This is a genomic window from Bradyrhizobium genosp. P (genome assembly GCF_049949265.1).
Lineage (GTDB): Bacteria > Pseudomonadota > Alphaproteobacteria > Rhizobiales > Xanthobacteraceae > Bradyrhizobium.
Map to the genome: position 1 here is coordinate 5,930,351 of NZ_CP188195.1, position 114,214 is coordinate 6,044,564.

110 protein-coding genes and 4 pseudogenes (2 of these 114 cut by a window edge) are annotated in these 114,214 nt (G+C 60.4%); 42 read left to right on the forward strand and 72 right to left on the reverse strand.

Features of this window, described 5'->3' with window-relative positions; all coding sequences use genetic code 11:
• The 6 genes and pseudogenes from ilvC to ACP2YO_RS28795 all read right to left on the reverse strand — a co-directional run.
• On the reverse strand, window positions 1-898 hold the 5' portion of the coding sequence (gene ilvC / locus ACP2YO_RS28770) for a ketol-acid reductoisomerase (RefSeq protein WP_426443336.1). Its footprint begins 122 nt before the window's first position; the window shows 898 of its 1,020 coding nt (coding positions 1-898); the start codon lies at window positions 896-898; its stop codon lies off the left edge, out of view.
• Window positions 899-1,085: 187 nt separating this feature from the next.
• On the reverse strand, window positions 1,086-1,961 hold the full coding sequence (locus ACP2YO_RS28775; RefSeq protein ID WP_426434520.1) for a class II aldolase/adducin family protein: 876 nt from the start codon (window positions 1,959-1,961) through the stop codon (window positions 1,086-1,088).
• A 279-nt stretch (window positions 1,962-2,240) separates the two neighbouring features.
• Window positions 2,241-2,718: pseudogene (locus ACP2YO_RS28780) on the reverse strand (efflux RND transporter permease subunit); the annotation flags it as partial.
• A gap of 153 nt (window positions 2,719-2,871) precedes the next feature.
• The gene (locus ACP2YO_RS28785) at window positions 2,872-3,000 is read right to left on the reverse strand and encodes a BBE domain-containing protein (protein WP_426443337.1); all 129 of its coding nucleotides are present in this window, start codon (window positions 2,998-3,000) and stop codon (window positions 2,872-2,874) included.
• A 60-nt stretch (window positions 3,001-3,060) separates the two neighbouring features.
• A complete protein-coding gene (locus tag ACP2YO_RS28790; RefSeq protein WP_426434521.1) occupies window positions 3,061-4,248 on the reverse strand; it encodes an FAD-binding oxidoreductase in 1,188 nt (395 codons plus the stop codon).
• 280 nt (window positions 4,249-4,528) lie between these two features.
• Complete coding sequence (locus ACP2YO_RS28795; protein WP_426443338.1) at window positions 4,529-5,416, reverse strand: LysR family transcriptional regulator; 888 nt, start codon at window positions 5,414-5,416, stop codon at window positions 4,529-4,531.
• Window positions 5,417-5,523: 107 nt separating this feature from the next.
• Here ACP2YO_RS28795 and ACP2YO_RS28800 point away from each other — a divergent pair, with 107 nt between their 5' ends.
• The 4 genes from ACP2YO_RS28800 to ACP2YO_RS28815 all read left to right on the forward strand — a co-directional run bounded on the left by ACP2YO_RS28800 (window position 5,524) and on the right by ACP2YO_RS28815 (window position 10,058).
• Window positions 5,524-6,201 (forward strand): GntR family transcriptional regulator, encoded by a 678-nt coding sequence (locus ACP2YO_RS28800; protein WP_426434522.1) that lies wholly within the window; start codon window positions 5,524-5,526, stop codon window positions 6,199-6,201.
• 315 nt (window positions 6,202-6,516) lie between these two features.
• Entirely contained in the window at window positions 6,517-7,995 is a 1,479-nt protein-coding gene (locus ACP2YO_RS28805; RefSeq protein WP_426434523.1) for a Rieske 2Fe-2S domain-containing protein, read from the forward strand.
• Between the two features lie 86 nt (window positions 7,996-8,081).
• Window positions 8,082-9,092 (forward strand): PDR/VanB family oxidoreductase, encoded by a 1,011-nt coding sequence (locus tag ACP2YO_RS28810; RefSeq protein ID WP_426434524.1) that lies wholly within the window; start codon window positions 8,082-8,084, stop codon window positions 9,090-9,092.
• 90 nt (window positions 9,093-9,182) lie between these two features.
• The gene (locus ACP2YO_RS28815; protein WP_426434525.1) at window positions 9,183-10,058 is read left to right on the forward strand and encodes a LysR family transcriptional regulator; all 876 of its coding nucleotides are present in this window, start codon (window positions 9,183-9,185) and stop codon (window positions 10,056-10,058) included.
• Between the two features lie 73 nt (window positions 10,059-10,131).
• Here ACP2YO_RS28815 and ACP2YO_RS28820 read toward each other — a convergent pair whose 3' ends face one another.
• From ACP2YO_RS28820 to ACP2YO_RS28835, 4 genes are all read right to left on the reverse strand, one after another.
• A complete protein-coding gene (locus ACP2YO_RS28820) occupies window positions 10,132-10,563 on the reverse strand; it encodes an HlyD family efflux transporter periplasmic adaptor subunit (RefSeq protein ID WP_426434526.1) in 432 nt (143 codons plus the stop codon).
• 33 nt (window positions 10,564-10,596) lie between these two features.
• Window positions 10,597-10,884, reverse strand: coding sequence for a biotin/lipoyl-binding protein (locus ACP2YO_RS28825; RefSeq protein ID WP_426434527.1), 288 nt, complete (start codon window positions 10,882-10,884; stop codon window positions 10,597-10,599).
• A 248-nt stretch (window positions 10,885-11,132) separates the two neighbouring features.
• Window positions 11,133-11,336, reverse strand: coding sequence for a DUF1656 domain-containing protein (locus ACP2YO_RS28830; RefSeq protein ID WP_426434528.1), 204 nt, complete (start codon window positions 11,334-11,336; stop codon window positions 11,133-11,135).
• Window positions 11,337-11,354: 18 nt separating this feature from the next.
• Window positions 11,355-13,448, reverse strand: coding sequence for an FUSC family protein (locus ACP2YO_RS28835; RefSeq protein ID WP_426434529.1), 2,094 nt, complete (start codon window positions 13,446-13,448; stop codon window positions 11,355-11,357).
• Between the two features lie 323 nt (window positions 13,449-13,771).
• Here ACP2YO_RS28835 and ACP2YO_RS28840 point away from each other — a divergent pair, with 323 nt between their 5' ends.
• The 5 genes from ACP2YO_RS28840 (at window position 13,772) to ACP2YO_RS28860 (ending at window position 18,838) form a co-directional block, all read left to right on the forward strand.
• Window positions 13,772-14,236 (forward strand): cupin domain-containing protein, encoded by a 465-nt coding sequence (locus tag ACP2YO_RS28840; RefSeq protein ID WP_426434530.1) that lies wholly within the window; start codon window positions 13,772-13,774, stop codon window positions 14,234-14,236.
• A 497-nt stretch (window positions 14,237-14,733) separates the two neighbouring features.
• Window positions 14,734-16,041, forward strand: coding sequence for a glycosyltransferase (locus tag ACP2YO_RS28845; RefSeq protein ID WP_426434531.1), 1,308 nt, complete (start codon window positions 14,734-14,736; stop codon window positions 16,039-16,041).
• Window positions 16,042-16,120: 79 nt separating this feature from the next.
• Entirely contained in the window at window positions 16,121-17,341 is a 1,221-nt protein-coding gene (locus ACP2YO_RS28850; RefSeq protein WP_426434532.1) for a multidrug effflux MFS transporter, read from the forward strand.
• 16 nt (window positions 17,342-17,357) lie between these two features.
• Window positions 17,358-18,221 (forward strand): alpha/beta fold hydrolase, encoded by an 864-nt coding sequence (locus ACP2YO_RS28855; protein ID WP_426434533.1) that lies wholly within the window; start codon window positions 17,358-17,360, stop codon window positions 18,219-18,221.
• The gene (locus ACP2YO_RS28860) at window positions 18,218-18,838 is read left to right on the forward strand and encodes a glutathione S-transferase N-terminal domain-containing protein (RefSeq protein ID WP_426434534.1); all 621 of its coding nucleotides are present in this window, start codon (window positions 18,218-18,220) and stop codon (window positions 18,836-18,838) included. The genes ACP2YO_RS28855 and ACP2YO_RS28860 overlap by 4 nt, the downstream gene beginning before the upstream one ends.
• Before the next feature lie 398 nt (window positions 18,839-19,236).
• On the opposite strand, the gene ACP2YO_RS28865 is transcribed toward ACP2YO_RS28860, so the two are convergent.
• From ACP2YO_RS28865 to ACP2YO_RS28900, 8 genes are all read right to left on the reverse strand, one after another.
• Entirely contained in the window at window positions 19,237-20,343 is a 1,107-nt protein-coding gene (locus ACP2YO_RS28865; protein ID WP_426434535.1) for a serine hydrolase domain-containing protein, read from the reverse strand.
• A gap of 425 nt (window positions 20,344-20,768) precedes the next feature.
• Window positions 20,769-21,548, reverse strand: a complete 780-nt coding sequence (locus ACP2YO_RS28870; protein ID WP_426434536.1) for an L-threonylcarbamoyladenylate synthase — start codon at window positions 21,546-21,548, stop codon at window positions 20,769-20,771.
• A 206-nt stretch (window positions 21,549-21,754) separates the two neighbouring features.
• The gene (locus tag ACP2YO_RS28875) at window positions 21,755-22,033 is read right to left on the reverse strand and encodes a hypothetical protein (protein WP_426434537.1); all 279 of its coding nucleotides are present in this window, start codon (window positions 22,031-22,033) and stop codon (window positions 21,755-21,757) included.
• Window positions 22,034-22,439: 406 nt separating this feature from the next.
• The gene (locus ACP2YO_RS28880; protein WP_426434538.1) at window positions 22,440-24,041 is read right to left on the reverse strand and encodes a GMC family oxidoreductase; all 1,602 of its coding nucleotides are present in this window, start codon (window positions 24,039-24,041) and stop codon (window positions 22,440-22,442) included.
• 488 nt (window positions 24,042-24,529) lie between these two features.
• Window positions 24,530-25,633: a helix-turn-helix domain-containing protein gene (locus tag ACP2YO_RS28885; RefSeq protein WP_426434539.1), complete on the reverse strand. Its 1,104-nt coding sequence runs from the start codon at window positions 25,631-25,633 to the stop codon at window positions 24,530-24,532.
• 369 nt (window positions 25,634-26,002) lie between these two features.
• A complete protein-coding gene (locus tag ACP2YO_RS28890; RefSeq protein ID WP_426434540.1) occupies window positions 26,003-26,368 on the reverse strand; it encodes a sigma factor-like helix-turn-helix DNA-binding protein in 366 nt (121 codons plus the stop codon).
• Between the two features lie 62 nt (window positions 26,369-26,430).
• Window positions 26,431-26,910, reverse strand: a complete 480-nt coding sequence (locus ACP2YO_RS28895) for a sigma-70 family RNA polymerase sigma factor (RefSeq protein WP_426443339.1) — start codon at window positions 26,908-26,910, stop codon at window positions 26,431-26,433.
• A gap of 627 nt (window positions 26,911-27,537) precedes the next feature.
• On the reverse strand, window positions 27,538-27,783 hold the full coding sequence (locus ACP2YO_RS28900) for a hypothetical protein (RefSeq protein WP_426434541.1): 246 nt from the start codon (window positions 27,781-27,783) through the stop codon (window positions 27,538-27,540).
• 595 nt (window positions 27,784-28,378) lie between these two features.
• Here ACP2YO_RS28900 and ACP2YO_RS28905 point away from each other — a divergent pair.
• The 3 genes from ACP2YO_RS28905 (at window position 28,379) to ACP2YO_RS28915 (ending at window position 30,523) form a co-directional block, all read left to right on the forward strand.
• Complete coding sequence (locus ACP2YO_RS28905; RefSeq protein WP_426434542.1) at window positions 28,379-29,074, forward strand: hypothetical protein; 696 nt, start codon at window positions 28,379-28,381, stop codon at window positions 29,072-29,074.
• Window positions 29,075-29,281: 207 nt separating this feature from the next.
• Window positions 29,282-30,007, forward strand: coding sequence for a response regulator (locus ACP2YO_RS28910; protein WP_426434543.1), 726 nt, complete (start codon window positions 29,282-29,284; stop codon window positions 30,005-30,007).
• A 216-nt stretch (window positions 30,008-30,223) separates the two neighbouring features.
• Entirely contained in the window at window positions 30,224-30,523 is a 300-nt protein-coding gene (locus ACP2YO_RS28915; protein WP_426434544.1) for a hypothetical protein, read from the forward strand.
• A 656-nt stretch (window positions 30,524-31,179) separates the two neighbouring features.
• On the opposite strand, the gene ACP2YO_RS28920 is transcribed toward ACP2YO_RS28915, so the two are convergent.
• The 6 genes from ACP2YO_RS28920 to ACP2YO_RS28945 all read right to left on the reverse strand — a co-directional run bounded on the left by ACP2YO_RS28920 (window position 31,180) and on the right by ACP2YO_RS28945 (window position 33,628).
• The gene (locus ACP2YO_RS28920; protein ID WP_426434545.1) at window positions 31,180-31,377 is read right to left on the reverse strand and encodes a rubredoxin; all 198 of its coding nucleotides are present in this window, start codon (window positions 31,375-31,377) and stop codon (window positions 31,180-31,182) included.
• A gap of 66 nt (window positions 31,378-31,443) precedes the next feature.
• Complete coding sequence (locus ACP2YO_RS28925) at window positions 31,444-31,716, reverse strand: cytochrome P450 (RefSeq protein WP_426434546.1); 273 nt, start codon at window positions 31,714-31,716, stop codon at window positions 31,444-31,446.
• Window positions 31,716-32,111 (reverse strand): FAD binding domain-containing protein, encoded by a 396-nt coding sequence (locus ACP2YO_RS28930; protein ID WP_426434547.1) that lies wholly within the window; start codon window positions 32,109-32,111, stop codon window positions 31,716-31,718. Before ACP2YO_RS28930 ends, ACP2YO_RS28925 begins: the two co-directional genes overlap by 1 nt.
• Window positions 32,108-32,779: an IclR family transcriptional regulator gene (locus ACP2YO_RS28935; RefSeq protein WP_426434548.1), complete on the reverse strand. Its 672-nt coding sequence runs from the start codon at window positions 32,777-32,779 to the stop codon at window positions 32,108-32,110. The genes ACP2YO_RS28930 and ACP2YO_RS28935 overlap by 4 nt, the downstream gene beginning before the upstream one ends.
• A 110-nt stretch (window positions 32,780-32,889) precedes the next feature.
• A complete protein-coding gene (locus ACP2YO_RS28940) occupies window positions 32,890-33,084 on the reverse strand; it encodes a thiolase C-terminal domain-containing protein (protein ID WP_426434549.1) in 195 nt (64 codons plus the stop codon).
• Between the two features lie 235 nt (window positions 33,085-33,319).
• On the reverse strand, window positions 33,320-33,628 hold the full coding sequence (locus tag ACP2YO_RS28945) for a hypothetical protein (RefSeq protein WP_426434550.1): 309 nt from the start codon (window positions 33,626-33,628) through the stop codon (window positions 33,320-33,322).
• 54 nt (window positions 33,629-33,682) lie between these two features.
• Here ACP2YO_RS28945 and ACP2YO_RS28950 point away from each other — a divergent pair, with 54 nt between their 5' ends.
• Complete coding sequence (locus ACP2YO_RS28950; RefSeq protein WP_426434551.1) at window positions 33,683-34,792, forward strand: efflux RND transporter periplasmic adaptor subunit; 1,110 nt, start codon at window positions 33,683-33,685, stop codon at window positions 34,790-34,792.
• A gap of 4 nt (window positions 34,793-34,796) precedes the next feature.
• Window positions 34,797-37,976, forward strand: coding sequence for an efflux RND transporter permease subunit (locus ACP2YO_RS28955; protein WP_426434552.1), 3,180 nt, complete (start codon window positions 34,797-34,799; stop codon window positions 37,974-37,976).
• Window positions 37,977-38,201: 225 nt separating this feature from the next.
• On the opposite strand, the gene ACP2YO_RS28960 is transcribed toward ACP2YO_RS28955, so the two are convergent.
• The gene (locus ACP2YO_RS28960; RefSeq protein WP_426434553.1) at window positions 38,202-38,615 is read right to left on the reverse strand and encodes a hypothetical protein; all 414 of its coding nucleotides are present in this window, start codon (window positions 38,613-38,615) and stop codon (window positions 38,202-38,204) included.
• 157 nt (window positions 38,616-38,772) lie between these two features.
• On the opposite strand from ACP2YO_RS28960, the gene ACP2YO_RS28965 reads away from it, so the two are divergent.
• Window positions 38,773-39,228, forward strand: coding sequence for a hypothetical protein (locus ACP2YO_RS28965; protein WP_426434554.1), 456 nt, complete (start codon window positions 38,773-38,775; stop codon window positions 39,226-39,228).
• Window positions 39,229-39,399: 171 nt separating this feature from the next.
• On the opposite strand, the gene ACP2YO_RS28970 is transcribed toward ACP2YO_RS28965, so the two are convergent.
• From ACP2YO_RS28970 to ACP2YO_RS28985, 4 genes are all read right to left on the reverse strand, one after another.
• Entirely contained in the window at window positions 39,400-39,837 is a 438-nt protein-coding gene (locus tag ACP2YO_RS28970; RefSeq protein WP_426434555.1) for a hypothetical protein, read from the reverse strand.
• 21 nt (window positions 39,838-39,858) lie between these two features.
• The gene (locus ACP2YO_RS28975; protein WP_426434556.1) at window positions 39,859-40,314 is read right to left on the reverse strand and encodes a hypothetical protein; all 456 of its coding nucleotides are present in this window, start codon (window positions 40,312-40,314) and stop codon (window positions 39,859-39,861) included.
• A gap of 10 nt (window positions 40,315-40,324) precedes the next feature.
• On the reverse strand, window positions 40,325-43,069 hold the full coding sequence (locus ACP2YO_RS28980; protein WP_426434557.1) for a decarboxylase: 2,745 nt from the start codon (window positions 43,067-43,069) through the stop codon (window positions 40,325-40,327).
• Window positions 43,070-43,152: 83 nt separating this feature from the next.
• Entirely contained in the window at window positions 43,153-43,914 is a 762-nt protein-coding gene (locus ACP2YO_RS28985) for a YoaK family protein (RefSeq protein ID WP_426434558.1), read from the reverse strand.
• Window positions 43,915-43,990: 76 nt separating this feature from the next.
• Here ACP2YO_RS28985 and ACP2YO_RS28990 point away from each other — a divergent pair, with 76 nt between their 5' ends.
• Window positions 43,991-44,872, forward strand: coding sequence for an alpha/beta hydrolase family protein (locus tag ACP2YO_RS28990; RefSeq protein ID WP_426434559.1), 882 nt, complete (start codon window positions 43,991-43,993; stop codon window positions 44,870-44,872).
• A 147-nt stretch (window positions 44,873-45,019) separates the two neighbouring features.
• Complete coding sequence (locus ACP2YO_RS28995) at window positions 45,020-45,493, forward strand: invasion associated locus B family protein (RefSeq protein WP_426434560.1); 474 nt, start codon at window positions 45,020-45,022, stop codon at window positions 45,491-45,493.
• 9 nt (window positions 45,494-45,502) lie between these two features.
• Here ACP2YO_RS28995 and ACP2YO_RS29000 read toward each other — a convergent pair whose 3' ends face one another.
• The 3 genes from ACP2YO_RS29000 to ACP2YO_RS29010 form a co-directional block, all read right to left on the reverse strand.
• Window positions 45,503-45,877 carry a response regulator transcription factor gene (locus tag ACP2YO_RS29000; protein WP_426434561.1) on the reverse strand — a complete coding sequence of 125 codons (375 nt, stop codon included), beginning with the start codon at window positions 45,875-45,877 and terminating at the stop codon, window positions 45,503-45,505.
• Between the two features lie 173 nt (window positions 45,878-46,050).
• Window positions 46,051-46,689, reverse strand: coding sequence for a response regulator transcription factor (locus tag ACP2YO_RS29005; RefSeq protein ID WP_426434562.1), 639 nt, complete (start codon window positions 46,687-46,689; stop codon window positions 46,051-46,053).
• 19 nt (window positions 46,690-46,708) lie between these two features.
• Window positions 46,709-48,550: a sensor histidine kinase gene (locus tag ACP2YO_RS29010; RefSeq protein ID WP_426434563.1), complete on the reverse strand. Its 1,842-nt coding sequence runs from the start codon at window positions 48,548-48,550 to the stop codon at window positions 46,709-46,711.
• Between the two features lie 260 nt (window positions 48,551-48,810).
• Between ACP2YO_RS29010 and ACP2YO_RS29015 the strand changes: the two genes are divergently transcribed.
• Window positions 48,811-49,482 carry a helix-turn-helix domain-containing protein gene (locus tag ACP2YO_RS29015; RefSeq protein WP_426434564.1) on the forward strand — a complete coding sequence of 224 codons (672 nt, stop codon included), beginning with the start codon at window positions 48,811-48,813 and terminating at the stop codon, window positions 49,480-49,482.
• On the opposite strand, the gene ACP2YO_RS29020 is transcribed toward ACP2YO_RS29015, so the two are convergent.
• From ACP2YO_RS29020 to aspT, 4 genes are all read right to left on the reverse strand, one after another.
• Complete coding sequence (locus tag ACP2YO_RS29020) at window positions 49,479-49,907, reverse strand: potassium channel family protein (RefSeq protein ID WP_426434565.1); 429 nt, start codon at window positions 49,905-49,907, stop codon at window positions 49,479-49,481. The genes ACP2YO_RS29015 and ACP2YO_RS29020 overlap by 4 nt on opposite strands.
• On the reverse strand, window positions 49,904-51,046 hold the full coding sequence (locus tag ACP2YO_RS29025) for an AI-2E family transporter (protein WP_426434566.1): 1,143 nt from the start codon (window positions 51,044-51,046) through the stop codon (window positions 49,904-49,906). The genes ACP2YO_RS29020 and ACP2YO_RS29025 overlap by 4 nt, the downstream gene beginning before the upstream one ends.
• A gap of 89 nt (window positions 51,047-51,135) precedes the next feature.
• Window positions 51,136-51,441: a hypothetical protein gene (locus ACP2YO_RS29030; protein ID WP_426434567.1), complete on the reverse strand. Its 306-nt coding sequence runs from the start codon at window positions 51,439-51,441 to the stop codon at window positions 51,136-51,138.
• A 33-nt stretch (window positions 51,442-51,474) separates the two neighbouring features.
• On the reverse strand, window positions 51,475-53,166 hold the full coding sequence (gene aspT / locus ACP2YO_RS29035; RefSeq protein ID WP_426434568.1) for an aspartate-alanine antiporter: 1,692 nt from the start codon (window positions 53,164-53,166) through the stop codon (window positions 51,475-51,477).
• Window positions 53,167-53,471: 305 nt separating this feature from the next.
• Here aspT and aspD point away from each other — a divergent pair, with 305 nt between their 5' ends.
• Window positions 53,472-55,103, forward strand: a complete 1,632-nt coding sequence (aspD, locus tag ACP2YO_RS29040) for an aspartate 4-decarboxylase (protein WP_426434569.1) — start codon at window positions 53,472-53,474, stop codon at window positions 55,101-55,103.
• A 516-nt stretch (window positions 55,104-55,619) separates the two neighbouring features.
• Here aspD and ACP2YO_RS29045 read toward each other — a convergent pair.
• Together ACP2YO_RS29045 and ACP2YO_RS29050 are read right to left on the reverse strand one after the other, a co-directional pair.
• Window positions 55,620-55,904, reverse strand: coding sequence for an acyl-CoA dehydrogenase family protein (locus ACP2YO_RS29045; RefSeq protein WP_426434570.1), 285 nt, complete (start codon window positions 55,902-55,904; stop codon window positions 55,620-55,622).
• A 91-nt stretch (window positions 55,905-55,995) separates the two neighbouring features.
• A complete protein-coding gene (locus ACP2YO_RS29050) occupies window positions 55,996-56,217 on the reverse strand; it encodes a thiolase C-terminal domain-containing protein (protein ID WP_426434571.1) in 222 nt (73 codons plus the stop codon).
• A gap of 375 nt (window positions 56,218-56,592) precedes the next feature.
• Here ACP2YO_RS29050 and ACP2YO_RS29055 point away from each other — a divergent pair.
• A pseudogene (locus tag ACP2YO_RS29055) lies at window positions 56,593-57,033 on the forward strand (transposase); the annotation flags it as partial.
• 75 nt (window positions 57,034-57,108) lie between these two features.
• On the opposite strand, the gene ltrA reads toward ACP2YO_RS29055, so the two are convergent.
• Window positions 57,109-58,362, reverse strand: a complete 1,254-nt coding sequence (gene ltrA / locus ACP2YO_RS29060) for a group II intron reverse transcriptase/maturase (RefSeq protein WP_426434572.1) — start codon at window positions 58,360-58,362, stop codon at window positions 57,109-57,111.
• A 558-nt stretch (window positions 58,363-58,920) separates the two neighbouring features.
• Between ltrA and ACP2YO_RS29065 the strand changes: the two are divergent.
• Window positions 58,921-59,829, forward strand: a pseudogene (locus ACP2YO_RS29065) (IS5 family transposase); the annotation flags it as partial.
• Between the two features lie 122 nt (window positions 59,830-59,951).
• On the opposite strand, the gene ACP2YO_RS29070 reads toward ACP2YO_RS29065, so the two are convergent.
• The 12 genes from ACP2YO_RS29070 to ACP2YO_RS29125 all read right to left on the reverse strand — a co-directional run bounded on the left by ACP2YO_RS29070 (window position 59,952) and on the right by ACP2YO_RS29125 (window position 71,774).
• Window positions 59,952-60,164: a hypothetical protein gene (locus ACP2YO_RS29070; protein ID WP_426434573.1), complete on the reverse strand. Its 213-nt coding sequence runs from the start codon at window positions 60,162-60,164 to the stop codon at window positions 59,952-59,954.
• Window positions 60,165-60,413: 249 nt separating this feature from the next.
• Window positions 60,414-61,055 (reverse strand): TorD/DmsD family molecular chaperone, encoded by a 642-nt coding sequence (locus ACP2YO_RS29075; protein ID WP_426434574.1) that lies wholly within the window; start codon window positions 61,053-61,055, stop codon window positions 60,414-60,416.
• Window positions 61,056-61,089: 34 nt separating this feature from the next.
• Window positions 61,090-61,728 carry a DUF3306 domain-containing protein gene (locus ACP2YO_RS29080; RefSeq protein WP_426434575.1) on the reverse strand — a complete coding sequence of 213 codons (639 nt, stop codon included), beginning with the start codon at window positions 61,726-61,728 and terminating at the stop codon, window positions 61,090-61,092.
• Window positions 61,725-62,228 carry a DUF3305 domain-containing protein gene (locus ACP2YO_RS29085; RefSeq protein ID WP_426434576.1) on the reverse strand — a complete coding sequence of 168 codons (504 nt, stop codon included), beginning with the start codon at window positions 62,226-62,228 and terminating at the stop codon, window positions 61,725-61,727. The genes ACP2YO_RS29080 and ACP2YO_RS29085 overlap by 4 nt, the downstream gene beginning before the upstream one ends.
• On the reverse strand, window positions 62,225-63,229 hold the full coding sequence (locus tag ACP2YO_RS29090; RefSeq protein WP_426434577.1) for a DUF6352 family protein: 1,005 nt from the start codon (window positions 63,227-63,229) through the stop codon (window positions 62,225-62,227). Before ACP2YO_RS29090 ends, ACP2YO_RS29085 begins: the two co-directional genes overlap by 4 nt.
• On the reverse strand, window positions 63,226-63,762 hold the full coding sequence (locus ACP2YO_RS29095) for a DUF6505 family protein (RefSeq protein WP_426434578.1): 537 nt from the start codon (window positions 63,760-63,762) through the stop codon (window positions 63,226-63,228). The genes ACP2YO_RS29090 and ACP2YO_RS29095 overlap by 4 nt, the downstream gene beginning before the upstream one ends.
• Window positions 63,759-65,552: a 4Fe-4S binding protein gene (locus ACP2YO_RS29100; protein WP_426434579.1), complete on the reverse strand. Its 1,794-nt coding sequence runs from the start codon at window positions 65,550-65,552 to the stop codon at window positions 63,759-63,761. The genes ACP2YO_RS29095 and ACP2YO_RS29100 overlap by 4 nt, the downstream gene beginning before the upstream one ends.
• Window positions 65,553-65,650: 98 nt before the next feature.
• Entirely contained in the window at window positions 65,651-66,877 is a 1,227-nt protein-coding gene (locus ACP2YO_RS29105) for an oxalate decarboxylase family bicupin (protein ID WP_426434580.1), read from the reverse strand.
• 45 nt (window positions 66,878-66,922) lie between these two features.
• Entirely contained in the window at window positions 66,923-67,936 is a 1,014-nt protein-coding gene (locus tag ACP2YO_RS29110) for a formate dehydrogenase subunit gamma (RefSeq protein WP_426443340.1), read from the reverse strand.
• A gap of 47 nt (window positions 67,937-67,983) precedes the next feature.
• A complete protein-coding gene (gene fdh3B, locus ACP2YO_RS29115) occupies window positions 67,984-68,586 on the reverse strand; it encodes a formate dehydrogenase FDH3 subunit beta (protein ID WP_426434581.1) in 603 nt (200 codons plus the stop codon).
• 12 nt (window positions 68,587-68,598) lie between these two features.
• A complete protein-coding gene (locus ACP2YO_RS29120) occupies window positions 68,599-71,496 on the reverse strand; it encodes a formate dehydrogenase subunit alpha (protein WP_426443341.1) in 2,898 nt (965 codons plus the stop codon).
• Window positions 71,497-71,564: 68 nt separating this feature from the next.
• Window positions 71,565-71,774, reverse strand: coding sequence for a formate dehydrogenase (locus tag ACP2YO_RS29125; protein WP_426434582.1), 210 nt, complete (start codon window positions 71,772-71,774; stop codon window positions 71,565-71,567).
• A 385-nt stretch (window positions 71,775-72,159) separates the two neighbouring features.
• Here ACP2YO_RS29125 and ACP2YO_RS29130 point away from each other — a divergent pair, with 385 nt between their 5' ends.
• Genes ACP2YO_RS29130 through ACP2YO_RS29140 form a run of 3 tightly spaced genes read left to right on the forward strand, consistent with a single transcriptional unit; the run spans window position 72,160 to window position 73,228 of the window.
• Window positions 72,160-72,531: a chromate transporter gene (locus ACP2YO_RS29130; protein WP_426434583.1), complete on the forward strand. Its 372-nt coding sequence runs from the start codon at window positions 72,160-72,162 to the stop codon at window positions 72,529-72,531.
• The gene (locus ACP2YO_RS29135; protein WP_426434584.1) at window positions 72,528-72,698 is read left to right on the forward strand and encodes a hypothetical protein; all 171 of its coding nucleotides are present in this window, start codon (window positions 72,528-72,530) and stop codon (window positions 72,696-72,698) included. The genes ACP2YO_RS29130 and ACP2YO_RS29135 overlap by 4 nt, the downstream gene beginning before the upstream one ends.
• Window positions 72,695-73,228: a chromate transporter gene (locus ACP2YO_RS29140; RefSeq protein ID WP_426434585.1), complete on the forward strand. Its 534-nt coding sequence runs from the start codon at window positions 72,695-72,697 to the stop codon at window positions 73,226-73,228. Before ACP2YO_RS29135 ends, ACP2YO_RS29140 begins: the two co-directional genes overlap by 4 nt.
• A 73-nt stretch (window positions 73,229-73,301) precedes the next feature.
• Here ACP2YO_RS29140 and fdhF read toward each other — a convergent pair whose 3' ends face one another.
• From fdhF to mobB, 5 genes are all read right to left on the reverse strand, one after another.
• Window positions 73,302-76,067: a formate dehydrogenase subunit alpha gene (gene fdhF / locus ACP2YO_RS29145; RefSeq protein ID WP_426434586.1), complete on the reverse strand. Its 2,766-nt coding sequence runs from the start codon at window positions 76,065-76,067 to the stop codon at window positions 73,302-73,304.
• On the reverse strand, window positions 76,064-77,773 hold the full coding sequence (locus tag ACP2YO_RS29150) for an NADH-ubiquinone oxidoreductase-F iron-sulfur binding region domain-containing protein (protein ID WP_426434587.1): 1,710 nt from the start codon (window positions 77,771-77,773) through the stop codon (window positions 76,064-76,066). Before ACP2YO_RS29150 ends, fdhF begins: the two co-directional genes overlap by 4 nt.
• A gap of 109 nt (window positions 77,774-77,882) precedes the next feature.
• Window positions 77,883-78,131 carry a sulfurtransferase TusA family protein gene (locus tag ACP2YO_RS29155; protein ID WP_426434588.1) on the reverse strand — a complete coding sequence of 83 codons (249 nt, stop codon included), beginning with the start codon at window positions 78,129-78,131 and terminating at the stop codon, window positions 77,883-77,885.
• Window positions 78,132-78,182: 51 nt separating this feature from the next.
• Window positions 78,183-79,439, reverse strand: coding sequence for a gephyrin-like molybdotransferase Glp (glp, locus tag ACP2YO_RS29160; protein WP_426434589.1), 1,257 nt, complete (start codon window positions 79,437-79,439; stop codon window positions 78,183-78,185).
• A gap of 6 nt (window positions 79,440-79,445) precedes the next feature.
• Window positions 79,446-79,973: a molybdopterin-guanine dinucleotide biosynthesis protein B gene (gene mobB / locus ACP2YO_RS29165; protein WP_426434590.1), complete on the reverse strand. Its 528-nt coding sequence runs from the start codon at window positions 79,971-79,973 to the stop codon at window positions 79,446-79,448.
• Window positions 79,974-80,066: 93 nt separating this feature from the next.
• Between mobB and fdhD the strand changes: the two genes are divergently transcribed.
• The 4 genes from fdhD to ACP2YO_RS29185 all read left to right on the forward strand — a co-directional run bounded on the left by fdhD (window position 80,067) and on the right by ACP2YO_RS29185 (window position 85,079).
• On the forward strand, window positions 80,067-80,957 hold the full coding sequence (gene fdhD / locus ACP2YO_RS29170; RefSeq protein ID WP_426434591.1) for a formate dehydrogenase accessory sulfurtransferase FdhD: 891 nt from the start codon (window positions 80,067-80,069) through the stop codon (window positions 80,955-80,957).
• A 61-nt stretch (window positions 80,958-81,018) separates the two neighbouring features.
• Entirely contained in the window at window positions 81,019-81,585 is a 567-nt protein-coding gene (gene mobA / locus ACP2YO_RS29175; RefSeq protein WP_426434592.1) for a molybdenum cofactor guanylyltransferase MobA, read from the forward strand.
• A 387-nt stretch (window positions 81,586-81,972) separates the two neighbouring features.
• A complete protein-coding gene (locus tag ACP2YO_RS29180; protein ID WP_426434593.1) occupies window positions 81,973-82,173 on the forward strand; it encodes a hypothetical protein in 201 nt (66 codons plus the stop codon).
• Window positions 82,174-82,634: 461 nt separating this feature from the next.
• Window positions 82,635-85,079: an autotransporter domain-containing protein gene (locus ACP2YO_RS29185; RefSeq protein WP_426434594.1), complete on the forward strand. Its 2,445-nt coding sequence runs from the start codon at window positions 82,635-82,637 to the stop codon at window positions 85,077-85,079.
• A gap of 108 nt (window positions 85,080-85,187) precedes the next feature.
• On the opposite strand, the gene ACP2YO_RS29190 is transcribed toward ACP2YO_RS29185, so the two are convergent.
• From ACP2YO_RS29190 to ACP2YO_RS29205, 4 genes are all read right to left on the reverse strand, one after another.
• A complete protein-coding gene (locus tag ACP2YO_RS29190; protein WP_426434595.1) occupies window positions 85,188-85,529 on the reverse strand; it encodes a DUF6884 domain-containing protein in 342 nt (113 codons plus the stop codon).
• Between the two features lie 75 nt (window positions 85,530-85,604).
• Complete coding sequence (locus ACP2YO_RS29195; protein ID WP_426434596.1) at window positions 85,605-85,748, reverse strand: hypothetical protein; 144 nt, start codon at window positions 85,746-85,748, stop codon at window positions 85,605-85,607.
• Between the two features lie 462 nt (window positions 85,749-86,210).
• A complete protein-coding gene (locus ACP2YO_RS29200; protein ID WP_426434597.1) occupies window positions 86,211-86,885 on the reverse strand; it encodes a TetR/AcrR family transcriptional regulator in 675 nt (224 codons plus the stop codon).
• Window positions 86,886-86,927: 42 nt separating this feature from the next.
• Complete coding sequence (locus ACP2YO_RS29205; protein ID WP_426434598.1) at window positions 86,928-87,206, reverse strand: DUF1330 domain-containing protein; 279 nt, start codon at window positions 87,204-87,206, stop codon at window positions 86,928-86,930.
• A gap of 355 nt (window positions 87,207-87,561) precedes the next feature.
• Here ACP2YO_RS29205 and ACP2YO_RS29210 point away from each other — a divergent pair, with 355 nt between their 5' ends.
• A complete protein-coding gene (locus ACP2YO_RS29210) occupies window positions 87,562-87,930 on the forward strand; it encodes a nuclear transport factor 2 family protein (RefSeq protein WP_426434599.1) in 369 nt (122 codons plus the stop codon).
• A gap of 222 nt (window positions 87,931-88,152) precedes the next feature.
• Here the strand turns inward: ACP2YO_RS29210 and ACP2YO_RS29215 are convergent, their stop codons facing one another.
• Window positions 88,153-88,407, reverse strand: a complete 255-nt coding sequence (locus tag ACP2YO_RS29215) for a LysR substrate-binding domain-containing protein (RefSeq protein WP_426434600.1) — start codon at window positions 88,405-88,407, stop codon at window positions 88,153-88,155.
• A 121-nt stretch (window positions 88,408-88,528) separates the two neighbouring features.
• On the opposite strand from ACP2YO_RS29215, the gene ACP2YO_RS29220 reads away from it, so the two are divergent.
• The 3 genes from ACP2YO_RS29220 to ACP2YO_RS29230 all read left to right on the forward strand — a co-directional run bounded on the left by ACP2YO_RS29220 (window position 88,529) and on the right by ACP2YO_RS29230 (window position 91,609).
• On the forward strand, window positions 88,529-89,512 hold the full coding sequence (locus ACP2YO_RS29220) for a polysaccharide deacetylase family protein (protein ID WP_426434601.1): 984 nt from the start codon (window positions 88,529-88,531) through the stop codon (window positions 89,510-89,512).
• A gap of 17 nt (window positions 89,513-89,529) precedes the next feature.
• Window positions 89,530-90,741 carry an amidohydrolase family protein gene (locus ACP2YO_RS29225; protein ID WP_426434602.1) on the forward strand — a complete coding sequence of 404 codons (1,212 nt, stop codon included), beginning with the start codon at window positions 89,530-89,532 and terminating at the stop codon, window positions 90,739-90,741.
• A gap of 151 nt (window positions 90,742-90,892) precedes the next feature.
• A complete protein-coding gene (locus ACP2YO_RS29230; protein WP_426434603.1) occupies window positions 90,893-91,609 on the forward strand; it encodes a TetR family transcriptional regulator in 717 nt (238 codons plus the stop codon).
• 56 nt (window positions 91,610-91,665) lie between these two features.
• On the opposite strand, the gene ACP2YO_RS29235 is transcribed toward ACP2YO_RS29230, so the two are convergent.
• From ACP2YO_RS29235 to ACP2YO_RS29250, 4 genes are all read right to left on the reverse strand, one after another.
• Entirely contained in the window at window positions 91,666-93,258 is a 1,593-nt protein-coding gene (locus ACP2YO_RS29235) for a gamma-glutamyltransferase family protein (RefSeq protein ID WP_426434604.1), read from the reverse strand.
• A 68-nt stretch (window positions 93,259-93,326) separates the two neighbouring features.
• Complete coding sequence (gene upp, locus ACP2YO_RS29240; protein ID WP_426434605.1) at window positions 93,327-93,956, reverse strand: uracil phosphoribosyltransferase; 630 nt, start codon at window positions 93,954-93,956, stop codon at window positions 93,327-93,329.
• Between the two features lie 14 nt (window positions 93,957-93,970).
• Window positions 93,971-95,215 (reverse strand): URC4/urg3 family protein, encoded by a 1,245-nt coding sequence (locus ACP2YO_RS29245; protein ID WP_426434606.1) that lies wholly within the window; start codon window positions 95,213-95,215, stop codon window positions 93,971-93,973.
• Window positions 95,216-95,223: 8 nt separating this feature from the next.
• The gene (locus ACP2YO_RS29250) at window positions 95,224-96,471 is read right to left on the reverse strand and encodes a GTP cyclohydrolase II (RefSeq protein ID WP_426434607.1); all 1,248 of its coding nucleotides are present in this window, start codon (window positions 96,469-96,471) and stop codon (window positions 95,224-95,226) included.
• 257 nt (window positions 96,472-96,728) lie between these two features.
• Between ACP2YO_RS29250 and upp (ACP2YO_RS29255) the strand changes: the two genes are divergently transcribed.
• The 6 genes from upp (ACP2YO_RS29255) (at window position 96,729) to ACP2YO_RS29280 (ending at window position 102,732) form a co-directional block, all read left to right on the forward strand.
• Complete coding sequence (upp, locus tag ACP2YO_RS29255) at window positions 96,729-97,364, forward strand: uracil phosphoribosyltransferase (RefSeq protein WP_426434608.1); 636 nt, start codon at window positions 96,729-96,731, stop codon at window positions 97,362-97,364.
• A gap of 415 nt (window positions 97,365-97,779) precedes the next feature.
• A complete protein-coding gene (locus ACP2YO_RS29260; protein WP_426443342.1) occupies window positions 97,780-98,814 on the forward strand; it encodes an ABC transporter ATP-binding protein in 1,035 nt (344 codons plus the stop codon).
• 18 nt (window positions 98,815-98,832) lie between these two features.
• Complete coding sequence (locus ACP2YO_RS29265) at window positions 98,833-100,125, forward strand: ABC transporter substrate-binding protein (RefSeq protein WP_426434609.1); 1,293 nt, start codon at window positions 98,833-98,835, stop codon at window positions 100,123-100,125.
• A gap of 100 nt (window positions 100,126-100,225) precedes the next feature.
• Window positions 100,226-101,107: an ABC transporter permease gene (locus tag ACP2YO_RS29270; RefSeq protein WP_426434610.1), complete on the forward strand. Its 882-nt coding sequence runs from the start codon at window positions 100,226-100,228 to the stop codon at window positions 101,105-101,107.
• Between the two features lies 1 nt (window position 101,108).
• On the forward strand, window positions 101,109-101,987 hold the full coding sequence (locus ACP2YO_RS29275) for an ABC transporter permease (RefSeq protein WP_426434611.1): 879 nt from the start codon (window positions 101,109-101,111) through the stop codon (window positions 101,985-101,987).
• Between the two features lie 10 nt (window positions 101,988-101,997).
• Complete coding sequence (locus tag ACP2YO_RS29280; protein WP_426434612.1) at window positions 101,998-102,732, forward strand: aspartate/glutamate racemase family protein; 735 nt, start codon at window positions 101,998-102,000, stop codon at window positions 102,730-102,732.
• A gap of 163 nt (window positions 102,733-102,895) precedes the next feature.
• Here ACP2YO_RS29280 and ACP2YO_RS29285 read toward each other — a convergent pair whose 3' ends face one another.
• Window positions 102,896-104,842 carry an FAD-binding monooxygenase gene (locus tag ACP2YO_RS29285; protein ID WP_426434613.1) on the reverse strand — a complete coding sequence of 649 codons (1,947 nt, stop codon included), beginning with the start codon at window positions 104,840-104,842 and terminating at the stop codon, window positions 102,896-102,898.
• Between the two features lie 109 nt (window positions 104,843-104,951).
• Window positions 104,952-105,578: a TetR/AcrR family transcriptional regulator gene (locus ACP2YO_RS29290; RefSeq protein ID WP_426434614.1), complete on the reverse strand. Its 627-nt coding sequence runs from the start codon at window positions 105,576-105,578 to the stop codon at window positions 104,952-104,954.
• Between the two features lie 145 nt (window positions 105,579-105,723).
• Here ACP2YO_RS29290 and ACP2YO_RS29295 point away from each other — a divergent pair, with 145 nt between their 5' ends.
• Entirely contained in the window at window positions 105,724-106,812 is a 1,089-nt protein-coding gene (locus ACP2YO_RS29295; protein ID WP_426434615.1) for an aldo/keto reductase, read from the forward strand.
• 74 nt (window positions 106,813-106,886) lie between these two features.
• Here the strand turns inward: ACP2YO_RS29295 and ACP2YO_RS29300 are convergent, their stop codons facing one another.
• Window positions 106,887-107,996 carry an S-(hydroxymethyl)glutathione dehydrogenase/class III alcohol dehydrogenase gene (locus ACP2YO_RS29300; RefSeq protein ID WP_426434616.1) on the reverse strand — a complete coding sequence of 370 codons (1,110 nt, stop codon included), beginning with the start codon at window positions 107,994-107,996 and terminating at the stop codon, window positions 106,887-106,889.
• 266 nt (window positions 107,997-108,262) lie between these two features.
• On the opposite strand from ACP2YO_RS29300, the pseudogene ACP2YO_RS29305 reads away from it, so the two are divergent.
• From ACP2YO_RS29305 to ACP2YO_RS29315, 3 genes and pseudogenes are all read left to right on the forward strand, one after another.
• Window positions 108,263-108,517: pseudogene (locus ACP2YO_RS29305) on the forward strand (response regulator transcription factor); the annotation flags it as partial.
• 30 nt (window positions 108,518-108,547) lie between these two features.
• Window positions 108,548-109,387 (forward strand): S-formylglutathione hydrolase, encoded by an 840-nt coding sequence (fghA, locus tag ACP2YO_RS29310; RefSeq protein ID WP_426434617.1) that lies wholly within the window; start codon window positions 108,548-108,550, stop codon window positions 109,385-109,387.
• A gap of 186 nt (window positions 109,388-109,573) precedes the next feature.
• On the forward strand, window positions 109,574-109,867 hold the full coding sequence (locus ACP2YO_RS29315) for a copper-binding protein (protein WP_426434618.1): 294 nt from the start codon (window positions 109,574-109,576) through the stop codon (window positions 109,865-109,867).
• Between the two features lie 649 nt (window positions 109,868-110,516).
• Here ACP2YO_RS29315 and ACP2YO_RS29320 read toward each other — a convergent pair.
• The 4 genes from ACP2YO_RS29320 to ACP2YO_RS29335 form a co-directional block, all read right to left on the reverse strand.
• Complete coding sequence (locus ACP2YO_RS29320; protein WP_426434619.1) at window positions 110,517-111,713, reverse strand: M24 family metallopeptidase; 1,197 nt, start codon at window positions 111,711-111,713, stop codon at window positions 110,517-110,519.
• 92 nt (window positions 111,714-111,805) lie between these two features.
• Window positions 111,806-113,245, reverse strand: a complete 1,440-nt coding sequence (locus tag ACP2YO_RS29325; RefSeq protein ID WP_426434620.1) for an MFS transporter — start codon at window positions 113,243-113,245, stop codon at window positions 111,806-111,808.
• A gap of 15 nt (window positions 113,246-113,260) precedes the next feature.
• Window positions 113,261-114,055, reverse strand: a complete 795-nt coding sequence (locus ACP2YO_RS29330; RefSeq protein ID WP_426434621.1) for an alpha/beta fold hydrolase — start codon at window positions 114,053-114,055, stop codon at window positions 113,261-113,263.
• Between the two features lie 2 nt (window positions 114,056-114,057).
• Window positions 114,058-114,214, reverse strand: partial view of an FAD-dependent monooxygenase gene (locus tag ACP2YO_RS29335; protein WP_426434622.1) — the 3' portion only. 1,466 nt of this gene lie beyond the right edge of the window; the window shows 157 of its 1,623 coding nt (coding positions 1,467-1,623); the start codon falls outside the window, past its right edge; the stop codon is at window positions 114,058-114,060.

The following is a 114,214-nucleotide window of genomic DNA, read 5'->3' on the forward strand; positions in this document are numbered from 1 at the left end:
TCTGGTGGACCCCGTTTTCGAGCATCCAGTCGTGCGCAAATTTTCCCAATTGGATGTCATGCAGGATGCGCCTCATCTCCGCCCTGGTTTCGTCGGTGATGATTCGCGGACCGGCGACGTATTCGCCATATTCGGCGGTATTGCTGATCGAATAGTTCATGTTCGAAATGCCGCCTTCGTATAGCAGGTCCACTATGAGTTTCATTTCGTGGAGGCACTCGAAGTAGGCCAATTCCGGCGCATAACCATGCTCGACCAAGATATCGAAGCCGCTCTTGATCAGTTCGATCAGGCCACCGCAGAGCACGGCTTGCTCGCCGAAAAGGTCGGTCTCGCACTCCTCTTTGAAGGTCGTCTCGATGATGCCGGCGCGACCGCCGCCGATCGCACAAGTATAGGACAACGCAATATCGAGCGTATTGCCCGAATAGTCCTGCGCCACCGCGACCAGGCAGGGAGTGCCGCCACCGCGTTGAAACTCGCTGCGCACCGTATGACCTGGGGCCTTTGGTGCCGACATGAACACATCGATATCGGCGCGAGGCTCCAGCAGGTTAAAATGAATGTTCAGGCCATGAGCGAATGCTAACGCAGCGCCCGGCTTCATGGTGTCGTGCAGCTTCTCTCGATAGATATCGCCCTGAAGTTCGTCTGGCGTCAGAAGCATCACGATATCAGCGGCCATCGCCGCCTCGGCGACATCCTTAACCTCCAGGCCCGCGGCCTTGGCTTTAGCGACGCCTGCCGAGCCCGGCCGGAGGCCGACCACCACCTTATTGACCCCGCTATCGCGCAGGTTAAGGGCATGGGCATGTCCCTGGCTGCCGAAGCCGATGATCGCGACGGTCTTCGTCTTCACCAAATTGACGTCGGCGTCGGCATCATAGTAAATCCGCATACTGCTCTCCCGGTATTGACTGCCCTCGGGCTGCGTGGATCGACAGGCTGCAACGCCGAGAATCTCACGTCGGCTGCCGAAGCTCGCATCTGACAGGGCCGTTGGTGGATGGATTAGAAGCGCCTTAGAGTGGGGCCGATTGGCGCTGACCAAAACGAGCTCCAATCGGCCTCGCTGCTATATTCGATCAGGCGAACATCTCGGGCTGGCGCTTAGCGATGTGATCGTACAGCGGCTGAAAGTGCAGCCACCCGATAAACGAACCACCTACGTGTTCGCGACTGTAGCGTGCGCGGTCGGGGGCGACGAAGGTCGGCTTGACGCCCGTGGCTTCCACAGCGAGTTGCGCCTTGCAGCATTGCTCCAGCGCGATAAACCACCAGGCGGCATCGTCGATGCTATGCGGGCTGGACGTCAGCAAGCCGTGATTTTGGTGCAGCACGGCGCGGTGGTTTCCCATCGCCTCCGCAATGCCGACGCCGGATTTCTCTTCGACGGCGACCGCACCGGCACTCTTGCCGATCACGACCTGATCCTCGAAAAAGGCGCAGGCATCCTGCGAGATCGGATCGATCGGTCGCCCGGTCGAGCAGAATGCTGCGCCGTAGAGGGTGTGGGCGTGGCACATCGCCATCACCCGAGGATTGTGCTCATGCACGGCAGCATGGAGGACAAAGCCGGCGCGGTTGATGGCATATTTGCCTTGCTGGATTGTGCCAGCGTGATCGGCGAGGATAAGGCTGGACACGGTCACGTCGGCGAAATGGACGCACATCGGATTGGTCCAATAGAGATTCGGATATTCTGGATCGCGCACCGTGAGGTGGCCGGCAAAGCCGTAGTCATAACCATATTTGGCGAAGACCCGGCAGGCGGCGACCAGGTGGGCCTTGCGATATGCACGCTCCTCGCCGACATTCTTGAAGTTTGGAACTTCCGGAAAGATCAATCCTTCCTGTTCCGGCTGATAAATTGAAATCCGGCCTTTGGAGAGGGCGATCTGCTCGCTGCGACCATCTGCGGCGGCAGTAGATGGCTTTTGTGGGGTTTTGGTATCAAGCATGGCATGGCTCCTTCATGTCTCCCACAAAGACTTAGCTGCTCTACGCGCTCCGTTCAGGATGCGTGATGCAATAACACTCATGCGATGGTGTAATTAATCCACGTTCCACGGCGGACCGCGAAAGCATCGGCCCGACAATCGACAAAGACGCGTAGGCGCGCACTCAATCATCGCTCCGGGAGACAGACGACGTGGATGGCAGTGCCGTCGCGCTCTTCAAACTCTCGGAGCAACTGCACCAATTGATCTTCCGAATTGCCGGTAGACGCATCCAACGCGTCAAGAAGGCTTGCCAGCTGACAAAAATCGGCGATGCGGACACCGGCGCAAGCTCAAGAGCAGTTGAGGCTCAGGCACGCGCAGGAGAACCCCGGTTCTCGATCCTCGGCATGGACACCGATTTCGGAGAGCCCTCCCCTGTACTCCTTCCACGAGCTTGCGAATGAAGGTGTAGAAGGCGGGTGTGAAAATGCGGCGGAAGCCGGTCACGCCCATCATCCCGAACAGGACGGCTGTCCCCAGTGATTGCCGGATTTCTGCACCGGCTGCGGTCGCGGCCCCAAGCGCGGCGACGCCCAGGATGAACGCGAGTGAGGTCATCAGGACCGGGCGCAGCTGCGTCGCGGCTTCGCCGGCGGTCACGCCCTCCTCTTCCTTCTGGCGCGCAAACTTCGACGATCAGGATCGCATTCTTGGCAGCAAGGCCAACGAGCACAACGAAGCCGATCTGCGTCAGGATGTCGATCGGCATGCCCCGCGAGCGCCTCGGCAGCGCGGGCGGTTTCAAAATGATGGTCGAGGACCGTGCCGGGCTCAGACGAATGCGTTGGTGTCCCAGCTTGCGGTTGCCTGCTGTGCACGCCCGCTCGATTGTTCGAATAGCGCCTCGCTATCAGCCTTTGCGGACGCATCAGCCTTCGGGCAACGGAATGGCGGAGGCGAACACGCCGTCCGGATCGAAATGACGCTTCAAGGATCTCAGCCGAGCGCCGTTGCTGCCGTACGCGTTCTCGACTTGTTCTCGATCATGTGGCGTCAGGAAATTCGCGTAGCCGCCGGGTAGCGCAAATGGGGCGAGGCCCTCCCAGAGGTCCTGCGCCTATTGCCGGTGCGCCGCGCTGTTGCTCCCATCGGGCTTCCAGCGGGCGATGATCTCGACCATGAAATGTTGCTGGCGCAAGCCGAAAGCGATCGCCCCGGCAGGAATGCGCGTGGCCGCGCCGTGGAAGTGGTGCCAGTTGACCATCGAGTAGGGCGACGTCTTGCGACCGACCGCCGTGATGATCGCATCGACGGCACCGGGCGTGAGCGCGGGCAGCGAGCGCGTCCGGACCTCACAGTGGCGGCCATCCGCCTCCTCCAGCGACGCGTCAAACGGAGCGAGCATTTCAGCGTAGGTCATCGGCCCGAACTGTGCCGACTGCGGGTTGCCGAACGCCTGCAAGTGATCCATCGCGCGCTCCCCTTGAAGTTTGTCGCCGTTCCACAGCGGCAGCAACGTGATCGCGGGCTGGCCATCCGGGCCGGATGCCATATTCACGAGAACACCGAGTTCGTCAGGCATGGTCGCCGCAAACGCCGCGTAGCGGCGCAGCACTGGCTCGGCCTGGCTCCATGGATACACGATCGATCCCGCGAGCATATGGCGCGTCTCATGCAACTGCACCCGCAAGGAGGTGACGACTCCGAAGTTGCCGCCGCCGCCCCGTATTGCCCAGAACAACTCGGGCTCGTCCTTGGGACCGGTCGCGACGCGTCGCCCATCCGCAAGAACCACCTCGGCACCAAGCAGGTTGTCCGCTGCCAGACCGTAAAGACCATTAAGAGGGCCATAGCCGCCGCCCAGGGTCAGGCCGCTCATGCCGACCGCACCGCAGTTGCCCAGCGCCGCAACCAGACCGTGTGCAGCAGCGGCGGCGGCGACGTCCTTGGCCTTTGCCCCACCGGAGACGGTTGCGACTCGTGAGTGCGGGTCCACGATGACCTGCCTCATGCTGCTGAGATCAATGACCAGTCCATCGGGGCGTAAGGCGCGTCCGGCCATGTCATGTCCACCGCCGCGTACCGATAGGGGTAACCCGTGTTGACGTGCACTCCGCACCGCCCCCTGCACGTCCGCGGACGTCTCACACACTGCAATTAACGCTGGCTGGTTCTCCACTGCTCCGTTGAATATCTTCCGGGTGGAAGCGTAGTCATCGTCGCCGCGTGACACGACTCTTCCCTGCATCGTGGCGCGCAGTTCACGCATCGCTGTCGAGGCAGTCCGGACACTCTCAATTGTCATTTGCTTACACCTTTTCGTCAGTGATGCGGAGTACTGTAGCCAACGTTTCAGCTCCGAAGCTCGCAGGCGCACTCACCTGCGGAATGCCTGCGGCGACTTGTTTGACCGCGGCAGCAGAGGGCGATCTTCTCGCTGCGGCCATCATCGGCGGCAGTGGACGGTTTTTGCGGGGTTTTGGTATCAAGCATGACATGCTCCTTCATCTCTCCCACAAAGACTTAGCTGCTCTAGGCCCTCCGTTCAGGATGCGTGATGCAATAACACTCATGCGATGGTGTAATTAATCCATTTTCCAGGGCGGACCGCGAAAGGCATCGGCCAGGTAGTCGACGAACACGCGTACGCGTGCACTCAATCGTCGCTCCGGGAGATAAACGGCGTGGATGGCGGTGCCGTCGTGTTCTTCAAACTCTTTGAGCAACTGCACCAATTGTCCCCTGCGAATTGCCGGCAGGGCAAGATGCTCGGCCATTCGCATCACGCCCACGCCTCGAAAGCACATTTCAGCCAGCGAAAGGCCGTTACTGCTCCGAAAATTGCCTGTCGCAACATGCTCGCGTCGTTCACCTTCGATGCAAAACGGCCAGCGATTGAGGTGCTCCTGCGCGCCATGCCATTCGAGACAGTTATGATTTTTGAGCGCCTCGGGCGCCGGCGGTTTGCCATGATGCTTGAGATAGGATGGCGCAGCGACGATGACGCGCCGAAGGTCGCACAGCTTGCGCGCTTTCAACTGCGAATCGCGTAGCCGTCCCATCCGCACGGCGATGTCGAAATTGTCGTCGATGAGACTGACGATCGCATCACTCAGTGAAAGATGGACTTTTACGCCGGCGTAGGTGGCCAGGAACGTCGGCAGCAACGGCAGCAATTGGTCGGTACCGAAAGCGAGCGGTGCGCTGACCCTTAGATCTCCGGCCGGCATCGTCTGGCCAGCAAAGGTCGCTTCTGCATCGTCTAGCGCGGCAAGGATCTCCCGGCAGGTCGCCAGATAGCGTTCTCCTTCGGTGGTGAGGCGATGCCGCCGAGTCGTGCGATGGATGAGTTTAGCGCCAAGCCTGCGCTCCAACTGCGCAATCGTGCGGCTGACAAACGGTTGCGAGCTTTCGAGAGCATACGAAGCCGCGGTAAAGCCCTCGTGCTCTACAACGGCGCGAAAGACCTGCATTTCCAGCAATCGCTTATCCCTCATCGCAAGCTCCAATCTGGAATACCGAATACACCGTGTTTATTTAGATGGCGTCCTGTACCATGCGAGCGAATGGGAGAATTACCTTGAACAACACGATCGCCGATCCGCCTCTCCTCACCGATACGGTATACCAACGCCTCATCGAGGAGATCGTGGACGGCAAGCTGGCGCCCGGCCAGCGCATTAGGCAGGCGGCACTTGCAGAGCGGCTTGGGGTTTCCCGGGCACCCATTAGTCATGCCCTTCAGCTTCTCAAACAGCGCGAACTCGTGCGTGAATCCGGAAAGATGGGCGTCGAGGTCGCCCCAATCAGTTCGGACAGAGTACGGGACCTCTATCAGATACGGGCGCGGTTGGATGGTTTGGCGGCGCGACTGACTGCTGCCCGCGTGAAGGTTGGCGAGTTGCGACCAACGGATATCGAACGCCTTCGACGCGTGTTCAATTCCGGCGCCGTGGCGGCCGCAAATACGCCGATGTCGCAACAAGTGCGGGCCGATGTCGCCTTTCATAAGGAAATCTACGAGATTTGCGGCAACCCTTCGATCGCGACGACAATGTCTCCGCTCTGGTCGCACATTGCTCGCGCGATGGTCTTGGTGCTCGAAGCCGGAGCGGAACGGCAACGCGCCTGGGCTGAGCATCGCGCCATCATGGATGCCATTCTCAATGGCCGACCGGAGGAAGCCGAGGAGCGGGCGTTCCTGCACGCGGCCGACGCCGGCGTGTTCACCGAGAACCGCCTGCGCGGAACGCGTTAGGCTCATCCTACCGGTCATCTCGGTCATCCAAGTGGTCACGGCTTGCCACTCGCCCGGTCGCACCGGCGACTTTTCAGCCTTATCAATTTATTTTGAATACCAAAACATTCGAACTATACCATATTTATACATATTTATCAATGAGATGGTCGTGAAACCAAGCACCCATTTCAATCCGTAAGTAAATTTGGTATTCCAAATTAAGCACCGAGATGAGGCTCGTGTGAAACGACTAAGGGAGAATGGACGATGAATGTCGCAACAAAGGCACCGGAAAGGGATGCAGCTACTAAAGCCGGCGCCGGCAAGCCGCACATGCAGCCCTATGGCGGCTACTACGCCAATCGCGTTCCCCAGCATGATCCAGAACTCACCGAGACCGGCCCGGGCACCCCGATGGGTGAATATCTGCGCGGATTCTGGCACCCGATCTGCATGTCGGCCGAACTCACCGACACGCCGCACCACCTCAAGATCCTTGGCGAAGAGCTGGTTACGTTCCGCGACAAAAGCGGCCGCGTCGGCGTCCTTCACGCGCACTGCGTCCATCGCGGCGCGAGCCTGGAGTATGGCCGCATCGAGGAGCGGGGCATCCGCTGCTGCTACCACGGCATGGTATTCGACGTGGATGGCAGTTGCCTGCACGTGCCCTATCCCAAAGGTGAGGAGAAGGAGGCGGAGAGGTTCGCCTGCTCGATCCGCCAAGGCGCCTACAAGGCATTCGAACGCAACGGTCTCGTCTTCGCATACATGGGACCGCCGGAACGGGAGCCCCCATTCCCCGAGTGGGAGGGCAACTTCACCGTCTCCGAGACCGACGAACTCGTGCCCTATAGCAATTGGCAGCACTGCAATTGGCTGCAGGTGCAGGACAACGCAGCGGACAACTATCATCCGACTGCGCTGCACAACGGCACCTATGTCGTCGACGGTCATTATCAGGGCACGACCTTCAACGAAGTCGGCGCCGCTTCCATGGAAGTTGGGCCGGACATGCAGTTCATTCCGGTGCATGACGGGCGCGGTCTTGCCTGCGCTGGAGCGCGCCGCGTGGACAAAGACCGGCTATTCATCCGCGTCCAGCACCAGGCGCTGCCTAACCTTTCCCTCCATGCCTACACATCGGAGGACGGTTCGGCCCGGAAGCTGTTCAGCCGCTTTCACATCATCCGCTGGACGGTTCCGGTCGACGACGAAAACAGCAAAATGATCGGCTGGCGTGTGATGGGACCGGGCATCGACACCCGCGGCGTCGGTGACAAGTCATTGGTTGGCTACGAGACGATCGACTTCCTGGAGGGCCAGGTGGCCACGCGGCGCCCCGAACGCTTCGGCAAATACAAGCTCGAGGATTTCCCACCGATCCCGTCGAGCCATCGCGAACGCGCGAACTACAAGGAGTGTCAGTACGCCCCCGGCGACTATGAAGCCATCATCAGCCAGCGCCCGATCGCTGTCCATGCGCTTGAGAACCCGACCAAGTTCGATGCGGGTCTCTATGCTTTCCGAAAAATGCTGCGCGATGCGCTGCGCGGAACCAATCCAGCTGCCTCACCCGACAGTACTGCCCAATGGCTCCATGCCGTCGGCGGCACGCCGAAAAGCTATTGCTGCGGCAATGTGTTTGAGGTGCCGGAGGCTGAGGACATCAAGCAAGAGGTCGCCAACCGCCGACGTATTGCCCGCGGCATCGTCGCGTTGCTCACCGAGAGCGACAAACTGTCCAACGAAGCGCGTCGCGCCTTTGTCCTCGAAGGCATGGATGAACTCGAACGCACGTTGGGGAAAAAATGAGCCGAAGCACCCGTCCGTGTGGTGAGCGTGTTTTCGGGCGCGCTGCACGGCCGGGCTCGCTTCGGTCACCAGCCGGAGGACCAGTCATGAATAGCTCCATTCTTAATCCCCAGGCGGTTTCAGAGCCGGATACACTGCAACTCCGGGTGCGACAAATCCGTTTCGAGGCGCCCGGAGTAAACTCCTATGAGTTAGTCGACCCGGACGGTCGGCTACTTCCCGAAGTGGGTGCTGGTACCCACGTCGACGTCCACTTGCCCGACCGCATGGTACGGCAGTATTCGCTGAGTAACGACCCGGCCGAACGCCATCACTACATCGTCGCGGTGCTGAAGGACGAAACCGGGCGCGGCGGATCCAAGGCGCTGCACGAGGCCGTTCATGTCCCGGATGTGATACGGATCGGCCTTCCACGAAACAACTTCCGCCTGGACGAGACGGCGTCCGAGTACATCCTGCTAGCGGGCGGGATTGGCATCACGCCTCTGAAGGCCATGTGCCATCGTCTCGAAGCGATCGGCGCAAACTTTGTGCTTCATTACTGTACCAAGAGTGCCGAATACACGGCGTTCAGGGACGAGCTGATGCGGCTCGGTCAACATCGATCCGTACGCTTGCATCACGACGGCGGCAACCCGGCCAATGGCCTCAATATCGAGGCATTGCTTGCGAAGCCCAAGGAAGGTACGCAAATCTACTATTGCGGGCCTCCCGGCTTTATGAAGGCATGCGCGCGAGCAACCCAGCATTGGCCGAGCCACAGCGTACATTGTGAGCACTTTGGGTCGCCGATCGTGCAACGCTCTCTCGACGCAAGCGGCAAAGGCGTTGACGCCGATGAATTCGACGTCGAGATAGCCAGCACCGGCAAGCGCATTCACGTCGCGGCCGAACAAAGCATTGTCGAGGCGCTCGTCGAAGCAGGAATTCAGGTCGAAACATCCTGCGTCTCCGGGCTTTGCGGGGCTTGTAAGGTTCGCTATCTGGCCGGCCAGCCCGACCATCGCGACTTCATTCTCAGTGACGATGAGAAAGATAGCTATCTCACGACCTGCGTTTCGCGTTGTCGAATGGGGCCCCTTGTTCTCGATCTTTGAGCAGGCCCCTGCCGTCGTCGGTCAGCAATATGCGCATTCCGTCGTGCTGCTTCGGCCAGCGACAAATTCGCACGGTTAGATGAGCTTTCCATGATCGATACCAGACGGATCAAGGCATTCGTTGTCCTTGCGGAGACTTTGCATTTCGGCCGGGCAGCGGCTCGACTGCATGTTACTCAGCCTCCGCTCAGCCGCCTGATTGCAGCCCTGGAATCGGAGCTTGGTGTGAATCTGCTCGAGCGCCGACCGCGCCGTGTCAGCTTGACGCGCGCTGGCGAACGCTTCCATGCCGACGGCAAGGCAATCCTTGCTTCCATAGATCAAGCTTGCAAGAACGCAACCGCTGCGGGCCGCGCGGGACCTGGAGAGCTTTTCGTCGGCTTCACGAGTTGCGCTGCCTTCAACGTGATCCCGGCGTATGTGCGAAGCTACGCATCGGCGTTTCCCGGCGTCAGTCTGAAGATCCGGGAAATGCTCGCGGACGAACTCATGAGCAATCTCGTGGAAGGGAAAATCGATGCAGGGATCATGTTTCCACCCGACCAAGAGATCAAAATGGAGATGCGCACGGTCTACACCGAGCCGCTCTGTGTTGCGATGGCCACGAAGCACCGGCTGGCGGGAACCTCCCGCGTTCACATTACCGATCTCATGGAGGAACGCCTGGTCATTCCGTCGCGCGGCGGAGGGCCGAACTTGCATGACAACATCGTTGGGGCCTGCCGCGCCGGAGGGTTCGAGCCGCACGCCCTGTTCGAAACCAACCTGCTCCAGACCATCTTGAATCTAGTCGCCGAAAACGTCGGGGTGGCGCTGGTGCCGCGCTCCATGAGCAAGGCCCGGCTCCGTGGAGTTTGTTATCGGCCGCTGGTCAAGGCGCCGACCGTCAGTCAGCTTCTTCTTTGGAACGGTGGCAATCGAAACCCCTGCCTTCAGGACCTATTACGGCTGCCGCAGCCGATCTGAGCGAGCAGATCGGACGAGACTTGGCTCGGTCGGTCGGCCTCCCCTTTCGCAGATTTCGGCGCAATCAGCCGGGTCACCGCTTTTCGGCGCGTCGGCTATGCGCGACCGCTACGCGATCCGGATTTCCCACATGAACGGTCACCGTCAATCCAACGACCAGGGTGAAGGCAGGCAGCACCTCATCGATAGAGATCCGCACCGGCACGCGTTGGGCGAGACGAATCCATGTATAGACGGGATTGACGGAGGCGAGGCCGGCCTCGCCTGATTGAGCGTTGGCGACTTCTATACCGCGCGAGATCCCCTCGACGTGACCTTGCAGTAGACCGCTGTGTCCCATCAGCGACATTTGCACAGGATCTCCCAAATGAATGCCCTCAAGCTGGGTCTCCTCGAAATATCCTTCGACCCAGAAGCTATCGGTGTACACGACCGTGAGAACTCGTCGGCCAGCGGTGGCGTAGTCGCCGATTTGCGCCGTCAAATTGGTAACATAACCGTTCACTGGTGAGACGATCCGGGTCCGCTTCAAGTTGACTTACGCTTGTTTGAGATGCGCTAACTCTTGCTGGTACGCCGCTTCAGCCACGTTCGCTTGAGCCACAAAGCTCTGCTGCTCCTCGACCGACGCTGAGAGGGTCGTCAACTTCAGACGACGTGCGGCTTGTGCTTGCCGATTATCGGCGTCTGCTCTGGCTTGTGCGACCGCGGCCTCTGCGTTGCTGACTGCGATCTCGTAGTCGGTAGAATCAATCTCCAGCAGCAAGTCGCCCTTGTGAACGTATTGATCCGCACGCACCGCCAGACGCACGATCTGGCCCGACACTTCGGGAACCTCCGTTATGACGTAGGCGCGAACCGTGGCGTCACGCGTCTACGGCCCAACCATGTAAGCGTACCACATTTTCCAGGCCATCAGGCAGGCCAGTAAAAGGATGAATCCGGTGACGATCGCGGGGGCGCGATTCTTCCGACGTATTGCCTTGGCTCTCGCAGTCGATGCATCAGCGAGGACGCCGACATCCTTGCGGACACGGAACTCCAGCTCGCCACCGAAGGATCCGTCCAATTGGGTCATCGACCTACCGAGCCGATCACGATGAGGGATAGTATGATCACGTAGACGGCGCTGTTAAAGAGCGGTGGGTGCCAAACATGCCGGGTAACGTTGAAGCGGTCGGCTGCGCGCAGAAGCAGCAGCGTGATTAGCGCCGAGGCGATAGCCATCGGGACAAAGGGCGTGACATAGACACCAAAGATGTTCAGATCCGTGATCATGGGTTCACGCGACGCCTCCTAGTGCCATTGCAATTTCTTTGTGGTATCGAGAAATCCAACGCGACGCGAAAGCGCGTCGACGATCAAGGTGGCGGCCGCTCGGCTGCGCATGGCGACCAATGGCGCACCCTGGATCTGCTGCGTACTGAAGTCGGACAGCGAGGCGCTGACCGCAGGCTGGTCGGCCGCAGCCAGGCTTGCGAAGGCCTGATCGAGCGCCGTGCGCCCGGAAAGCCTGAGGCGAGAGTTACGCAGATAGATCAAAGCTTCGCCGATCGATAGCGCCAGTTCGAGTTGCGCCAGTTGCTCGGGCGCGGCTTCCTCAGGCATCGCCTGAAGTCGCCAGCATACTCGGCTCACCCATTCCGATCGGCTCGGCCATCGAACGGCCACTGCCATTGCGCATAGATCCCTTGCGGTGAGCGCGACCAGGCGGCGCGCTCGCCACGTCGGTGAAATTGGCGGAAACAACCGCATGGCGGTTGCGGCCGCTATCGTGCCCGCGATGACTGCGAACGCCGAATTTAGAAATTGACCGAGATCATTGTAGTTTGGCTGGTTCGACGGCAACAGGATCGCAAGAAAGTTGATGATCAAACCGGCAGTCAGAGCTTTCTGCCACGGTCCGGCGGCAAGCGCACCCAAGGGCACGAGAACGCAGGTCAGCGTGAGCGAAAGGTCCGTGAAGCCTTCCTGTGCCGGCAAGATTGCGAAATTCACAAAGACGGCGAGCGCGGCGGCAAGGATCGTGCCGGTCGAATAGCCGATGGCACTACGATAAGCCAGATCCGCGTCTGGAGAAAACACGGTCACCGACACGGCCGCGAAAGTCACCACCGCCTGGCCGCCGGACCACCCCGTCTGCACCCAAAACACCTCGGTCGCGAGGATAATCACTACGGCCCGCAATCCGTTAACTGCGGCTGGCAGAAGGTCCGGCGCGAAGAACCAATTGTGGCCACCGCCCACGTCGGGCATTTCCTTACCCGGAGCGACGACAAGCACGAGGCTGTTCGCCACCCGCTGCAGGTCGAGCAAGGCCTCGGCCACGCTGTCCACGAGTAATCGGGTCGCCACGTCATCAACCGGAACCGTCAGAACCCGTCGCGCCGCTTCACCGCAGGCTTCCCGCACGCGCTCCGCGCCGTCGATCCAACTGACGGCGGTCGCATCCAGGACCATGCCACGCAAGCTCGCCGAGTCGCGTCGACCCAAATCGTCCCACGCCTTGTTGAAATGATTCGCGATCCCTTGCCACGCAGATAATGCGGAGAACAGGCTTTCCATACCGGCCTGAAGGATTTCAGAGCGGTGACGAAGCTGGGGCTCTTCGGCCTTTGCCTCTTCGATCACTGCCTGCAATGCGACCACGCTACGTATCAGGCTCCGGCGCCGGGAGAGCAACGCGACGGTGTCCGGGCCGATCGCGAGGGTATCGGCCAGTCCGGCCGCTGTCTGCTGCGCTACGCGAGCCAAATTCTCCGCCAGCTGTCTTCTTCCGTCACCGACGCTGGTGAGCATGACGACCACCGCAACGGCGACTACTCCGATGCAAATCTCGGACATCCGGGTGGCCGCAACGATGAAGGTCTCCCCGGGTGCGTCAATGACGTCGGCGAAGATAACAGCGGCAGTGAAGCCAGCCAGCGCCGCTCCGTAGCTTGCGAAGTGACGCAAGATGGTCGCGAAGAATCCGCAAACACCGATCCATAACGCCAAACCGACGAGCAGACCGAGCCGGTTCTGCGGAAAGGCCGAGGTCAACAACAGGATCGCGATTGCTCCGAAGATGGTTCCAACGGCGCGGACACGAGCCTTGCGAAGTGAGGAGCCGAGACTTGGCTGGCAGACCACGGCAGCGGTAATGCCCGCCCAGAACCCACTGTCAAGTTCGAGGCGATAGGGCACGAAAAGCGCCAGGACCACGGAGGCTGAGAGACGCAGGCCGTAGAGGACGAAGGGCGACGCCGTCGTCAACCTGCCGCCGGCCAATTTTACAAAAGCTTTGAGCTTTGAACTTCTCCCCGACAACATTGGTTTGCTCACTTCCTGATCAGTAACACCATCCGAAATGAACGTCGCGATGACGGAATTGTCGTGCCTGGCGCTCACGCATGCGAACAAGATAGATAGGGCGGCCGGCACGTCCAATACTTAGTGACACTCTGAGCAATACCTTCATTGCATCGATGCCGCCGAAGCGCGTCGACAAGAACGATTCCTTGACGAAGCAAGACCTTCCATTGAACGGAGCCCAACTGTGAGCCCATCGATCAGGCAGTAACCCGGGTTGGTCCGGTCACGCAGCCCCACCGTTTCAGCTGTAACGTAATATCGTACAGGCGAAGTCATCATGTAACGCACTCCTCCTATCCATCGTATCCGGTCGTTGACCGGAGAATGACCTCACACGACCGCGATAGGAGGATACGATAATGACCGGTCTCACACCCGAGATGACGACTGACAATGCAAAGCCGACTTGCCGTCTCGTTCGTGCGGGTGAGGAATTTGTCGGCAAGCAGGGACATTTGTGCGCGCCAGGCATCTCTGCCCAATCGGCTGGCGCAGAGAGAATTCATTTGCAGCTTGTGAGACTCCCACCCGGGAATCGTTCAAAGGCGCATAAGCACGATGACCACGAAACAGCCATCTATATCCTGAGCGGCGAATCCGGTTGCTGGTATGGCGATGAACTCCAATACCATCTCATCGCCCGCGCCGGCGACTTTCTCTACATTCCCGCCAACATGCCTCATCTGCCTTACAATCTGAGCGATACGGAGAGTTGCGTGGCCGTCATCGCACGCACGGATCCCAACGAACAGGAGAGTGTTGTTTTGCTGCCGGAACTCGAAAACCGGCCGGATTGGCTCGCACCGCCGTCCCGGCTCGAATAACCCACGCCGGTCAATTCGAACTCGCTTCGACGTTATCTGTCGAATTGCACAGCGACTGCCTTCGCCACACTTGCACCGAAGAACGGTGAATGATCCTTCTACTTCGGCTTGACGCCGGCGGCTAGTTGATGGGCCGACGGGCCGCAGTTCCGTTCAATCGATTAATTGAGGACAGGCTCCAGCTAGTCCACCGAAATCGCAACATTCTCGTCTCTCGCTCCACCTGACAGCACATGATCGGCAAGTGCGCCTTGCGGATCATTCCGCCTTCTCGCCGGCTCCGCCCGTCGGCGCTGACAGACGCGCACGTATCGCGTTCACATTCTCGCGCGCCCTTACAGGTGTAACCATCCGGCTCATCTCCGAAACGCTGCGGTAGCCGAGCTGCCCGAGATTTACCGCCTCGGGCCGCGCGACGGCATGCGCGTTCGAGCGGCCGCCACGCAACACCGCGCTACGCCGGTCAAACCCGCCTGGCAATCACGGAGACTATGATCGTGTCACACAATTTTCTGCTCGTATCCTGGGGTAGTTCCGGCAATCTCAATCCCTTGCTGACCGCAGGCCGCCAATTACGGCAGCGCGGACATCGCGTCAGGATCATGGCAGACCCGGCCATGCGAGACGAAGTCGCCGCGGCCGAGTTCGACTTCGTGACCTGGCGCCGCGCGCCGACCGGACCTGACGCAGACCCCACCAACTTCCACGACGTGGGCGACTGGTTTCGTCGCGCCGTGTCGGATCCCGCGGCCGATTATGCGGCCGACCTCAGGGATGAGATCGGCAACGCCGCAACCGATGCCGTGCTCTCGATCGATGTCCTGTTCGGCGCGGTGCTCGGCGCGGAGGCCGCAGGCGCTCCTCTCGCGATGCTCTCGCCGCATGTCAGCCTTCGGCCGCTTGCCGGAGTGCCGCCCGCCTCGAGCGGCCTGCCGGCACCGAAGACGCCGCAAGAGCGGGCCGAAATCGCGGCGGCCAGCCAACAGATCATGGAGTTCTTCAATAGCTTCCTGCCGAGTTTGAATGATGCCTGCGCGCGGTTAGGCGTGCCGGCCCTTTCCCATACGATGGACCTGTTCGATCGGCCCGCGCGGGTGTTGCTGGCGATGAGCCGGGCGTTCGACTTCGAGGCCGATTCGCTGCCCGCCAATCTCCGCTATGTCGGTCCGCTGCTCGACGAGCCGGGCTGGTCCGAACCGTGGCGCGCGCCATGGTCCACCAAGCGGCCACGTGTGCTGATTGCCGGCAGCACCGGTGCGCAGGGCCAGGGCGAGCTGATTCAGAAGATCATCCACGCAATGGGCCAGATCGAGGTCGAAGCCGTCGCGACCGCCGGTCCCAACCTGGACGTCAACACCCTTCAGGCTCCGGACAATGTGCACCTGCTGCGCAGCGCGCCCCACGACACCGTCATGCAAGAAGTATCACTCGTGATCAGCCAGGGCGGCCACGGCACCGTTAACCGCGCGCTCGTCAACGGCATGCCGCTGCTGATTTTGCCAATGGGCCGCGACCAGGGCGACAATGCCGCACGTGTCGAATCCAACGGCGCCGGCCTGCGATTGCCGCCGACCGCGTCCGAAACGGAGATCGCTTCAGCCGCGGCACGGTTGGTTCTTGAGCCGGATTTCGGTCTCGCTGCGCGACGGCTCGGTGAGGCGATCAAGGCCGATATCGACGGCGCCGGGCTCGTCCATGAGATGGAAGCGATCGTAGCCGAGCATCGGAGCGCGCACGCACGGCCGGACCCGGCGTTGCGGGCGAATTCGGTCAGCCGCGGCAGAAGGCAACAACGAGCGATTTAACGCGTACCGCACAGCATCGCGGCGACGCCGCGATGCTGGCGACGGTCTTCCCCCTCAACCCAGAAGCGGTGATCCACCGATGCGCATCGCACCTAACTCCGTTGCCTTCAGCTGGCTGCTCGGCCTTCTGTCCGCGCTACCGACCTTTGGCATCGACATGATCCTGCCGACCTTGCCGGCCACCGCCGCAGCCCTTGGTGCGCAGGCCTCGGAGGTCGGGCTGGCGATGAGCGTCTATCTGCTGGGGCTCGGCGCAGCGCTCGTCGTGTATGGACCGGTCTCCGACCGGATTGGACGCCGGCCCATCATCATGTTCGGAGCCGCGCTGCTCACGCTGGCCAGCGTGGGCTGCATGCTGGCGCGCTCGTTGCCAGTCCTGCTGATTTTCCGCACCCTTCAAGGCGTCGGCGCCTCAGGACCGGGCATGGGCGCGCTGACGATCGTCCGCGACCTGTTCGAGGGCGAAGAGGCGCGCGCCAGGATGTCTTATGTGGTGTTTGCCATCAACATCGTCCCGATGGTTGCGCCGAGTGTCGGGGCGGCGCTCTTGACGTTCGGCGGGTGGCAGGCGGTCTATTGGGTGCCGCTCGCCGGTGGATGCATTCTGCTGGTGGCAATGCGCGGCCTGGCCGAGACCGCGCGCATTGATCCGGATGCCCGCTTCAGTCCCATCACTGTCGTGCGGGATTATCTCTCTGTCCTGAGCCATCCGATCTGCCTCGGCAACGCGATCTGCAATGCCGCCGCGGCCGGCACCGTGTTCGCCTATATCACGGGCTCATCGCTGTTCCTGATCAACGTCATCGGATTGGGGCCGAGCCAATACGGCGTGGTCTTTGGCGCGAGCTCGCTCTCGGTCATGGCCGGGTCCCTGCTCAATCGGCGCCTGAACGGCTGGGGCGTGACGCCGCGCCAGATGATCGCCATCGGACTTTCGCTTTCTACCGTGCTCGCCGCGTGCCTGATGGTGATGGCGCTGGCGGACGGCCGGTCGATCATGGTTGTCGTGCTTGTCATGACCGGCGTGGCGCTGTCATTCGGGCTGATCTCTCCCAACGCCATGAGCGAGGCGCTCGAGCCGGTGCCTGCGATCGCGGGCGCCGCCGGTGCTGTCGTGATGTTCATGCAGATGCTCGGCGCGGCGTCCTCGAGCTGGCTTGTCTCCTGGCTGTTCGACGGCCGCTCCGCCCTATCGATGGCCGTCACCATGCTCGCGTTCTGCCTGCTCGCGATTGCAGCCGAGCTAGGCGTGATCGTCGTCGCCGGCCGTCAACGTGAGCTGTCCACAAAAGCAAGCTAAACCAGAGGAGTGAATGATGATGGATGCCAATACCGGACTGAAGCCGTCCTTCCTGAAGCGTGACGGCGTGCGGCTGGCGCATTTCGAGGCCGGACCGGCCCACGCCCCGACGCCGCCACTTGTCCTGATCAATGGCTGGACCGGTGACCACCGGATCTTTACGCCGCAGATCGATCATTTCGCAAAAAACCGCCGGGTCGTCGCGGTCAATCTTCGCGGGCACGGCGCGAGCGATGCGCCGAAGCAGGAATACACGATGGCGGGATTTGCGGATGACATCGCCTGGCAGTGCGCCAAGCTGGGGCTGCACCGACCCGTCGTGATCGGACACAGCCTGGGCGGCGCGATCGCGCTCGAACTGTGCGGACGCTACCCGGAGCTGGCATCGGGCTTCGTCATGATCGATTCGATCGTCATGGGCCGCAAGGAGATGCGCGACGCTCCTGAGATTGGTCAGCTCATGCAGGGCATCGGCGGGCCGCACTACCTCGCCGTGTCGCGGGCGAATGCATGGGAGATCGGCTGCGACTATGACGATCCCGCGCGGCGCAAGGCGATCTTCGACGAATACATCCTGCCGCCTTGCGAGAGCACGCCACAGCACGTCGCCTTCTCGGCGGTCAGGAACTACGTCTTCGACCATGATCCCGAACCCGCGGCGGCGGCCTGCCGCATTCCCATGGCCTATATCTCCGCCGACGTACCGCTGGTCGATATGGCCCGCGATCTCGACCGTCTTAAACAGCTCTGTCCGCAGCTCCTCATTGCCAAGACGCTGCTGGCGGGCCATTTCAACACCATCGAGGTCGCCGACCAGGTCAACGCCATGATCGAGCGCTTCCTCGCCGTGGGTCTTCGCGCGGCACGGAGACTCTCATGATCCTCTATTGCGCTCCGGGCGGCTGTAGCCTGGCTGATCACATCGCGCTGATCGAGGCGGGGCTTCCATACAAGCTCGTTAGAGTCGATCGGGACAGGCGGACCGAGGATGGGCGCGACTTTATGACGATCAACTCTAAGGGTTACCTGCCCGCGCTGGAACTCGACGACGGGACTATCCTCACCGAAAATCTCGCCATTCTTGTCTATATCGCCCATCAAGCAGGCGCGCTGCTCCCCGAGGAGGGTCTCGACCGTTGGCGCGCGCTTGAAGCCACCTCGTTCATGACTACCGAATTCCACCGCAACTTCAGGCCGTTTTTCCATCATGACGCGACCCAGGCGGAAAGGGCTAAGGCACGACGACTGCTGGTCACGCATTTCGCCACGATCGCCGAGCAGCTTGGCGACAGGCCGTTCCTGATTGGCGACCGAATGACGATCGCAGACCCGTATCTGGTCGTGATGCTGATGTGGGCTGGCAAGAATGAAATCGAAGTGCCGGAGCGGCTCACGGTCTATCTCGCGCGGATGAAGAAGATGCCTTCGGTCGCCAGAGCGCTCGCAGATGAAGGGCTGAGCCTGAACCCTCGGCAGTGGTTCACAGATCAAACGTAGAATGCCGCTTCACTTCGGGTGGTCGCGCAGCCAAGCCTCGTAGCTGCGGACGTTGCGTCGCCTTCACCAGATGTGCCCGCTCGGCGCGAGTTGGACAATGCATCGGAGCCAAGATGAAAGATCTTCTGAGCTTATTCACGTTCGGCATCGTGGCGTTGTGCTTCGTGGTGTTCGTCACCGCCCTCAAGCCGGATTCCGTCGGAGTAGTGTCCGGATCGAGCAAACCCGACTACTGCGAAATTTCGCCTAACGCTCGCTTGCCGCCGACGCGTCTTTGTGCGGGGTCGTGGCCTGATGTCAGCCCGCGATAGTTTGGGAGCAAAGCGGACATCGACCGCGTTGAGGGGAACACGGCCTAGATGGAGGTAAGTTGACGGATGCGGCCGCGGCGCGCGCATTTAATGGTCGAGCGCGGCGTAAACCATATTGCGCACAAGGTTTCGATAATGGAGCCTTTGCTCCGGCGATGATGATTGTAGCATGAACAACACGAACAGATCGTGAGCGGGGTCGACCCAGAAATAGGTGCCGCCCACACCACTCCAAAAGAAGTCACCCGGCGAACCCGGGAACGGAGCTTCGCCCCGTGCTATGCGGACCGCGAAGCCCAGCCCAAATCCATAGCCGGGGCCCGGGGGATAGTAAGCATCTCGTCCGATGACAGCTCCAAGGTGGTCTGAGGTCATGTAATCCACGATTGATGGGCCGAGTATGCGGCGACCCTCAAGGCTGCCGCCACCCAGCAGCATGCGAAGGAAGCGCGAGTAGTCGGCGGCGGTCGATACAAGACCTCCGCCGGCGCTCTGCAGTCTTCGCACAGCAGTCGGGTCGAAGAAGCGCGGACGCGCCCGCTTTGTGGCCTGAGGCAACGGCTGCGCAACCCTACCGTGATCAAGGGGCGCTAACCGGAAGCCGGTCTCTGTCATGCCAAGAGGGTTAAGCACCGTGCATCGAAGTACGTCATCCAGGGTTTTGCCGGAAACGACCTCGAGAACACGTCCTAGAATGTCCGTCGCGTGGCTGTAGTGCCAGACCGTCCCCGGCTCGTACTCCAGCGGTAAGGACGAGATTCGATCGACGAAAGCGGCAAGCGACAAATCTTCGTCCAGAAAACCATCGGCGACATAGGCCTCATGGGCTGGGCCGCCTCCAAAATAGCCGTACGCCACACCGGCCGTATGACGGAGTAGATCCTGGATGGTTGGACGACGCTGTGCCGGAACGGTCGTGCCGACGGCACAAATCACGCGGAGGTTTGCGAACGAGGGAATGAAATCGGCGATAAGCTGATCGAGGTGGAAGGCGCCGCTCTCTACGAGAACCATCGCGGCTACCGAGACGATGGGTTTCGTCATTGAGTAAATCCGCCAGATTGCATCTGGCTGGAGCCGATCACCAGCTACGACATCGCGAAAGCCGACCGACCGCTCGAACAAGTTGCCGTCGTGGTGACCGACAATAATGGTCGCGCCCGGAATGGATCGAGCTGCCACATCCAGTTCCAAGCGGCGCGCGATAGCCTCCAGCCGCAAGGGAGCCAGGTGTACTGGTCTTGGTTTGAGCCTCGTCGTCACGACCCTCTACCGCTTGGAAACGTCACAGCGATTGTTTCTCTCGAAAAACTGCGCCGTCGCGCAAGTGGAGTGAGGAGGCACGGGAAACGGGAAAAGAGACGGCCGCGATCAACGTCAGACATTCGAACAATTTTCCCACCATTTTTCAGCAGACCGCCAATGGAAGCGCATTCCATACTTATCCGAGTATCTAGCCATACAACGTCAATCTTCTGTGAGCCGCGATGTGAACGAACCCCACGACGCGAAAGCCGAGTTGCACGCATTATGCTTGAGAACCCGGATCACGCGGCAGTGGTGCGCTGCAAATGGACCAAGACCTGAGGCAAGAGAGGCCATGAACCACGTAGAATGCCTCAGTAGTAAGTTCCGTGACGATAATTCCAGCTCGGATAGATGGATGATAGCAGCGGCAAGATCCGCTCGATATCGAGACCCTTGCGGATGACAACCGGTCCCGGTTGAACCGAGCGTTCGCCTCTTTGCTCTGGAATCAGCCTGCCGTCGGCGTCGACCATTGAGACCATTACGCCTTGTTCGTAGCGAGTCTTTTCATTCGCACCTGGTTGAATTCCGCGAACATAATCGTCTGCGGCAATCACGAGATCCGCCTCGTTGTTGACGCGCTCTCCAATGCCGTCCATGCGACCGGAGTTGCCCTTTCCCGAGGGATTCGCTGAGCTGGCAAACGCCAATGTCCGGTGGTCCTCCCAAAGCACGCGCGTGATGAGCTCAGACGGTTCACCAAACTTGATGACAAAGCAACTGGTGGAGCGCCGATCCATCATCAAGGACTCCGAACCATCGCAGGGAATGTGCTTCTTGGCCTCTTCTTTCCATGGAAGTATGCAGCCCAGCAGGATGTCGTTGTCCCAGGCCGTCTGATAAAACGCGCCGATTTCCGCGTTCAGTATCGCGAGCTTCCGAAGCTGTTCCATCGACGCGCATAGCACGACGCCGGGCTTGTCAAGAGATCGCTTCTTTGAAGAAAACTTCCGCGTTAATCCGCCGACGTCGGTGGTCATGATGATATAGCCGACCTTCGTCGGACTGACGATCATGCGCCCGCCTTCTAAAAGCAGATCAACGGCTACCTGCTGTCGTCCGCCGCTCCACTCCAAAATCTTCTTGTGCATGATGATCCTCCAGGTTTCGATTGAACGGACGCTCGAACGGAGCTCGCCTGATCGTCTTGCTTGAGCCCGTACGAAGACTGGGCGTCATGAGCCGATGACGCACTTCACGAGTGCAGCAGCGCATTGCTCGTGAATCGGCGATCAGAGCGACCCGCCCAGATCAATCGCGGCGATCCATTTCAGGCGGCGGATTATGGGCCGACACCCTAGAACCACGGCCCGGGTAGCGAAGGCAGCGACAACAGTATCAGCCATAGCTTGACGAAGTCGCCAGACCCGCGCGAGTTACGCAGGAGTGCAATGTCTTCCGCTGCCAGGCCAAATCTTGAAAGCCGCTCGTCGCTGATTTCGCTGAGCCAGCGACGTATGCGTTGCTTCGCCGGATCGTCCCTGGCCGAGAGAAGCCTGCGCACCAGGCTCGAGCGGGGTTTTCGGCATTTGGCCGCACGTTTCCCGATACTCTGCTGCGCACCTTCCATGGCCATGATCTCCTTCTGTTTCAGACATGTGGCGATGCTTCGGCCATCGCTTTAATAGGTTCGGTCCGAACATGTCCGGAAAGCTGGTGGGCGCGCGAGAAACTACCGCGAACTTTCATAGTTGCGCGTTACAGCGTCATTAGCGCCGGAGAGAGTTGGGTTACGGACGTAGCAAGTGAGCGCAATCTAGAGCGGCGCACTGTTCTTCGCGGCGTTCGGGCCGGCGCACGACGTGATCCAAACGAATGGAGTGCGCCGATTCACTGCGTGTAGAGCCACGCGTCGCTGAGGGCCTTCAGGCTTCTGGACTTAGCTTGGCGAGAAGCCGGTTCACCCGCGACCTTACTGCGACCGAATCATCGCCGCCTCGGCCCTCCTCGCGGCGGTTCAGGGCTTGATAACGTGCCGACGCTCACCAGGCGCGCATATCCACATCTCGTCGTTCCGCCATGGTAGGTCTCTTCCCGAGCAGAATGTCTGCTGCCTTCTCCGCAATCGCGATCACGGCGGCGTTGGTGTTACCACGGACAATCGATGGCATCACCGACGCGTCGACCACACGCAGTCCTTTGGTACCTAAAATCCGGAGATCGGCGTCGACGACGCCGCCGATCGCGCAGGTGCCAGACGGGTGATAGTTGGTACCTGTCTGCGCGGTCATAAATGCCAAGATGTCCGCCTCCGCGTCGGAGGTTGGAACAGAGAATGGCGCACGCTGCACCTTCGACAGCATGGGCCGCCGGAAGATATCCATCGCGAGCCGGACGCTGGCGATCATTGTGGCGCGATCGTGCTCGGTCGCCAGATAATTATGGGAGATGCGCGGTTTCGCGTCGGGTCGCGCCGATCGCAACGTGACTCTGCCGCGGCTGGTCGGTTTCAACAGCGTTGTCGTCATCGTGAAGCCGTGATCGGCCGGTGCCGACAGTCCTTCGTCGAAGTACAGCACCGGCGCCATTTCGAATTGGCAGTCCGGCACGCGCTCATCGCCGCACGTCGAGAGGAACACGCCCCCCTCCGCGATGTTCGAGGTCAGCGGACCACGGCCCTCCTGGTAGAGGGCCACATCGCTGGCCGAGCCGGCGCCGAGAAGTGATCTCTCATCGGTGAGGTAGCTCATCGGCAGCAGCGGGTGGTCTTGCAGGTTCGTCCCCACCGGAAGATCGACAATCGGTCGAATTCCAAATGGGCTGAGGTCGTCGGCCGGTCCGATGCCTGAAAGCATGAGAATTTGCGGAGAGCCATAGGCGCCGGCTGCGAGGATAATCTCGCTTCCGACGAAAAGCGTTTCCTGCTGGCCGTCGCGATGGAGCGACACACCGATGGCGCGGTGCCCCTCGAACACCAGGCGCAGCACAAAAGTGTCCGTGAAAACGCGCAAGTTCGGTCGATCGAGCGACGGATGGAGATAGGCGGCAGCGGCGCTGCATCGAACTCCGTTGCGCTGGGTGAGCTGAAAGCGGCCGCCCCCAAGCTGCTCGGCGCCATTGAAGTCATCGTTACGCCGATAACCCGATTGCAGCGCGGCCTCGATGAGCTGTTCCACGAGCGGATGCACGGAGCGACTGTCCTGCACGCTCAGGGGCCCGAAGTGTCCATGATAGGTGGGGTCGCCGCGCTCGTTGTTCTCCGATCTGATGAAGTAGGGCAGCATTTCCCGGTACGACCACCCCGTTGCGCCCTCCCTCGCCCAGCCGTCGAAATCGGCTTGGTTTCCGCGGATGTATATCATGGCGTTGATCGCGGAACTGCCACCCAGCGTTTTGCCTCGTGGCAGGTAGATCCGCCGCCGCTCCAAGGCCTGTTCCGGCTCGGTCGCGAAGTCCCAATCGTACTGACTCTTGAACAGTTGCGGGAAAGCGACGGGCATCGCGATCTCCGGCGCATCGTCCCGTCCCCCTGCCTCCACCAGGGCGACCCCGACACTGGGATCCTGGCTGAGACGTGCAGCGAGCACGCATCCGGCCGACCCGGCCCCAACGATGATGTAGTCAAATTCTTGTTTTGCGGTCATGCCTGAACTCCAAGATCCTTTGAACTCCAAGACCCCTGATCAGAGTGCCGAGCTTCCTGCTCCAAGGTGATGTCGAGCTCCGCCCATTGCATTACGGTCGTAGCCAAGAATCGAACTGGCGAGCCTGCAGGAGAGATCGAGACGATTGTGCCAAGATGCTGCTGTCCTGCTGACAAAGCGCGCCCTTGATATTGAAACGATCGAGTCAAACCGATGAGCCCGAGACCCGTGCAACTTCGAACCTGCATGCGAACAGAATGAGGTCGTAGCCGCACTGACCCGACGGTCGGCGCAGATGGCGCTGATGCCGACGAAGCGCGCGTGCGTGACGCCTTTGGTATTTCGGCTCATCTCTCCGTCTCCTGATCTTGCCTTCATCATGAGTTGATGTGGCAATCGGAGACTGGTCGTCATGAGCCCATGACGCACTTTCACCGGTACTGGCGCGCACTGCTCAGTGCCCGCGCGTTAGTGATGCGGGCTGAGCGCTAGACGTTCTGAGCGGATGACAAAAGCTCCGGTGCACGGGTGTGGACTATCCGGGGGCCGATGGCACCGTCTTTTGCGAGATGCGCACCCGGCCCATGACCAAACCGATCCCGGAATCTTCTTGCGAAATGGGCATAGTCGCGAAAGCCGCAGGCGTACGCGATTTCGCTGAGATGCTGACGTGCGCCGAGCGACGCCCGACGTTCCAGGAGGCGCGCGGCGCGATCCAAACGAACGGAATAGACCAATTCACTGCATGTGCAGCCGCGCGCCGTCAAGAGCTTCTGGACGTAGCGTAGCGAGATCCCCGCTTCGGCTGCCACCTGTGCAGGACCGAAGTCCGGATCGGCACAGCGATCCATCACGACGCCGCGAATGCGGGCGAACAGCCTGTCCGCATGGCGGGAGACAGGCCCCGGATCAGACGGCGCAAACAGGGCGCCCAATAGATCGTAGACGGCCAGTCGCATGTGGGGGCCCGCCGACGCGGCCTGGGCTCCATCGTCTCCGATACCGTCGAGAACGAGTTGCCGGAGGATGCGCGCTGCGACCGTTCCGCCGTGTCCGTGTAAGCAAGTTTGCGGCTCGAATCCGAGATGGGAAATGAGCGGCCGGCGGGGCAGATAAATGGACAGCCATTGCGAACCGTTGTCGGATATCCGCGTCGAGGGCCGCGCTCCATCCAGAAGCCCAATGTCTCCCGCGGAGAGTTGCACAGTGCGCTCGTTCTGGACCACCGTTGACCTACCAGCAACCTGAAATGAAGCACAATACCAATCCGTGCCAGCGAGGCGAACATCGCGACGCGTCCGCTCGAACCGGTACGTGTTGCCGCCATGATCCGCGGCCGCGGGCCCGCATTGGACCTTGATCTCGGATGCTGCGACCCCGTACACGTTCACTCGGCGCATCCAACCGGCAAAAGCACTGCGGTCGGTCGCCTGGTGATCGCCTCCGCACGTCGAGCCGAGCAGGCCGGCCGCGCAAATAGGTGATAGAGACGCCGACCACTCCTCGAAGTTCATTTGCGGGGTGCCGACGAAATCACTGCTTTGTTGCACCATCGCCTCCAGATCTACAGGCATACCGGGTATCAGCACCATTTACCTTCGAGTTGTGTCCCGCCACGCGCGAGCTCCAGTAACAGCACGAAGATGTGTTCTGGACTTGATGGCACCCCGCCTGATTGTGCAGCGGGACACTCTCAAATTTAGTGCGGGACGCCCAGATAAGCCACCACAAGCGCAGCCGATCAGACAGCCCGCTCCTGCTCTGAAGGCCTGGTTCCGTCGGAATGGGAACAGTGCGCGCTCGCACCCGGTCAAAGTACGCCTCGGGCTCACCACTTCTGACCTCTGTCGATCTAGTTTCATCCTCGATATCCATCGCGGCCGGCTGCCCGACGGAGCTGCGTCGGCTAGAGCCATTTCCGGCCCGATGGAATCGGGACGCTTCCATATCTTGGCGCCAACTCACGACGGCGTACCAAGGACGGACGGTTCGAGAAGGCGGCCGGTAGGAACGCCGCTTTCTTGCCGAAGGAGTTCTGGTACCGGCCGGTGTCCGAACTGGGCGGCATCCAGTTGACTTCTGGCAGCTCGTCTTACCTTCGCAAACGCTTGGACTTCGATCTGGCGCACGCGTTCGGTCGAAACCGACAATTCAAATGCCAATTGACCAAGCGGAACTGGGTCCGAAGCGAGACGCCGCAACTGGAAGACTCGCCGCTCCTGTGCCGTCAATAGATTCACCGCCGCATAGAGCGCTTCTGTCTGTTGAATGGCGTCTTCTCGCTCTGCGAGAATGGTCTCTGCACTTGGTGCCGGATCGACCAGCATGGCCTCCCACTCTGTCGCCAGCCCTTCATCATTCATAGGTCGATTTAGCGAGGCATCACCTCTCAATCGGCAATCCATCTCGATGACCTCGCGCGGGCAACGCCAAAACTGGATGCTATCGCCTCTGCCGCTTCCGCATTCAGCTGCGCCGGCGCTCCACCGAGCTTGCTGATTTGGTGACGAAGTCGAAAGAATAACTTCCTCTGGGCCCGAGTAGTGCCGATCTTGACCAACGACCAGGAGCGCAGAATATAATGAAGGATCGTGGCCTTCATCCAGCATAGCGCGCAAGTCGAAAAGCGCGCGCCGCGGTCGGGATCGAATCGCGAGGCTGCGATTACCAAGCCAAGATTGGCTTCGGCCCTGAGATCTGCAAGAGGCAGTCCGTATCCCTTGTAGCGCCTGGCGACTTTCGCGGCGAGCCGAAGATGGCTGGTCACGAGCTTGTCGACGGCCTTTCGATCCCCCAGTTGCCGCCACCGTCTCGCCAGTTGGCGTTCTTGCTCCGGCTCCAGCAGGCATCCTCCGGATTCACCTGTCATCGCAGTCGCTCCTCGTTCGTAGTTGTCTCTGCTTGCGAACGTAGGATGCGACGGCGATGTGCTCCAATATAAAGTCAGCGCCCTTTCGATACCTTCAGGGTATGAGCAGGCGCTCGCTCCACTTCCGAACAGGTCATTTGCACGCACGCGCAGCTTTTCAACTTCTAGGGCGTTCTCGAGCGCGGTGGACTCCGATTCACGTCAAGAAGACGCTTCAAACAAGACACTAGTTCCGTTCAGGCTCATCAGAACGAAATCGGCCCTGCCGTTGGCGAACGAATACGACGCTCAATCTTGAGGCTGCCGACTCTTCGCTGTCCTGTCAAAGTCCAGCGCATTGCTGGCCAGATCCGCAATGCGACCGTCACTGCCGAACTCGCGGCAGGCTCTTTCATGAGTAGTAACTGGAGCGAGGACCGGGCACGCCACACCATATGAGGCGCAGTAACGGCTGAAGTACACCGTTAGCCAGCCAGGCAGGCGCAAGGACGCCAGCGGGAATGATTGGTCGTGTCGTGGCGGCGAGTCGACGGACAGCGAGTTGGAACACCACTTCCAACTCGCCGTGCTCACCAATTGCAGTGAGTGCTACCGCTTCAATCCCAAAAGACCTTGGAGTGTCGCCGTTCAGAAGGAAGCGGTACCGGGCTCGCAGGGTACGTTGTTGCCCGTCCACGGGGCCGTTGCAAACGCACCGACACGCGGCGCCGAGACGCATGTAGTACCATACAGGTCGGTGGAAGGCGCCGATGCGGCGGCATTGGCCTTCAAAGCAGAGTGTCGTGCGGCGAAGTGGCCTTCGCGAGCCAGCGCCGGCGTGGCAAGCATAGCCACCACGATCAGTCCAGTAGACAGCGTTCTAAGATTGGTCATCCAACTTTCTCCTGTTCAGAGCAATAGGCCGCTCAAAGGTTCGGCCTACGGAAATACATGTAGGCCGCTATGCATCGATCAATTGCACAAATCACTCACGCGCATTCACCGCTGGGTGAGTTCGGCATGAACTTGGGATGATCGACCCTGGTCGGAAAGAGGTGGTCCTGTCGGCAACGAAACAGTACGCGCTCGTGCCCAGTGAAAGTGCGCTTTAGGCCCACAACATTCAATCCATCTCCATCTAACGTCATCTTCCAAATCTGGTTGCGATCCAAAGGTGCCGGACCTGGCCGAAGTTGCGAAAGAATCGTCGGTGAGCTGCGGCGGCTCAATTTACGACACGGCCAACGTGGCCAGTGCCAGCGATGGCAGCGCTGACTACATCTCAAATCACCGGACCGACTATTCCTATTTTGGCTTGGGTCGGTTCTTGGGTCAGTTCAGGACTTTGGAGCAGACTGGTCTGTCTATGCTGAATTGGAGTCCGTCGACCGCGGGGATACCACGCCTCGTTTCGCCGGCTTCGAAAACCAGAGCGCAAGGGCCGAGGTCGCTGGCTTTCTTTGCACCAAACCCAAACTCAGGAGCCAAGATGAGGCTTTCCCTGCGAAGAACGCCCCTAAGCTGCTTGATCCTGCTTTGGCCGATCGGTCCGAGGAGTGCGGATGACGGCGCGAAACACGCGTTTCTCTGGCCGGACAGTTTCGTCAGCCGTCTCGAAGCGCTCGCTCTGCTGCAGACTGTGAACGCGGACCTGCTGAGCCATGACAGCGCGACCCTCACTCTCGAACGATGGTGCGACACCCATCATATGGCTTCGCCTGCACGCGTCGTCGCCGAGCGGGTCAAGAACGCCGGCAAACAGGCGACGGCGGAGCAACTGCAATTTCTGAGCGTGAGCACTCCCGATGCTGTTCGTTATCGCCGGGTTCGGTTGCGGTGCGGAGCTTACGTCCTCTCGCAGGCGGACAACTGGTATGTACCGGCTCGACTGACCGATGACATGAACCGGCTGCTCGACACGACCGAAACCTCTTTCGGCCGGGCGGTCCAGGCATTGAATTTCCGGCGCCGAACCCTATCGGCAAAACTGCTATGGCTGCCTCTCCCCGAGGGATGGGAAACTGGTGCATCCATCTCTGGCAGAAGCCCGGCAAAGCTGCGGATTCCCGATGCAGTGCTTGAACATCGTGCCGTCTTGACACTGCCGGATGGCACACCGTTCAGTGAGGTAGTCGAGACGTATACGGGCGATATTCTAGCATTCCCACCACCGTCAGGACGTTAGGTTTGCTCTCGAATGAGATCGCGTCAAACGGGAGACATCTTTGTGCGTCCTCGAAACATATCAAAGTGCGTCGTCGACATATGACAGCCGATGCCAAGCGAATAGATCTCCAGCGGATGGACGCGTTTCGTCCGCCGAAATAGCCATCGGCGTGTTCAAGCCTAGATCCGCATCCCGGTCGGTGGCGGTCAGTTCAAGAGAGCGACGATGTCGGCAGATGTAGGTGGTATCATTGTTGTTGATGACGATCCTACTTTGCGGCAGATGGTGATCGGATATCTGGAAGAGCATAATGTCCCGACCAGGGCTGCGTCCAATCGGGCTGAACTGCGCTGCCATCTTGAGGAAACACATCCCAGTCTGATCATTCTCGACCTTTGCCTCGGTCAGGACGATGGGCTCGATCTGCTGCGGGAAATCCGTTCATATTCGGATGTGCCGGTCATCATCACCACGGGGCATCGACCCGACGAAATCGATCGCATCATCGGCCTCGAGCTCGGCGCTGACGATTACATCATCAAACCGTTCAGCCTGAGGGAGCTGCTGGCGCGGGTCCGCGCGGTGTTGCGGCGCCAGGAGATGGGACGGACCGCGCGCGCCCGTGATCCCGAGCGCGGCGGCTACCGCTTCAAGGGCTGGAAGCTCGAACGCCGCAGCCGGAAGCTGATGGACGCCAGTGACGCGACGGTTCCTCTAAGCAAGGGCGAGTACGCCTTGCTACTGGCATTTCTCGAAGCGCCGCAGCGCCCGCTGACCCGCGAGCACCTGCTACGGGCAACCCGCGTCCACGAGGATATCTTCGACCGTAGCATCGACATTCAGGTGCTGCGGCTGCGGCGCAAGCTGGAGACCGATCCGAGCGTGCCGCGCATTATCCAGACCGAGCGCGGCATCGGCTACGTCTTCGCCGCATCCGTCGAGCCATTCTAGATGTCAGCTAGCCTGCTGCGGCGCTATCGCGATGTCTCGGCCAGCGAAAGACTAGAGCGGCTCGCCTCCGCAGTAGCGATATTGGCGGCTTTGGCCATCAGGCCATTTCGCCGGTAACGCGATATCGGATGCGTGAAGTCATTATGTAGCGCGCCCGTCCCATCATCGTATCCGGTCGTTCACCCCCGAATGACCCAGCGCAACCGCGATAGGAGAATGATGATGTCCAAACGACTTGGTCTCACCGTCGTCGCAGCCTCGATTCTGTTCGGCTCCGCGCCCGGCCTCGCCGGCAGTGAAAGTACGACGAACTCAAGCCAGAGCGTCGCAACCACCTCGCCCAACCCGGATGACCTGTTGGCAAGATTCGCCAGCGTGGGCCGCGCTCCCATCGGTCACCGGCAGCCGCGCCAGAGCGAAGTTCCCCAGACCACGCAGTTGTCACCTGATGATTTGGAGCTACGCCGGCTGGACGAAGAGATCGATCGCAAACTGACCATCTGCCAGGGCTGTTGAGCCTCTGGAGTGGCTTACCAGTGTCGCAGGCGAGCGGCAGATCGTCGTTCGCGCTGATCCTAACAAGGAGACTTGAGATGAACATTCGCATGTCACGACGTACTGTTCTCGTCCTTTCAGCATTGGCGACCAGCGCCATCGCGCTTGCCGTCCAGCCCGCCGCCGCATTCGCCAAACCCTCTCTTGTCGCCCACAAGAGTATGACCTGGTCTGGTGCGCGAGCCCGTCGGGATGGTCACGCCTTCTTTCCAGCCCCGCGCCCCGCCCCATTCGCCACCGCGCCTCGGAGCAGAAACGAAGGCACTTGCGACTTCGGCGATAACCCAGCGATATGTTGAAAACGCCGAGGTCAGTTCTCCGGCGCCAGGCGCCCCCCACGCTCCGAAAGCACGACCAGCGCCAAATATTGGGGATAAGTGACGCCAGGTTTCTTAAGGAACGGTACGAATGGGGCGCGTCATGCGGTTGCTGGCAGCGTAGGACAAGGCTGCGCTCGATGACCATATGGTCACTCCTGATATCATGGTCACTCCTGACATCAAGGCCATCGTGCCAAACTCGAGCCCGGTAGCGGTCCGCAGCAGCGATCGATTCGTGACTAAGCAAGAGAACGACAGGGAGGAAGGGATGCGTTGGCATCCCGATGGACGGCAGGACTAGATTTCGACCATATCGAAATCGGATTTTGCCGCTCCACATGATGGACATACCCAATCAGCCGGAATGTCCGCCCAACGCGTGCCAGGCGGCAACATTTCATCCGGATCGCCCTCCGCCTCGCTGTAGACGTAATCACAACTCCGACACTGCCAAGTCTTAAAATCTGTCGTCCTATCCAAATCGATTCCCGCCATTTGCCGCTTTGGTCCACGGAAGATTTCCTTGAGGAGCGATCGCGCGAGGCTAATCGCACCGTCGTCTCATGCGGCCTTGTATCGAATGGGTACCGCCTTCGGTCCACACACCAGATTTGCGGCTGCGCGTTTGGGCTCACCCGCCAGTTCGAGCGTCTTCAATCGTGGCAACAGCTCCTCAAGAAAGACTTTCATTTCCAAACGGGCAAGATGCTGGCCAAGGCAGACGTGCGCTCCGTGACCAAAGCCCAAGTGCCGATTTGGACTACGTGCAAGATCGAATTGAAAGGGTCCGTCGAACTTGGTTTCGTCCCGATTGGCTGAGGGAAAGGAAACCATCACCCAAGCGCTGCGATGTTGGCCAGCTCCGCCGTAGGGTCGAGATGGCAGAGCGATCCGCCGATCGTGCCGCGATTGCGAGTCTGGCGATGTCCGACGTGGCCGAGCGCCTCCTTCATGATTGGAAGCCGGGCGCCCACCAGGGTCGATGTCTCGATGTCACGTTGACGGGTCGTGGCACCGAAGCGGATCGCGCCGTCCCGTTCGGAGATGCCAGGCAGGTCGTCCACGCGATTGAGATCGACGAGGTGGTCGGGCATCAGGAAACGGAAGTTCATCATCGGCATGAGCGATTGCCCGCCGGCAAGCAGCTTCAGGTTCTCGAACCGGCTAACAAGCGAAGCAGCCTCGGAGAGGGTCGTCGGATCGTAGTAGGTGAATGGAGCCGGTTTCATGCACGCCGCCTGCTTGGCTGGATCTGGCAGCCCAGCGCTGTCGAAGGCCGGACAGCTGCAGCCCGAACCGCCCGCGCGCATAGCGCTTGAGCCCCCCGCGCCGCGCGGTGTTCGGGCACGGTAACGACCATTGAGGCGAGGACCTTTCCCCCGACGCCAAAGACGGGCGCTCCGATTCCGACCGCGCCCGGCAAGCGCTCTCCATGCGTGATGACGAAACCGGCGGTCCGGATCGCCGCCAGATCGCGATCCAGTTTCGCGCGAACAACCGGCGTCCGTGGTGTAATGGCGCGCAAACCATGCTTGGCGAGCGCCGCGGCGCGCTCCGCAGGAGCCAGAAAGGCCAAGATTGCCTTCCCACTCGCGCCAGCGTGCAAGTACTTCAATTCGCCGGGCTCTATCACGTAATGTAGCGGCTTCTGGCTCTCGACGAAGGCAACGTTGATCGCAGCACCCTGCGGCGAAGAGTAAGCGTTCAACGTCACCCCCTCTCCCACCTCGTGCACCAGCGCCTGCAAGATCGGCTGGGCTACTTGTACAAGCGCCGAGCTTGACTGGAGGAGCGCCGCGAGCCGAAGACTGCGCGCTCCCACGTTCCAGCAGCCAGCCGCACTGTCTTGGATCAGCAGATCGGCGGCCGTGAGGGCACGCAACAGACGAAGCACCATGGTTTGCGAGAGGCCGAGCGCGGATGCGCCCTCGGCTACCGTGATGGGGTGCGCTTGAGATGCAGCTCATTCCAGCAGAGAAACCGCTCCTGACAATTTCTCCATTGTCGTCAACGCGCCAGGATGCCGATTGAGCAAACGCCATGATCGAGGCCGGCAATGCCACCTCCGGTGCAATGTGCGAGTCCTACCTTCGCACTTTCCACCTGACGCGCCCCGGCGGCGCCGCGAAGTTGCCAGACGATCTCCACGATCTGCGCGATCCCGGTAGCGCCGACAGGGATGGCCCTTGCACAACAATCCACCGCTTGGGTTCACAGGTATGCGGCCACCGACAGAGCTGTCGCCGCTCTCGAGCATGTGGATCGCTTCGCCACGCTGGCAGAAGCCCAACAGCGCCCGTCCAAGCCTTCAGCTACTGCGCCCGGCAATGCTTCCTGAGGTGCTGCAGCGTCGGGGCGCGTGCCATTGGCTTTTGGGTTGATGTTCATCTTGTCCATCCCTGCACGAAAGATTTGCGGAGCCACGAGCGCAGCGCACTCAAAAGAACGCCAAAGCCGCAAATTTCGGATCTTGACGTGCTGATGTTCCGGCGATGGCCGCCCTCTTGATGGGCTCAGGCCTGGTCAGCGAACCGTCTTCAATGGTCACGATCGAGGGACCGAGCCTTCGAGGCAGGACAAGTCCCTGTTGCAGCTTGCTTGGTCGATGCGCTGCGGCCGAACTCAGTCTCGAGCGGTTGTACAGCTCGGCATCGTCCCGCATGCCGGCGTGATTACGCGGGTCGGAGGCCCGGCTAGGGCCGGTCTGCCGCGCGTGTCCCGTTCGATCAGGCTTGACATAGGTCAAGCCTGCCATCGTGCCAGCCGATCTGTTGGAGAAGCTTACGAATAGGAGACTGCGATGCGTATCATCACCTGCGCGGCTCTGGTCGCGTGCGGGCTCTGTGCCCCTGCACTTGCTCAGACAAAAGAGGAGTCGCCCGCGGTGCCGGTGGGCGTTGTCACGGCCGAGAAAAAGCCCGTGACAAAGTCGCTCGATTTTGTCGGGCGGGTTCAGTCGATCAATCGGGTCGAAGTCAGGGCGCGTGTCACCGGTTTTCTGGAAAATGTCCTGTTCAAGGAAGGCGACTCCATCAAGGAAGGCACGCCGCTCTACGCCATCGAAAAGGGGCTGTTCGAGGCCGCGGTCGGGCAAGCCGAGGGCGCGCTGGAGCGCAGCAAGGCCGCCAAGGCGTTGAGCGCGCTGCAACTGGAGCGGGCGGAAGATTTGCTGGCGAAAAACGTAGGGACCGCGGTCGCCCGGGACCAGGCCTTGGCAGCCGATCAGTCCGCCCAGGGTCAGATCACGACCGACGAGGCCAATCTGCAAACGGCGAAGATCAATCTCGGATACACCGCAATTACTGCGCCGATCGCCGGCAAGGTCGGAAAGACCAACATCACCAAGGGCAATGTGGTCGGTCCGGAGAGCGGCCCTCTCACCATCGTTGTCAGCGAGGACCCAATGTATGTGAGCTTTCCTGTTAGCCAGCGCGAATTTCTGCGCGCTCAGCAAGACCAGCACAAGCAGGACATCACGGGCATCAAGGTAAACCTCCGCTTTGCCGATGGCAGCTCCTACAAGCAGACTGGCCAGATCAATTTCGTCGACGTGAGCGTCGATCGCGCGACCGACACGATTTCGGTGCGCGCCAGCTTTCCAGATCCGGACTTCACCCTGGTCGATGGCCAACTGGTGCGGGTCGGCCTGGAAGCCGGGGCCCCGCAAGAGAAGATCGTGATCCCGCAAACTGCGCTGATCTCCGATCAGGAAGGCGTTTACATCTTCATCGCCAGCGATGGCAAAGCCGCGATCCGGCGGGTCAAACCGGCCGGAGAGAGCGGATCCGGCGTCATCATTGACCAAGGCCTGACCGGCGGCGAGTTGGTGATCGTCGAAGGACTGCAGAGCCTGCGCGCGGGCGCGCCAGTCCGCGCAACTCCGCTACCGCCCGCCGCCGGCCGGAGCTAAAGTCATGCTGTCAGCCATTTTCGTCGACCGCCCGCGGCTTGCAATCGTCATCGCCGTCGTCACGACGATCGCCGGGGCGCTGGCGTTCCTTTCGATGCCGGTCGCGCAATACCCGGATATTGTGCCGCCGCAAGTCTCGGTTACGACCTTCTACCCCGGCGCAAACTCCGCCGTGGTGGACGCCACCGTCGCCCAGCCGATCGAGGCGCAGGTCGTCGGCGTCGACAAGATGATGTACATGAAGAGCACGAGCGGAGATGACGGCAGCTACACGCTGACCGCTTCGTTCGAACTCGGCACCGATCCGGATATCAACACCGTCAACGTCAACAACCGCGTTCAAGCGGCTCTGTCGGCGTTACCATCGGAAGTCCAGCGCCAGGGCATCGTCGTCAAGAAAAAGTCGACAGCGATCCTTGCCACGATCGCACTTTACTCGCCGAAGGGCACCCACGACCCGCTGTTCCTGTCGAACTACGTCACCATCAACATGCTCGATACGATCAAGAGCACGCCTGGTGTCGGTGACGCCGCGCTGTTTGCTGCCCAGGACTATGCGATGCGGGCATGGGTGCGGACCGATCGGCTGACCGGCCTCAACCTCACGACCGGCGACATCATCAACGCGATCCAGTCGCAGAACGTTCAGGCCGCGGTCGGACGCGTTGGCGCCCGGCCGATTTCCGACGATCAGCAGTTACAACTCAACATCCAGACCAAGGGTCGGCTCACTTCCGTTCCGGAATTCGAGAACATCGTCATCCGGACCAACCCGGACGGATCGGTGCTGCGATTGCGCGATGTCGCAACGATCGAACTCGGCGCCGCCAACGTGGACCGCGAGACGCGCTTCAACGGCCAGGACGCCGCCGCCGTCGTGGTTTACCAGTCGCCGGGCGGCAACGCCCTCGCGACTGTCAAAGCCATCCGCGCGAAGCTGACCGAACTTCAGATGCGTTTTCCGGACGATCTATCCTGGAAGATCACCTACGACCCAACGGTGTTCGTCACCGACACCATGCACGAAGTCCAGAAGACGCTGATCGAAGCGTTCGTGCTCGTCGTTCTCGTCGTATTCCTGTTTCTCGGCAGCTTCCGCGCCACCTTGATCCCCACACTCGCAGTCCCTGTCAGCCTGATTGGCGCCTTCATCGCGCTCAAGGCTGTCGGATACTCCGCCAATACGGTCTCGCTGCTGGCGATCGTGCTCGCAATCGGCATCGTCGTTGACGATGCCATCGTCGTCGTCGAGAACGTCGAGCGCGTCATGGAAGAGCACCCGGAGCTATCGCCGGCCGAGGCCACCAAGCGCGCCATGGCGGAGATTACCGCGCCAATCATTGCGATCACGCTGGTGTTGTTGTCGGTGTTCGTGCCGATCGCCTTCATTCCCGGAATTTCCGGCGAGCTGTTCCGCCAGTTTGCGGTTACGGTATCGGTGGCCATGCTGCTTTCTGCCGTCAACGCGCTGACCCTCTCGCCAGCCCTTTGTGGTGTGTTGCTGCGTCCACATCACGGACCCCGGCGCGGTATAATCGGGATCATCATGCGGTCGATCGACCGGGTGGCCAACGGCTATGGCAGCATCGTGGGACGGATCGTCCGCTTCTCGGTGATCGGGATTGCGATGGTAGCCATCGCTGGCGCCGGTGTCTTCGGACTGGCGAAGGTCACGCCGACCGGATTCCTGCCTGAGGACGACCAGGGCGCCATCTTCGTTATCGCCCAGTTGCCGGGCGGTGCGTCGGTGACCCGCACCTCCGAAGTGATGCGTGCGGCTGAGGCCATCATCAAGGAGGATCCCGCCGTCGATGAATATACCTCGATCATCGGGCTGAATTTCATCGACAACTACTCGCAGGCCAATGCCGGCTTCATGATCGTGACTTTCAAGCCGTTCGAAGAGCGGAAAGGCAAAGGCATGGGGGCGAAGGACGTGATCGCAAGGCTCGGACCAAAATTCCGCCAGATCCAGGGCGGCGCGGTCGTGCCATTGGCACCGCCGCCGATCGTCGGCCTCGGTACCGGTGGCGGGTTCACCTATGTGCTCCAGGATCTGCGGGGTGGCGATCCCAAGGTGCTCGCCCAAGCCGTTCGTGGGCTAACAGTAGCGGCCAATCAGGACCCGAGACTGCAACGTGTCTTCAGTACATTCTCAGCCACCAATCCATCGATCTTCCTCGACATCGACCGCGACAAGGTTCAAATTCTGGGTGTTCAGCTCAAGGACGTATTCCAGGCCTTGCAGGCCTCGCTCGGCGGATACTTCGTCAACAACACGAACCTGTTTGGGCGCACCTGGCAAGTGCAGGTGCAGGCCGAGGCGGCCGACCGATCGGGCATTGACGACATCTATCGCATCAATGTGCGTAACGCCGAGGGAAAGATGATTCCCCTGCGTAGCTTGGCGGAGGTCCGCGTCGTCGTCGGTCCGCCAGCGCTGATCCGCTATAACAACCTTCGCGCGGTGACCATCCAGGGTGGCCCCGCTGCGGGCGTGTCGTCCGGCCAGGCGCTGGCCGCCATGGAAGAGGTGGCGAAAAAGACGCTGCCGCAGGGTTTCAAGGGGGAGTGGACCGATACGGCGTTCCAGGAAAAACGTGCTGAAGGCAAGACGGCGATCATTCTCGGCTTCGCTGTGTTATTCGCCTATCTGTTTCTCGTGGCTCTCTACGAAAGCTGGACGATTCCCGTTCCCGTGCTGCTATCGGTCGCGATCGGCATCCTCGGATCCTTCGGCGCCATTGTCCTGGGCGGTCTCACACTCGACCTTTATGGCCAGATAGGCATGGTGGTGCTGATCGGCCTTGCCGCCAAGAACGGCATTCTGATCGTCGAATTTGCCAAGGAGAAGCGCGAACAGGGTATCCCACTGCTCGAGGCCGCGACGGAAGGTGCGCGTCTGCGGTTCCGGCCGGTGATGATGACATCGTTCGCGTTCATTCTTGGCCTCTATCCGCTGGTGGTGGCAAAGGGAGCCTCAGAACTGGCCCGGCAAGGCGTCGGCACGCCGGTGTTCGGTGGAATGATCCTGGCATCGTTTGTAGGAATCTTCGCCATCCCGCCGCTCTACGTGATGTTCCAGGCCATTCGCGAGCGCTTGAGGCCGGGCTCTCGGCCACCGCTGGAGCACACTGCGGGAGAGACGAAAGTGATGCCGACCGAGCATGCCGCCGCGGAATAACCGGGCATGCCGCAGCGGAATAAAACGCGGATCGCATCTTCACGATCATCGAGGCATCGTAGCGACCGCGATCAAATCGACGTTTATCGTCCTTCGACGACGTTCGCGCCGGCCGCGCGTGGGGGCGATAGATTAGCTCGGTTGGCCCCTGAATGCGGCACCAATCCGCTCCAGTTCGAGCGTCAAGCAGAACAGTGCTCTCACGCGATAAGATCGCCAGCGGGCTCAGAGCCGGCAGCGGTGATACTTCACCTCCATGCTCTCGAGACCAGGGAACAGCCGAGTGATGTTGTCGTCATCGACGACCTTCAGCACGAACTGGACATTGGAAAGCATGATGTCGGTGGCGCACGCCGCGATCAGATTGAGGCTCTGCCCGTCCTCTTTGCGCGTCTTAACGGTGCATTTGGCAAACTTGCCGCGGATCTGGTCCGCGTCGATGATGAAGCCTCCGCCATGAACGCCGGAGAATTCGGCAAAGCCAATCTGCCTCGCGCGTCCACGCCGAACAAACACCTTGTCGCATTTGTCGGCGTCGGCCGCCCAGGCGCCGGTGAGCTGGATCGCGCTGGCGCATTCAGGGAGCGCGAGACCTACGATCATCGCCACCCGCAGAACTGCCCTTCCAACATTCCTCATAGGTTATTTCCCTGGAGGCTGGTCCGGGCCTGTGGGCGACATCCCTCGACGGTGCGATTTCGGAGCCGACCAAGCTTGATCTGGATCAAGAGGTGATATGGCGAAGCGGCCGTAGCGTCGTGGGTGAATGGCGAAGGTCCGTCAGGAAGGAGCTGCCATGCCCATAAATATAGACGATCTGCTGCCTAGCGCGGCGGACATCCAGAAGCAGGCCGCAATGAAGGATGCGGAAAAAACGGAAGAGCATGCTCAGAGACTCGCCGCCGTGGAGGCAGAGAAGCGGGCGCTTATCGAGAAGTTGACCAAACCTTCCGGTCTCTCGGAAGACGAGAAGGTCAAGCTCGCTGCCACCGTCATCCAGCGCGCGGTACGAAACGGCCTCAGTGAAGTCCAAGTCTACCGGTTTCCCAATTCGCTTTGTACCGACCATGGCCGTGCCATCGGTCAGCAGGAGCCTGGCTGGGAGAAGACACTGCAGGGTATCCCGCTCGAGATATTCCAGCTCTGGTCCGATTACCTGAAACCCCGCGGCTACCGCATCAAGTATCGGATCGTCGACTACCCTGGCGGCGTGCCTGGCGAGATCAGCATCACCCTTGGCTGGGGTGACTGAGACAAAGACACTGCCGCATCCGCAATGACCCGAAAGATTTATAAGGAAGGCTACGCACGCTACGCGCCGAGCTTGGCCACTAATGGGAGTGGTTGACTGCTAGAATGACCAGTTCTTTGCGTCGGGTGAAGTTTGTCACTGAATGGTTATGACCATTATGCCAATTCGCACTCACTCCAGCGTAATCGTGACTCCGCCGACAGCCGCCGATAGCTCTACGCCGACCCTGCCGCCGCTCAACTGCAGGATTACGCCCCTCTCGTTCTTTAGCTGAACGCTACCGACTCCGGCTGCCAGCGCGCCGCCGGCGCCGACCGCGGCGTAGCTACCCTGGATGTCGAACGGACTGAGCACGTTGAGCGCGCGCCCCGTTAAGCGGGCGGTGGAGGCGCCGATCGTGAAACCGACGCTCATCCCCGACACGACGAAACGACGGTGTTGCCCCCGACAAGTCAGCACGCCGTGACCGCCGCCGACGCCCACGATGAACCCTCCTTTGGTGAAAACGACGCGGACCTCGCAGGTCTCGGCCTGCAATGGCGAAACCAGGCCGAACGTCAGCAATGCGGCCAAAGCGGCTGCGAGGAACCGCATGCAATAGCTGTTCATGTATACTTGCTCCAGTTGCTGCTAGTCGGGAGTCGAACGCGATGGATCGAGCGTGACCACGACGGTGCTGACGTTCGCAGACAGCTCGAGGCCGGCCTTAGGGCCCTCCAAGATGATGATCACGCCCTTGTCGTTTTTGAGCTGCACACCACCGACGCCGCCAACCAGTGCAACGCCGGCGCCGACGACTCTATAGATGCCGGAAAAATCGCTGAGCTCGTTGATGTAGTTGGCACGCCCGACCAGCTTGCTGATCGAAGCGCCGGCCGTAAGGCCAAGGCTCAACCCCCTCACCGTAAATGGATAGTTGCGGTGGCGAAAGGTCAGCGTCCCGCGGCCAGCGCCGGCTCCCACGACAAGGCCCGCCTTGGCGACGGTAACGCGAACGGTGCCGGTGATCGCATGCGACGGTGCTGCCAAACCGGTCGATACAACGAGCGCGGTCGCGGCCACTGCGCAGACGTGATACAGCCTCATCACGGCTCTCTCACTCGGCCGCGGGCCGGAAGGCTGCCGGCGCACGGCGATCGCCGAACCTCGCCAGGGCTTCCGGACGCACGAGCTTTAAACCCTGCACCGCGTTGTAGCCGTGGATCTCCTTCACATCGAGCTTGCGCATGAAATCGATCGTCTCCTGGGTGATGACCTGTCCGGGAACCATGATCGGGAAGCCAGGCGGATAGGGAATTACAAAGCTCGCCGAAACCAGATCGGGGCCGTTCTTCACGCGGCGGTCGATCTCGGAATCGTTCAGGCGGAGATATTCGCACCCTGCGGCGTCGTAGGCGGCGAAGAAGCCACTGCGGATATCGCCTTCGTTGGTCTTCTGGCCGGCATCGCCGCGAAAGCCGTCGTGGAAGTGCGAAAAATTCGGGAGGTCGGGCACGTCCGTCATCAGGCTCTTCACCCGTGCCTGGAAAGCGCTGGTCGCGCTGGCTCCGCCCTTGATGAGGTCGCGCTCAATCTCGCTGCTGATCTCGGCGAGCACGCGGATAAGATGGGCGACGTCGCTGCGGGTGTTATTGATATTGGACTGGATCAGCACCGAATTGCGCGAAGTCTTGTTGACCTGGATTCCGTAACGATTGGCGAAGATGCCCTTAAACTGCGTGCCGTCGAAGCCGGCGGTGCCGCACACCAGCGTCAGCCGGGTCGGATCGAGGCAAAACTCATCCTCCTTGAGGCTATGCAAGACCTGCCCCCAGTCGACGCCTTGCGCCAGATAATCGGTAAAGCCGCTGGAGCGATATTGCGACGGCACCATCTTGTCGGCGCCGAGCACGCTGAAATATTGCGAGATCAGCGGATTAGCGGCGACTGCCTTGCGGATCGCAAAGGCTATCTCAATGGCATTGGCGACGAGGCCATATCCCTCCAACTCCATCTGCCGCCGCGCGACGTCGAGGCTGGCGATCAACTGCTGGTTCGGGCTGGTCGAGGCGTGCGTGAACACCGCCTCTTTGAATTGCGCTTCCACGGTGTGGAAGTCGACATCCTTGACGATCAACATCGAGCCCTGCCGTATCGCCGACATCGATTTGTGCGTGGAGTTGGTCTGGTACACCCGCAGACGTATCTGCCGCGGATCGGGGATCAGGCGGGCGTTCAGCAGAGTCTCGTCGGATGGATTGTCGCCGAGCTCGGAGCGCTGCCTCTCGTAGGCCTGGATCGACGGCGGGTCTTGCATCCACGCCTCGATGTCGTTGGCCGCGCCCATCGCCGTGCGCGGACGCAGGAAGGGCGAGAAGCGGGCAAAGGCGAACCAGGCTTCGTCCCACAGGAAAATCAGGTCTGGCTTGATCGCCAGGCATTCCTCCATCACCCGGCGTGTATTGTAGACATGCCCATCGAAGGTGCAGTTGGTCAGGTCAAGCATCTTGACCCGGTTCAGCCGGTTCTCTGACCTGAGATTCAACAGCGCCTGCTTAATGGTCTTGAGCGGGACGGCGCCATACATCGAATACTCCGTCATCGGAAACGCTTCGACGTACAGCGGCTGCGCGCCCGACAACACCATGCCGTAGTGGTGCGATTTGTGGCAGTTGCGGTCGACGATGGCGATGTCGCCCGGCGCGAGCAGCGCCTGCACCGCCATCTTGTTGGAGGTGGACGTTCCGTTGGTGACGAAGAACACCTGATCACCGCCAAAGGCCCGCGCCGCCTTCTCCTGCGCTTTCTTGATATTGCCGGTAGGTTCAAGGAGGCTGTCGAGGCCGCCCGTGGTGGCGCTGCTTTCCGCGAGGAACAGGTTCGGGCCATAGAATTCGCCCATGTCGCGGATCCAGTCCGACCTGAACACCGACTTGCCGCGCGCGATCGGCAGCGCATGGAACGTTCCGATCGGGCGCTGGGCATATTTCTTGAGATTGTCGAAGAACGGCGTCTCGTAGCGATCCTGCACACCTTCGAGAATAGCGAGATGCAGTTCGAGCAGTTCCTCCACCGAATAGAAAATGCGGCGCGCGACATTGGCCTCGGGATTGCCTGCCAGTTCCTCCACATTGCGATTCGAGACCAGGTAGATGTCGAGTTCGGGGCGTATCCGCTTCAATGTCTGCGCCAGCGCCAGCGCGGAGTCGGAGGTCTCCCTCTGGTCCATCGGCGCCATCAGGGTACGCAACACGGGCGCATCGTGCCGTGAACGCAGTGCAAAGCCCTCGTTAACAACGACAGCCCCAAGCGCGGGATTGAGTAACGCGGCACAGAACGCGTCCTCGAAACTGCCCGCGAAAACCGGCTCATGGATGAAGCTGTCGGATGGACGGCGCAGCTTGCGCCACTCGGCACCCAGGCTCGACCAGTTCGTGGAGGGAACGCCGGTCACGATCAGGGTTTCGAAATACGGCCGGCGCGTCGTAGTGTCGCCGAAACCAGGCGGCAGCAAATCCGGCATCTCGGTGTCGGTATCCGCATGCACGTCCCAATCGCTAGCATGCTGACGGAATGATCGCGTCTGCAGCGCCTGCGTGATACGCATGGCGAGCGCCAGCGCCCCCGCAGCATCGCCCGCCCCTGCGCGCTCCTTCAACGCCACCATCAGACGCGGGCCGGGATAGGCATGATATTCTTCCGTGATTGCTAGCTGGGAAAGTCTTTCGTCGAAACCGGCACGATCGCCCGATCCGCTCGACCAGGCCTTCGCCGCCTCAACCAAACCGCGCCATTCGTCTGCCCGGGCGCCGGGGCCGGAGAAAAATTGGTCGATCCGCCGTTCCTGAGCTTGCTGCGCCATCATCGTCTCCCGCGCCCTGTGGTTTGCGGCAGCGTTGGCAGCCACGCGCGGACCGAGTCTTGATCTAAATCAAACCATTCGGACTACGCGTTGACGGCGACCGGCTTCTGCTCGCAAACGAGCAATACGATCACGAGCAGCATCACGGGAATGGCGAGACTGTAGGCCCGCGTGACCTCCGTTATAAATGCACCGACGGCTGCGCCTGAGCCAAAGACGATGCACATCGCCCCAAACACGAGAGGCCGGCGAAAAGGTCTTGCCTCGGCGCTTCCGGCGAGGGCCGTGAAAAGGCCTTCGATGGTCTGACGAAAATTACTGGTCACCATCACGGAGTTGTAGCTAAATCCCTCGACCTTTGGAAAGCTCACCATCTGAAACGCGGCGACCAGAGAAAGACCCAGGGTACCAGCGACTTCCGGGAACCGGTTGTGCAGGATCGCAACGATGAACAGGAAGACGATCTCGGTCAGCGTGCTGATCCGCGCTGCGCGCTGTGGCGCGACGCGGCGCAACCAGCAAGCCATGATCACGCCGACGGCGAAAGCCAGAAGCGGCGGAATATAGTGAAGGGCCCTGCCCAATTCTCCGCCCGATAGATAGACCCAGAGAAAGACCAGATTGGCACTTTGCGCGTTGGCAAAGACACGGTGAACAATCCAGGCATAGGCCTCGAGATATCCTCCCGTGAACGCCAGAAGGCTCGCGATCTCGAGCGCCTCGTCGCGGGAAAACAGTGATCCGGCGGGGGCGTGCTCCGTCGACACGTGGGACTCCCATCGGCCAGAAAGCCGGCCCAGGATAAGCGATCCGCGTATGCGGCGCGAAGTCTTGATCTGAATCAAGGACGTCGGATCTGACGGAACCGAGCATGGGCGTGAAGCCTGCCCCAACATTCGCTCCGTGAGCGGGACGGAAGAGATGCTTCGATCCCTCTGCCTGTCACTCGCCCTTCTTGCGGCGCTCGGCGCGCCCATTCCCGGCAGAAGCGCGGACAATCGAACGCTGCTGCCGGTTCAGGAAGAGGTCTGGGCGCTCCCTCTCATCCATCCGACGGTCGCCTACGTGGTTCATCCTGCTGGAAATGGGCCGTTCCCGCTCGCGGTGATGAATCACGGCGTATCACTCAACGCCCGCGAACGCAGCTTCTTCCCCCTGGTTGAGTTTCGGGATGCCGCCCTCTGGTTCGCGCGCCGAGGCTATCTGGTGGTGGCGCCGACCGGGCCGGGATATGGCGCCATGGCTCTCGATGCACCGGATCTCGGCCTGTTCCCCGTGTTCTATTCAAAGATCGGTGCCTGCGAGAATCCAAACTTCCGGGATGCCGGCATGGCGGCGGCGCTGCTCGACAAATGGATCATCGACTATATGACGGAGCAGAAAATAGCCGCGCCCAATAGCGCCATCGTCATCGGTCAGTCCGCAGGCGGCTGGGGCGCGATCGCGCTCTCGAGCCAGAACCTGCCCTCGGTGAAAGCGATCATCACCTTCGCGGCAGGCCGCGGCGGACGCGTCGGCGGCAAGCCGAACAATAATTGCGCTCCCGACAAGCTGGTTGAGGCTACGGCCGCGTTCGGGCGCACCGCGCGAACTCCGATGTTGTGGTTCTATATCGAGAACGACACCTTCTTCGGGCCGGAGCTCTCCAGGCGAATGCATGAGGCCTATACCGGCGCCGGCGGTAGCGCCGAATATCACCTGATGCCGTCCTTCGGCGGTGAAGGACACTTCTTCATCGATTCCGCTGATGCCATTCAGCAATGGTCGCCGCTGGTCAGTCAATTCCTCGACAAGCGCCGTTAGGAGGGGTCGATGATGCGCGATTGCAAGAAGCTATTTTCCTCTGCCGCGGTCGTGGCGGCGATATCGATCCTGTTGCCACCATGCCTTGCTGACGCACAACAGGCCGCGCCGTCCGGCGGGGGCGCGGAGCAAGCACGCGAGCCTGAAATGGCATCGCGCGGCCAGCGCAGCCTGATCCGCCCTATCAAATACGGCGATTGGCAAAAATTCTGTTTCAAGGCAGCCGGAACAAGCATGGTGTGCCGCACCACCATCACCGGCACCTGGGACACCGGTCAAACCGCGGTGCGCGTCGACCTGATCGAGCGCGAAGGCGACAGCAAGGCACGCTTGCAGATTTTCCTGCCGGTCGGGATGTATTTGCAGGCAGGCGCCAAACTGACGGTGGATCAGGGGAAGCCGTACCAAATCCCCTATGTCTGGTGCATGACAAATACCTGCATCGCTGGCAATGCCGCCGATCCGGAATTGATCCGCGAGATGGAGACGGGCGCGAAGCTGGTTCTCGAAGTCGTCGATTCCAGCGTGCAGAGCGTCAGCACCACACTGCCGCTTGGCCGGTTCGCCTCGGTCCGCAATGGCCCTCCGGCGCGAACATATCAGCAAGACATCGATGAATGATTTGATGCGTTACGCAAGACCGGCGGATGCACGCTCAATCGGCTCAATCAGCGACCTTGCGGAAAACGGCTTGGTGAGATAGGCGATGCATCCGGATGCCATCGCCGCCATGCGCGTCGCGTGGTTATCCTTGCCAGTGACGAAGATCACCGGCAGTGTAATTCCGGCGGCCGTCATGCGATGCCGCACTTCAATTCCGGACTCGTCATTGAGGTCGATGTCGAGAATAACGCACACCGCAGTATCGAAATCATCATGCCGCTGAAAGGCGTTGGCGGAGCCGAACAGCTCGCTTTCGTAGCCATGCTCGCGCAGCAGTCGCCTGACGCCCCTGAGCATGCTGGGGTCGTCATCAACGATGTAAACCAGTTTCCGCCTTGGCAAGTGCGCCGGTCCTGTTCTTCGACGCCGACGGGTCGAAACTACGAGCCAGACCCTGTCCGATCGGTTCCGCCGAACGCAATCCGGCCGCCTGGAATCATTTCTGTCATATTCAATATGCCCTGCCCGATGCACTTCCTATTGTCCCCTGGGACAATATGTAAAACAGGCTGGATTCAAGCGGTCGTCGGCCCGTTCGCGCTTCCGCCCAAAATGCCGAGCCGCTCGGCGATCGAGACAAGCTCGGCCAACGTCTGCGCCTTCATCTTCTCCATCACCCGGTGGCGATGGGCCTTGATGGTGCGCTCGGTCGCACCCAATTCCCACCCGACCTGCTTGTTGATCCTGCCCTGCACGACCAGCTCAAATACCTGCCGCTCGCGCGGCGTCAGGCTTGCCAGCAATTCGCGCAGCGAGTCCAGTTTGCGCTTTTGCCCGCGCAAAGCCTCATGACGGACCATCGCCTGTTCGATCGCGCGCAGCAATTGCTCCGACGATACCGGCTTGGTGAGGAAATCCGTAGCGCCGGCCTTGATGGTGCGCACCGTGGTCGGCACGTCAGCGAAGCCGGTTAGAAACACAATCGGCAGCGTCGAGCCAAGCTCAGCCAGGCGATCCTGCAGCTCCGGCCCGCTCAGATCGGGTATGCGCACGTCAAGGAGGATGCAACCCGGCTCGCTCTCGTCAGGCATCCGATCCAGCAATTGCTGCGCCGACGAATAGGTTGCGACATCGTACCCCGCTTTGTTCAGGCGACGCTCGATGGCGGTCCGAAACGACGCGTCGTCATCGACAACATGGATGAAGCCAGTCACACCTCTTCCTCCCCTTCGCCTAGTGCAGCGCCAGCGGCATCGATAGCCGGAATACCGCGCCCCCTTCGGGCTGATTCTCCGCCCAGATCCTCCCGCGATGTGCTTGCACAATGGTCCGCGCGATGGATAGCCCGATGCCCATCCCCTGCTGCTTAGTCGTAAAGAATGGGTCAAACACCTCCGCGAGCTTTTCCGGTTGTATTCCCGGACCGGAGTCGGAGATTGAAATCACTGCCGACGATCGCCCATTCAGCTCGGTGCGACCGATCACGGCACGGCCATAAGGCATCGCCGCCATCGCTTCCATGCTGTTGACGATCAGGTTCAGGATCACCTGCTGCAACTGCACCGGATCGCCCTTGACCCTGAGTTCGCCTGGCGCGGGCTGCAGATAAAGTGCAACATTGCGGGCGGAGGCTTGCACAGCAAGGAAGCCGAACACCTCGCGCACGATGCCGTTGAGATCGACGTCCCTGAGCTCGAACGGCGTCCGCTTCAGGAAGCTGCGCAGGCGCTGGATCACTTCATTGGCACGCAGATCGTCGCGCCTGATATCGGCCAGGATCTCCTTAAGCTCCCGCAAATCAGGCGACGGCGATTCCAGGATCAGCTCCGCCGTCTCGGTATTGGTGAGAATCGCGCCGAGCGGTTGATTGAGTTCATGGGCTATCGACGACGAAAGCTCCCCGGCTGCAGCCTGTCGGTTGGCATGTGCCAGCTCCGAGGCGCGGCTACGTGCTTCACGCTCGGCTTGGCTGCGCTTCCTGCGCTCATGCAGCAGGATCAAGATCAACCCAGCCTGCAGCAGGATCACAGCAGCAACGACGACGCTTTGTGTTCGATAAGTCTCCCAGAAAGTCGGGTCGCGAAAACGAATTTCGCTGCCGGAAGGTAGCCGCGACTCCCCGACGCCCCAGCGTTGCATTTGCGGCCAATTGAAAACCGCCTTCACGGCCCTTGTCTCCGTGACGGGAATGTCCGCCGGCTGTTCTCCGTCCAGAATGCGGAGTGCGAGCCGGGCAGCATCTTCACCCATCACGGCCGGGAGCATGACATAGCCGCCAATACCTCCGGGCGCGAGCAACGTCTCGGCGGCAACGATGATCGGCCGGTTCGCCTTCTCGGCGATGAGCGACAACGCTGCAGCGGGCGGATGAAAAACGGCCTCACGGTCGGCATAGGTTGCAGAATAGATGATTGCGCTGTGCGCTGGCAGATCGGCGACCCGGTCACGTGTCTCGCTCATGGGAAGCCCCGACAGGTCGATAATACGCAAGCCAGCCACAGCCGTTGGGGGCGTTTCATCCTTCCAATTGCCGAAGACACCCCGGTGCTCCCAGCCCTCGCCGACGAGAACGATGCTTTCAAGCTTGGGTACCACCGCGCGCGCGGCTTTGATGGCATCCGGTAGCTTCAGGAGAACGATGCTGCCGGTGACGTCGGATGGAGGTTTCAGTTGCTCGAAGTCCGGCTGTTCAACCATCGCGAACACGACCGGCACCTGCGGCCACAATTCCGTTCGCCATTTCAGCGCGAGCCGAAGCGTCGACGCGCCCACGGCCACGATGACTCCGATCGGCTTGTCGCGGTACTTCTGCTTGATAAGTTGCTCGAGCGCCACTTCATAGGCTTCACCATTGAAGCGATTCAGATCGAGGTCTTCGGCATACAGCGTGATCGGCTCAGCGCTATCGGCAGTGAGCCGCGCGCGTAGCGCCGAAAAGATCTGATAGTAGCAGGGACCACTCAGGTCGGATTGGTCGAGATAAAGGATCGAGCGCGGCCGCAATTCTGCCGCCGACAGCTCAGCCGAAGCGAAAAGAGCAGCCAAGCAGACGAGCAGTCCGATCCGAACGACCATCGCACGCACTCCGGGCTCGACGGGCGAAAACAATAGCACGAGAATTGTGCAAGCGAGACTATGCACGTAAAGGTGCACACGACCACGGCAGCCCGTAGAGACCTGTCCTCAGGGACAATGACCCTCAAGCCAATAGTTCGGCGCGCGGCCGCCGTCGTAAGAGAGATACCGGGCTGAGAAAATGTCGCTACCCCTCCCCCACCGCGATGCAACGAAGGTCTCCGGACGCAAGCCGGTTTCCTCAAGCAGGGAGTTGACCCATGTTCGTCAATCTCAACGCCAATTTGGCGAGCCGTCCCAGATTCCTCGGTGAATTCGGGGCGTTGTCCCAGGCCGAAATCAGTTTAAGCGAATTCAAGTATAATCGCGGCGGAGAAATCTTTGGTGAGGCCGAGCCTGCGGAATACATCTATCAGGTAATCGATGGTTCGGTGCGGAGCTACAAACTCTTGTCCGACGGTCGTCGTCAGATCAACGCGTTTCACCTCTCCGGTGATATCTTCGGGCTCGAGAACGGCGACACCCATCGCTTCACCGCAGAAGCGATTGTCGACACCACTGTCCGCCTGGTAAAGCGCGTCTGTTTGTCGCACATTGCCGAAACCGACGCGATGATCGCGCATAACCTACTCAGCATGACCGCCAGCAATCTGCAGCGTGCCGAAGACCATATGCTGCTGCTCGGACGCAAAACCTCGCTGGAGCGCGTCGCAGCCTTCCTGCTCGAGATGGATCGCCGTCTCACAGCGGCGGGCGTCATCGCACTGCCGATGTGCCGCCGCGACATTGCGGATTACCTTGGGCTCACGCTGGAAACGGTGTCACGTGCGCTGTCGGCCCTTCACGACAAGGGTGTCCTGGGCTTTCTGGGGCAGACGCAGCGGCAAATTGTGCTGCTGGACCGGTCCAGGCTCGCCGAGCTGGATATTTAGGACGATGCGAGGGATGCGTGCTGCGCGAGCGCCTTGCGCAGCACCTCGAAGATCACGGCAGTCGACCAGCCGAAGAGCAGAACCCCGTTCATGGCGGTGATCGGCCCGATCAGCCGCCATCGCGCGACCGGCGTGATGTCCCCATAACCGAGTGTCGTATAATTGACGAAAGCGAAATAGACGAGATCCGCGCCGTCGGTTGCGACGCCGATGACGCTATAAGCCGCCGACCAGACAACAACCTCCAGCGTATGCGCGGCCATCAGGATCAGCACCGTCGCGGTCATGACGCCGATCAGGTGCCGCCACGGATGCGAGGTGCTCGACGACGCCCGCGCGGCGCGGATGGTGGCGACCGTCAGTACGGCATGGATGACGATATTGATACCGGCGACGCATGAACCGACGATCAATTGAAAGATCATGCACGCGTCTCTGGGCTCTCGCCTTTGCGTTCGTCAGTCGATTTTTTCACCAAGGTTGCGTCCCGCTCCTCACGGCTCCATGCCATCAATAATTCCCAGGCCACCGCTAGAATGATCGGTCCGACGAACAGGCCGACGATCCCATGCGCGAGCGTTCCGCCCAGGACGCCGATGAAGATGACCAGAACCGGCGTCGACAGGCCCCGTCCCATCAAAAGCGGTTTGAGCGCGTTGTCGGAGATAGCTACCAGCACCAGGAAGATCGTGATCAGCACGGCGGAGCCGACATCCTTGACCGTCCAAATCCAGATGGCGACAGGAATCAGGATCGGCGCGGATCCGATCTGGATGATGCCGAGCATGAGCACGACGAAGGCCAGCGCGCCGGCGTACGGAACGCCGGCGACCTTAAAGACAATGCCGGCGAACAATGCCTGCAACACCGCGATGCCGATCACGCCTTGTGCCACCGTGCGGATGGTAGCGCCACCCAGCGCCAGGAAATCCGCGCTACGCTGTGGCACGATCCGGAGCAGAATGTTCCGGATCGAGGCGACAAGGTGCGGTCCAGGCGAAAACAGAAAACCCGAGATCACGACGGATACGAGAAATTTGATCGTTCCAGTGCCGGCGTCGCCAGCAAAAACTAGAATCGGACCCGCAAACGGCTTCAGATACGGCGCGAGCTGGCGAAGCGCGGCTTGCAAATTGTCCGACGCCGTCTGCCAGAATTCATGCAATGTCGCGCCAACCAGCGGCCAGTCGCGGATGCTGTCCGGCGGCGACGGGATGGTCAGATTGCCCGACGTCAGTTGATCGGAGATACCGCGCAACGCATCCACCAGGCCGAGGCCGAGCCAGGTCGCAGGTCCCAGAAAGACGGCCAGCATTGTGACGGTGACGATGACCGCGGCAATGCGAGGCCGATGGCCGAGATGCGCCGACAGCCAATCAAAGACGGGGTAGAGCGCAACGGTCAGCACCACGCTCCAGGCGAGGATCGGAATGAAGGGTTCAAGCAGGACGAACGACCAGTAGATCAGCAGTGCCAGCAGGCCGAGGCGAATCGCGATCCGGATTGCCTCTTCGCCGGACCGGTTTGGTCCAGATACTCTCAAAGGACCGCCACCCACGTTCATTCGCCTCGCTCGCACATGCTTTGCAGTCAAACCTGCATGGCTGCCACTTTGACTGGGGACTTGATCCAGATCAAGCGTTGACGTGCGCGCTAACGGAGGCCAAGCAGCGAGCGGCGGTAGAGGTTGCGACGGGCTTCCCGAAGGCACACATAGCTTCCGTGGAAGCCGTGTCCGTAAAGCTTCTGACTGTTCAAATAGTATTTGCGCTTCGCAAAATCGAGCCACACGACTTCGTCCGCAGGACAGTGCCGCTGCGCTTGATCCTGATAGCGAAACGGCGTCATCATCTGCGCCACGGCGTCGCTCGCAAGCAGCGAGAGCAGAAGGCCTGTTGCCAGGCTCGCCGCGTATCGACCACGCGGACGCAGCAAACGTTTTTCTCGATCTGAAGCCATCACTTCTCCGCAGCTTGGCGAGGATACCTAAGGCTAGGTCATGAGCATGACCAGCACCATGCCCCAGATCGTCAGCAGAGTGTTTCCGACCGCGTAGGTAACAGTATAACCGAGCCCCGGGATCTGGCTCTTGGCGCGATCATTGATCATGCCGAGCGACGCGGTGGTCGTGCGCGCGCCTGAGCAACATCCCAGCAGGATGGCGTCGTGGAAGCGAAACAAATATTTGCCCACGTACATTGCGAGGATCAGCGGCACGGTCGTAACCACCACGCCCCAGAGGAACAAGCTGAAACCCAGCTGCTGGAGGCCCGCAACGAAACCCGGCCCGGACGAAATGCCGACCACAGCAATGAACATGTTCAGACCAACCGAGTTCATGAACCAGACCGTCGGCGACGGAATCCGGCCGAACGTCGGGCGCACCGAGCGCAGCCAGCCGAAGAACAGGCCGGAAATCAGCGCCCCTCCGGAGGTGGACAAAGTAAGAGGCACACTGCCTATCTTGTAAACCACCGCACCAACCAATGCGCCGACCGCAATCGCCGCTCCGATAAAGGCAACGTCAGCAACGTCGGTCTCGCGATCCGGTCGGCCCAGAAGTTTGATTGCGGCTGCGACATCCGGCGTGCGTCCAATAATGGTGACGATGTCGCCCCGGTTCAGCTTCGTGTTCGGCAGGATGGGGATGTCGACCGCGATCGCACCGCGGGTGATCTTGCGCAGGAACACACCTCGCGCGCCGGGCGCCTTCGCAAGTTCCTCCAGCGTCTTTCCATCGACTTCCTTGCTGGTCACATAGACATCGACACCTTCGATCGGCACCGCCAGCAACTCGCGGTCATCCACTTCTTCCGCCTGCTCGCCGATCAGATTCACAAGCACATCGCGCCGCCCCGCTACGGCCACGGTGTCGCCCGCGTGAATCACGGTATCGGAGGTCGCGTCCATGACCTTCCCGTTTTGCCGGATCCGCTGGACGAACACTCGCTGGTCGGGGATCAGGGCTTCGGCTTCCTGCACGGTCTTTCCAACCACCGGTCCCCGTTCACGAACGCGAAACGCACGCAATTCGAATTGATGCCAGGCGGTGCCGACACCACCCGTCTGCTTCTTCCCGCCGTACTCCTCCTCATATTTCTTGCAGGCCGCTTCAAGATCGATACCCAGCAGCGCCGGACCCAGCAGAGCCAAGACGATCGCAGAGCCGACTGTGCCGAAGATATAGGTGACGGCGTAGGCAACCGGCATCGCATTCAGAAGCTTCTTGGCCTCATCGGCCGGCAGGCCGATGCGGTTGATCGCATCGGTCGCAAGTCCCATCGAGGCCGAAATCGTCTGCGAGCCGGCATACAGTCCCACGGATGATCCGACATCATAGCCGGCGACCTTTGCGCCGATATAAGCGGCCGCCAGGCAGAACACACATACCACCGCCGCAAACAGCGCCTGCGGGACGCCGTCCTGCGCGATGCCGCGCACAAATTGCGGCCCGACGCCATAGCCGATGGCGAACAGGAACATCAGGAAGAAGGTCGGCTTGAGCGGGCCAGTAATCGTGATTCCGATCTGGCCGATGATGACAGCGGCAATCAGTGTCGCGGTGACGGCGCCCAGGCCGAGGCCTTTGTAGGTGAAGGAGCCGAAATAGTAACCCAGGGCCAGGGAGAGGAAGATCGCGATTTCTGGATAGCTGCGCAGCGTCTGGAAGAACCAGTTAATCATGATGTCACCCGTTCATGGTGGTCCCAAAACGTCGGCACGCGCCCACGTTGGCCAGCGCGGCATGCGGGCCAAAGAACCGGCGACGAGACGTATCGGCCGACATCAGGCGACAGCTCGCCGCCTGCGTGTTGATTTATGTCAATCGTCTTTTGACCTGGTCCAACAATCCGACGCCCGGATACGCGGACGGGCTTGAGATAGATCAAGGGACCTCGCCGGCTCTGGAGCATCCTTAGGGAGATTGCGCAACGCGAAGGAGCCAGATCCGGCTCCGTGCAACAGATTGCACAGATCGGGAGCGTCACATGGCTGATATCTTGACCCTGAAGAAGTTCGAGGCGCTGAGCCCGTTCGAGATCAAGGACGAACTGATCAATCTCGCGAAGAGCACCTCGAAGAGGACGCAGACCGCGTTCCTGAACGCCGGGCGCGGCAATCCGAACTGGATCGCCACCACGCCGCGCGAGGGCTTCTTCCTGCTGGGACAGTTCGCCATCACTGAAAGTAAGCGCGTGATGGAACATGCCGCGGGGATCGGTGGCATGCCCCAGGCGAAAGGCATTGCTGGACGGTTCGAGGCCTGGCTCGCAAAGCACAGGGATATGCCGGGCGCCAGCTTCCTATCCGAGATGCTGCCCTTTGCGGTCAAGAAATTCGGCTTCGAGCCGGACGCATTCGTCCACGAGCTTGTCGATTCCATAATCGGCGACAATTATCCGGTCCCCGATCGCATGCTGGTGCACAACGAACGCATCGTGCACGAATATCTGATGTGGGCTATGTGCGGCGAGCCGCGGCCAGCCGGCAAGTTCGACATCTACGCGGTCGAAGGCGGCACGGCTGCAATGTGCTACATCTTTAAGTCGCTGAAAGCCAATCGGCTGCTGCTGCCCGGTGACACCATCGCGCTGGGCACGCCGATTTTCACGCCCTACACCGAGATGACGCATCTCGAGGACTATGATCTCAAAGTCGTGCAGATCAGGGCACCGCAGGAAAATCGTTTCCAGTATACCGATGAGGAAATCAAGAAGCTGGAAGATCCAAAGATCAAGGCCTTCTTCGTCGTCAATCCCGCCAACCCGTCAGGGATGGGTGTGAGCCACGAGACGATGGCGAAACTGACCAACCTGGTCAAGACCAAGCGTCCCGACCTCATGCTCTTGACCGACGACGTCTACGGTACATTCGTGCACGGTTTCAGGTCGCTGCTTGGCGAGCTTCCGCACAACACCATCGGCGTCTATTCCTATTCGAAGTATTTCGGCTGCACCGGATGGCGCCTCGGCACCATCGCTATTCATGAAGACAACATCTTCGACAAGATGATTGCCAAGCTGCCCGACGCCGCGGTGAAGGCGCTCGACAAGCGTTATGGGCCGCTGACGCTTGAGCCGCGCAAGCTGAAATTCATCGACCGTATAGTCGCGGACAGCCGGGACGTAGCGCTCAACCACACCGCGGGGCTATCGCTACCGCAGCAGGTGATGATGAGCCTGTTCTCGCTCGCGGAAATGCTGGATGTGAAAAAGGCCTATCAGGCCGCCTGCATGGAAATCGTTCACAGGCGCCTTCATGCACTGCTTGACGGGCTCGGCCTTGCCGACAAGCTAGATCCGAATCCCAATTACGACGCGTATTACGGCTTGGTCGATTTCGAATTCTGGGCTCGAAAGAACATCGGCGATGCTGCCGTCGAATACCTCAAGGAAAACGTCCACCCGCTCGATCTGGCGTTTCGCCTCGCGGAGGCCCACGGGATCGTGCTGCTAAACGGGGGCGGCTTCGATGCCCCCGAATGGTCGCTACGCGTGTCGCTCGCGAACCTGCCGGACGATGTCTACGACGACATCGGACGAGGCGTTCGAACGATCGCCCGCGGCTACCGGGACGCATACGAGGCGGCCCATAGGAACGGAGGCGGTGCCAAACGCTAACGCCCTGGTCCCTGTCGGCCCGTGAGACGGTCGTCCTGGACCGTCTTGGTGCTTGCCCCGGGGCAGCGGCGTCAGCCGACATCGAGCGCATGAATGAGCATCATCGGGTTTCGGAACGGTTGAGGCCGCCAACTGAGGCGGCCTTACTTCACGAAGAGAGCAATAAAAACCGGGGGGATCGGCAATAGCCCCAAAACCACCACGCACACTTACAAGTTAGGTCGCTCACGGATGTGACCCCATGCTGAGCACGACTTTATGCCACGCAACTCGGCTTGAAAAGTGCAGTTTGTGCCAATCCCGGCGGCGCTTTGCTCACGTCGACGGCTGCACACCGTGTGAGGTCAGCCAATCCGTCTCGATTGCGCAGGTGGCCCCCACGCGCGTCGTAAACGCAACTAAAGGCACATATTGCCCCTCTTTACGTTAAATCCGCCGTTGAAGAAAAGCTCGTACAATGACCGTCGAGCAGCTACTTGCAACATGTCTGACATTGCTCGGCGCCATAATCGGTGGCTACGTGATTGTGAACCCCAAATCGTGGATGAAGAAGCCGACCAAACATCGCTTGATCAGAGCGAGACGATCGAGGAGTTCAAAGAGAAGATTGCCGATTTGTTTGCTGAGGCCAGCAGGCTCATCGCCATGTCGGCGAGCATGAACTGCAGCCCCTTGGAATTCGGCGATTGCCTTGCCGAATTGCTTTCGCTCCTTTGCGTATTTTATCGCAGCGCGAGTGCGCCTTGTGAGCCCGACTGAGACCCCACCAATGGCCGGGCGGTTCATGTCGAGGACGCGCATCGAAATCTTGAGTAGGGCGCTGACAGGCCGTCGGGTTCCGCAGCCGGTATCGGCAGGCCGGCTGGAAGATAGCGCGAACTCACACTGTCGCTCATAGCGTGGCCTCCGAACCAAGGATAAGACTGCTCGCCGGTGTGACCATTGGGCCGCCGATGACCAACGCCACGTCGCTTCGCCTGGCCTGGTTGGTCGATACACCGCGTACCTGACGAACTGCTTCCAAAACCAGTTCAAAGCCATGCGTGTAGCATTCGGCGAGATTGCCGCCGCTGGTGTTCAGCGGCAGCCGCCCGAATGGTGTCGAGTTCGTCAAGGAAGGCCGCTGCGGTGCGTGTCCTCGCGGCATAAAAGATCTGCCAGCGGCGCCCGAGTTCAGGTCGAGCGCGAGGCTCAGCGCATGGTGATCGGACGCGAGTTGCTGCGCTAGGGCGACCCCGCTTCATAACGATCAAAAGCTGAAGAAACTGCCGGGCGACAAACTTGCTGAGTTGGTCAAGACTGACGAACTCGAATTGATTTAGTCGTCCGTGAAGAGCGGCTAAGCGATTGAGCTAGAATCGCATTTGTCGTTGTGGACTGTTTTGCGATTGCAGGGTTTTGATGCTTCGAGCATCGGAACCCTGCAATTTCATTTTCAGGATTCCGTCGAATCGCCAGTCATGATTCCGTCGTCGCATCGGAGGTGGCGATGCGACCGAAGAAGCACAGGACGACGGGATCGGGCGATCTGTTCCGGGCCAGGCTGGACCAGATCATCAATATGAAGCACGAGCTGGTTCAGCTCGCCGGCAAAGTCGATTGGGACTGGATCGACGGTGAGATCGCGCCGCTCTATAGCGAGAACGGTCGGCCAGGCATCGCGACCCGATTCATGATCGGGCTGCTGTTGCTCAAGCACATTTATGGCCTGTCCGATGAGGGGGTGTGCGAGCGCTGGGTCCACGACCCGTACTTCCAGTTCTTCACCGGCGAAGAGTTCTTTCAGCACGCCTTCCCGCACGAGCGCTCGGACCTGAGCCACTGGCGCAAACGGCTCGGCAACAAGCTGGAGCTGTTGCTGGCCGAGAGCTTGCGGGTGGCGCACGAGGCCGGCGCGTTACGCAGCCAGGACCTCAAGCGGGTCACGGTCGGTCGAGTAGCCCCGGGGAATTGCACCCCGAGGCTCTCACGAAACCGGACGTGAACCTCTCGATTCATCCGGCTTCTATCTTCCAGCCGCAGGTCGAATGCCGACTCGCCACAAATAGAGCAGGTTCGGATCGCGCTGTGCGAGCCGTCCCAACCAATATACTGAGGCGACTTTCCGGCCTTTCAACCGCTTGTATTTCCGCCTCGTCCAACGGGCGAGCGCGTCGTTAACGTGACGAAGGACGTTGACACATTCTGTCCGGTAAAACCGTCCATAATAGTTCAGCCATCCTTGCACGACAGGATCAATCAGCTTGGCGAGTTCTTCAAGACTCCAGTGGTTTCGCGTCGAACCCAGTCGCCATGAGCGAATGGTTTGTCGGATTCCTTTGGCAGCCTTGTTGCTGATTGCCGGGAGGAAGTTGAGGAACTTCTCGCCCTTTCGATCGCGAGCGCTGCGCGGCTGGAAGGTGTAGCCAAGGAAGTCGAACGAGATGTGTTCGCATTCCTTTCTCCGTTTATTATCCTTGCAGTAGACGATCCGGGTTTTCTCCGGGTGGAGCTCCAGACCGCATTCCGTAAGACGTTTTCGGATCGCCTCCATCACGGTTCGAGCCTCGCTTTCAGTTCTGCAATGGACTATCGCATCGTCAGCGTATCTTTCGAAACACAAACAAGGGAAGGTCCGCTGCATCCAGTGATCGAATGCATAGTGCAGAACCAAATTTGCGAGCAGCGGTGAAACCACTGAACCCTGAGGGGTTCCGCGTGTTCTCTCCACAAGGATTCCGTCTTCTTTCTCCACGGGAGCTTGCAGCCACCGCTTTACGTAGAGACGAATCCAACTCAGTTCCGTGTGGTAGGCGACGGCCTTTTCGATCAGGTGCCAAGGAATCGAGTCGAAGAACGACTTGATATCAAGGTCGATAACCCAGTCGAATTTCCAGCAACGCTTTCGCGCTGTCCCGACTGCGTCAAGCGCCGAACGGCCGGGCCGATAGCCATAGGAGTCGGGATGGAATATTCGTTCCATCGTCGGCTCCATAACCATCTTTGCAACCGTCTGAGCCACGCGGTCAGCTATAGAGGGTATTCCTAACGGTCGCTTCCCTCCATTAGCCTTGGGAATTTCCACGAGACGGACGGGAGGCGGAAAGTATGTCCCCGACGACATTCGATTCCAGATCTTGTAGAGGTTTCTCTTCAAGTCCTTTTCGAATTCCTCGATGGAGACCCCGTCCACACCCGCTGACCCGCGGTTCGCTTTCACCTGTTTCCAAGCTTCCCAAACGAGATGCTTGGGGATCTGATACGACTTTGCCTCAGTCATCGGCTCCTCCCGTTTCCGGTTGGCCTGTGACTTTGGCTGGAAGATCGGGTCCCTTCGCTCCGCCCGTATTACCGGGCCTCATCACTATTACGAACCCGTCCGCCCCTGCGTCGCGCATTGGTACTCTGCCCTCGGCGGGTCCGCCGCCTTTGGGGTCTCCCTTGGCATCGCGACGCAGGTTCCCATGTTCCGCGCAAGAGCCTGCCATCGGGATCACGCCGCCTCTACACCGGTTGCCGCTCGGCCAATAGACAGGCTCTCGCCGCGCTTGATCCCAGGAGGTGGTATCGCCCCTGGTTTCGACAACACCTGAACTGTACTTTCGATGCATCATCGGCGGTTTACTTGCGTTCGTCTTCCCGTGGCTCACCTGACGGGCTGATCGCCCGCCTTTTCCAGCAACGCTCACCACCTCAGCCATTGAGCTAAAGCAGCTTGTGGCGGTTTGGACTCTGATCCTGCAATCCGAGTCCGAGGGACCTGCCCTCATCTCTTGCGCAGCAAGGCTGCTCGAAAGATGGTCTACATATTCAACCTCCTTCTTCGCGCCGTCATGGCGCACATACCACCGTGCAGCCGAAGGCGATCACCTTCCCGACCGATGCCAAGCTGCTGCACGCGGCGATCAAGGGGCTCAACCGCCTGGCGAGGAAGCACGGGGTCAAGCTGCGGCAGTCCTACCTTCGCATTGCCAAGACCGCGGCAATGATGGCGGGGCGCTACGCCCATGCCAAGCAATTCAAACGGCATCAGCGGCAGTTGCGCATCCTGCGTAGCCGGCTGGGCCGGATCATCCGCGATCTCCGCCGCAAGATCGAAGGTCAGGCTGTGATCGAGAACGCGTTCGCCCTCCCGCTCAGCCGGGCTTCGCAGATCCGCTCGCAGCAGCAACGCCAGCGCGGCTGGAAGCTCTATTCCTTCCACGCCCCGGAGGTGGAGTGCATCGGCAAGGGCAAAGCAGCCGCGCCTTACGAGTTCGGCGTCAAAGCCTCCATCGTCACCAACAACCGCCTGGCTCCTGGGGGCCTGTTCGTGCTGCACGCCACGGCGCTACCCGATAACCCGTACGACGGTCATACCTTGCAGGACGTCATTGACCGCACCGAGACACTCACCGGCTGCGCGATCGAGCGGGCCTATGTCGACAAGGGATACCGCGGTCACAACGCACAAAATCCCCGCCGAATCTTCATCTCTGGCCAGAAGCGCGGCGTCTTCGGTGTCATCAAGCGCGAGCTGCGCCGCCGCTCCGCCATCGAACCCATCATCGGACACCTGAAGACCGATGGTCACCTCGGCCGCTGCTACCTCAAAGGCCGCGCCGGCGATGCGGCTAACGTCATCCTCTCAGCCGTCGGCCACAACTTCCGCCGCATCATCGCCTGGCTAAGGGCTCTTTGGTGCCTGATCCTGACCACCCTCATCGCTGCCGCCAGCGACCGCTCTCCGCTTAATTCGGTTTCTTAACGGACGATGAACTATCGCTGCAGTCCCGACAGGCGCATGCCTGTGCCCAAAGCAGTCGCTTGGTGGTCGTGAAAGCCGAACCCGCACGATAGCTGGCGCCTGACTCGCCTGCCGCCCCGAGCTCAGCGTTTTTGCTGCGCGGAATACACCAGCGACTGATCTTCCATTTCCTGCGCAGGCAATTTGTCGACCCCGGCCATGTTATGAAGTTCTAGGAGGGACGGCATCGCGGCCGTTCCTGCTGATATGTTGACCGGAGCCGACGGGGATCGGAGCATGATGGCGGCGGCCGCCAACACGACAATCGCGAGTGCAGGAATGGTCAGACGCTTCATCGGAGCCTCCGTTTGCAGCCATGAATGGGTCATACGCACGGCCATAAGGTTCAAACGACAGCCTTACTGCGCTGCAATGTCGACGCACCGCAGGATCAGCTAAAGCCGTGCGCTGGGTTCCGCGAAGGCAACCGACACTGGCTGTTGGACGAAATGATCAAGCACGGCGGCAGCCCCCGCCGCAACCAAGGCCGCTACGAAACATGCAGCTATGAACGCGCGCATTGTATCTCCTTGTTTGTTCCGTGCCTAGATGGGCAAGGAATAGGCTTCAGTCTCAATATCCATCATAACTCGGCCAAGCGAGCCTACCGATCGGTAAAAATCGGCCGATTCAACCTCTTCCAGATCGACAAAAAAACGCTTTGCCCATGCCGCTAGATGTTTCTGGAAGAAGTCTCGATCGATGCCTGCTGGTCCGGCGAGGCTTCCGTCGATAAGGCCAGCCATTACTTCACAAAGAATTGCGACGTGATCCTCGGGCTCAGATCCCTGTACCGGTTCGATGCCGAGATGTTGAAGCGACTCTCGCACCCGCGCGAGTGGACGAGAGTATAGCGAGCCCGTCAGATAGTGGGACGCATAAGGTGAAAGCTGGCCGCGGCCAAGCCCAACAAACAGATTGAAATACTCGCGTCCCGCGCTCTCTTCGCTCGCGCGGCCTGCAGCCGCTCCGAGCGCGGCATGAGCCGTTCCAAGCGGGCTGGCGTCGCCACGAAGTAGCGCGAGACGTTTTATCATCTGTGGATCGGGACTGCGGGCGAGCAAGGTCGCCAGCAACGCATACTCGCGCGCGCGGGCGCGATCGATCTCATCGACGGCGCGCCCGGACACATGGTCGGAAAGAGGATGTTGCATCCGCTCGTATCCACCTGCGACGTTCGATGCCATCAAGATCGATCGTCTTGCTCGATATTCGGTTCTGCTACCGTGGTAGCGCTCCGCCGTGAGTACGGCCCTCGGCTAGAGGGCTAATTTCTTCTACGACCCGATCGGCGGCGGTCACCGTCTCGTCGGCACCGCCCTCGTCCGATTGGCCCAGAACGTCCGGCCGATCGAGGCTACCGGTCGCGTCGCTGATTTCGGCCGGCTGCGCGTTTTCGACAACCACACGCGCTTCCGAAGGTGTCTCGGCCAACTTCTCAAATCTGCCCAGTGCTTGCTGCAGAAGAGCAGGTACGTCGTCGGTTTCGTGCAGTGCGCCAAACCCCGGTATGGAATTGGGATCATTGAAGTCCCACTGATTTTCAGCGATTCCGACGAAATCGCGAATTGCCGGATCGCTGGCCCAAGCCTGGCGCAGGGCCGCCCGTGTCAATTCGGCGGGAACTTTAGTCTGCAGAAACACGCGGATATCGGTATTGGCCATGATCGATTCGATCGGCGGCAGTTGCGACAGATCGCATACCCCATCGCCGGCCTCACCATCCGAGTGATACGCTGGATCAGACGGCGAAACCGAGCCAAGCGGAATATCCTTCGCCTCGGCTGCCTTGCCGCGCTCGGAAGCTGCCTCGTGCTTTATCCGTGCCCAGCGCGAAACGAAACCTTCGGGTGAAGTCATGCCTCGTCCTCCGAACCGCCTTCGCGATTTCCGGTTTCGGCCGGCTGGCGTCGGCGTTTGACGAACGGCCGCTCGACATGGTTTCTGGCAACGAATTGCCCGACGATCTCTATGATGTCGGACGGCATCGACACAGCCTCGACAAGATTGCTGCCGGCTTCGGTAAAAGCCTCTCCCTCAGCCGGATCAGCAGTCACTGCAAGAAGTGCATAAGGCGGCTCCGATCCGGTCGGGCCTAACGCCACCCACAATTGGGGCGTTCCAGACGCCAGATTGTCGCGGTAATAGGTCGTCTCGGTCCGATGCAATTCGATTACGGCATCTCCGGCGTAGAACAACGCGCTTTCGGTCTGTGTGTCGAGTGGGGTCCAAGGCTCTGCTGAAGGGCTCCCGCAGAGCACCGCAACAGGCCGCCACAGGAACTCAACCCATGCACTTCTCGCCCGGCGCCGTTCGACAACGACACCTACCGGAATGCGTACGAGCGCGGTCGACCTCAATTCGCATACTCCCCCGAGACAAGCGGCAGGCCAACGATGAGGTTTTGTGGCTTTAATCGCAAAACCTCGTCAGCCGCCACCGCGGCAAGCAGATACACTGGTTCGCCCTTGACCTTTTCGATCACATTCGACGGATCTCGGAACGTCAGCCGATAGAGGCCAATTAGATTCCCTTCGTCGATGTCGCTTTCGTTCCAAATTGCGTCTCCAATGCGGGTCGCCTCGGCATCGAGCCCAACGTACCAGGTGAGCGATACGTCGTGCGCTGCTTTTAATGGTTCAATCGCGACATCCACCGCAAGCAAATGCGATATCCAGCGAACGGTAACGTCTCCGAGCGCGGCGAATCCACGGCCCCCGGCCGTAAGGTCGAGGGCCATATCGAAGCGGTCGCTGCGCTGCCAGTAGCTTTGGGCCGTTGCGTCATTAAGCGTGTCGATTTCGGTAGTCGCGTTCAATCCCAGCAACGCAACGAGTGGCGATTGGGGCTTTCGTCCAAGCGACGCCTCGGTCTCTTGATCGATTGCAATAATCGCTTCTTCTTGCATCATCAGCTTCTGCGGCCGAAAGAACATCTCTGCAGCCCGAAGGATAAATGCGTCAGTACAATCATTCAGCGCATTTCGCAAAATCACCTGGACCAGATGGCTAATAAAGATCGGAGGGAATTTGATATTGCTCCGGACGATCTCGAGATAAGCCGCTTCAAGCGTCCGATGACGCGTGAGATGGTCACGCCACGCCACCATCGTTTCCCAATTCTCGCGCGCATCGGGGTCGGCGATTTCGCCAATCTGCCCTGGGGTCACCTTCACCCGCGGACTGTTCAGCAAAGCGCGATGGAGTCGGCACTCCGCCGGGCAAGCCTCAAGCGGTGGTACGAGTTCGGGGCGAGCCAGGTATGCTTTCAGAAATTCATCTGTGACCAACAGCCTTCCACCCGCGTCGCGATCAAGCAAATGATGCCCGCAACTGAACCAGAAGTCGCGTGTCCCGGTCATATGCGCGCCGCCTTCCCCAGGTCCGCGAGATTGAGTTGTTCATTCGGTGACCCGTCTTCTCCGACCAATTCGACAAAACTGAATGCACGTGACGGCACTTGAGCGGCCGGCCGTAGCGTACGGAACGTCTCGCGAATTGACCCGCCGTCCAAAGTACGCGTGACTGCAATGACAACGCCGACGGGATGATCGCACAACGAGGCCGTGAAACCAATTTCCTCTTCAGCGGCAGCGCGCGCCATCGCGACATCAGGCGCATCAAATCGCGAGACGAGTTGTTCCGCGAGTATCTCGACCGCCGTCACTCGATCTTGCTCGTCTGCATCGACGATCTGGACCAGCGTTGAACGCCCGAGCGATCGAAGCCCCAGAAAGCCTGCTCGAAATGCAGTCCGAGCTTTGCCCTGCAACGCGGGAATGTTCTCGTTCAGGAATGCGAAGGCGCCCGACACAGCCCATTCACCGGGCAACGCCGCACATTCGAACACAAATGTATCCGAAAGATCGAATTGAATGGTCCGCAGCAGTTTCACGTCCCTGGCCTCCGCTTATCTGTCTCATCGCGTTCGCGCAGATAATCGTCGGTGGTCCGAACCGACCGACCGGGACCGCCATAGGGATCAAAGTTTTCTTCCGAGACCGCAGCGACACGACAATTCTCACACATTTTGATGAGATCCACCCGTGGCGATGAGCCCGGGTACATCCAGTGGTGGCCTTCCAGTTTCGCAACAACACGTTCGATCGTGCTCTTGACGCCAAACGGCTTATTGCACGCAATACAGCAGAATGGTTCCTCTTCCTTCAAGACGCGGGCTGGAGCGGTGCCGGCACGGAAATCGATTTGGGGCTTCAGGGTGATGACGCTTTCAGGACAAGTGGCCTGACACAAGCCGCACTGCACGCAGGCGCTCTCGACGAATCGAAGACGCGGTCGATCCGGATCGTCACGCAGCGCACCGGTCGGGCAGGCCGAGACACAGGCGAGGCAGAGCGTGCAACCGCCGGTCTCTACCTCAACCGAGCCAAACGGGGCGCCCTTTGGGAGAGCAATAATCTCGACCGGATCAGGCGCCGCTCGATAAAGTTCGCCCAGTGCGAAGTACAGTACATCGCGCTTGCGGCCGGTAGCCTTGAAGCTCGCAGGTCGCGGAGCAGCAGGCATCGGCGATATCTTGCTCAACGCGGCGCCGAGCATCTCGGGGTCGTCGGTTTCGATTGTCGCGACCCGAATAAAGTCAAAGCCGAGGCCCGCCAGGATCGGCTCTGCCAACCCGAGGGTCTGCCTCAATCCGGACACATCGTGGCGAGGCCTGCCCCGCATCAAGAAACGCACGGCCGAGGTACCATAGGCGAACGCGGCAGCTACAGTCTCAAGCCCCACCTGGGTGATTTCGTTGACAGCGAATGGCAGCACGCGCGCCGGCAAACCATCGCCGAACTGCGCCACGGCCTCGACCAGCGCTGCACCATGCGCGTCGTCGTGAACCAGTACAATGGGATGTTCTCCACCCGCTTCGCGATAGGCCAGCAGCAGTGAGCGTAGCCTCTGCATCAGCGCATCCGCCGGCGGCATCGCGTAGGAGGCCGCGCCGGTCGGACAGGCCGCCGCGCATTGACCGCAGCCGGCACAAATATTCGGATCGATTGCTACATGGGGTCCCGCGGATGTGATGGCGCCCGCCGGACAAAGGTCGAGGCAGCGCGTGCAGCCGACAATCCCCGATCGCGAATGCGCGCATAACGACGAATCGAACGCAATGTAGGTCGGCTTTTCAAAGCTACCCTTGAGATCGCGTGCCTTTTCGACCGCTTCCAGAATCGCAGGACGGCTTCCTGGATCGACGCGCAAATAGCCGTCGCGCAGATCGGTCGAGATAAATAGCGGCGGTCCACCGGAAAGATCGAGAATGATGTCGCAATGCGATTGCGCGCCGTCGCGCGCAACGCCGAACGCCAATGTATCGCTCGCCGAGGGTATCGGCAGTGCGAACCCGTCGACGGTGACATCGAAGGTTCCGAAATATCCCCTTGCGTTTCTGATTTTTCCCCGAGCCACAGGGAAGTCGGTTGTCTCGGCGGTAACGTCAACGGCGGACGGCGCGATCAGGACTGTGACATTGAGATAGTCTTTTAGAAGATTGCCAGCTTCGATGGCTACCTCATTGCGGCCGTAGATCAGGATAACGCCACCGCTCTCGACCGACACAAACGGCACATCCGGCATCGGCACGGAGGCCGCGGCCCGCAACGCCGCCGCCCGTGGTCCGGAGGCCAGGGCTTCATCCGCAGGCCCATCGGTTTCGCCGATGTTGGTGTCCATTGTGTCCAGCGGGGCGCCTCGCATTGTTCTTGATTGCCTTTCGGGTCGTCTGGAGAAAATCGACCGCGCCCAACGCGCGGACACGGTTGTTCTTGAGATCAGCCAGGAACCACAGGTACCTTTTCTTTGCGGAACGCGGCCAGGGTCTGCGGGTCCAGCTTCAGGTGCGCTTGGACCAGTTCGGGCGGCGTCAGCGCCAGCCACTGGTCCAGAGAGACGTCGGCATAATAACTACTCTTGAACACCTCCAGGAAGCGCAGCGATGTGGTACCGGTGTTTTCAACATAGTGCCCCATTGCGAAGGGTACGTATCCAACGTCGCTGGCCATAAAGTCGAAGGTGCGCGCTTGTCCTGAGGCCGCGAATACCCCCATTCGGGCCTGCCCGTCGATATAATACTGCCACTCATCAGTGTTCGGATGCCAATGCATCTCACGCATGCCGCCCGGCTCGACCTCGACAAGGGCCGCGGAGATTGTCTTGGACGCCGGGAATACGCTGGTGTCGGTGATACGCACCGTCCCGCTTTTGGTCTTGATAGGCTCCTGCGCCAACATTCTGTGACTGAAGGTTTGTGGCACCGGTTTCGCTCCAGCCATTTTGTCGGAAGCGAGCGGTCCCGGCGCATCACTGGCAAAAATATAGAGCTCACTGGGGTCCGGGACGTGGCCGAAGGCAGCAGTCGGAACGCCAAAATTCATCGCGAGGACCTCCTTCGGCGTGTGCTTGAACCAGTCGCTCAGGAGGAAGGTATTGTCTTCATCGAAATCGCCATCATCGAAGACGAGAAGGAACTCGCAACCATCCGGATTTAAGCCCTGGATCGAATGCGGAACGCCTGACGGAAAATACCAGAGATCGCCGACGCCCACGTCATCGACAAAGTTGTTTCCCTGAGCATCGATCGCGGTGATGCGCGCGGTGCCGTAAAGCATGTAGGCCCACTCGGCCGCCTTATGCCAATGGAGTTCGCGAACGCCTCCGGCATTCAGGCGCATGTTTACCCCGGCGATGTTCTTGGCAACGCCGAGCTCCCGGACGGTGACCTGTCGGGTCCAGCCGCCGGACTCTTGCCGGATGTGAGCGTCGGAAAAAGAGAACCGCAAATTGGGCAACGTGCCGTGATCGGTCGAGGGTGGCACGAGCAAATCGGGGTTCTGCCGGTCGCGCGTCAAGTTTCGCGGGCCAGGATCGGTGCCGCCGTGGCCAGGACGCTGAGGTTGGGGGATAGGCTCGCCGCTCTGCGCACTGGCGGCGCTAGCGACCGCAAGGGCACCGCCGGCGGCGGTCGCAGCCAGGACGGCACGTCGGGAAATATCATCCATGTGGTTGCTCCTTTGAATGTTGAATCGCACCACGGAGGACGATCTTCACTCCGCAGGAGTCGCCGAAGCGTGCCCTCCTTCGTACCGAGACTCTTCTGCAAGTTTCTGCGCCAACCAAAGATCGTGATGTTCTTTTGCCCAGTTGAGATCGACCTCTCCCGTTCCCATAGCCTCGAACGCGCCTTCCATACCAAGCGTGCCGATATAAATGTGGGCGAGGATCAGTGCCACGAACAGAATGGCGACGACGGCATGCACGACCTGCGCGAGTTGCATTTCCGCGATGTTGATCCCGTAAAAGGGAAACAGCAGCAGGAAGCCGGACGCCGATACGGCGATACCAGCGAAGAGAGAGAGCCAATAGACCGCTTTCTCGCCGGGATTGAAACGCCCGGCTGGCGCATGTTTCGATTTGATGAACCCGCCTCCCTGCTTGATCCACTCGATGTCTACCTTCTGAGGCAAATTGTCCCTGAAGAAGAGCACTACGATCAGGATCAGACCGGAGACGAATGCGAAGCTGGAGAAATTGTGCACGTACTTCGCAACCTGCGAGATCTCCGAGAAAGCCTCAGGACCGATCACGGGCAACAATACGATCTTGCCAAAGGTGATATTGAGCCCGGTCAGCCCGAGAAGAACAAACGAAGTGGCGGTCAGCCAATGGGAAAATCTCTCGAAAGCCTTGAAGCGGACCACCTTCCGACCGGACCGGCCTGCGGCAATCCGGATTCGTCCCAGGATCAGATAGGCGGCGGCCAAGAGCACGATGGTGCCGATGATGACGACCGCGCCGCCCCAGTGGAGTAGCACCTCGTGGATATATTCCCAGGTTCGCCCCATCGGCTGAATCAACACGGCTGCCTTGGTATCGGGAATATCGACCCGACCTTCAATGCGGGGAAACTGCTTCAGCAGGGTACTCTGATCGATGACGCTAGCGTCGGGATCAGGAGCCCCATCCGGACCGAGCTTTTGCGAAAACACGGGAGCCGCTACGATAATGGAAAATAGCGCCGCACCGACGACCAGGAGGCGGAGGCGTGCAAGACAAAACATAACGATCATGCTCCCTGGCAACTTGGGTTACTTCACCCCGCACTCCGCTAGACTTCTACGTCCTCATGATAGGCTGTCATCCAGCCCCATGCGCCGGAACCGTAACCGCGCTTCAACACACGTTCCTTGTAGATCTGAGCAATGATGTCGCCATCGCCAGCCAGCAGCGACTTGGTCGAGCACATCTCCGCACACATCGGCAACTTGCCCTGACCAAAACGATCCGAGCCGTATTTCTCGAACTCTTCGGCGCTTCCCGGCGCTTCGGGGCCGCCGCCACCGGCGCAGTAGGTGCATTTGTCCATTTTTCCACGGGAGCCGAAATTGCCGACCTTCGGATACTGCGGCGCGCCGAACGGACAGGCATAAAAGCAATAGCCGCACCCGATGCACAGATCCTTGTTATGCAGCACGATGCCGTCTTCCGTCGGATAAATGCATTTCACCGGACACACCGCTGCGCAGGGGGCATCGGTACAATGCATACAGGCCATCGACACCGAGCGCTCGCCGGGTTTGCCGTCATTAATCGTGACGACGCGGCGGCGATTGATGCCCCAGGGAACCTCATTCTCGTTCTTGCAAGTGGTAACGCACGCGTTGCAATCGATACAGCGATCTGCGTCACAAAGGAATTTCATCCGTGCCATGAGTTTGACTTCCTATGCCGACCTGATCTGACAAAGCGTGGCCTTTGGTTCCTGCATACCCGTCGCAGGATCGTATCCGTAGGTCGTGAGTGTGTTGACACTCTCGCCAAGAACGATGGGATCGGCCCCCTTGGGATATTTGGCACGCAAATCAGCGCCTTCGAACCAGCCCGCGAAATGAAATGGCATCCAGGCAACGCCCTTGCCTACCCGTTCCGTCACGATCGCTTTCATGCGGGTCTTTGAACTGTTCTCCGCACCCGTGACCCAAACCCAGCCACCGTCCTTGATCCCCCGGGCGCCAGCATCCGCCGGATTGATTTCGACGAACATGTCCTGCTTCAGCTCGGCCAGCCATTTATTGGAGCGCGTCTCTTCGCCGCCGCCCTCATATTCAACAAGCCTGCCCGAGCTCAGGATCAGCGGAAACTGCTTGGCTATACCTCTATCGACGGCTGCTTTCTGCACGGTAAAACCGATGTTGGGCACACGGAACTGCCTCGCATCGGGTAATGTTGGATAGTCCGCGACGAGATCCGGTCGCGGCGTATAGATTGGTTCGCGATGCACCGGAATTGGATCCGGCAAATTCCAGGCAATCATGCGCGCCTTGGCGTTGCCATAAGGCGAGCAGCCATGCTCGATCGCAACGCGTTGAATTCCGCCCGACAGATCGATCGACCAGGAGACCGCATCCGGATTGGCTGGATTCACTCGCTGAATAACTTCCATTTCCTGGGTCGTTAGATCCTTGTCCCAGCCCAGTTTCTTCAGAACGGCGAGCGTAAATTCCGGATATCCATCCTTGATTTCGGAATCGACCGAATACGAACCTTCGGCAAGCAGGTTGTCGTGTTGTTCCTTTTCGACTTCCTGGCCGTTCTCCATCACCTTGCGCTTGACGATGCGTTCGACGCCGAAACGGGCACGGAACGTGCCGCCGCCTTCTTTGACCGACAGGTTGGTGTTGTAGAGGATAGGCGTGCCAGGGTGCTTGAATTCGGGCGTTCCCCAGCATGGCCACGGCAAACCATAATAATCCCCGCCCACCTCCGGATCGTCCTTTGGCGCACGCAGGGTGACCAGATCAAACTTCGACTGGTTCCTCATGTGAGCCTTGAGCCGCTCCGGGGATTGCCCGCAATAGCCCGTGGACCACCCGCCGCGATTGATCTCCCGAAGAATATCTTCCGCGGACACCACGCCGTTATCGACCTTGATGTTCTTGAACATACGATCGGCGAAGCCGAACTTCGTGGCGAGCATGTACATGGTGTCGTAGTCGTTCTTCGATTCAAAGACCGGCTCGACGATCTTCTCGCCCCATTGTATCGAGCGGTTTGAATTCGTCCGTGAACCATCCATCTCGAAGCTGGTACAGGCCGGCAAGAGATAGATGCCGTCCTTGCGTTCCGAGAGCACCGACCATGCGGTCGGATAGGGATCACACACGACAAGCATTTCGAGCTTTTCGATTCCTCGCTTTGCCTCCGGCATCCGGGTAATCGTGTTAACGCCATGACCCATGACGAACATCGCCTGCACGTTATCAGGCTGCGTTACGTGATCCTTGGGGAGCAAGGTCGCGTCAAACCAGCGCGTGCTTGGAATACCGGGAGCTTCCATTAGCGTCTTGCTTGCGAAACGCGCGGCGATCCAGTCGTAGTCTACTTCCCACACCCTGCACCAGTGATGCCACGCGTCCTGGGTTAGACCGTAATAGAGAGGCAGCGACGTCACATCGAGGCCCAGGTCAGTTGCGCCCTGGACGTTAGTATGGCCGCGGAAAATATTAGCGCCGCCGCCAGCAAGTCCCACATTGCCTGTTGCCAACAACAAAATGCAGCTGGCTCGGACGTTAGCCGTGCCGGTCGTGAACTGAGTTTGCCCCATCGCCCAGACCAGCGTCGCAGGCTTTTCTTTGGCGAAAACCTCAGCGATATGTTTGACCTGCGCTTCAGGCAGGCCGGTGACGCGCTCGACCTCTGCTGGCGTCCATTTCGCCACCTGCTTACGAACTTCGTCGACACCGTAAACACGTTGGTTCAGAAATTCCTTGTCTTCCCAGCCGTTCTCAAAAATATGCCACAGCATCCCGTATATGGTCGCGATGTGGGTGCCCGGCCGCACGCGAACATATTCCGTCGCGTGCGCGGCCGTCCGGGTCATGCGCGGATCGATCACGATCATGTTGGCCCGGTTGAGCTCTTTGCCTTCAAGGATGTGCTGAAGAGAAACCGGATGTGCCTCGGCGGGATTTCCACCCATCACCATGATGGTCTTGGCGTTACGGATATCGTTGTAGCTGTTCGTCATCGCACCGTAGCCCCAGGTATTGGCGACCCCGGTGACAGTGGTGGAATGGCAGATGCGCGCCTGGTGGTCGGAGTTGTTCGTCCCCCAAAACGCGGCAAGCTTGCGGTTCAGATACGCGGCCTCGTTGGTGAATTTTGCAGATCCGAGCCAATAGACCGAATCCGGTCCGGACTTCTGGCGGATTTCCAGCAGCTTGTCGCCAATTTCGTCGATCGCCTTTTCCCAGGTGAGCCGTACCCACTGGCCATTCACAAGCTTCACCGGATAACGCAGCCGCCGTTCGTTCAACGCATCATCGCGAACCGCGGCGCCTTTGCAGCAATGCGATCCCCGGTTGATCGGGCTGTCGTAGTCTGGCTCCTGACCGATCCAAACGCCGTTCGAAACCTTGGCAATCACCGAACAACCGACCGAGCAATGAGTGCAAATATTCTTTCGTGTGGTTGTCGCGGCGCCCTCGGTCGGAGGCGGGCCCGCTTCAGCCTTGCGGACACCGCCGAGCGGTAGATCGCCAAGCACCGCCAGTGCACCGGCAGTGATTCCGGCGCGGTTCAGAAAGGTACGACGATCGACGCTGTTGCTGGATCGTGCGATCGGCGTGCCAACCCGTGTTCCCGATGGTCTTTGGCGATCCGATTTCCTGAACGACACGAACGCCTCCCTTATTTCGCAGGATATCGGTTTACTCGATAGAAGTTTTCAACTTCAGCAGAGCTTGCCCGATAACGAGCCTTGCGCTTATTAGCGGTGTCACTCGGCTCGGCCGCGACGGCCTCAAAAGGCAGCACCTCGGTTCCCACGGCTGCGGTGCCAGCGATCGTAGCGCGAAGCAAATCGCGGCGCCGCACGGTGCTCAGGAGAAATCCCTTCATGTAGGGCGCCCTTTCCCGCTTAATCGAAGACAAGACCGAAGCCAATTTCAGAGTTTATATGGGTCCGAGACAAGTAAGCATATTGGGCCAATACCGAGACTTCAACCAAGAAACATCATCGATTATCCGCGATTGGCGCGAAGTGGCCCTATTTGGAAGCAATTCAGCGAAAGTCTCGCTGACCAGCACGGTTCGTCATAGGTTAGTCCATTGTCCTTTTGGAGCTACTCCGACCGTTCTGGCCCCAGACATTCGGTTCGCTTTTGGTAACGTTGATCGACCCCCACGGTCCGTCGTAAGCGGGTCGTGCAACGCACCGGCACGACGGATCACGGGCATCATTCTGGTCTCTAGCGCTTCCGAGCGCGTTACCGGTGTGCCCTTCATGAGCCAGCCCAGCCTCAAGCAGATTGGCAGCGTATTCTCGCGCTATGCCAACTTCACGCTCGGCGGCGGGAGCGCTACGACGGCCGTGATCCACGGCGAAATCGTCGCCAGGCGGCGTTGGGTGAACGAGGAACAGTTCGCGCTGTCTTACGCGCTTGCGCGACTGACGCCGGGAACCAACCTCCTCGTCTTCTGCGTCGGCATCGGCTGGATGCTGCGGCGTTGGTCCGGCGCGATCGTCGCTATTTTTGCGGCATCAATTCCTTGCACTGTGTTCGTGGTAGCGGTCATCATCCTGTTTGCTGAATGGCAGGAGAATCCGTTCGCTCAGGCAGCGATAAGGGCGCCATCGCTGCCGCCGTCGCGGTGAAGACCGTCTGGACTATCGCTCACCCGCATTTCCGGTCCGGAAACCGTATCCGTGTCCTGCTGATCGGCGTAGCAGCGTTCGCTTTTCATGCCGCGGCCGGCATCTCGCCGATTGATGTTCTTTTGATCGCCATCGGCGTTGGCGTCCTGCTGCCGGTGCCGTTATGAACATTTTGCTGCTGTATCTGCTCCTCCTGAAGGGAACGCTTACAGCGTTCGCTGGCTTGGCGTCCTTGCCGGTGATCCAGGAATTGCTGGTCAATCACCATCACGTGCTCACGAACGAGCAGCTTAACGAGGCGGTAGTCATCACCCGCAGCTCGCCTGGACCCGTCGGGCTCTACATAGTCAGCGTCGGCTACCGCGCAACCGGCTTGCCGGGACCGGTCGCAGGCTGGCTCACCATGATCACGCCGGCGCTGCTTATTATCCCGCTGATTCACTTCGTTGGGCGGCGGATGGACCATCCCCGAGTGCGATCCGTCCTGCAGGCCGTCGTGATCGCAAGTGCCGGCCTCCTGCTGGCGTCCGCGATGCCGCTAGGCCGCGACGGCCTGACGAGCTCCGTCACGTGGGGAATCGCGGTGGTGTGCTTCGTGCTGCTGTTGACGACAAAGATCGACACGCTGTGGATGATCCTCGGTGCCGCGGCCGTCTCTTTTACGATCTCCGAAGCCGGACTAGCGGCCTACCTCTGATCTTGGCCACTTTCGCCATCGGGCCAGAAAGCGGCAAGCGTCGAAGGTCAGGCTGCGGCGCGCAGCGTCAATACTATTCCGCCGCGTGTTGGATCTCGGCACGTTCGACGCGAACGGCGCAGAACTTGAATTCCGGAATCTTGCCAAATGGATCGAGCGCCGGATTCGTCAGCAGGTTGGCGGCGGCTTCCGCATAGCAGAACGGCATGAACACCATGCTCTCCGGAACATCCCGATCGGCGCGCAGCTTGACGTCGACCGCGCCGCGTCGCGTCTCCATCCGGATGAAATCGCCGGGCGCAAGTTTCTTCTTGCGCATGTCCTTGGGCGACATGAAAGCGACCGCCTCCGGCTCGATCTGGTCGAGCACATGCGCACGCCGCGTCATTGACCCGGTGTGCCAATGTTCGAGCACGCGCCCCGTCGACAGCACCATCGGATATTCGTCGTCGGGCAATTCATCCGGCGGAATGACCTTGGCTGGCACGATCTTGCCGCGGCCGCTCTCGGTCGGAAAGCCCGTGGTGAAGATGATCTCGTTGCCGGGCTTGTTGGGATCGTCGGCCGGATAGGTCACGGCGCCCTCGCGCACCAATCGTTCCCAACTGATGTTGTTGAGCGACGGCATCAATTGCGCCATCTCGGCGTAGACGTCCCCGGGCCCGGAATAGTTCCAGGGCAGACCCATGCGTTTGCCGATCTCCTGAATGATCCAGAGATCCTGGCGGGCGTCGCCGGGCGGCTTGATCACCTCGCGCGCCAATTGCACGCGGCGGTCGGTGTTGGTGAAGGAGCCGGATTTTTCCGCGAACGCCGAGGCAGGCAGGATAACGTCGGCGTGGAACGCAGTCTCGGTCACGAACAGATCCTGCACCACAAGATGGTCGAGCTTGGCCAGCGCCTCGCGTGCATGTTGCAGGTCGGGATCCGACATTGCCGGGTTCTCACCCTCGACATACATGCCCGATATCTCGCCCGCGTGGATCGCGTTCATGATCTCGACCACGGTAAGGCCGCGAACCGGATCGAGCTCTTTTTGCCAGAGCTTCTCAAAGGCGCCACGCATGTCGTCGCGGCCGACCGGCTGATAGTCGGGCAGGAACATCGGGATCAGACCGGCGTCGGAAGCGCCCTGCACGTTGTTCTGGCCGCGTAGCGGATGCAGCCCGGTGCCGGGGCGGCCAACCTGGCCGGTGATCAGCGCAAGCGCAATCAGGCAGCGCGCATTGTCGGTGCCGTGCACATGCTGGCTAATGCCCATGCCCCAAAAGATGATGGAGGATTTGGCGCGCGCATAGGTGCGAGCGACCTCGCGCAGGATTTCCGGCGGAATGCCGCAGATCGGCGACATCTTCTCCGGCGTGAACTCCGTGATCTTGGCCTTCAGATCCTCATAGCCCTCGGTATAGCCGGCGATATATTGCTCGTCGGTCAACCCCTCGGTGATGATGGTGTGGATCATCGCGTTCAGCATCGCGACGTCGCTGCCGGGCTTAAACGCGAGATGTTTGATGGCATGGCGCGACAGCGTCTGCCGCCGAGGGTCCATCACGATCAGCTTGGCGCCGCGCTTGGCGGCGTTCTTGATGTAGGTCGCCGCCACCGGATGGTTGATCGTCGGATTGGCACCGATCACGATGATGACTTCGGCGTCCATCGCCGCCGAGAACGGTGCCGACACCGCACCAGAGCTCAGGCCCTCGAACAGCGCCGCCACCGATGAGGCATGGCAGAGCCGCGTGCAATGGTCGACGTTGTTGGAACCGAACCCGGTTCGCACCAGCTTCTGGAACAGATAAGCCTCTTCGTTGGAGCCCTTGGCCGAGCCGAAGCCGGCCAAGGCCTTGGCACCTTTTTCATCGCGAATCTTCTTCAGGCCGTTGGCGGCGATGTCGAGCGCTTCTTCCCACGAGGCTTCGCGGAAATGGGTGTAGGGATTCGCCGGATCGACCTGGTCGTAGGCGTCCTTCCTCACATTCGGCAACCGCACCAGCGGCTTTGTCAGTCGATTGGGGTGATGGATGTAGTCGAAGCCGAAACGACCCTTGACGCAGAGCCGATTGTGATTGGCCGGGCCGTCGCGGCCCTCGGCATAGATCACCTTTTCGTCCTTGACCTGATAGGTGACTTGACAGCCGACACCGCAATAGGGGCACAGCGAGTCAACCTTCTTGTCGGGATAGATGACGCGGGTCTGGTTCTCGTCCAGCATCACCGACGGCATCAGCGCGCCGGTCGGACAGGCCTGCACGCATTCGCCGCAAGCGACGCAGGTGGACTCGCCCATCGGATCGTCGAAGTCGAACACGATCTTGGCGCCGTGGTTGCGATAGGCCATGCCGATGACGTCGTTGACCTGCACCTCGCGGCAGGCGCGTACGCACAGGCCGCACTGGATGCAGGAATCGAGATTGACGCGCATCGCGGGATGGCTGTTATCGCCACGCCAGCGTTCGGCCGCCGGGAAGCGGCTCTCGGTCACCTCAATCTTTTCGGCCCAGTGCCAGAATTTGGAATCGGGATCGTGCGAGGTCGCCCGCGCCGGCTGGTCGGCGACCAGCAACTCCATCACCATCTTCTGCGCCGCCACCGCGCGCGCGCTTTCGGATTTGACCTTCATGCCAACGCTCGGTGTGCGCTTGCAGGACGCCGCCAGCACGCGCTCGCCCTCGATCTCGACCATGCAGGCGCGGCAATTGCCGTCGGGCCGGTAATCCGGCTCGGGCGAATAACACAGATGCGGAATCTCGCGGCCCTGGCGCTTGGCCACCTGCCAGATGGTCTCGCCCGCGTTGGCCTCGACCTGCTGGCCGTCGAGTTCGAACTGGATTTTGGTCATTCCGCAGCTTCCTTGGGCAGGAATTCGTCCGGGAAATATTTAATCACGGAGGTCAACGGATTCGAGGCCGCCTGGCCAAGGCCGCAGATCGACGCGTCGCGCATCGCCTGACTCAATTCGTCGAGCAATTCCCGGTTCCAGACCGGCCGTTCCATCAGGATCGTCGCCTTCTGGGTGCCGACCCGGCAGGGCGTGCACTGGCCGCAACTCTCGTCCTCGAAGAAGCGCATCAGGTTCAGCGCCGCACCCTTCACGCTGTCCTGCTCGGACAAGATGACAACAGCGGCCGAGCCGATGAAGCAGCCATATTTCTCGAGCGTGCCGAAATCGAGCGGGATGTTGTCCATCGCCGCCGGCAAAATGCCGCCGGATGCGCCGCCCGGCAGATAGGCATGGAAGGCGTGGCCATCGGCCATGCCGCCGCAGAACTCGTCGATCAGTTCGCGCACGGTGACGCCGGCGGGTGCGAGCTTCACGCCGGGATTTTTGATGCGGCCCGATACCGAATAACTGCGCAGGCCGTGACGTTCGTTGCGGCCCTGGAATGACCACCAGGCGGCGCCGTTTTCGACGATATCGCGCACCCACCACAGCGTCTCGATATTATTGATCAGCGTCGGCAATCCAAACAATCCGACCTGGAACGGATAAGGCGGCTTGTGGCGAGGCAATCCGCGCTTGCCTTCGATGCTTTCCAGCAGTGAGGATTCCTCGCCGCAGATATAGGCGCCGGCCCCGCGACGCATGTGCAATGTCGGACCACCCGGCGGGAGCTTTGCGATCTCGCGTTCCAGAATTGCGCGCGCCGCCGGATATTCGTCGCGAATGTAGATGTAGATGTCAGGCGCTTCCACTATATACGCGCCGATTAGCATACCTTCGATAAAGCGATGCGGATCGCTTTCGAGATAGAAGCGGTCCTTGAAGGTGCCGGGCTCGCCCTCGTCGCCGTTGATCACCATCAGCCGGGGCCCGGGCTCGCCGAGCACCGCGCGCCATTTGCGCCCCGTAGGAAAGCCGGCGCCGCCAAGGCCGCGCAAGGAGGCGTCGTCGAGCGACTTCAGGAGATCTTCTTTTGCGAGTTCGCCGGAGCGCAAGTGCGTCACCAGCTTGTAGCCGCCGCCGGCGACATAGGCGTCGTAGTCGACATATTTCGGCAGGTGCGCATGAGTGTCGCCGGCTTTCGCCGCCGCGAGTACGTCAGCGACGGTGGCATGATCGACAAAGTGATGGCCGACCTCGGCCGCAGGCGCGGTATCGCAGCGGCCGACGCAGGGCGCGCGCACCACGCGAATGCCGGCCCCCGCCTTATCCTCCAACTCATGCAGCAGCTTTTCCGCGCCCAGCATGGCGCAGGTGAGCGAATCGCAGACGCGAATGGTGAGCGGAGCGATGTCCGGCTCGCCTTCCTTCACCACATCGAAATGCGCATAAAAGGTCGCAGTCTCGAACACCTCCGCGAAGGAAAGCTTCATCTCGTCGGCGAGCGCGGCAAGATGTGCGGCGGAGATCTGATGATATTTGTCTTGGATCAGGTGAAGATGCTCGATGAGCAAATCGCGGCGTCGCGCCCGGTCACCCAACAAGAGCTCGATTTCACCCGCTGCAGTCGGATCGACCTGGCGTCCTTTTGGCGTCGACTTCGCGCGTTTGCGCCCCTCGCCGGGGTGCTCGAAGGAGCGCACTTTGTGCACGTCATGAGCCATCGTGTGATCATCACATTCTATTTAAAGCAACTCTAAACCGTGGCATGCCAGATGCAAAGCAAATTGTACTACGCCAGTAAGCATTTAGCGGCGCGCTCCGGCAGAAGGATCATTCGATTCCTCGATCGATCGATTGGCTTTTCTCAATCAAGAAAACGATGCGGCTTTCGGCACGTTCCTTGATCTCAACTTTGTCGCCGGTCTCCCGGATCAGGTGCGGGATATCGATCACCGAGAGAGGATCGGTGCAGAGCACTTCCAGGAAATCGCCCGGCGGCACCGACTTGAGCGCCTTGCGGGTTTTTAGAGCCGGCAAAGGACACTTCAGTCCAGAGAGATCGAGCTTGGTCGTGGCCATGGTCAGAACATGGCCAACCTCGCCCGCACCGTCAACGGCTACCGGCCCCAGTCAGATCAAACTCGCATAGCTCAGAAACCCGACGATCTGGCCGGGTTCGACCCTCGTTATTTCCTCACCGAGCTCGACCAAGCCATCAGTGTCTACCAGCGATGACAGTAGACCGGCTCCCTCACGGGGAAACTTGACCGCCTGGAGCAGGCCGTCCCCGCTCTTGCGTAGATTGACCCGGACATATTCGCGGCGGGCAATCTTCTTCTTGTAGGTGAAACCGGCGTGAACTGGCATCGCAATAAGCGGTTGCTGTCGAGCGCCGGACAGCGCCAGCACGGTGGGCCGCACCACATGCACGAAAGTGACGAAACTCGCCACCGGATTACCCGGCAGTCCGACGAAGGGCGTGCCGCCAATGACACCCATCGCGACCGGGCGACCGGGCTTGATCGCCATCCGCCACAGAACAAGCTTGCCGACGCTTTCGACAGCCGCCTTGACGTGGTCTTCCTCGCCGGTGGACACACCGCCTGTGGTCAGGATCAGATCGTGGCCCGCGGCAACCTTTTTTAGCGCATCCGCCAACGACGTGCGGTCGTCCCCGATGATCCCGAGATCGTTGACGTCGCAACCCAGCCGCGTCAGCATCGCCATCAACATGAAGCGATTGGAATCGAAAAGTTGTGCCGAGCCACGACAGTCGCCCGGCGACACCAGCTCATCGCCGGTGGAAAACACCGCGACGCGGAGGCGCCTGACGACATCCAGTCGCGTGAGCCCAAACGCAGCCGCGAGCGCGACATCCTGCGGCCGCAAGCGCTGGCCCGCAGCCAACGCAGCATGCCCAACGGGAACGTCTTCACCGACAGGGCGTACGTTGGCGCCTGCCCTCAGTCCCGGCGGCAGCACGACCCTGCCGTCGGTCTCGATTCGGACGTCTTCCTGCATGAATACTGTATCGGCGCCCTGAGGCATTGGTGCGCCGGTGAAGATCCGCACCACCTCCCCCGGCCTCAGCGGTTCGCCGCCCGTCGCGCCCGCCTGAATGCGGCCGTTCACGGTGAAAAACCGGAGTTCGCCCTGGGTAAGATCTCGGCTCGCCACCGCATAACCGTCGACTGCGGAATTTGTGAACGGCGGCAGGGGCAGCGGCGCGGAAACGTCGCCGGCAAGCACTCGTCCATCGGCCTGAGTGAGAGCCACGGTCTCGATATCCCGCACGGGCGTGACACGGGCTGCGATGATGCCGATAGCCTCATCGACCGACATCATCGGTCCGCCAAAGGCAAAGCAATCGTCTGATAATTGCGCCATCTGGTTTCAACCCTCGTCCGCGCTTTTCGTCAACGCCCGGTCGAATGGGACCGCGAAGCGCCGTAGCATGATAGCGATAGCCTCGACGTCGTCGAGGTTGACGACCGGCAGCGATGCCTCAATCCGGGCGTCGGTCGCGACGCCGACGATATCGGGGTCGTCGTGGAACAGCAGCGGCTTACCATTGGCGACACGGTGCACCTCGATCTTGCGAAGCGGCTCGCGTTTAAAGCCTTCGACGATGACGAGATCGACCCGAGACATCTTCGCCAACAATTCCGGCAGACTGGGTTCGCCGGCGCCCCGCAACTCGTGCATCAGCGCCCAGCGTTGCGTCGAGGACACCAGCACCTCGGTCGCGCCAGACTGGCGATGCACCCAAGAATCCTTACCGGGCTTGTCGATATCGAAATCGTGATGGGCGTGCTTGACGATGGATACGCGGAGCCCTTGGTCGAGCAGATTGGGAATCACCTTCGACAGCAAGGTGGTCTTGCCGGCGCCGCTCCATCCCGAGAGGCCTATTACCTTCATCGCACGCTCCGGAAACGCCCCGGGGAACCGGGCTGACGTTGTCAAGCCGTGCTTTATATCCGCTAAACCGGATTGTCATGCTAACCTCCCGGCATGATGAAGATCGAAAAAGCCCCAATTCCCCTTATCGTGCCTAATCCCGGAGATCCCTGGCTGACCGAACGCGTCGCGGGGACCGACCAGACCGGCGCCGCAGTCGAGATCAACGTTCCGGTCGAACGGCCGCTGACGCTGTATTTGAATGCGCAGGAGATCGTCACCATGATGACGATCGGGGACTACCCGGAGTACCTCGCGCTTGGCTATCTTCTCAACCAGAACATGCTCAAATACGGGGACGCCGTCACCGAGGTCGAATACGACGACGATCTACAGGTCGTGGTCGTGCGTACCGAACATCACACCAACTTCGAAGCCAAGCTGAGGAAACGCACGCAGACCTCGGGTTGCGCGCAGGGTACCGCCTTCGGCGACCTGCTGGAAGCGGTAGAAAACGTCGCGCTTCCGAAAGCGGAGATGCGCACATCCTGGCTGTACCAGATGACGCACACGATCAACACGATGCCGTCGCTATATCTGGAGGCCGGAGCGATTCACGGCTGCGTGCTCTGTAGGGAAGGGACACCGGTCTGTTACACCGAAGACGTCGGCCGCCACAACGCAGTCGACAAGATCGCCGGCTGGATCTATCGCCATGGTGTCGATCCCAGCGACAAGATTCTCTACACCACGGGACGGTTGACCTCCGAGATGGTGATCAAGACCGTCCGGATGGGCATTCCGATCCTGGTTTCGCGTTCAGGCTTCACTGCCTGGGGCGTCGACCTAGCGAGGCAAGTCGGCTTGACGCTGGTCGGACGTGCGCGCGGAAAGCGCTTCATCGCGCTCTCCGGCGCGGAGCGGATCATCTACGATCAAAATCTGGCCTTCATCGAAGAAGAATCTGCACGTCATAAACGCAAGGGCGAACGCCGTGACGATTAGACCGATCGGCGTGCTGCTCGCCGGCGGGCTCGCGCGCCGGATGGGCGGAGGTGATAAGCCGATGCGCCAGATCGGCGGCCGCACGATTCTTGAGCGCGTCATCGTGCGGTTGAAGCCGCAGTGCGAAGAGCTCATTCTTAACGCCAACGGCGATCCCGCACGCTTTGCGAGCTTCGGATTGCCGGTCATTCCGGATACGGTGCAGGATCATCCAGGGCCGCTTGCGGGCATTCTAGCGGCGCTGGATTGGGTCGCTGCTAATCGTCCCGGGTACTCGCTGGTGCTCAGCGCAGCCGCAGATTGCCCGTTCCTGCCGAACGATTTGGTTACGCGCTTAACCGATGCACTGATGAAAGAAAATGCGCAGCTAGCCGTCGCTGCGTCGGACGGGCAGTCGCACCCGGTGATTGGACTATGGAGCGTGTCCCTGCGCGAGGAACTCCGCCATGCGCTAGTGCAGGAAGGCATAAGAAAGATCGACCGCTGGACCGCGCGTTACAAGCTAGCAACCGTGACATGGCCGGCCCAGCCGCTCGATCCTTTCTTCAATGCCAACACGACGGCCGACATCGCCGAAGCGGAACGGTTGGCGAGCTTGGATATTGGGCAAGCACGCCCCCGACGGTGAAGTCCGGCGTCGCGGATTGCTTCAAGGTTTAGCTGGCGCGACGGTCGCCACCGGTTCGAAGCCATAATTGCGTAAGGCCGCCTGCCCCTCCTCTGACATGACATAGGCGACAAAGCGTAGCACGACCGGCTTACTGTGGAGGATAACCAGCGCGTCCGCCGGTTCGACAGGATCATGCAGAGCAGGTGCTCGGCCACACCATCAAAGGGGTCGAGGGGTCTACGACCATTACGACTATGAGAATGAGAAGGCCGAGGCGCTGCAGAAGCTGGCCGATCTGGTCGACCGGATTTTGCATCCGCCGACCGGGAACGTGGTGCCTCTAGTGGCGCAACCATCTATTTAGGCTTTCCCCTGATTTCAAACCGAGAGGATTACAAGCGGCAGATGATCACCGTCGCCGGTGTGCTTGTTGGATTGACGATCGCGATGCTGTTGATGTCGGGCATGATGGCCGACATCAAGGCCGGCGCCGAGTTCGTGCTGGCCTACTTGTTGCTATGGGTGATCCGCGCGCTGCTGCTGATCCCGCTGGCGCTGTATTTTCTCCCGGCCATCATCGCGACAAGAACGCGATCGCGGTACTGAACTTCTTTCTCGGCTGGACCGTGCTCGGCTGGATCGTCGCGCTGGTCTGGGCCAGCATGAACAGCCAGCATCAACCGCTGCCGTCGAACCGCCGCAGTGTGTTCGCGATCGACTGAACTTCACCAGTTGTTCCGTGACACGATTGCCACATCAATGGGGTTTATTCGCTCGACAAGCAATTATCGCGTTGATGCAGGGCTAAGTGTGAATAACAATACCAAAAAATAATAAAGGGACCGTGGGACATGGAAGGACTCGCTGGCTTCTCTGAGATTGCTACAGATTTGCTAGGTGATCAGCGATTAGCTCGCACTCTTGTGTGCCTAGCCTTGCTGATGTGCATGGCCTTGCTGGCGACAGCGCGTACTGCATGTGCCCAAAGTGTTTTGGTGACACTCGAACAACCTCGAGTCCAGCAATCCTCCCTTTTCACAAATCCGAGCGGATTTGGTGCGACCAGTGTGTTCCAAGAGACCTTTAACGAGTTTTCTCCCGGATTCCAGTCAAGTTCCTTCCCGTTCGCACAAAATTCCGCGCTGGGAAGTTATGGCCATGGGCAGATCCGAAGTGCAGATGCGTTTGGTGGCGCAGGGGGCACGGGGACTTACCTGACCGTCAACCAAAGTATCAATCCGGCTTCTAATCCCACGACACTCACCTTCGGGACTCCACAACGATATTTTGGCATGTGGTGGTCTGCGGGCGACCCGAACAACGTGCTACAGTTCTATTCAGGCAACACCCTGGTGGAGACCTTCAGAACATCGGATGTCGTGAATTTCATCAACGGATCAGCCAACAAAAACGCTTTTTATGGCAACCCAAATAACGGCGCGAACTCAGGCGAACCATATGCCTTTATCAATTTCTTTGCTGATCCGTCCAATCCGAATTTAGCGTTCAATCGAATCGTCCTTTCAAACTTAGGAAGTGGCACTGGCTTTGAGTCAGATAACCATACGATCGCCACCTCTTACGTGGATATCTCGGGTACGGACATCAATCCTGCAACGCCAGTTAACCTGGGTGGTGGTCGAGGCTCGACTGATACAATAGGGGTCGAGGGACCGCGATCTACCTTGACGGACTCAGGAACCGCCGTCATTGGCGGTAACGGCTCCGGAACACTGGATATTATTGACGGCGGAAAGGTAAACATTGGAGGCGCCATTATTGGCGAGGAACCCGGTTCCAGCGGTAACGTTACGGTAGATGGTGCCGGTTCACAGTTAAATGACACCGGAACGTTGGTGGTCGGGCCGCAGGGCTCCGGTGTGCTCGATATTGCGGATGGTGGGACAGTCACTGCCAATGGTGGTACACTCGTGGGTCCGAATGGAGCGATCACGGGGAATGGCACGATCACGACTCCGACGCTCACCAACAATGGCGTTGTGATCCCAACAGGCCCCAATGGCACGCCCGGTACGCTGACGATAAACGGTAACTATCAGCAAGGGGCCAACGGCATCTTGGGTATTGGTATCGCTGGGCCACAACCGTCTCAAGCCGATCAATTGATAATCAATGGCTCGGCGAAGCTGGACGGCACGATGAATGCCGCGTTCGCTCCCGGCGCGCCTGTGGCCAAACAATATTTGATCCTGCAGTCGGCAGGCCTCGGTGGCACGACGTTTTCGAGCCTCGCCAACACCAACCTGCTTCCCAATTTCACCGACAGCCTGAGTTATAATGCCGACGATGTGTTCCTGAACCTCACTGCCGCACTCGGCGCCAACACGGCAATCAACGTCAACCAGCGGAGCGTCGCCACTGCGATCAACAATTTCTTCAACTCCGGCGCTACGCTGCCGACCGGCTTTAGCAACCTGTTCAATCTCACAGGGGCCAATCTCGCCAACGCGCTGACGCGAATCGATGGCGAGAACGCGACCGGGGCCGAGCGCAGCGCGTTCACGCTGACGAACGAGTTCCTGAGCCTGATGCTCGACCCGCATTTGGCCACCTCCGGCTTTGCGCCCCAGCAGCAGGTCAGTCCGCCGCCTGGGATGGTGTACAAGGCGCCCCGCGCGGTGTTCAAGGCGCCCATTCCAACGTTTGAGCAACGCTGGACCGCATGGGGGGCGGGCTTCGGCGGTAGCGGCACGGCCAACGGCAATCCCGCCGTCGGCTCGAACAACGTGAGGACGAGTACCTTCGGCTACGCGGCCGGAATGGATTATCGCTACTCGCCCAATAGCGTCGTGGGCTTTTCGCTCGCCGGCGGCGGCACCAATTGGAATTTGGCGCAAGGACTCGGCGGCGGCAGGAGCGACGCGTTCCTGGCCGGCGTCTATGGCATCACCCATCAGGGCCCGGCCTACCTTGCAGGCGCGCTCTCCTTTGCCAACAACTGGTTCACCACCAGCCGTACTGCTTTGGGCGAGCCGCTTAATGCGAGCTTCCAGGGCCAGAGCTACGCCGCAAGGCTCGAAGGCGGCTACCGCTTTGCCGTCCCGGTTGCTTACGAGACCATTGGCATCACGCCCTATGCGGCGATCCAGGTGCAAGATTTCCGCACGCCGTCCTACAGCGAGACCGATGTGACCGCCGGCGGCTCCGGCCTGTCCTATGACGCCATGAACGGCACCGATACGCGCAGCGAATTGGGCGGCCGCTTCGACGATCTGACAACTGTGAACGCGATGCCGCTCGTTCTGCGCGCGAAAGTGGCGTGGGCGCATGACTGGGTCAGCAACCCGGCGCTCAATGCGTCGTTCGAGTCGCTGCCCGGGTCGAGCTTCACCGTGACCGGCGCGCCAATCCCGCACAACTCGGCGCTCGCCAGTGCCAGCGCGCAACTGTTCCTTACGCCGCACTGGTCAGTGCTCGCCAAGTTCGACGGCGAGTTTGCCTCCGGCGCGCAGATCTACGCCGCCTCAGGCACGCTTCGCTACGCCTGGTAAGCGGTACGACAACGCCCGGCGCAATGCCGTCGCGGCGGCGCGCTGCCCGCAGCCAGGAACTCCGATTTTTTCCTTGGGACAATTTTCGAGTTGGTCTGATCGCGATCGTCACGCCCGTCCTCGCGGTCGACGGTGCCCGGCTACGCTCCGGCCGACGCGATGGTCGCGGGCATTCGATGCTTTGCGCCTGGAGGCGTCGCGCATCCAGTCCGCCCCCGTCAAGATTTCGATCTTCCTGCAATCGAAGACCCGGTCTTGCTCCAATTGGCGCAGGATCATCGACACCCATTCACGCCGGCCGGCCACTCCCAGATGGACCGGCCGAAGATCGTAGTGGTGGATATGGTTGTCCGAATGCAGCAACCCATGTTTGGCCGAGAGGATGTACCAAGGCACTCCCCTCCGGATCGCGTATCGCTTCGCCAATCGGAAGGTGATCGACGTGTACATGTGCCCGACAGGGCTGGTGTCGCGTGGGGCCGCTACAAGCCACCAAGATCACCGCCGGTGACGTGCCATTGCGCATCACTCGCCTCCGGCCAGGGCTTTGACTTGCGAGGGGTAGTGAAAGACGTGGGTGCTGATGCCTTCGCCGAGACGGACCTTGGTCAGCTTTCGGGCCTTCTCCAGCTCGTTGATCTTGGTGAGGCCGCAAGAGAGGAAGCGCATCGAATATCTTCGCGGCCACAGTCCCGCATTGACGTCGGGGGTCTTCACCGACGGCTTGCTGGTCGATGGCTTGGCCGTGGCTTCGCGAGTGAGAGATGGCCGATGAAGCGGTCGAGGTGGAGGGTCGTCGTCGCCCCCATCCTCCTGTTGCTCATGATGAGTGGCCGGCTGGGCTCGACGCCGCCGACGGTTTCCGCGCTGACGATTGAGCTGTTGGTAGAATGGTTCGAGAGGTTCGCGACGAAGTGGCGCTTTCCGCGACCGACCCGCCCGCTTCAGAAAGCTTGCTTGCGTTGGCTGTAACAAGATTTTTCTTGATCTCCCGGTGCACACGCCGTGCACACGCTGCCTTCTAACTAGTCGGAAAACTTACGCTCTCGCTCCAATCCATCATCGGAGCAACGGGCGCGACGTGACCGAGAGAGGCCTGCTGCGTTCTCAGCGCGCGATAAAGCTTAGAACTTAGTGCCGTGCGACAACAGAGCGGCGAGGCTTTTTTGCCTTCGCCGAAGCTGGATTTGAAAGCGGATCGATAGACGCGGATACGTCGCGAAGCACGTTCTTCAGGATTTCTTCCGACAGCACAGGCGCAGCTTGTGTGACGGATCGAGACAGGATCAGCGCGCCTACCATTTGGCAATGCAAACTGATGGCCCGTTCGCGTAAGGTCCTACGTTGACCGGCGAGGTCTGCCGCTCCGTTTTCGGCAATTAATCCGGCCACAAGGGTGATCTGATCATCCAGGCCATCTGCAAAATTTGATTGAGCTTCTGCCCCTATTCGCGGGGCGTCGCCAGCAAAGCCGGATACCGGACAGCCGTAGTCAATATTGTCGCGATGTCCTGGGGACAAATAGTATTCGACATAGCGTTGAAGTGAGGTTGTTGAATCAACGACCGGGGCTTTAAGGGCCTGAGCGAAATCAGTTGCTCCGTCCACCATCGCAGACGCGACAACTTCTGCGACGAGGGCAGCCTTAGATTCAAAGTGATTGTAGAATCCGCCTTGCGTAAAGCCGGCATGCTTCATCAACTCACTGAGGCCGACAGCATCGACCCCGCGCTCACGAAAGAGCTGCTTCGCTGCTGCTATAATTGCGAGGCGGTTTTCTGCTGCCTGCTCCTTTGATACGCCCACGTCTGGTTCTCCCGATTTTATTTATCGAACACGCCGACCGGTCTAACCGATGAGACGAAAACGGCTGTCCAGACCTTCGTTGCGGACTTCGAGCAGCGCTTGATAGGCCGGCGAGCTGTACCAGGCCAACGCCGTGTCCTTGTCGGGAAATGTAATGATCATGCCGTTATCGTAGGCGGGCTCGCCATAGAGCACGTGCCACCGCCCAAATGTCAGGAACTCGCCGCCGAATTGCTTCAGTACCGGGCGAGCGGCTTCAAGGTAGCGGTCGCGGGTCTCTGCATTCCGCAGCGTCGCTTCAACAAGCACATACGCAGTCATGATCGTCCCTTCAATTCATAAGCCGAAGTAGCTGGCACGCGTCGATTGCCTCAGGCGGACCGTTGGCGCTCAGACCGCCCCGCCTCCCGATCAGCACATTCCACAATCACTCGAATAGCACTTTTCAATTGTGATCACAATCGTAATATATGAGGTAATTTGGCCAACCATTTCTGAGCCGCCCAGATTAACCTACATCTTTCGCTCAGTCTTGACGCCTCTTGAACATCTAGTGTTAAATTACAATTGTGATCAACATTATCATATACCCCGAACGGAAAGCCAACCCGCCGCTGAACTGCGCGGAAAAGGAGAATGAGATGACCAGACCCCAGACGAAAAAACCAAGGCGTTCGTGCTTGAGGCTTTCGATGTGCTTTTCAATAAACGGGATTACGCCGCTGCCGAGCGCTACTGGAGCGATAATTACATTCAGCACAGCGCGCACATTCCGCCGGGCCGCGACGGTCTCATTGGCCTGGTTAAAAGTGCAGGCGCCGATTTCCATTACGAGAACCAAGTGGTCGTCGCCAATGGCGACTGGGTGCTAATGCACGGGCGCTTCACCGGCCTGCCCTCCCCCGCGAACTGGATCGTCGTTGACATCATCCGGATCGAAAACGGCCTGCTCGCCGAGCATTGGGACGTGATCCAGGACGAAGTGAAGAAGGAAGCCTCTGTCAGCGGCCTGCCCATGTTCGGGGATGCATTTCCAGCGTCGTAAGCCGCCCTCACCCGGCACACCATCGGAACCCCGGCCTCCTGCCGATCACTCCTTGATTGAAACGCTACGATGGAGATGCCGGCGGCCGAGACAAGGACCGAGCGACTCTCACGTGGTGCGACCGTCGATCGCGATTACCGTGATGGACGACCGCCCCAGTTCGTCCATCAGAAGGCGCGGGCATTGGCGGACGCGTGAGGACGACGGACCGTCCGAGTTGCTTCATGCCCCGCTCGCCAACAATGTTATCGCCATGAAATCGACGAACGCCTTGACCTTGGGCGAGCGTTGACGGCCTGAGGGCCACAGGATCTGGAACGTGCCGATCTGGCGGGTGTAGGGATCGAGCGTCGTCGCCAGTACCCCCGCCGCGCGCTTCTCGCGTACCGTGAACAGCGGCACATAAGCGAGCCCAAGACCCCGTGCGACAAGATCGATCAGTGGCTCCATCGTGTTGGCGATTGCGGTTACGGGCAACGGAATGTCGAGATCATTGCCGTCCCGGCTTAGTTGCCGTTGCGGCAGTCTTGACGAAAGTAAAAGCTTTCTTCACAAATGGATGAATGCCAAGCGGCGATCGCCGATAGGAGAAATTCCGATGAAGCGGGAGATCGAGGCACAACCGGATCAGGCGATCACGCGCAAGGCACTCGGCGATGAAACATCCCTGCAAGCGGAGCGTTCGGCTTTCGGTCTCACCTCTCACGGCCGCTACCGCTACAGTGCGATCACGCACCGCCCCGACTTCACCTGGCAGGGCGGCAAGCGTCTTGCCGTCTATGTCGGACTCAACCTCGAGCATTTCGCCTTCGGCGACGGCCTCGGCGCCGAACTCTGCCCCGGCGGTCTACAGCCGGATGTCCTCAATTACGCGTGGCGCGACTATGGCAACCGGGTCGGCGTGTGGCGGCTGATCGAGCTCTTTGATGAACTGGGATTGCCGCTCTCCGTGCTCGCCAACAGCAGCATCTATCACTACTGCCCGGAAGTCATGGACGCATTTCGTGCCCGCGGCGACGAAATTGTTGGCCACGGACGCACCAACTCCGAGCGACAGGGCGTGCTTTCGGCTGCCGACGAGCAGCGATTGATTGAGGAGGCCACCGACGTCATCGCGCGCGCCGAAGGAGAGCGACCGGTTGGCTGGCTCGGACCCTGGATATCCCAATCGCCGATCACGCCGGACCTCCTCGCCGAAGCGGGCTACCATTACCTGCTCGACTGGTGCATGGACGATCAGCCGGTGTGGTTCTCAACTCGGAATGGCGGTCGCATCCTGTCCATCCCCTATCCGCAGGAACTGAACGACATTCCTTCGATCGTCGGGCGCAAGGATTCCGGAGAGCAGTTTGCGACGATGATTTCAGACACGTTCGAGGAAATGCTCGCGCAATCCAGCAAGCAGTCACTGGTGATGGGCATTGCACTGCACCCGTATCTGGTCGGCCAGCCGCACCGTCTGCGGCCGCTGCGACGTGCGCTACAGGCGATCATTGCGAAGCGCGACGACATCTGGATCACGACGGCCGGCGGTATAGCGGCATATTCGCGCGCCCTACCCGACGGTATCGTCCCAACCTAGCCAAACCGGAGAACCCTTTGGCTGCTATCGACACACTCTTTCAAAGCGCACGACTGGCAGACGGCCGAATTGTCGAAATCGCGGTCAATGGCGGCAAGATCGTCGCAGTCGCGCCGATCCAGCAGAGCTACGGCTCGGTCCGCGAGACCTACGATCTCGGTCGGCGCCTGGTGCTGCCCGGCATGGTCGAAGGTCATATCCACCTGGACAAGTGCTTCATCGGCGACGATTGGAAGCCGCACCGTCCTTGCACCGCCGGCTTCAGCGTTCGCGAGCGCGTAACGTTCGAGAAGGAGCATCTTGCCGGAGCCAAGCCGATCGGAGTGCGGGCGGCCGCACTGATCGACCTTTGCGTGTCGCACGGCACGACCCAGATGCGCAGCCATGTGGACGTCGATGCGGAGGTCGGCCTGCGGCATTTCGAACAAATCGTCGCGGCCCGGGAGGCCCACCGCGATAAAGTCTCGATTCAGATTGTCGCGTTCCCGCAGAGCGGCATCCTGACGTCTCCGGGGACGGCCGACCTGCTCGAAGAGGCTGTTCGCGCCGGTGCCGATTTGGTTGGTGGACTCGATCCGGCGGGTCACGACGGTGACGCAGCCGGCCATCTCGATGTTGTCTTCGGCATTGCCGAACGCAACGGCGTCGGTATCGACATTCACCTCCATGACGGCGGCCTGCAGGGCATCTCGGAGATCGAGGACATCGCGCGACGTACCAAAGCAACTGCGCTCAGCGGCAAGGTCGCGATCAGTCATGCCTACGCACTGGGCGAAGTCTCCCATGACGTGGTCCAGCGCACTGCGCACCTGCTTGCCGAGGCCGGCGTCGCCATCCTGACCAATGCGCCGGGCGCCCATGCGTTTCCACCTGTGCTGTTGCTTCGCGACGCCGGCGTCAACGTGTTCTCCGGCAACGACAACATTCGCGATTCCTGGTGGCCTTACGGCGATGGAGACCTGCTCGAAAGGGCCATGCTGGTCGGTTATCGTTCCGGCTTCAACACCGATGATCAACTGGCCACGGCTTTCGACATGGTGACGGCCAATGCTGCGCGCGCACTTGGTCTCACAGGCTACGGCCTGACCGTCGGCGGCGCGGCGGATTTCTTCGTGCTTGATGCTGAGCATGTCCAGGAAGCCGTAGTCGCCCGACCCAAGCCTCGTGATGTTTACAAGAACGGCCGCCTCATCGCGCGCGGCGGTACGATGACGGCGGCGGCCGCTTGACGCCGAAGGACATGGAGGAACATTCCCCCTTGACGAACAATGACGATCTCAATCCCGCCACCTTACGCAGGGAACGGTTCCGCCGGATCATGTTGGCCGGATATGAACGTGTCTGCGCGAACGCCCCTCAAGCCCAGCCAAAGTTGACGCCGTGACCGAGACGACAGCACGGGCCAGCCCTCCCCGCAGCCCCGCACGCCGAAAGAGGCCACGGGATTCCGCGCTCACCAAAGAATCGATCCTGCGTGCGGCAACGTTCGAGTTCTGCCACAAGGGGCTCGGCGGAGCCCGCGTCGAGGCCATTGCGCAGCGCGCCAAGGCCAATATGCGCCTGCTGTATGCCTATTTTGGCGACAAGAACGGGCTCTACATTGCCGTACTCGAGGACGTCTACACCGAGATCCGCGCGGCCGAACAGCGGCTCAATCTGGATGACCGCGAGCCCGTTGCCGCGATGCGCGAACTGATCAATTTCACATTCACGTTCTTTGGGGAACACCAGAACTACATCTCGCTCATCAACAACGAAAACCTGCAGCGCGGGCGTAACCTGCGCAAGTCGCGCAAGATCGCCGAACTCACTCAACCCCTGGTCGCGAGCATCGAAAACGTCCTTCGCCACGGCGTGGCGGCGGGCCTGTTTCGCGATGACATCGACCCGATCCAGCTCTACGTGTCCATCACCGCGATGAGCTATTTTCACGTATCCAATCGCTACACGCTGTCAGCGATGTTCGACAAAGATCTGGGCTCACCTGATTGGCTTTTGCTGCGTCAGGAGCACGCGCAGGATATGATTCTGACCTGGCTGACCACTCCCGTGGGGCGGCCCAAGCAGAAGGCTGCCGGATCGAAGACGGCCAGCTAGCGGCCGGCGATCCGCAACGACAAGGTTCCTGCGGATAAAGCGCTGGAGATCGCCCATCAACGCGTGGCGACCACGCCGTCGCTGCGGGGGTCGCTGGCGCCTTCCATCAAGCCATCCGGGTGCCAGACAATCGCACCGGCATGCCCCATGAATTCCTCGAACGGGCCCGTCAGCTGAATGTCGTGACCGAGCGCACGCAGCCGCTCCACGACCGCCGGATCGAAGCGGGACTCGATCTTGAGGTTGTTGTTTTCTTCTCCCCAGGTGCGACCCAACAGCCAGCGCGGCGCCGTGATCGCCGATTGCAGTTCCTGGCCGTGCAGCGCATAACGCGTGAAGATCGCAGCCTGAGTTTGCGGCTGCCCCTCGCCGCCCATCGTGCCGAAGGAGATCAGCCGCCCGTCGCCAAGCTCAGCCATCGCGGGCTGGATGGTGTGGAACGGCAAGCGTCCCGGATCCAGCCTGTTGGTGTCGGTCTCGCCAAGGCTGAAACTCGTCCCGCGGTTTTGCCAGGTGACTCCGCTCTGCGGAAGGATGACGCCCGAGCCGAACTCCCAATAGACGCTTTGAATGAAGCTGACGCTCAGCCCGGTGCGGTCGGTCGCTGCAAGCCACACCGTATCACCCTGGCTCGGCGGATCGGGCCAGGGCGCCGCACGATCTTCGGACACCGTCTCATGAAGCGCAGTCAGCGAGTCCTCGGACAGAAACTCGGCAGCCGGGCGCTCCATGTAGTCAGGATCGGTCACGTGGCAGTTGCGAATCCGGAACGCGGCCTTCGTGCTTTCGACCAATCGGTGCAAATGATCCACACCATCCGCCTCGCCTGCCACGCGCCGCGCATACAGCGCCAGGATCAGGAGCGAGGCCAAGCCCTGCGTCGGCGGCGGCATGTTGAATACCTTGTGTCCAGCCACCTCGACCGAGAGCGGCGTCACAAGCGACGCGTGATGTCGTTCCAGATCGGCAAGCCGAAGCGGGCTGCCCAGCGCCGCAAGATCAGCTGCCATGGAGCGTGCCAGGTCGCCGCGATAAAAATCGGACAGGCCTGCTCTTGCCAGCCGCCGCAGCGTCTCGGCGACGCGCGGCTGTCGCAATCGTGCGCCGACCGCAGGCGAAGCACCTTGCGGCAGGTAGACCTCCGCAAAGCCCGGTATATCCTGAAGTTCATTCCGCTTCTTGCCGATGTTGTCGTGCAGCGTTCGCGTGACGGCAACGCCTTCTTCGGCGTGCAGAATTGCGGGCTCGAGTAATCGCGCAAGCGGGAGGCGCCCGCCGTGATGGTCGCGGCTGAGGTCAAGGGCCTTTTGCCAACCATCGACGGTGCCGGCCACGGTAAGCGCAGCGAGGGGACCGCGGCTTGGAATGCTGCTGCAGCCAAGCTCGCGATACCAGGCGCGATCGGCCGCCATCGCGGCGCGTCCACAGGCCTGAATTCCAACTGGCGTCGAGCCGGCGCGGCCGACGAGCCAGAAGCTGTCGCCGCCGAGGCCGTTCATATGAGGATAAACCACCGCAATCGTCGCAGCCGCCGCAATCATTGCCTCGATCGCATTGCCGCCTTCCGACAACACGCCAAGTCCAGCTTGTGCCGCCAGGTGGTGCGGCGCGGTCACCATGCCGCCATAGCTTCGTTTGGTCTGCAACATCGCAAAAGCCGAACTATCCGAAGAAATTGATTGATCACGCAGCCTTACGATACAACGACCAGACTCAACTATCGAGTACCGTAGGCACGGTCACCCGCATCGCCAAGGCCCGGCAGGATAAAGGCGTTTTCGTCTAGCCCTTCGTCGATTGCGGCAAGCCAGATTGGAACATCCGGGTGAATGCCGCGCATGCGCTCGACGCCTTCAGGAGCGGCGATCAGACTGACCAACCGGACGTCGTTGGCACCGCGCTCCTTCAGCCGGTCCACCGCCGCGACGGACACATTGGCTGTCGCCAGCACCGGGGAAATCACGATCACGAGTCTCTCGTTCAGATCGCTCGGGGCCTTGAAAAAATACTCCACGGCCACAAATGTTTCGGGTTCGCGATAAAGGCCGATATGGGCGACACGCGCAGTCGGCACGAGGTCGAGCATGCCGTCCGCAAAAATAACGCCAGCACGCAGCACAGGTGCGAACACCAGCTTTTTGCCGGATATCTCCGGCGATTTCATTTTCGCCAGCGGCGTTTCTATATCGACATCGGCCAGCGGCAGATCGCGAGTCACTTCGTAACATAGCAACATCCCGATCTCCTTGAGGAGTTCGCGAAACGACTTGGTCGAGGTGTCCTTCTTGCGCAACAGCGTCAACTTGTGCTGCACCAGCGGGTGTCTAACGATCGTGACGCCTTCCATGCCGAGTCCCTGTGCTAAAATACCGTGCCATCGCTGATAATCTTGATCGGAGGCGACGCATCGGCGCGGCGTTCACGCGCCAGCCGTCGGCCCGCGGCCCAGGTTCCACCTTCGAGGATTTTCGCCAGCGGTAGCGCGTTTGCGTCGAGCCCGAGACGGCGCCGCACATGATCCGCAACGTGATCGAGCAACGCCACCGTCAGCCCCCGCCACTCCACGACAAGCGGCGAAGCGACATCGTGCTCCCGGAACGCATCGCCTTCGTCGCGGAATGTCAGCACGCCATTGTCGACGAAGAGACCGCCGTTTCGATACTCGGCAAGGCCGGTCAGCCCATCGATATCGATCACATCAATGCCGGCATTCTGTAGCGGTTCGATCAGCGAATAGGCCAGCCATTGCGAGAGCTTGTGCAACGGCATCAGGTGGCTGGTCGCCTCCCCGGTCGTCAGCATCGGATGCTTCCAGCAATCACCAAGCGCTACTCCGCCGAGCGTCAGCCGCGACGGCCAGATCGGCCCGAGTTCCCTGAGCAGCTCCGACAATATCGTGGGGGCTGGAAGCCTGCGATCGCAGGCCAGCGATGCCAGCCGGTCGAATAGCCCGCCGGGCCGCGGCGTATCGAAGCGTCCGAAGACAGCCGGCTTCGAGGCCAACAGCCGGCCGAGGCTGCGCAACAAATTCACCCGGCCGTCGATGCCGACCAACGGATTGGCATCCGACACCTGCATGCCGCGTACGAGGTCCGCAACGGATAAATTCGCAAGCACGTCGGCATCGGCTCGAAGGGGCTGTCGCGGATCCGACGAGAATACGCCGCCGGCAAACATCGCGAGGCTGGCCAGTCCCAATCCCTCCGAACGGCCAATGGCCGATCCGGTCGCGGGGTCGCGATAACGCCAGGCCGGCCCGGCGCCGGCGTCAAGAAAGACGCTGACCATGGCCAGATCGAACTCGGCACGAGCCCGTGTCGCGGGATCCTGCCATGCGATCTGGTCGGCAAGGCTCCTCCAGCGATCGACACCATTGATGGAAAAATGCCGCCAGCGTGAATGAAACGGCACAGCCAGCGAGGGATACGCCTTTCGCGTGGTGTCGACCACCAATTCGGCCGTCGAGTCCATGCGGTCGAGGTGGACGCGGAAGTTCGGGAGCCGGTCCTCAAGGCCGATGGCAAGAAGCCGGTGCGCACGCTCCCGCACCGCCCCAGAATTGAGCAACGACAGGGCGGCCGACGTTTCGGAGCTCACGGAGGACACGGCCGCGCTCAATATTTGTCGAGCGGACGGCCAACGAAGTCCCGCTGGATTGGCTCCTCGGGCGAGTAGTAGCCGGCAGCCTTCTTGGCAACGATCTCCACCTGAGCATCTGCCGGCACCAAATCGTCCGGGATCGGTACGCGTTCGACGATGTCGATACCTTGGCTCTCCAGCGCGTCATACTTCATGTCGCTCATGGAAACGAAGCGGTCGATGCGCTTCAGTCCGAGCCAATGCACGACATCCGGCATCAACTGCTGGAATCGGGCATCCTGTACGCCCGCAACGCATTCGGTACGCTCAAAATACTGGGCGGCAGCATCGCCGCCTTCCTGCCGCTTGCGCGCATTGTAGACCAGGAATTTGGTCACCTCACCGAGGGCGCGGCCTTCCTTGCGGTTGTAGATGATGATGCCGAGCCCGCCGTTCTGTCCGGCGCGCACGCATTCCTCGATGCCGTGCAGCAGATATGGGCGGCAGGTGCAGATGTCCGAGCCGAACACGTCGGAGCCGTTGCATTCGTCATGCACGCGGCAGGTGATGCTGGTGCGATGGTCCGGCAGCTTGGCGACATCGCCGAACAGATAGGCCGTGGTGCCACCGATCGGCGGCAAGAACACCTGGAGGTCGGGCCGTGTCACCAACTCCGGAAACATGCCGGCCGTCTGCTCGAACAACTGTCGGCGCAGATTGTTTTCGGTCGTGGCGAAGCGTGCTGCGATTCCCGGCAGATACCAGACCGGGTCGATCGCAATTTTCACAACGGAGACGCTTCCACTCTCATGAACGACAGCACCGTCGCGCTTGAGCCGGCCGGCTGATATCGCGGCCTGCAACTCGGGCAAATCGAGCCGGGCGCGGGTGATGGCAATGCTCGGACGTATATCGACGCCCTCGGCGATCTCCTTCGAGAACGCCTCCGCAGCCAGGTGTCCCCACGGATCGAGCGAGACGATCCGGTTCGGATCCGTCCATTGCGGGAATGGCCCAACCGTGGCGACAGGCTGCGTATTGGTCAGGTCCGGACGCCGGATCGGATCGAGCGCGCCCGACGAGACCGCCAGCGCGCGATAGATCGAATAAGAGCCGCTGTGGGTGCCGATGACGTTACGTTGCTGGGGGCGCGAAACTGTCCCGATCACCGGCCCGCGTTCACGCGCCGTGGCCGCTCCCCAATGAATCGGGAAATCGATCTTCGCGCCCGGCGCCGGATGGGATGTAATCCGAATATGATCAGTTCGATTAGAACGCGTCATCATCACACACCAATAGATAGTGATTGCCAGCCGGGCGGACAGGCCTGGTTGCCAACAATCGAAGGATTCTCCAGTATGGCCGAACTGCGGCTGAACACAACGGCCCGTTTCGGAGCGTCGCGGGCATTAACCGCAGGGTTTACGACGCGATCATGACCCGTGGCGCCAGGCCCGCCCCTGTTTGGCCGGCCAAAGGCGGTGGCGGGGCACGCCACTTGCACGACATCCCACGCGCGTCACCCGGATAAAGCGAGCTCATGACTAACAAAAGCGTGAACCTCGTCAGCCATCCCCTGGTTCAGCACAAGCTCACGCTGATGCGCGACAAGGAGCGCTCCACCAAGAGCTTTCGCGAGCTTCTGAACGAGATCGGAATGCTTCTCTGCTACGAGGTCACCCGGGACTTGCCTTTGGAGATGGTCGACATCGATACGCCGGTCGCTGCAATGAAGGCGCCACAAATCGCCGGCAAGAAACTCACACTCGCTCCGATCTTGCGGGCGGGTGTCGGATTTCTCGACGGGATGCTGGCGCTCGTTCCGGCAGCGCGTGTTGCGCATATCGGCCTCTACCGGGATCCGGTAACGCTTCAAGCCGTGGAGTACTTCTTTAAGGCGCCGCAGGATCTGTCGGAACGCATCGTGATCCTGTTGGATCCAATGCTGGCGACAGGAAATTCAGCCTGTGCCGCGGTCAGCCTGCTCAAATCGCGAGGTGCCCGAGATATCAAGTTCGTCTGCCTGCTCGCGGCCCCCGAGGGGATTGCCCGATTTCAGGGTGAGTGTCCTGACGTCCCGATCTGGACCGCTGCTATCGACGAAAGACTGAATGATCACGGCTATATCGTGCCAGGCTTGGGCGATGCCGGAGACAGAATGTTCGGCACCAGGTAAGGATACGGCATTGCGTCCGTCCTGAAGCGGCACAAGGCGCGATTGACGCTCGTAACGGCAAGCGAAGCCCAATCCTCAGTCGTAGTTAGTTTCGTAGTCAGGCGATTGCGGCTGCGGGCCCGCCGGCCACTTCGGCGCTTCCGGGGGCGGCAGGGTCTTGATTCATCAGGATGGCCTCGCGAGAGGACCGTTTTCCAACGTCTGCTCAATCGCTTACGTCCAGGAGTAAAGCCGCGGAAGCCGGGTAGCGCAGCAATTGACCTCCGTCGAAGCAGCGCAATCGACGTCGTCGAACAACAGGATTTGCCCAGTTTTTGTCTCATCTGTCGCAATTTTTGGCACATCTGTTGCATCCAAATACGGGTGGCTCCTTGGACGACAAGGTGCTCGGCAAGACGAATGCGGAATGGTGCGGATGACGACGACAGCGGCGCTCGAACTGGTGCAATTGACGAAGATGTACGGCGGCGTCACCGCCGTCGACGCCATCAACCTCAAGATTCCCGCCGGCTCCTATTGTTGCCTGCTCGGGCCGTCGGGTTGCGGCAAGACATCCACACTGCGCATGGTGGCCGGCCATGAGTCGGTGACATCAGGCGACATCCTTGTCGGGCCGAAGAATGTGACGGACCTGCCCCCTGCCGATCGAAGCACGTCGATGATGTTCCAGTCTTACGCCCTGTTCCCACATCTCTCCGTCATCGACAACGTTGCCTTCGCTTTGAAAATGAAGGGCGTTGCCAAAGCTGCCCGCCATGCCGAAGCAAAAAAATTGCTGGAGCTCGTCGATATGCAGCTTTATGCGGCAAGGCTGCCGGGCCAGCTTTCCGGAGGCCAGCAACAGCGCGTGGCGCTCGCGCGCGCGCTGATCACGTCTCCCCAAATCCTGCTCCTGGACGAGCCGCTTTCGGCCCTCGATCCGTTTTTGCGGCTGCGGATGAGAGCGGAATTGAAGAAGCTGCAACGTGAGCTTGGACTTACCTTTATCCATGTGACGCATGGCCAGGACGAGGCGATGGCCTTGGCCGATATCGTGGTTCTCATGAACGGCGGCCGGATCGAACAGCAGGGTTCGCCGCGCGAAATCTTCAACCACCCTCGAACCGAGTTCACAGCGAAGTTCATCGGCGGCCACAACGTCATTGCTCTGGGCCCCGAGACATCAGCCGTTCGGGTCGATCGGCTGATGCTAAAAAGACCGAACGAAACCGTCGCCGGTCCATCGATTGTGGGCACCGTCAGCGAGATTGAATATCAGGGAACCTATGTCCGCGTCGTCATCGCCGTTGAGGGCGGATCCGAGATCTCGGCCCAGGTCACGGAAACCCAATTCGACGCGGCCAACTACACCGTAGGCGAGCGCGTTCTCGCCACATGGGACCCGACGCAGGCCAGCGTTCTCAAAAGCACCAGTTCTGTAATCGCCCGCTCGCCCGAAAAGGCGGCGTGACACTCAAGGGAGATAATCATGAGCAAATCTTCGAAACTCAATCGTGGCGTTACCCGTCGCGCTGTGCTGAAGGGCGCGGCCGGAACGATCGGCCTTGCGGCAGGTTCAGGCGCAATTACCGGATTTCCCTATGTGCATTCAGCCGAGCCGAAAGTTCTGCGCTATCTCGGAACGGCGGTGAACGAAGGTGACGATATCTCGAAGAAATGTCTGGAAGATACCGGGATCAAGATTGAATACATCACAGCAACCACCGACGACGTGACCAAACGTGTGATCACCCAGCCGAACTCGTTTGATGTGCTTGATACCGAATATTTCTCGCTGAAGAAGCTGGTGCCGTCGGGCAATATTTTTGCGCTGGACGCCAAGAGGATCAAGGAATTTGACAACATCACCCCGGTGTTCACCAAGGGTCAGTTGCCAAATGGCAAGAAGATCGGCGATCAGGGCACCGCGCCGTGGAAGGTGCTTTATCTCGAGGGGGCGAACTCCAAGACGTTCTCCAAAACACCGACCGAATTTGTGACGCTGATCCCGACGGTCTATAATGCCGATACGCTCGGCATCCGGCCCGATCTGATCAAGCGGCCAATTTCATCATGGACCGAACTGCTCAATCCCGAATTCAAGGGCAAAGCCTCGATTCTCAACATTCCCTCGATCGGAATCATGGATGCCGCGATGGTGGTCGAAGCCACCGGTCAGCACACCTATGCCGACAAGGGCAACATGACGAAGGCCGAGATTGATCTCACCATGAAGATCATGACGGAAGCCAAAAAGGCCGGCCAGTTCCGCGCGTTCTGGAAGGATTTCAACGAATCCGTCAACCTCATGGCATCGGGCGAAACCGTCATCCAGTCGATGTGGTCGCCCGCGGTCACCAAGGTGCGCTCGATGGGAATCGCCTGCACGTTCCAACCGCTCAAGGAAGGTTATCGCTCGTGGGCGTCAGGGTTTTGCGTATCGAAGGCGGTTTCGGGACCAAAGCTCGATTGGGCCTATGAATTCGTGAACTGGTATCTATCGGGCTGGGCAGGCGCCTATCTCAATCGCCAGGGTTATTATTCGGCTGTGCTGTCCACCGCCAAGGCCAACATGACGGCAGACGAGTGGGGCTACTGGATGGAAGGCAAGGCCGCCGTCAGCGACATCAAGGCGCCCGACGGCACGATTCTCGAGAAGGCCGGCGCCAAGCGTGACGGAGGATCTTACGACGACCGCATGGGTGCCGTCGCCTGCTGGAACGCCGTTATGGACGAGAACGATTACATGGTGCGCAAGTGGAATGAGTTCATCGCCGCCTGACGCAATCCAAAGGACTTGATCCAAAGAACTTAATCTAAAGGACTTGCCGGCCGGAGCGCATGGCAAGTCCTTCTTCGCCATCACTGCGATTGGCCCTTTAATGACGCAACACCGCAAGACCTTCGTTGCCTGGCTTCAGGCCGCACCGATGATGCTCGTTTTCGCACTGTTCTTTCTGTTGCCGTTGCTTTTTGTGACGATTGTCAGCGCGTGGGACTACAACGAATATGAAATGATCCCGGCGTTCAGCTTGCGTGGCTACACCGACACGTTCGAGGGATGCATTGCCGATCTGCCCAATCTCTGCACCATCCTGAAGACCTACCTGAAGACCCTGAAATTGTGTCTGTTGACCTGGAGCCTGACACTTCTGATCGGCTTTACCGTCGCTTATTTTCTCGCGTTCCACGTCCGATCCAAAACCTGGCAGATCGTACTCACCCTGCTTTGCACCATCCCGTTCTGGACGTCGAACGTGATCCGCATGATTGCATGGATTCCGCTTCTTGGCCGGAACGGCTTGGTCAACAGGGGTCTCGAGGGCGCAGGGCTGATAAAGCAACCGCTGGAGTGGCTGTTGTTCTCGGAGTTTTCCGTCGTGCTGGCCCTCGTTCACCTCTTCACCTTCTTCATGGTGGTGCCGATCTTCAATTCGATGATCCGCATCGACAAGCGGTTGATCGAGGCCGCCTATGATGCCGGCGCCACCGGATGGCAGACCCTGGTAAACGTGATTATTCCCTTGGCAAAACCTGGAATCGTCATCGGCTCGATCTTCGTGATCACCATCGTGATGGGTGATTTTGTCACGATAGGGGTGATGGGCGGCCAACAGATCGCATCTGCAGGCAAGATCATAGAGGCGCGCCTCAATGCGCTGCAATTCCCGGCGGCTGCAGCCAATGCGGTCATCCTGCTCGGCGTCACAATCCTGATTATTTCGGCGCTGACCCGGGTCGTCGATATTCGCAAGGAACTATGATATGGGCGAGAAGCGATCGCGATCCTTTTATGTTCTCGCAGCGTTTTTCACCGCCTACGTCCTGTTTCTCTATGGACCGATGTTCGCGATCTACATCCTGTCGTTTCAGGGCCCCGATGGCGGCCTGACCTTTCCGATGAATGGCGTATCCCTTGTGTGGTTCGGCAAGGTGTTCTCCGGTTCAGGCATCGTCGACATCGGGGCGGCTTTCAAGCGATCGCTTCAGCTCGGCCTCGTCGTCATGGTCCTTACGGTCGTTCTCTCGGTTTCGGCCGGCTTGGCCTTCCGCAGATCATTTCGCGGTGCGGCGTTCCTGTTTTATGTTGCCATCGCGAGCCTGATCATGCCGTCGATTATTACCTCGCTCGGCATCGCCCTGGAATTCCGCCTGCTTGACGATTTCATCATCAAGAGCGGTGCTGCAAATTGGACAACGGCCATGGGGCTTTTTACTTCGGGCCTTGGTGCGCATCTGACCTGGACCCTGCCCTTTGGCCTCCTGATCATGTTTGCGATCTTCAACAGGTTCGATGGCCGTCTTGAAGAGGCGGCGCGCGACCTCGGTGCAACGCCATGGCAGACATTTCGGCATGTCGTGCTGCCGATCATATTGCCGTCCGTCGTGGGTATTGGTCTGTTTGGATTTACCTTGTCCTGGGACGAACTCGCACGCTCAAGCCAGACCATCGGCTCTGTCAATACACTGCCTCTTGATCTGCAGGGCCTGACGACCACCGTTACAAAGCCGGACATTTATGCGCTTGGGACACTGACAAGCGCCGTCTCCTTTCTAGTTATTTTCGTGGCGCTGGTTGTTATTCTCGTGCTTCAGGCCCGGCAACGACGTCACGGATCGGACGCAGGCAAGGGAATGGTGTAGAACCGACCTCATGCGTATCTTGATCGTCAACCCGAACACGTCAGCCGCCATGACGGAGAAGATCGGCCGGGCGGGCCGCGCCGTCGCGTCTCCGGCAACCGAGATCATCGCCGTCAATCCGGCAGATGGACCGATTTCCATCGAAGGTTATTATGACGAGGCATTTTCGGTGCCTGGGCTGCTGGCCGAAATCGCCAAAGGCGACGCAACAGGTGTTTCTGCTCACATTATTGCTTGTTTCGATGATACCGGCCTCGAGGCGGCACGTTGCGTCTCGAAGGCTCCTGTCATCGGTATCGGCGAGGCGGCGTTTCACTTGGCCTCGATGCTCGGCCATCGCTTTACGGTCGTCACAACGCTCTCCCGGTCCATAGCCGCCATCGAGAACAATCTTTTGAAGTACGGGCTGGCCAGCCGGTGCGCCAAGGTGCGCGCGTGCGAAGTACCCGTTCTATCACTCGATGACCCCTCCTCCAATGCGGCCGCACAGATCAGTGCGGAAATCGAACGATCGAAGCGGGAGGACCACGCCGAAGTGGTCGTGCTCGGATGCGCCGGCATGGCCGATCTAGCCGCGCGGCTTTCGGAAAGCCACGGGCTGCCCGTGATCGACGGGATCGCGAGTGCGGTCAAGCTGGCGGAAGCATTCGGTACGTTGGGCCTCAAAACATCAAAGATCGGAGCTTATGCGCAGCCGCGACCCAAACCGTATCTCGGATCATTCGCACCGTTCGAACCCCGTTAGCCCTCCTTCTGGGCTGCGCGCTTGGACGATCTCAATGCGGTCCCCGGCTACAATTGTGCATGGGCGATCGCCGAAGTGCTGAAGCGTTGCGGCGATGAGCTCACACGGGAAAATCTCTTCTGGAATAGGACAAGTGCAATCGTAGTCTTGCGGGCGCAAGCAATCACGGCTCTAGCAGCATGAAACCGCCGAAGAATGCGGCGAGTTGCTCAAAGCCATCAAGCGGGAGAACATGCGCGATGTATTGATCGGGCCGCACGACCACCATGCAGCCCCGTTCGCGATCGATCCCGCGCATGGTGAAGATGTCATTGCCGCTTCGCAGATCCGAGCAGAACATCTTCTCGTAGTCGCGAAGCTCGAAGCGCCCCTTCGTCGGCAGAAGCAAGCCCGGCATGGTCTCGACGGCGAGATCGCGATGGCTCTGTTGAAAGACAGCGCGTACATCGATCACCGAGTCGATATCCTCGCCCTTAGGGGTAAATCTTAGAACGGGCGACTCAGGTGTGTCGGCAAGAAAGTCGCACAGCTTCCGGATCGCGGAATGAGGCGCAGCAGGGTCTTCCGCGCCGGCGAAGCCGAAGATGCGCCAGCGGCCGTCCGCCTTCACCGTATGACCAAGGTGGACCGGCTTGCCGTCACCGACGCGGATGACCGGCGCTGAATGCAAGCGCATGCCTATCGTCAGGCCCGTGGCCAGGTGCTGATAAGTTGCTTCGCCAGTGAGGATCGAAGGACGGTAACGCGTCGCAGTTCCCGCAGTGTAGCGGCCGTGCCTGACGAAATAACCCTGCGTCTCGGCCGGATCGAATCCCTTGCCTTCTGCTTTCACCGGTGATTTTGAGGCGGAGCTGAGCACTTGGGCCCACTCGCGATCGAAGTCGATCAATTCCTTCGCGACGGTCTGGCGTTCCGCTGAATAGGTACGAAGGAGATCTGCCGGACTTCGCTTGCACAGGACGGAGGCCAGCTTCCAGCCGAGATTGAAGCCGTCCTGCATGGAGACGTTCATGCCCTGCCCCGCTTTCGGGCTGTGGGTGTGGCAGGCATCGCCGGCGATGAACACACGAGGCAGGCGTCCAGGATTCTCGGCGGGCACATCGTCGAAGCTGTCGCAAAGCCGTTGACCGATCTCATAGACCGACCACCAGGCAACTTCCTTCACGTCGAGTTTGTAAGGATTGAATATCCGCTGCGCGGCCGCAATCAGGTCATCGGACGTGATGTTGCGATTCGATACGCGTTCGCCGGCATCGAGCTTGTCCAGCTCGATATACAAGCGAAACAGATAGCCCCCCTCTCGCGGGATGATGAGCATGGTGCCGTCTTTGGCGGACTGGATCAACGACTTGAATCTGACGTCGGGGAAATTCGTGACAGCCAGAACGTCCATCACGCCCCACGCGCTATTGGCGGAATCGCCGTGCAGCGTGCGTCCGATCGACTTGCGCACGGTGCTGCGCGCTCCGTCGCAACCTACGACATAGCGAGCCTTGATGGTTTCGATCTGTCCTCCATTCGCAGCATCAATTCGCTCGATCCTGGCCGTCACTGCATGCGAATCGGCATCGACACCGGGCACCGTCTCGTCGACCTCAAGGTCGAGCAAGCGCCGGTCATAGTAAGGCTCCAGCGCGGCGGGGGATTTTCGCATGACGTCAAGGTAGAAATCATGCACCCGTGCCTGGTTCAGAACGACATGCGGAAACTCCGAGAGTCCCTCTTCGGTATCCTGCACGCGTCCGCTGCGGACAATGTTCTCCAGCAAATTGTCGTCCGGCTTCCAGAACGTGGTTTCGTTGATCCAGCAGGCTTCCTTCAGCACGCGCTCGCTGAAGCCATAGGCCTCGAACATCTCCATCGTGCGGCAAGCAACGCCGTCGGCCTGGCCGCGGAGCAGCGGTCCCGACTTCTGTTCGACGATGCAGGTCTTGATATCGGAAAATACGGCCAATTGCGCCGCCAGCGTCAAACCCGCCGGCCCGCAGCCGATGATGAGGACGTCAACCTCTTGCGGCAAAGCGCCGGAAGAGCCTGATCCGGTATGTCGCCTGGCCGGGTCCGCAATGGCGGGGTCGCCGGGCTCGAATCCGTTCAGATGAAATTGCACGAAACCTCCCTACGGGATCAATTCAAAGGCGCGAGCTTTAGCGAAGGCGACATGCCCCCTAAGGCAAGCCCAGTTCGGTGCCGTCTTAACATCGCCCGTTCCAAGATACCTAGCGACCTGAGGATCTGGATCGACCACGGGGTTGCGATCGTGTCTTGCACTTGAGGCCATCGACAAAGATATCGACGAGACGCCGGGCGCTGGTCTGCCAATCCGGGTGGGCCTTGTCATAGGAGAAGCCAATCTGCGCTCGCAACAGGTCAACGGGTGTCACATCGTCGCGAATGGCTCCGTCAGCGATCGCGCGCTCCACAAGCAGCGTCGTGGCTTGCGTCAGCCGGCCCATTGAATAGCTGTAAAGTTCCGAGCCGTCATTGATCATCAGGCCGAGAGCGGACGCAAGGCCGCGCTTGGCGGCAACATAGTCCACAGAAAGGTGCATCCATTTGTGCAGCGCCTCCGCAGCCGGCATCGAGGCGAGGAGTTGCGGCGCTGCATTCGCCAGGTGCTCGACCTCAGCTCGATAAACCGCCTCGATGATCGCGTCTCTCGTTGGGAAATTGCGATAGGCCGTGCCAACGCCAACATTGGCGCGCCGCGCTATTTCCTCATGGCTGACGTCCGCCCCCACCTCGGCAAAGGCGGCCTTCGCTGCAGCAAGCAGCCGTTCCCGATTCAGCAGAGCGTCAGTGCGTTGCCGACGCGGCCGCCCCGCACTCTCGTTGTCCGCCTGCACGCTGATCCTTCCCTTGTCTTGCAGAATCCTTTTTACCCCACTTGCTAAGTGGAAGATTCCTCCATATCGTAAGTGGAGGATTTATCCACTTAAGCGGTAATGGCGGGATTCTGCAATACCCACCGTTGTTGAAAGGAATGATCATATGTCGCTTGATTCCTACGTTACCCTCGGAAATTCAGGTTTGCGGGTCAGCCCCTTCTGCCTTGGAACAATGACATTCGGCGACGATCGGGGATGGGGCTCGAGCCCTTCCGAGGCTCACGCAATACTCGCAAGCTTTCTCGATCGCGGTGGCAACTTCATCGACACCGCTAATCTCTATACCTATGGCCATTCCGAAAAAATCATCGGTCAGTATTTTGCCAAGAACAGTGCGAGACGGCAAAGCACGGTCATCTCCACGAAGTTCTTCTCGAACCTGCATTTCAAGGATCCGAATGGCGGTGGCGCCGGGCGCAAGTCGATTTTAGCGCAACTCGAGAATTCCTTGCGCCGTCTCCAGACCGACTACGTCGATGTGTACTGGCTCCATCTGTGGGACAGATTCACGCCCATCGAAGAAACGATGCGAACGCTGGACGATCTCGTGACGTCCGGCAAGGTTCGCTATATCGGGCTATCCGATACACCGGCCTGGAAAGTGACGCAGGCGCAAATGATCGCGCAGTTTCGAGGCTGGACGCCCCTGATTGCGCTCCAGATCGAATATTCTCTGCTTCAGAGAACCGTGGAAGGTGAGTTGATCCCCGCCGCGAAGGAGCTCGGGTTAGGCGTCACTCCATTTGCGCCGCTCAAGGGCGGCCTTTTGTCCGGCAAGTACACGCGGGAAAACGTGGCCACCAAGACGTCAGACCGTGGCGCTTTCGCTGCGACGCCGACCGAAAGGGAGTTTGTGATCCTGGATCAGCTCAAGCTGATCGCCGACGAACTTGACACCAACGTCGCAGCAGTCGCGCTCGCATGGGTGCGAAGCCGTCCAGGTGTGAGCTCCACAATCATTGGCGCACGCCGGATGGACCAGCTCGACGCCAATCTGGCCGCCCTCGACGTGACTCTTTCGACCGCTCAAATTGAATCGCTCGATGCACTTAGCCGGCCAACACTGAACTTCCCGGCCGATCTCCTCAGGAATTTGTCGCTCAACCTCGCCCACGCCGGCGCGACCGTCAACGGCGAGCGCTCATCCCGTCTGGCATCGCTCCTGCCAAGCAACGCCGACGAAGTCCACTAACCACACAACAGCGTGATGCTCGATCAGGTGTAGGAAAGATGCATCACGACTTCCTGCTGCTTGCTGTTTTGATTTCAGAATACGACGACCGAACGGATCGACTTGCCCTCGTGCATCAAATCGAAGCCCTTGTTGATCTCATCGAGCTTCAGCACGTGGGTGATCATCGGATCGATCTGGATCTTTCCGGTCATGTACCAGTCGACAATCTTCGGCACATCGGTGCGGCCGCGCGCGCCGCCGAACGCAGTGCCCTTCCAGACCCGGCCGGTGACGAGCTGGAACGGCCGCGTCGCGATCTCCTTGCCACTTTCCGCGACGCCGATCACCACCGAGACGCCCCAGCCGCGGTGGCAGGCTTCCAGCGCCTGCCGCATCACGTTGGTGTTGCCGGTGCAATCGAAGGTGAAATCGGCGCCGCCGTCGGTCAGGCCAACCAGATGCTGGACGATGTCGCCGCCGATCTTGGTCGGATTGACGAAATGCGTCATGCCGAACTGGCGGCCCCAGGCGTCCTTGGAATCATTGACGTCGACGCCGATGATCTTGTCGGCGCCAACCATCCTGGCGCCCTGGATGACGTTGAGGCCGATGCCGCCGAGGCCGAACACGACGACGTTGGAGCCCGGCGTCACCTTGGCAGTGTTGACGACCGCGCCGACGCCGGTGGTGACGCCGCAACCGATGTAGCAGCTCTTGTCGAACGGCGCATCCTCGCGGATCTTCGCCACTGCGATCTCGGGCAGCACGGTGAAATTCGAGAATGTCGAGCAGCCCATGTAGTGGAAGACCGTCTCGCCCTTGTATTTGAAGCGCGAGGTGCCGTCGGGCATCACGCCCTTGCCCTGCGTGACGCGGATCGCGGTGCAGAGATTGGTCTTCTGGCTCAGGCAGCTTTTGCACTGGCGGCATTCGGGCGTGTAGAGCGGGATCACGTGATCGCCCGGCTTGACCGACGTCACGCCGGCGCCGACTTCGCGCACGATGCCCGCGCCCTCATGGCCGAGGATGGACGGGAAGATGCCTTCGCTATCGAAGCCGTCGAGCGTGTAGGCGTCGGTGTGGCAGATGCCCGTCGCCTTGATCTCGACCAGGACTTCGCCGGCCTTGGGTCCTTCCAGATCAAGCTCGACGATCTCAAGTGGCTTCTTTGCCTCAAACGCGACCGCAGCGCGCGTTTTCATCTTAATCTCCCAAAAACATCAAATCGGCCGTCACGCCCGACCGCATCATCGGCGCGGGCGCGCGGATACACATAGAGGTCATCGATGTAGCAGGCAACGCTTCGGTTGCCGCCGAACACGGCATCACGGTGTCGCATCATTGCGACAACGCGCCGGCCGGCCACAGAATCGAGCATCAGGCAGAGGAGCGTTGACAGCCGAACCTCTTCAGATGAATAATTCCTCAGATGAATAATTCCAAAGTACGGTGATCGCGTAACGCGCGCATGCCCCCCGCAATTGCGCGCAGCGATGCTTTCGCCGGACCAGAATACGCAAAGGATCCGCTGTTGAAGCTGACGTCGCGCGAAATGGAGAGCCTGCGCCTGCTGAGTTCCGGCAAAAGTCTTTCCGAGATCGCCTGGCTCGTTCATTCGTCCTACAAGACGGTCGCAAATACGTCTTCGATCATGCGATAGAAACTTGGCGTGCGGACATCGGCGGATCTGGTGCGTTTGGCGATCCAGAGCGACATCGCCTGAGGCCGCGCTCCGCTGTCAGGAAATACGACAATGCAGACGGTTTCCCAGAACAAATCTCATGGCGGCACCCAGGGCGTGTATCGGCATCCCAGCCGCGAGACCAGGACCGAGATGACCTTCTCGGTCTTTGTCCCGGCTCATGCGGCGGGCGCCAGGCTGCCGGTGGTCACCTATCTGTCGGGCCTGACCTGCACCCATGCCAACGTCACCGACAAAGGCGAGTTCCGCGAGGCATGCGCCGCGCTTGGCCTGATCTTCGTCGCACCCGACACCAGCCCGCGCGGCGAAGGCGTACCCGGCGATCCCGCTAATTCCTATGATTTCGGACTTGGCGCCGGCTTTTATGTCGATGCGACCGAGGCACCGTTTGCGCGCAATTACCGCATGTGGAGCTATGTGACCGAGGAGTTGCCGGAGCTGATCGCCGAGCAATTCCCCATCGACACCAAACGGCAATCGGTCATGGGCCATTCCATGGGCGGTCATGGCGCGCTGACGGTCGCGTTGCGCCATCCTGATCGCTATCGCGCGGCGAGCGCCTTCGCGCCGATCGTGGCGCCTTCGCAGGTGCCGTGGGGCAACAAGGCGTTGGGCGGCTATCTCGGCGGCAGCAAGGATGCATGGCGAAAGCACGATGCCGTCGCGCTGATCGAGGATGGCGCACGATTCTCCGGATTGCTCGTCGATTACGGCGACGCCGACCAGTTCCTCACGGAACAGCTTCGCCCCGAGTTGCTGAAGGCCGCTTGCGAGAACGCAAACATCCCCCTCACCCTGCGGCGCCAGCCGGGCTACGACCACAGCTATTACTTCATCTCGACGTTCATGGCCGATCATCTGCGCTGGCATGCTGCGCGTCTGAAGGGCTGATCACGCTCCTGCCTATTTCGGCTGCGGTGCGCCATAGTTTGCACCGCGCACGATCCACCGGGAGCAGAATCAACGCCTGCAGTAAAATGGAACCGGCTCGCGAACGAGTATCAGTAAACGCTTCTGCGGAACTATCCGCGCTACTCGGTTGTTGCCTCTAACTATATCTGAAATTGGGAGGCCTCGATGAGAGCAGCTAAGATCGCCCTGACCAGCCTTGCCGCCGCAAGCCTGGTCACGTCAGCGGCTTTCGCCCAGCAATCCGCGTCAGGAATGGTCACCAAGATTGACCGGTTGACCGGAACCATCGCTATCCAGCAGACTCAAACCGGCACCGTCGGCGCGGCCGGAGGCGCGGTTCAGGAGTACAAGGTCCCGAAGGCGCAATCGCTCGAAGAATTACACGCCGGCGACAAGGTGACGTTCACCGCCACGGACAGCGGTGGCGGCAAGACGATCGACAAGCTCGAGAGGCAGTAGCAGCTCGCAATTTGCGGCGCGGACGCTGAGATCATCCCCTCGTCCGCGCGCGGCAACGCTCCGCGTTCGCAAGCGGACCGTCGGCCCGCACCCAGCCGTCGGTTCCGTCTGGATGCCACGCGACATTGCGATAGCCATAGGACACCCCGTCAGGAGGCAGCCTGCGCGCCAGACGTATTGCTGCTGGCTCCCGCGCTGATCGTTCCTTGAGCAGTGTAGGTCTTGCTCGGGCTGGCTTGGGTGCTCTGCACGCTGGGCGCGGTCTCCACCTGGGTGGTTCCATCGGAATAGGTGATGGTCGTAGTCGTAGTACCGTTCACCGTGATCGATACATCGCTGACTACGGTCTTTGCGGAGCCACTCCCTCCGCTGCCCCCGCTCTTTTCTCCGCTCCCAGTCGTTGGTTGGGCAGTCGAACCCGACCCCGAGGACGCGCTGGTAGACTGGGCCGAGGCATTGGTGGACTGGCTCCCGGCCACCGTTGTGGTAGGCGAGCTCGTAGCATTGATCGACATCGGCATGCTCCCGGGCCTGGAGCGGACGCCATGATTGACGCGCCTGGTCCTTTAACGCAGATCCAAGCCCAAGCAGGCGCAGTGTTTGAGGCGCTTCGGCGCCGTGCAGCACCGTTACAGAGTCCAGCCTCCTGTCAGAGACGCGCCGTGGCGCCGATGTTCCAGCCGCGTCCCGCCTCGCCGAACATCTGGTGACCAGCTTCGGTCACGGCAATCGTATCCTCCAGCTTGATGAAGCCGCGCTTTGGATGCTTCAGCGTGGTCTCGACCGACACCACCATGCCCGGCTGCAACGGCAGGCGTGCGTCGGGATCGTCGTAAGGCACGGGACCTGTTGCCGTCAGCCGCGGCGCCTCGTGACTGACGAGGCCCATGCCATGGGCGAGAAATTCGATGTGCTCGCGATGCGGCGATCGCTGAAGCGCCATCTCCGCGGCGATATAGATGTCGCCGCCCATGGCGCCGGGCTTGATCGGCGCAAAGGCCGCCTGCTGAACGGCCTCGATCTCGGCCAGAAGATCCTTCAACTCGCTATCGGGCCCGCCGAGCACCGCCATGCGCGCGAGATCACCGATATAGCCTTCGAAATTGCCTCCGGAATCGAGCGACAGCACGTCTCCCATCTCCCAATGCACCCCCGAAGGCGCGCGGTTGTGGCTCGCCCCCGACGCGATCAGGCAATATTCGAACGTTAGACCGCGCTTGACCTCGGCGACGCGAAGCGCGTCCACAAGCTCTCGCTTGGTGCTTCCGGGACCGTGCTCCGCGATGACCTCGAGCATCGCGGCCGTCACCATCTCGGAGGCGGTGCGAAGCTTGGCAAGTTCGGCCGGTGTTTTGATCGCCCGCAATCGCTCCAAGACGTAGAGTGCGTCCTTGATTTCACTGCCGGGAAGCGCGCCCTTCAGGGCGTTGCCGGCATCCATCGGCAGGAAGGCGAGTTCGACGCCGATACGTCTTGCTGGAACGCCGCTCTTCCTGATCGCCTCGACGGCAAGCGCAATCGCATCCACGGAGCCGCTGGCCCGGGTGAGCACCTCCGGCACCCAGAGCGGCGACACCGCGCGTTGGTGGGATTCCAGCCAATGGCCGACAAAGGCTGCCTTGTCGGGCGCACCCTTGGGGTAGATCACCACAGGCAAATAGCGGCTGACGCCGAGCGCATCCATGTAGTCGAAGAAGATCGCGCGCTCGGCATCCAACAGGTACTGCACATTGTGCTTGGAGGTGACGAGCAGCAGATCGATCCCCGCCTCCTCCATCAGCCGATCGAGCTTGCCGACATCGAATGGAATGGCTCGCGTCGCCGATTGGTTGGTGCTGTCCTGCATGATGATCCTCCCTGATGCCTAGCCGGTTTTTTTGCCGGGCGTTGTCGTATTTAACCACCTGTCCTTGCGCGCACGTAGCGTCTTCGCGAATGTCAGCCCGTCTGCTCGCGCATCTTGAGCGCCTCCGCTGCCGGAACCTCGGCCTCGGCGGCATTCAGCGCCAACGGCTTGCCGTGCGTTTCTACCCCGAACAGGCTGAAGGCCAATCCAATCGCAACGCCGCAGCATGCGAGGAACAGGAACGCGGGCATCACGGCCTCGATGGTGGCCTTTGGGGTAATCAAGTTGGTGGCGCCGGCAATCAGCGCAAGGCACAACGGACCCGCAATCTTGCCGACCCCGTTAGACGCCTGTGCCAGTCCGACACCCCGCGCGCTCAAACGGACAGGAAAGATTTCCGCCGAATAGGGCGCTATGTTCGCGAAACCGCCATCGAAGAACAACGCGGCCGGAATCAGCAACACCACGAAGGCAGGATAGCCGAACAGGGTGCGATCGAAGAACAAGGCTGCCGCTCCAAGCGAGACGGCGATGCCATAGCCCATGATTTCGCCGCAGCGCCGCCGCCCGATCCATTGCGGCAACAGCGAGAATATGACACGCCCGAGCATTCCCACGAGACTGACGATGACGAACAGGTAGGCAACCTGGTGAGGCGAGGCGCCCATTAACAGCGCGACGATGGTCGGACCCCACAAAAAGACGCCATAATTGGCCGTGCTGGCGCCGAACCAGACGATGACGGTGAGCCAGAACAGCTTTGGTTGCGCCAACAAATCTGTGAAGCGCGTCTGCGGCGGCACCGCACTAGTCGTACCGATGTCGATATTCGGCGCCTCAGCCAGCGTGTCCGGTGACGTCTTCAATGTCCGCGCCACGATGCGGCGGGCTTCCGCGAGGCGGCCACGCGACACCAGCCAGCGCACCGATTCAGGCATGACGAGCGCGATCAGCGCTGCCGGCAGCAGCGGGACAAAGCCGAGCATCGCGAGACCCCGCCAGCCGATCTGCTGCAGCAGCATCGCCGACGTCAGCGACGCTGCGAGAACCCCGAGCGAGACCGGGATCACGGTTGCGCTCGCTAGCACGGTGCGGTGCCGGGTCGGCGTGTATTCGACGATCATGGGAACGGCGACCGAGGCCGCGGCACCGACCCCAAATCCGACCACGAAACGCAGTCCGGCAAACATGATCCAGGCGCCATCGGGGATCAGCGAGATCGAGCCGGAGCCGAGCGCGCACAACAATACTCCCGCCACCAGTAACGTCTTGCGCCCAAAGCGATCGGATAGTGCGCCCCAGGCCAGCGAGCCGATGATGGCGCCGACGCCGGCGCTTAGCAGCATGATCGAGGTCTGACCGAATGTCAGGTGCCATTGCGGCGCCAGCACCGCAACCAGGAAGCCGACGATATAGAAGTCGAAGTAATCGAAAACGCTGGTCGAGATCGCGAGCGCGATGCTGACCCAGTAACGGGCGTCCAGCGGCGCGGCATCGTAGAGCTCAACGAGATCCTCCCCTTGGGTGGCCATGGTCGTCTCCCTCCGTCATTTTATGTTTGGTCTTTCGCCTTGCAAGAAGGCCTGCACCGCCGTGGCGACGGCCAAGGGGTTCTGGATCGTCCCGACATGGCCGGTACCCGGAATCACCACGGTTCGCGCGTCCCTGATGTCCTTTGCGAGCGCCAGCGTGTGCGCAGGCGGGATCAACCGGTCTTCCGCACCGACCGTCACCAATGTCGCCGCGGCGATCGCGGAGAGATCGACCGCGATCGGCTTCTGCAGGACGGCCGCACGTCGCTGCCGCTGCCCGGCATCTCGCCGGTTCTCGGTGAAGACCGCGAGGACTTCGGGATGGTCAGCGATATGATCGCGCGGAAAGAAATACTCGGCGAATTCGTGCAGCGTCTCTGGCAAACGGCTTCGTAATTCCGCAAATCTCGGAAATCCTTCCGGGTTGATCGACGACAGCGGCACGCCGACTCGAAAGGTGCTCGACAGGATCAGACGATCGACACGCTCCGGATGACGTGCCGCTAGCACCTGCGCAATGGCACCGCCAAACGAGGTACCGAAGACATGGGCGCGCGGATGGCCTAACGCCGCGATCAGCGCGGCGGCATCGTCGGCAAGATCGTCGAAACCATAAGGCGAGGCCGGATTCTGCGTGCCACCGGAGTCGCGCTGGTCATAGGCGATCACAGTGAAGCGCGGCGCGAGCAATGGCGCTAACGCGTCGAACATCGAATGGTCGGCCTCGGCGCCGTGTAGCAGAAGGAGCGGCGGCCCCTCCCCGGTTCGAGCGTAGGTGGTCGCGGTGCTGTTGGCGTCGATCGTGCGCATGGCTAGTGCAACACGGTTTGCAGTGCGCCGGCGAGCTCGCGCGCGGGGTCCTGCGGAATATAGGGCATGCGCCAGGCGACGTGGCCATCGGGCCGCACCAGCACGGCGCCCCGCATGCCCATATGGATGCCGTCGGCGGCGTGTGCATTCGACAATTGC

Coding starts and splice junctions, on each gene's coding strand:
- ACP2YO_RS28870 (WP_426434536.1), bottom strand. CDS start 21,548: ATGCACAAGAAGATTTTGGAGTGGAGCGGCGGACGACAGCAGGTAGCC.
- ACP2YO_RS28795 (WP_426443338.1), bottom strand. CDS start 5,416: ATGCAGGTCTTTCGCGCCGTTGTAGAGCACGAGGGCTTTACCGCGGCT.
- ACP2YO_RS29190 (WP_426434595.1), bottom strand. CDS start 85,529: ATGTACACGTCGATCACCTTCCGATTGGCGAAGCGATACGCGATCCGG.
- ACP2YO_RS29110 (WP_426443340.1), bottom strand. CDS start 67,936: ATGTTTTGTCTTGCACGCCTCCGCCTCCTGGTCGTCGGTGCGGCGCTA.
- ACP2YO_RS29315 (WP_426434618.1), top strand. CDS start 109,574: ATGAGAGCAGCTAAGATCGCCCTGACCAGCCTTGCCGCCGCAAGCCTG.
- ACP2YO_RS29250 (WP_426434607.1), bottom strand. CDS start 96,471: ATGACGCGTTCTAATCGAACTGATCATATTCGGATTACATCCCATCCG.
- ACP2YO_RS28775 (WP_426434520.1), bottom strand. CDS start 1,961: ATGCTTGATACCAAAACCCCACAAAAGCCATCTACTGCCGCCGCAGAT.
- ACP2YO_RS29140 (WP_426434585.1), top strand. CDS start 72,695: ATGAACATTTTGCTGCTGTATCTGCTCCTCCTGAAGGGAACGCTTACA.
- ACP2YO_RS28895 (WP_426443339.1), bottom strand. CDS start 26,910: ATGACAGGTGAATCCGGAGGATGCCTGCTGGAGCCGGAGCAAGAACGC.
- ACP2YO_RS28790 (WP_426434521.1), bottom strand. CDS start 4,248: ATGACAATTGAGAGTGTCCGGACTGCCTCGACAGCGATGCGTGAACTG.
- aspD (WP_426434569.1), top strand. CDS start 53,472: ATGGCTGATATCTTGACCCTGAAGAAGTTCGAGGCGCTGAGCCCGTTC.
- glp (WP_426434589.1), bottom strand. CDS start 79,439: ATGGCGCAATTATCAGACGATTGCTTTGCCTTTGGCGGACCGATGATG.
- ACP2YO_RS28890 (WP_426434540.1), bottom strand. CDS start 26,368: ATGCTGGTCGATCCGGCACCAAGTGCAGAGACCATTCTCGCAGAGCGA.
- aspT (WP_426434568.1), bottom strand. CDS start 53,166: ATGATTAACTGGTTCTTCCAGACGCTGCGCAGCTATCCAGAAATCGCG.
- ACP2YO_RS28970 (WP_426434555.1), bottom strand. CDS start 39,837: ATGAACAGCTATTGCATGCGGTTCCTCGCAGCCGCTTTGGCCGCATTG.
- ACP2YO_RS28910 (WP_426434543.1), top strand. CDS start 29,282: ATGTCGGCAGATGTAGGTGGTATCATTGTTGTTGATGACGATCCTACT.
- ACP2YO_RS28850 (WP_426434532.1), top strand. CDS start 16,121: ATGCGCATCGCACCTAACTCCGTTGCCTTCAGCTGGCTGCTCGGCCTT.
- ACP2YO_RS29180 (WP_426434593.1), top strand. CDS start 81,973: ATGATCACCGTCGCCGGTGTGCTTGTTGGATTGACGATCGCGATGCTG.
- ACP2YO_RS28995 (WP_426434560.1), top strand. CDS start 45,020: ATGGCATCGCGCGGCCAGCGCAGCCTGATCCGCCCTATCAAATACGGC.
- ACP2YO_RS28965 (WP_426434554.1), top strand. CDS start 38,773: ATGCCCATAAATATAGACGATCTGCTGCCTAGCGCGGCGGACATCCAG.
- ACP2YO_RS29325 (WP_426434620.1), bottom strand. CDS start 113,245: ATGGCCACCCAAGGGGAGGATCTCGTTGAGCTCTACGATGCCGCGCCG.
- ACP2YO_RS28805 (WP_426434523.1), top strand. CDS start 6,517: ATGCAGCCCTATGGCGGCTACTACGCCAATCGCGTTCCCCAGCATGAT.
- ACP2YO_RS28935 (WP_426434548.1), bottom strand. CDS start 32,779: ATGGTGCTTCGTCTGTTGCGTGCCCTCACGGCCGCCGATCTGCTGATC.
- fdh3B (WP_426434581.1), bottom strand. CDS start 68,586: ATGGCACGGATGAAATTCCTTTGTGACGCAGATCGCTGTATCGATTGC.
- ACP2YO_RS28955 (WP_426434552.1), top strand. CDS start 34,797: ATGCTGTCAGCCATTTTCGTCGACCGCCCGCGGCTTGCAATCGTCATC.
- ACP2YO_RS28875 (WP_426434537.1), bottom strand. CDS start 22,033: ATGGCCATGGAAGGTGCGCAGCAGAGTATCGGGAAACGTGCGGCCAAA.
- ACP2YO_RS28855 (WP_426434533.1), top strand. CDS start 17,358: ATGATGGATGCCAATACCGGACTGAAGCCGTCCTTCCTGAAGCGTGAC.
- ACP2YO_RS28860 (WP_426434534.1), top strand. CDS start 18,218: ATGATCCTCTATTGCGCTCCGGGCGGCTGTAGCCTGGCTGATCACATC.
- ACP2YO_RS29020 (WP_426434565.1), bottom strand. CDS start 49,907: ATGATCTTTCAATTGATCGTCGGTTCATGCGTCGCCGGTATCAATATC.
- ACP2YO_RS28915 (WP_426434544.1), top strand. CDS start 30,224: ATGATGATGTCCAAACGACTTGGTCTCACCGTCGTCGCAGCCTCGATT.
- ACP2YO_RS29220 (WP_426434601.1), top strand. CDS start 88,529: ATGAAGCGGGAGATCGAGGCACAACCGGATCAGGCGATCACGCGCAAG.
- ACP2YO_RS29090 (WP_426434577.1), bottom strand. CDS start 63,229: ATGACCGGGACACGCGACTTCTGGTTCAGTTGCGGGCATCATTTGCTT.
- ACP2YO_RS29280 (WP_426434612.1), top strand. CDS start 101,998: ATGCGTATCTTGATCGTCAACCCGAACACGTCAGCCGCCATGACGGAG.
- ACP2YO_RS29150 (WP_426434587.1), bottom strand. CDS start 77,773: ATGGCTCATGACGTGCACAAAGTGCGCTCCTTCGAGCACCCCGGCGAG.
- ACP2YO_RS28960 (WP_426434553.1), bottom strand. CDS start 38,615: ATGAGGAATGTTGGAAGGGCAGTTCTGCGGGTGGCGATGATCGTAGGT.
- ACP2YO_RS28920 (WP_426434545.1), bottom strand. CDS start 31,377: ATGGCGGGAATCGATTTGGATAGGACGACAGATTTTAAGACTTGGCAG.
- ACP2YO_RS28815 (WP_426434525.1), top strand. CDS start 9,183: ATGATCGATACCAGACGGATCAAGGCATTCGTTGTCCTTGCGGAGACT.
- ACP2YO_RS29235 (WP_426434604.1), bottom strand. CDS start 93,258: ATGTTGCAGACCAAACGAAGCTATGGCGGCATGGTGACCGCGCCGCAC.
- ACP2YO_RS29130 (WP_426434583.1), top strand. CDS start 72,160: ATGAGCCAGCCCAGCCTCAAGCAGATTGGCAGCGTATTCTCGCGCTAT.
- ACP2YO_RS29155 (WP_426434588.1), bottom strand. CDS start 78,131: ATGGCCACGACCAAGCTCGATCTCTCTGGACTGAAGTGTCCTTTGCCG.
- mobB (WP_426434590.1), bottom strand. CDS start 79,973: ATGAAGGTAATAGGCCTCTCGGGATGGAGCGGCGCCGGCAAGACCACC.
- ACP2YO_RS28980 (WP_426434557.1), bottom strand. CDS start 43,069: ATGGCGCAGCAAGCTCAGGAACGGCGGATCGACCAATTTTTCTCCGGC.
- ACP2YO_RS28830 (WP_426434528.1), bottom strand. CDS start 11,336: ATGATCACGGATCTGAACATCTTTGGTGTCTATGTCACGCCCTTTGTC.
- ACP2YO_RS29270 (WP_426434610.1), top strand. CDS start 100,226: ATGACGCAACACCGCAAGACCTTCGTTGCCTGGCTTCAGGCCGCACCG.
- ACP2YO_RS28930 (WP_426434547.1), bottom strand. CDS start 32,111: ATGAAACCGGCTCCATTCACCTACTACGATCCGACGACCCTCTCCGAG.
- ACP2YO_RS29075 (WP_426434574.1), bottom strand. CDS start 61,055: ATGGCATCGAACGTCGCAGGTGGATACGAGCGGATGCAACATCCTCTT.
- ACP2YO_RS29100 (WP_426434579.1), bottom strand. CDS start 65,552: ATGGACACCAACATCGGCGAAACCGATGGGCCTGCGGATGAAGCCCTG.
- upp (WP_426434605.1), bottom strand. CDS start 93,956: ATGGAAGGCGTCACGATCGTTAGACACCCGCTGGTGCAGCACAAGTTG.
- ACP2YO_RS29080 (WP_426434575.1), bottom strand. CDS start 61,728: ATGACTTCACCCGAAGGTTTCGTTTCGCGCTGGGCACGGATAAAGCAC.
- fghA (WP_426434617.1), top strand. CDS start 108,548: ATGCAGACGGTTTCCCAGAACAAATCTCATGGCGGCACCCAGGGCGTG.
- ACP2YO_RS29070 (WP_426434573.1), bottom strand. CDS start 60,164: ATGAAGCGTCTGACCATTCCTGCACTCGCGATTGTCGTGTTGGCGGCC.
- ACP2YO_RS28840 (WP_426434530.1), top strand. CDS start 13,772: ATGACCGGTCTCACACCCGAGATGACGACTGACAATGCAAAGCCGACT.
- fdhF (WP_426434586.1), bottom strand. CDS start 76,067: ATGACCAAAATCCAGTTCGAACTCGACGGCCAGCAGGTCGAGGCCAAC.
- ACP2YO_RS28950 (WP_426434551.1), top strand. CDS start 33,683: ATGCGTATCATCACCTGCGCGGCTCTGGTCGCGTGCGGGCTCTGTGCC.
- ACP2YO_RS29030 (WP_426434567.1), bottom strand. CDS start 51,441: ATGGCTTCAGATCGAGAAAAACGTTTGCTGCGTCCGCGTGGTCGATAC.
- ACP2YO_RS29015 (WP_426434564.1), top strand. CDS start 48,811: ATGTTCGTCAATCTCAACGCCAATTTGGCGAGCCGTCCCAGATTCCTC.
- ACP2YO_RS29205 (WP_426434598.1), bottom strand. CDS start 87,206: ATGACTGCGTATGTGCTTGTTGAAGCGACGCTGCGGAATGCAGAGACC.
- ACP2YO_RS28880 (WP_426434538.1), bottom strand. CDS start 24,041: ATGACCGCAAAACAAGAATTTGACTACATCATCGTTGGGGCCGGGTCG.
- ACP2YO_RS29045 (WP_426434570.1), bottom strand. CDS start 55,904: ATGCGCGTCCTCGACATGAACCGCCCGGCCATTGGTGGGGTCTCAGTC.
- ACP2YO_RS29265 (WP_426434609.1), top strand. CDS start 98,833: ATGAGCAAATCTTCGAAACTCAATCGTGGCGTTACCCGTCGCGCTGTG.
- mobA (WP_426434592.1), top strand. CDS start 81,019: ATGCGCCAGATCGGCGGCCGCACGATTCTTGAGCGCGTCATCGTGCGG.
- ACP2YO_RS28975 (WP_426434556.1), bottom strand. CDS start 40,314: ATGAGGCTGTATCACGTCTGCGCAGTGGCCGCGACCGCGCTCGTTGTA.
- ACP2YO_RS29195 (WP_426434596.1), bottom strand. CDS start 85,748: ATGCGCTTCCTCTCTTGCGGCCTCACCAAGATCAACGAGCTGGAGAAG.
- ACP2YO_RS29260 (WP_426443342.1), top strand. CDS start 97,780: ATGACGACGACAGCGGCGCTCGAACTGGTGCAATTGACGAAGATGTAC.
- ACP2YO_RS29320 (WP_426434619.1), bottom strand. CDS start 111,713: ATGCAGGACAGCACCAACCAATCGGCGACGCGAGCCATTCCATTCGAT.
- ACP2YO_RS29010 (WP_426434563.1), bottom strand. CDS start 48,550: ATGGTCGTTCGGATCGGACTGCTCGTCTGCTTGGCTGCTCTTTTCGCT.
- ACP2YO_RS29275 (WP_426434611.1), top strand. CDS start 101,109: ATGGGCGAGAAGCGATCGCGATCCTTTTATGTTCTCGCAGCGTTTTTC.
- ACP2YO_RS29105 (WP_426434580.1), bottom strand. CDS start 66,877: ATGGATGATATTTCCCGACGTGCCGTCCTGGCTGCGACCGCCGCCGGC.
- ACP2YO_RS28905 (WP_426434542.1), top strand. CDS start 28,379: ATGAGGCTTTCCCTGCGAAGAACGCCCCTAAGCTGCTTGATCCTGCTT.
- ACP2YO_RS28900 (WP_426434541.1), bottom strand. CDS start 27,783: ATGACCAATCTTAGAACGCTGTCTACTGGACTGATCGTGGTGGCTATG.
- ACP2YO_RS29330 (WP_426434621.1), bottom strand. CDS start 114,055: ATGCGCACGATCGACGCCAACAGCACCGCGACCACCTACGCTCGAACC.
- fdhD (WP_426434591.1), top strand. CDS start 80,067: ATGATGAAGATCGAAAAAGCCCCAATTCCCCTTATCGTGCCTAATCCC.
- upp (WP_426434608.1), top strand. CDS start 96,729: ATGACTAACAAAAGCGTGAACCTCGTCAGCCATCCCCTGGTTCAGCAC.
- ACP2YO_RS28885 (WP_426434539.1), bottom strand. CDS start 25,633: ATGGTGCTGATACCCGGTATGCCTGTAGATCTGGAGGCGATGGTGCAA.
- ltrA (WP_426434572.1), bottom strand. CDS start 58,362: ATGACTGAGGCAAAGTCGTATCAGATCCCCAAGCATCTCGTTTGGGAA.
- ACP2YO_RS29295 (WP_426434615.1), top strand. CDS start 105,724: ATGTCGCTTGATTCCTACGTTACCCTCGGAAATTCAGGTTTGCGGGTC.
- ACP2YO_RS29025 (WP_426434566.1), bottom strand. CDS start 51,046: ATGAACGTGGGTGGCGGTCCTTTGAGAGTATCTGGACCAAACCGGTCC.
- ACP2YO_RS29300 (WP_426434616.1), bottom strand. CDS start 107,996: ATGAAAACGCGCGCTGCGGTCGCGTTTGAGGCAAAGAAGCCACTTGAG.
- ACP2YO_RS29125 (WP_426434582.1), bottom strand. CDS start 71,774: ATGAAGGGATTTCTCCTGAGCACCGTGCGGCGCCGCGATTTGCTTCGC.
- ACP2YO_RS28925 (WP_426434546.1), bottom strand. CDS start 31,716: ATGGTTTCCTTTCCCTCAGCCAATCGGGACGAAACCAAGTTCGACGGA.
- ACP2YO_RS28990 (WP_426434559.1), top strand. CDS start 43,991: ATGCTTCGATCCCTCTGCCTGTCACTCGCCCTTCTTGCGGCGCTCGGC.
- ACP2YO_RS28810 (WP_426434524.1), top strand. CDS start 8,082: ATGAATAGCTCCATTCTTAATCCCCAGGCGGTTTCAGAGCCGGATACA.